110 protein-coding genes, 1 tRNA gene and 3 pseudogenes (2 of these 114 cut by a window edge) are annotated in these 114,361 nt (G+C 56.0%); 70 read left to right on the top strand and 44 right to left on the bottom strand.

The window, feature by feature from the left end:
- The 3 genes in view from RAL88_RS08910 to RAL88_RS08900 are tightly spaced (each overlapping or abutting the next) and all read left to right on the top strand, a layout consistent with a single transcriptional unit that may run on beyond the window.
- Nucleotides 1–665, top strand: the 3' portion of a protein-coding gene (locus tag RAL88_RS08910; protein ID WP_306268847.1) for an SDR family oxidoreductase. It extends 154 nt beyond the left edge of the window; 665 of the gene's 819 nt are visible here — the last part of the coding sequence; its start codon lies beyond the left edge, outside the window; the stop codon is at nt 663–665.
- Nucleotides 659–1,411, top strand: coding sequence for a FadR/GntR family transcriptional regulator (locus RAL88_RS08905; RefSeq protein ID WP_306268845.1), 753 nt, complete (start codon nt 659–661; stop codon nt 1,409–1,411). The genes RAL88_RS08910 and RAL88_RS08905 overlap by 7 nt, the downstream gene beginning before the upstream one ends.
- Nucleotides 1,408–2,070: an RraA family protein gene (locus RAL88_RS08900; RefSeq protein WP_306268844.1), complete on the top strand. Its 663-nt coding sequence runs from the start codon at nt 1,408–1,410 to the stop codon at nt 2,068–2,070. The genes RAL88_RS08905 and RAL88_RS08900 overlap by 4 nt, the downstream gene beginning before the upstream one ends.
- A 446-nt stretch (nt 2,071–2,516) precedes the next feature.
- On the opposite strand, the gene RAL88_RS08895 is transcribed toward RAL88_RS08900, so the two are convergent.
- Genes RAL88_RS08895 through RAL88_RS08885 form a run of 3 tightly spaced genes read right to left on the bottom strand, consistent with a single transcriptional unit; the run spans nt 2,517 to nt 5,769 of the window.
- Nucleotides 2,517–4,031 (bottom strand): tripartite tricarboxylate transporter permease, encoded by a 1,515-nt coding sequence (locus RAL88_RS08895; RefSeq protein ID WP_306268842.1) that lies wholly within the window; start codon nt 4,029–4,031, stop codon nt 2,517–2,519.
- The gene (locus RAL88_RS08890; protein ID WP_306268841.1) at nt 4,028–4,576 is read right to left on the bottom strand and encodes a tripartite tricarboxylate transporter TctB family protein; all 549 of its coding nucleotides are present in this window, start codon (nt 4,574–4,576) and stop codon (nt 4,028–4,030) included. The genes RAL88_RS08895 and RAL88_RS08890 overlap by 4 nt, the downstream gene beginning before the upstream one ends.
- A 23-nt stretch (nt 4,577–4,599) precedes the next feature.
- A complete protein-coding gene (locus RAL88_RS08885; protein ID WP_306268839.1) occupies nt 4,600–5,769 on the bottom strand; it encodes a tripartite tricarboxylate transporter substrate binding protein in 1,170 nt (389 codons plus the stop codon).
- Nucleotides 5,770–5,869: 100 nt separating this feature from the next.
- On the opposite strand from RAL88_RS08885, the gene RAL88_RS08880 reads away from it, so the two are divergent.
- The 4 genes from RAL88_RS08880 (at nt 5,870) to RAL88_RS08865 (ending at nt 10,542) form a co-directional block, all read left to right on the top strand.
- Nucleotides 5,870–6,958: a TAXI family TRAP transporter solute-binding subunit gene (locus RAL88_RS08880; RefSeq protein WP_306268837.1), complete on the top strand. Its 1,089-nt coding sequence runs from the start codon at nt 5,870–5,872 to the stop codon at nt 6,956–6,958.
- A gap of 83 nt (nt 6,959–7,041) precedes the next feature.
- Complete coding sequence (locus tag RAL88_RS08875; RefSeq protein ID WP_306268836.1) at nt 7,042–9,054, top strand: TRAP transporter fused permease subunit; 2,013 nt, start codon at nt 7,042–7,044, stop codon at nt 9,052–9,054.
- Nucleotides 9,055–9,206: 152 nt separating this feature from the next.
- Nucleotides 9,207–9,332, top strand: coding sequence for a hypothetical protein (locus RAL88_RS08870; protein WP_306268834.1), 126 nt, complete (start codon nt 9,207–9,209; stop codon nt 9,330–9,332).
- A 146-nt stretch (nt 9,333–9,478) separates the two neighbouring features.
- A protein-coding gene (locus tag RAL88_RS08865; RefSeq protein WP_371932098.1) for an IS630 family transposase occupies nt 9,479–10,542 on the top strand; the annotation gives its coding sequence in 2 pieces (ribosomal slippage) (nt 9,479–9,965 and nt 9,965–10,542; 1,065 coding nt in all).
- A 1,063-nt stretch (nt 10,543–11,605) separates the two neighbouring features.
- Here the strand turns inward: RAL88_RS08865 and RAL88_RS08860 are convergent.
- From RAL88_RS08860 to RAL88_RS08850, 3 genes are all read right to left on the bottom strand, one after another.
- Nucleotides 11,606–12,715 carry a TIGR03032 family protein gene (locus tag RAL88_RS08860; protein ID WP_306268832.1) on the bottom strand — a complete coding sequence of 370 codons (1,110 nt, stop codon included), beginning with the start codon at nt 12,713–12,715 and terminating at the stop codon, nt 11,606–11,608.
- Between the two features lie 4 nt (nt 12,716–12,719).
- On the bottom strand, nt 12,720–15,674 hold the full coding sequence (locus RAL88_RS08855; protein ID WP_306268830.1) for an autotransporter outer membrane beta-barrel domain-containing protein: 2,955 nt from the start codon (nt 15,672–15,674) through the stop codon (nt 12,720–12,722).
- A gap of 1,165 nt (nt 15,675–16,839) precedes the next feature.
- Nucleotides 16,840–16,929, bottom strand: a tRNA-Ser gene (locus RAL88_RS08850).
- Between the two features lie 375 nt (nt 16,930–17,304).
- Between RAL88_RS08850 and RAL88_RS08845 the strand changes: the two genes are divergently transcribed.
- From RAL88_RS08845 to dhaK, 22 genes and pseudogenes are all read left to right on the top strand, one after another.
- Complete coding sequence (locus tag RAL88_RS08845) at nt 17,305–18,027, top strand: 50S ribosomal protein L21 (RefSeq protein ID WP_306268828.1); 723 nt, start codon at nt 17,305–17,307, stop codon at nt 18,025–18,027.
- Nucleotides 18,028–18,072: 45 nt separating this feature from the next.
- Nucleotides 18,073–18,342, top strand: coding sequence for a 50S ribosomal protein L27 (gene rpmA / locus RAL88_RS08840; RefSeq protein WP_306268826.1), 270 nt, complete (start codon nt 18,073–18,075; stop codon nt 18,340–18,342).
- A 117-nt stretch (nt 18,343–18,459) separates the two neighbouring features.
- A complete protein-coding gene (locus RAL88_RS08835) occupies nt 18,460–18,747 on the top strand; it encodes a hypothetical protein (RefSeq protein ID WP_306268825.1) in 288 nt (95 codons plus the stop codon).
- Entirely contained in the window at nt 18,729–19,376 is a 648-nt protein-coding gene (locus RAL88_RS08830; protein WP_306268823.1) for a GNAT family N-acetyltransferase, read from the top strand. The genes RAL88_RS08835 and RAL88_RS08830 overlap by 19 nt, the downstream gene beginning before the upstream one ends.
- Nucleotides 19,377–19,406: 30 nt before the next feature.
- The gene (gene obgE, locus RAL88_RS08825; RefSeq protein ID WP_306268822.1) at nt 19,407–20,450 is read left to right on the top strand and encodes a GTPase ObgE; all 1,044 of its coding nucleotides are present in this window, start codon (nt 19,407–19,409) and stop codon (nt 20,448–20,450) included.
- Between the two features lie 22 nt (nt 20,451–20,472).
- Nucleotides 20,473–21,597, top strand: a pseudogene (gene proB / locus RAL88_RS08820) (glutamate 5-kinase); the annotation flags it as partial.
- Nucleotides 21,598–21,677: 80 nt separating this feature from the next.
- Complete coding sequence (locus tag RAL88_RS08815; protein ID WP_371932153.1) at nt 21,678–22,982, top strand: glutamate-5-semialdehyde dehydrogenase; 1,305 nt, start codon at nt 21,678–21,680, stop codon at nt 22,980–22,982.
- Nucleotides 22,983–22,995: 13 nt separating this feature from the next.
- Nucleotides 22,996–23,616: a nicotinate-nucleotide adenylyltransferase gene (locus tag RAL88_RS08810; protein ID WP_306268820.1), complete on the top strand. Its 621-nt coding sequence runs from the start codon at nt 22,996–22,998 to the stop codon at nt 23,614–23,616.
- An 86-nt stretch (nt 23,617–23,702) separates the two neighbouring features.
- Nucleotides 23,703–24,860 carry a Gfo/Idh/MocA family protein gene (locus RAL88_RS08805; protein WP_306268818.1) on the top strand — a complete coding sequence of 386 codons (1,158 nt, stop codon included), beginning with the start codon at nt 23,703–23,705 and terminating at the stop codon, nt 24,858–24,860.
- A gap of 139 nt (nt 24,861–24,999) precedes the next feature.
- Nucleotides 25,000–25,833, top strand: coding sequence for a DUF2189 domain-containing protein (locus tag RAL88_RS08800; RefSeq protein ID WP_306268817.1), 834 nt, complete (start codon nt 25,000–25,002; stop codon nt 25,831–25,833).
- A 198-nt stretch (nt 25,834–26,031) separates the two neighbouring features.
- Nucleotides 26,032–27,387, top strand: coding sequence for an ABC transporter substrate-binding protein (locus RAL88_RS08795; protein ID WP_306268815.1), 1,356 nt, complete (start codon nt 26,032–26,034; stop codon nt 27,385–27,387).
- Between the two features lie 147 nt (nt 27,388–27,534).
- The gene (locus tag RAL88_RS08790; RefSeq protein ID WP_371932172.1) at nt 27,535–28,434 is read left to right on the top strand and encodes a carbohydrate ABC transporter permease; all 900 of its coding nucleotides are present in this window, start codon (nt 27,535–27,537) and stop codon (nt 28,432–28,434) included.
- On the top strand, nt 28,431–29,381 hold the full coding sequence (locus RAL88_RS08785) for a carbohydrate ABC transporter permease (protein ID WP_306268811.1): 951 nt from the start codon (nt 28,431–28,433) through the stop codon (nt 29,379–29,381). The genes RAL88_RS08790 and RAL88_RS08785 overlap by 4 nt, the downstream gene beginning before the upstream one ends.
- The gene (locus RAL88_RS08780) at nt 29,378–29,587 is read left to right on the top strand and encodes a hypothetical protein (RefSeq protein WP_306268809.1); all 210 of its coding nucleotides are present in this window, start codon (nt 29,378–29,380) and stop codon (nt 29,585–29,587) included. Before RAL88_RS08785 ends, RAL88_RS08780 begins: the two co-directional genes overlap by 4 nt.
- A complete protein-coding gene (locus RAL88_RS08775) occupies nt 29,580–30,677 on the top strand; it encodes an ABC transporter ATP-binding protein (protein WP_306268807.1) in 1,098 nt (365 codons plus the stop codon). Before RAL88_RS08780 ends, RAL88_RS08775 begins: the two co-directional genes overlap by 8 nt.
- Nucleotides 30,670–31,686, top strand: coding sequence for an ABC transporter ATP-binding protein (locus tag RAL88_RS08770; RefSeq protein WP_306268805.1), 1,017 nt, complete (start codon nt 30,670–30,672; stop codon nt 31,684–31,686). Before RAL88_RS08775 ends, RAL88_RS08770 begins: the two co-directional genes overlap by 8 nt.
- A complete protein-coding gene (gene dhaL, locus RAL88_RS08765; protein WP_306268804.1) occupies nt 31,686–32,291 on the top strand; it encodes a dihydroxyacetone kinase subunit DhaL in 606 nt (201 codons plus the stop codon). The genes RAL88_RS08770 and dhaL overlap by 1 nt, the downstream gene beginning before the upstream one ends.
- Complete coding sequence (gene dhaM, locus RAL88_RS08760; RefSeq protein ID WP_306268802.1) at nt 32,288–32,689, top strand: dihydroxyacetone kinase phosphoryl donor subunit DhaM; 402 nt, start codon at nt 32,288–32,290, stop codon at nt 32,687–32,689. Before dhaL ends, dhaM begins: the two co-directional genes overlap by 4 nt.
- A gap of 17 nt (nt 32,690–32,706) precedes the next feature.
- Nucleotides 32,707–33,042 carry an HPr family phosphocarrier protein gene (locus RAL88_RS08755; RefSeq protein WP_306268801.1) on the top strand — a complete coding sequence of 112 codons (336 nt, stop codon included), beginning with the start codon at nt 32,707–32,709 and terminating at the stop codon, nt 33,040–33,042.
- The gene (ptsP, locus tag RAL88_RS08750) at nt 33,026–34,630 is read left to right on the top strand and encodes a phosphoenolpyruvate--protein phosphotransferase (protein ID WP_306268800.1); all 1,605 of its coding nucleotides are present in this window, start codon (nt 33,026–33,028) and stop codon (nt 34,628–34,630) included. The genes RAL88_RS08755 and ptsP overlap by 17 nt, the downstream gene beginning before the upstream one ends.
- A gap of 9 nt (nt 34,631–34,639) precedes the next feature.
- Entirely contained in the window at nt 34,640–35,053 is a 414-nt protein-coding gene (locus RAL88_RS08745) for a hypothetical protein (RefSeq protein WP_306268799.1), read from the top strand.
- 33 nt (nt 35,054–35,086) lie between these two features.
- Nucleotides 35,087–36,076 (top strand): dihydroxyacetone kinase subunit DhaK, encoded by a 990-nt coding sequence (dhaK, locus tag RAL88_RS08740; RefSeq protein ID WP_306268797.1) that lies wholly within the window; start codon nt 35,087–35,089, stop codon nt 36,074–36,076.
- 27 nt (nt 36,077–36,103) lie between these two features.
- Here the strand turns inward: dhaK and RAL88_RS08735 are convergent, their stop codons facing one another.
- Together RAL88_RS08735 and RAL88_RS08730 are read right to left on the bottom strand one after the other, a co-directional pair.
- Nucleotides 36,104–37,237: an iron-containing alcohol dehydrogenase gene (locus RAL88_RS08735; protein WP_306268795.1), complete on the bottom strand. Its 1,134-nt coding sequence runs from the start codon at nt 37,235–37,237 to the stop codon at nt 36,104–36,106.
- 151 nt (nt 37,238–37,388) lie between these two features.
- Nucleotides 37,389–37,802 carry a hypothetical protein gene (locus RAL88_RS08730; RefSeq protein WP_306268793.1) on the bottom strand — a complete coding sequence of 138 codons (414 nt, stop codon included), beginning with the start codon at nt 37,800–37,802 and terminating at the stop codon, nt 37,389–37,391.
- Between the two features lie 242 nt (nt 37,803–38,044).
- On the opposite strand from RAL88_RS08730, the gene RAL88_RS08725 reads away from it, so the two are divergent.
- The 7 genes from RAL88_RS08725 to RAL88_RS08695 all read left to right on the top strand — a co-directional run bounded on the left by RAL88_RS08725 (nt 38,045) and on the right by RAL88_RS08695 (nt 44,610).
- Nucleotides 38,045–38,590: a sigma-70 family RNA polymerase sigma factor gene (locus RAL88_RS08725; RefSeq protein WP_306268791.1), complete on the top strand. Its 546-nt coding sequence runs from the start codon at nt 38,045–38,047 to the stop codon at nt 38,588–38,590.
- The gene (locus RAL88_RS08720) at nt 38,587–39,273 is read left to right on the top strand and encodes an anti-sigma factor domain-containing protein (RefSeq protein WP_306268790.1); all 687 of its coding nucleotides are present in this window, start codon (nt 38,587–38,589) and stop codon (nt 39,271–39,273) included. Before RAL88_RS08725 ends, RAL88_RS08720 begins: the two co-directional genes overlap by 4 nt.
- A 218-nt stretch (nt 39,274–39,491) precedes the next feature.
- Nucleotides 39,492–39,998: a fasciclin domain-containing protein gene (locus RAL88_RS08715; RefSeq protein WP_371932171.1), complete on the top strand. Its 507-nt coding sequence runs from the start codon at nt 39,492–39,494 to the stop codon at nt 39,996–39,998.
- Nucleotides 39,999–40,088: 90 nt separating this feature from the next.
- Nucleotides 40,089–40,565, top strand: coding sequence for a peptide-methionine (R)-S-oxide reductase MsrB (gene msrB / locus RAL88_RS08710; protein WP_306268785.1), 477 nt, complete (start codon nt 40,089–40,091; stop codon nt 40,563–40,565).
- Nucleotide 40,566: 1 nt separating this feature from the next.
- Entirely contained in the window at nt 40,567–40,959 is a 393-nt protein-coding gene (locus tag RAL88_RS08705; RefSeq protein WP_306268783.1) for a DoxX family protein, read from the top strand.
- A gap of 274 nt (nt 40,960–41,233) precedes the next feature.
- Nucleotides 41,234–44,188, top strand: coding sequence for a CHASE domain-containing protein (locus RAL88_RS08700; RefSeq protein WP_306268781.1), 2,955 nt, complete (start codon nt 41,234–41,236; stop codon nt 44,186–44,188).
- Nucleotides 44,185–44,610 carry a response regulator gene (locus RAL88_RS08695; protein WP_306268779.1) on the top strand — a complete coding sequence of 142 codons (426 nt, stop codon included), beginning with the start codon at nt 44,185–44,187 and terminating at the stop codon, nt 44,608–44,610. Before RAL88_RS08700 ends, RAL88_RS08695 begins: the two co-directional genes overlap by 4 nt.
- A gap of 15 nt (nt 44,611–44,625) precedes the next feature.
- Here the strand turns inward: RAL88_RS08695 and RAL88_RS08690 are convergent, their stop codons facing one another.
- The 5 genes from RAL88_RS08690 to RAL88_RS08670 all read right to left on the bottom strand — a co-directional run bounded on the left by RAL88_RS08690 (nt 44,626) and on the right by RAL88_RS08670 (nt 50,927).
- A complete protein-coding gene (locus RAL88_RS08690; protein ID WP_306268777.1) occupies nt 44,626–44,802 on the bottom strand; it encodes a hypothetical protein in 177 nt (58 codons plus the stop codon).
- Nucleotides 44,799–46,070 (bottom strand): hypothetical protein, encoded by a 1,272-nt coding sequence (locus RAL88_RS08685; protein ID WP_306268775.1) that lies wholly within the window; start codon nt 46,068–46,070, stop codon nt 44,799–44,801. Before RAL88_RS08685 ends, RAL88_RS08690 begins: the two co-directional genes overlap by 4 nt.
- Before the next feature lie 659 nt (nt 46,071–46,729).
- The gene (locus RAL88_RS08680) at nt 46,730–47,803 is read right to left on the bottom strand and encodes an HlyD family secretion protein (RefSeq protein WP_306268773.1); all 1,074 of its coding nucleotides are present in this window, start codon (nt 47,801–47,803) and stop codon (nt 46,730–46,732) included.
- 5 nt (nt 47,804–47,808) lie between these two features.
- Entirely contained in the window at nt 47,809–49,071 is a 1,263-nt protein-coding gene (locus RAL88_RS08675) for a glycosyltransferase family 2 protein (protein ID WP_306268771.1), read from the bottom strand.
- Nucleotides 49,068–50,927 carry a response regulator gene (locus RAL88_RS08670; RefSeq protein ID WP_306268769.1) on the bottom strand — a complete coding sequence of 620 codons (1,860 nt, stop codon included), beginning with the start codon at nt 50,925–50,927 and terminating at the stop codon, nt 49,068–49,070. The genes RAL88_RS08675 and RAL88_RS08670 overlap by 4 nt, the downstream gene beginning before the upstream one ends.
- A gap of 201 nt (nt 50,928–51,128) precedes the next feature.
- Here RAL88_RS08670 and RAL88_RS08665 point away from each other — a divergent pair, with 201 nt between their 5' ends.
- Both RAL88_RS08665 and RAL88_RS08660 read left to right on the top strand, forming a co-directional pair.
- Nucleotides 51,129–51,479: an Hpt domain-containing protein gene (locus tag RAL88_RS08665; RefSeq protein ID WP_306268768.1), complete on the top strand. Its 351-nt coding sequence runs from the start codon at nt 51,129–51,131 to the stop codon at nt 51,477–51,479.
- A gap of 116 nt (nt 51,480–51,595) precedes the next feature.
- Entirely contained in the window at nt 51,596–52,354 is a 759-nt protein-coding gene (locus tag RAL88_RS08660) for a flavodoxin family protein (RefSeq protein WP_306268766.1), read from the top strand.
- Nucleotides 52,355–52,396: 42 nt separating this feature from the next.
- Here the strand turns inward: RAL88_RS08660 and RAL88_RS08655 are convergent, their stop codons facing one another.
- Entirely contained in the window at nt 52,397–53,296 is a 900-nt protein-coding gene (locus RAL88_RS08655; protein WP_306268764.1) for a LysR family transcriptional regulator, read from the bottom strand.
- 108 nt (nt 53,297–53,404) lie between these two features.
- Here RAL88_RS08655 and RAL88_RS08650 point away from each other — a divergent pair, with 108 nt between their 5' ends.
- From RAL88_RS08650 to RAL88_RS08630, 5 genes are all read left to right on the top strand, one after another.
- Complete coding sequence (locus tag RAL88_RS08650; protein ID WP_306268762.1) at nt 53,405–54,520, top strand: D-cysteine desulfhydrase; 1,116 nt, start codon at nt 53,405–53,407, stop codon at nt 54,518–54,520.
- Nucleotides 54,521–54,541: 21 nt separating this feature from the next.
- A complete protein-coding gene (locus RAL88_RS08645; RefSeq protein WP_306268760.1) occupies nt 54,542–55,417 on the top strand; it encodes an amino acid ABC transporter substrate-binding protein in 876 nt (291 codons plus the stop codon).
- Between the two features lie 114 nt (nt 55,418–55,531).
- Nucleotides 55,532–56,251, top strand: a complete 720-nt coding sequence (locus tag RAL88_RS08640) for an amino acid ABC transporter permease (protein WP_306268759.1) — start codon at nt 55,532–55,534, stop codon at nt 56,249–56,251.
- Between the two features lies 1 nt (nt 56,252).
- Nucleotides 56,253–56,909, top strand: coding sequence for an amino acid ABC transporter permease (locus tag RAL88_RS08635; protein WP_306268758.1), 657 nt, complete (start codon nt 56,253–56,255; stop codon nt 56,907–56,909).
- Complete coding sequence (locus RAL88_RS08630; RefSeq protein WP_306268756.1) at nt 56,906–57,634, top strand: amino acid ABC transporter ATP-binding protein; 729 nt, start codon at nt 56,906–56,908, stop codon at nt 57,632–57,634. Before RAL88_RS08635 ends, RAL88_RS08630 begins: the two co-directional genes overlap by 4 nt.
- 127 nt (nt 57,635–57,761) lie before the next feature.
- Here the strand turns inward: RAL88_RS08630 and RAL88_RS08625 are convergent, their stop codons facing one another.
- Together RAL88_RS08625 and RAL88_RS08620 are read right to left on the bottom strand one after the other, a co-directional pair.
- The gene (locus tag RAL88_RS08625) at nt 57,762–58,757 is read right to left on the bottom strand and encodes an SMP-30/gluconolactonase/LRE family protein (protein WP_306268754.1); all 996 of its coding nucleotides are present in this window, start codon (nt 58,755–58,757) and stop codon (nt 57,762–57,764) included.
- Nucleotides 58,744–59,589: an alpha/beta fold hydrolase gene (locus RAL88_RS08620; RefSeq protein ID WP_306268752.1), complete on the bottom strand. Its 846-nt coding sequence runs from the start codon at nt 59,587–59,589 to the stop codon at nt 58,744–58,746. Before RAL88_RS08620 ends, RAL88_RS08625 begins: the two co-directional genes overlap by 14 nt.
- A gap of 142 nt (nt 59,590–59,731) precedes the next feature.
- On the opposite strand from RAL88_RS08620, the gene RAL88_RS08615 reads away from it, so the two are divergent.
- The 7 genes from RAL88_RS08615 to RAL88_RS08585 all read left to right on the top strand — a co-directional run bounded on the left by RAL88_RS08615 (nt 59,732) and on the right by RAL88_RS08585 (nt 66,401).
- Nucleotides 59,732–60,835, top strand: a complete 1,104-nt coding sequence (locus RAL88_RS08615) for an isocitrate/isopropylmalate dehydrogenase family protein (protein ID WP_306268750.1) — start codon at nt 59,732–59,734, stop codon at nt 60,833–60,835.
- 1 nt (nt 60,836) lies between these two features.
- Nucleotides 60,837–61,904, top strand: a complete 1,068-nt coding sequence (locus RAL88_RS08610; RefSeq protein WP_306268749.1) for a Gfo/Idh/MocA family protein — start codon at nt 60,837–60,839, stop codon at nt 61,902–61,904.
- A complete protein-coding gene (locus RAL88_RS08605; RefSeq protein ID WP_306268747.1) occupies nt 61,901–62,617 on the top strand; it encodes a GntR family transcriptional regulator in 717 nt (238 codons plus the stop codon). The genes RAL88_RS08610 and RAL88_RS08605 overlap by 4 nt, the downstream gene beginning before the upstream one ends.
- On the top strand, nt 62,610–63,560 hold the full coding sequence (locus RAL88_RS08600; protein WP_306268746.1) for an NAD(P)-dependent oxidoreductase: 951 nt from the start codon (nt 62,610–62,612) through the stop codon (nt 63,558–63,560). The genes RAL88_RS08605 and RAL88_RS08600 overlap by 8 nt, the downstream gene beginning before the upstream one ends.
- Nucleotides 63,554–64,045, top strand: coding sequence for a TRAP transporter small permease (locus tag RAL88_RS08595; RefSeq protein ID WP_306268744.1), 492 nt, complete (start codon nt 63,554–63,556; stop codon nt 64,043–64,045). Before RAL88_RS08600 ends, RAL88_RS08595 begins: the two co-directional genes overlap by 7 nt.
- Nucleotides 64,035–65,327, top strand: a complete 1,293-nt coding sequence (locus tag RAL88_RS08590) for a TRAP transporter large permease (RefSeq protein WP_306268742.1) — start codon at nt 64,035–64,037, stop codon at nt 65,325–65,327. The genes RAL88_RS08595 and RAL88_RS08590 overlap by 11 nt, the downstream gene beginning before the upstream one ends.
- 63 nt (nt 65,328–65,390) lie before the next feature.
- Nucleotides 65,391–66,401 (top strand): TRAP transporter substrate-binding protein, encoded by a 1,011-nt coding sequence (locus tag RAL88_RS08585; protein WP_306268740.1) that lies wholly within the window; start codon nt 65,391–65,393, stop codon nt 66,399–66,401.
- Between the two features lie 208 nt (nt 66,402–66,609).
- Here RAL88_RS08585 and RAL88_RS08580 read toward each other — a convergent pair whose 3' ends face one another.
- The 12 genes from RAL88_RS08580 to RAL88_RS08525 all read right to left on the bottom strand — a co-directional run bounded on the left by RAL88_RS08580 (nt 66,610) and on the right by RAL88_RS08525 (nt 77,099).
- The gene (locus RAL88_RS08580; protein WP_371932152.1) at nt 66,610–67,275 is read right to left on the bottom strand and encodes an isoprenylcysteine carboxylmethyltransferase family protein; all 666 of its coding nucleotides are present in this window, start codon (nt 67,273–67,275) and stop codon (nt 66,610–66,612) included.
- A gap of 2 nt (nt 67,276–67,277) precedes the next feature.
- Nucleotides 67,278–67,544, bottom strand: a complete 267-nt coding sequence (locus RAL88_RS08575; protein WP_306268738.1) for a DUF2933 domain-containing protein — start codon at nt 67,542–67,544, stop codon at nt 67,278–67,280.
- A gap of 108 nt (nt 67,545–67,652) precedes the next feature.
- Nucleotides 67,653–70,016 carry a heavy metal translocating P-type ATPase gene (locus RAL88_RS08570; protein ID WP_306268737.1) on the bottom strand — a complete coding sequence of 788 codons (2,364 nt, stop codon included), beginning with the start codon at nt 70,014–70,016 and terminating at the stop codon, nt 67,653–67,655.
- 146 nt (nt 70,017–70,162) lie between these two features.
- On the bottom strand, nt 70,163–70,504 hold the full coding sequence (locus RAL88_RS08565) for an SHOCT domain-containing protein (RefSeq protein WP_306268736.1): 342 nt from the start codon (nt 70,502–70,504) through the stop codon (nt 70,163–70,165).
- 130 nt (nt 70,505–70,634) lie between these two features.
- Nucleotides 70,635–70,865 (bottom strand): YHS domain-containing protein, encoded by a 231-nt coding sequence (locus tag RAL88_RS08560; RefSeq protein ID WP_306268734.1) that lies wholly within the window; start codon nt 70,863–70,865, stop codon nt 70,635–70,637.
- The gene (gene fabI, locus RAL88_RS08555) at nt 70,865–71,647 is read right to left on the bottom strand and encodes an enoyl-ACP reductase FabI (RefSeq protein WP_306268732.1); all 783 of its coding nucleotides are present in this window, start codon (nt 71,645–71,647) and stop codon (nt 70,865–70,867) included. Before fabI ends, RAL88_RS08560 begins: the two co-directional genes overlap by 1 nt.
- 60 nt (nt 71,648–71,707) lie before the next feature.
- A complete protein-coding gene (locus RAL88_RS08550) occupies nt 71,708–72,709 on the bottom strand; it encodes a bifunctional enoyl-CoA hydratase/phosphate acetyltransferase (RefSeq protein WP_306268730.1) in 1,002 nt (333 codons plus the stop codon).
- The gene (locus tag RAL88_RS08545; protein WP_306268728.1) at nt 72,702–73,922 is read right to left on the bottom strand and encodes an acetate/propionate family kinase; all 1,221 of its coding nucleotides are present in this window, start codon (nt 73,920–73,922) and stop codon (nt 72,702–72,704) included. Before RAL88_RS08545 ends, RAL88_RS08550 begins: the two co-directional genes overlap by 8 nt.
- Nucleotides 73,923–73,965: 43 nt before the next feature.
- Complete coding sequence (locus RAL88_RS08540; protein WP_306268726.1) at nt 73,966–75,813, bottom strand: DUF3141 domain-containing protein; 1,848 nt, start codon at nt 75,811–75,813, stop codon at nt 73,966–73,968.
- 17 nt (nt 75,814–75,830) lie between these two features.
- Nucleotides 75,831–76,169 carry a DUF5676 family membrane protein gene (locus RAL88_RS08535; protein ID WP_306268724.1) on the bottom strand — a complete coding sequence of 113 codons (339 nt, stop codon included), beginning with the start codon at nt 76,167–76,169 and terminating at the stop codon, nt 75,831–75,833.
- The gene (locus RAL88_RS08530; protein ID WP_306268722.1) at nt 76,162–76,512 is read right to left on the bottom strand and encodes a YHS domain-containing protein; all 351 of its coding nucleotides are present in this window, start codon (nt 76,510–76,512) and stop codon (nt 76,162–76,164) included. Before RAL88_RS08530 ends, RAL88_RS08535 begins: the two co-directional genes overlap by 8 nt.
- Complete coding sequence (locus RAL88_RS08525) at nt 76,509–77,099, bottom strand: phasin family protein (RefSeq protein WP_306268719.1); 591 nt, start codon at nt 77,097–77,099, stop codon at nt 76,509–76,511. The genes RAL88_RS08530 and RAL88_RS08525 overlap by 4 nt, the downstream gene beginning before the upstream one ends.
- A gap of 543 nt (nt 77,100–77,642) precedes the next feature.
- Here RAL88_RS08525 and RAL88_RS08520 point away from each other — a divergent pair.
- A complete protein-coding gene (locus RAL88_RS08520) occupies nt 77,643–78,875 on the top strand; it encodes a class I SAM-dependent methyltransferase (RefSeq protein WP_371932151.1) in 1,233 nt (410 codons plus the stop codon).
- 79 nt (nt 78,876–78,954) lie between these two features.
- Here RAL88_RS08520 and RAL88_RS08515 read toward each other — a convergent pair whose 3' ends face one another.
- The 3 genes and pseudogenes from RAL88_RS08515 to RAL88_RS08505 form a co-directional block, all read right to left on the bottom strand.
- Nucleotides 78,955–80,268, bottom strand: coding sequence for an APC family permease (locus RAL88_RS08515; RefSeq protein WP_306268715.1), 1,314 nt, complete (start codon nt 80,266–80,268; stop codon nt 78,955–78,957).
- A gap of 95 nt (nt 80,269–80,363) precedes the next feature.
- Nucleotides 80,364–80,813, bottom strand: a complete 450-nt coding sequence (locus RAL88_RS08510) for an ion channel (protein WP_306268713.1) — start codon at nt 80,811–80,813, stop codon at nt 80,364–80,366.
- Nucleotides 80,814–81,007: 194 nt separating this feature from the next.
- Nucleotides 81,008–81,208, bottom strand: a pseudogene (locus RAL88_RS08505) (acetyl-CoA C-acyltransferase); the annotation flags it as partial.
- Nucleotides 81,209–81,644: 436 nt separating this feature from the next.
- Between RAL88_RS08505 and RAL88_RS08500 the strand changes: the two are divergent.
- The gene (locus RAL88_RS08500) at nt 81,645–81,953 is read left to right on the top strand and encodes a hypothetical protein (protein WP_306268711.1); all 309 of its coding nucleotides are present in this window, start codon (nt 81,645–81,647) and stop codon (nt 81,951–81,953) included.
- Nucleotides 81,954–82,293: 340 nt separating this feature from the next.
- Nucleotides 82,294–82,956 (top strand): RNA polymerase sigma factor, encoded by a 663-nt coding sequence (locus tag RAL88_RS08495; protein WP_306268710.1) that lies wholly within the window; start codon nt 82,294–82,296, stop codon nt 82,954–82,956.
- Between the two features lie 126 nt (nt 82,957–83,082).
- Here RAL88_RS08495 and RAL88_RS08490 read toward each other — a convergent pair whose 3' ends face one another.
- Both RAL88_RS08490 and RAL88_RS08485 read right to left on the bottom strand, forming a co-directional pair.
- On the bottom strand, nt 83,083–83,673 hold the full coding sequence (locus tag RAL88_RS08490; RefSeq protein WP_306268707.1) for an RNA polymerase sigma factor: 591 nt from the start codon (nt 83,671–83,673) through the stop codon (nt 83,083–83,085).
- 144 nt (nt 83,674–83,817) lie between these two features.
- On the bottom strand, nt 83,818–84,735 hold the full coding sequence (locus tag RAL88_RS08485) for a DMT family transporter (protein ID WP_306268706.1): 918 nt from the start codon (nt 84,733–84,735) through the stop codon (nt 83,818–83,820).
- A gap of 355 nt (nt 84,736–85,090) precedes the next feature.
- Between RAL88_RS08485 and RAL88_RS08480 the strand changes: the two genes are divergently transcribed.
- From RAL88_RS08480 to RAL88_RS08445, 8 genes are all read left to right on the top strand, one after another.
- Nucleotides 85,091–85,255 carry a hypothetical protein gene (locus tag RAL88_RS08480; RefSeq protein ID WP_306268705.1) on the top strand — a complete coding sequence of 55 codons (165 nt, stop codon included), beginning with the start codon at nt 85,091–85,093 and terminating at the stop codon, nt 85,253–85,255.
- 2 nt (nt 85,256–85,257) lie between these two features.
- Complete coding sequence (locus tag RAL88_RS08475) at nt 85,258–86,646, top strand: ethylbenzene dehydrogenase-related protein (RefSeq protein ID WP_306268703.1); 1,389 nt, start codon at nt 85,258–85,260, stop codon at nt 86,644–86,646.
- A complete protein-coding gene (locus tag RAL88_RS08470; RefSeq protein ID WP_306268702.1) occupies nt 86,643–87,398 on the top strand; it encodes a DUF2231 domain-containing protein in 756 nt (251 codons plus the stop codon). Before RAL88_RS08475 ends, RAL88_RS08470 begins: the two co-directional genes overlap by 4 nt.
- A 61-nt stretch (nt 87,399–87,459) precedes the next feature.
- A complete protein-coding gene (locus tag RAL88_RS08465; protein ID WP_306268701.1) occupies nt 87,460–87,702 on the top strand; it encodes a hypothetical protein in 243 nt (80 codons plus the stop codon).
- Between the two features lie 319 nt (nt 87,703–88,021).
- Nucleotides 88,022–88,714 (top strand): CBS domain-containing protein, encoded by a 693-nt coding sequence (locus RAL88_RS08460; RefSeq protein ID WP_306268699.1) that lies wholly within the window; start codon nt 88,022–88,024, stop codon nt 88,712–88,714.
- Nucleotides 88,715–88,834: 120 nt separating this feature from the next.
- The gene (locus tag RAL88_RS08455) at nt 88,835–89,521 is read left to right on the top strand and encodes a DUF6629 family protein (RefSeq protein ID WP_306268698.1); all 687 of its coding nucleotides are present in this window, start codon (nt 88,835–88,837) and stop codon (nt 89,519–89,521) included.
- 45 nt (nt 89,522–89,566) lie between these two features.
- Nucleotides 89,567–90,016: a hypothetical protein gene (locus tag RAL88_RS08450; RefSeq protein ID WP_306268696.1), complete on the top strand. Its 450-nt coding sequence runs from the start codon at nt 89,567–89,569 to the stop codon at nt 90,014–90,016.
- Between the two features lie 288 nt (nt 90,017–90,304).
- On the top strand, nt 90,305–93,049 hold the full coding sequence (locus RAL88_RS08445; protein ID WP_306268694.1) for a cation-transporting P-type ATPase: 2,745 nt from the start codon (nt 90,305–90,307) through the stop codon (nt 93,047–93,049).
- Nucleotides 93,050–93,071: 22 nt separating this feature from the next.
- On the opposite strand, the gene RAL88_RS08440 is transcribed toward RAL88_RS08445, so the two are convergent.
- Together RAL88_RS08440 and RAL88_RS08435 are read right to left on the bottom strand one after the other, a co-directional pair.
- Nucleotides 93,072–93,968, bottom strand: coding sequence for a sulfotransferase domain-containing protein (locus RAL88_RS08440; RefSeq protein WP_306268692.1), 897 nt, complete (start codon nt 93,966–93,968; stop codon nt 93,072–93,074).
- Between the two features lie 182 nt (nt 93,969–94,150).
- Complete coding sequence (locus tag RAL88_RS08435; protein WP_306268690.1) at nt 94,151–94,753, bottom strand: hypothetical protein; 603 nt, start codon at nt 94,751–94,753, stop codon at nt 94,151–94,153.
- Nucleotides 94,754–94,944: 191 nt separating this feature from the next.
- On the opposite strand from RAL88_RS08435, the gene RAL88_RS08430 reads away from it, so the two are divergent.
- Nucleotides 94,945–95,817, top strand: coding sequence for a LysR family transcriptional regulator (locus RAL88_RS08430; protein ID WP_306268688.1), 873 nt, complete (start codon nt 94,945–94,947; stop codon nt 95,815–95,817).
- A 213-nt stretch (nt 95,818–96,030) separates the two neighbouring features.
- Here RAL88_RS08430 and RAL88_RS21705 read toward each other — a convergent pair.
- Nucleotides 96,031–96,351 (bottom strand): annotated as a pseudogene (locus RAL88_RS21705) (glutathione S-transferase C-terminal domain-containing protein); the annotation flags it as partial.
- The gene (locus RAL88_RS21700) at nt 96,311–96,658 is read right to left on the bottom strand and encodes a hypothetical protein (RefSeq protein WP_371932170.1); all 348 of its coding nucleotides are present in this window, start codon (nt 96,656–96,658) and stop codon (nt 96,311–96,313) included. The gene RAL88_RS21700 and the pseudogene RAL88_RS21705, both read right to left, overlap by 41 nt.
- A 1,065-nt stretch (nt 96,659–97,723) precedes the next feature.
- On the opposite strand from RAL88_RS21700, the gene RAL88_RS08425 reads away from it, so the two are divergent.
- Together RAL88_RS08425 and RAL88_RS08420 are read left to right on the top strand one after the other, a co-directional pair.
- A complete protein-coding gene (locus RAL88_RS08425) occupies nt 97,724–98,926 on the top strand; it encodes a CaiB/BaiF CoA-transferase family protein (protein ID WP_306268686.1) in 1,203 nt (400 codons plus the stop codon).
- 114 nt (nt 98,927–99,040) lie between these two features.
- The gene (locus RAL88_RS08420) at nt 99,041–99,742 is read left to right on the top strand and encodes a FadR/GntR family transcriptional regulator (RefSeq protein WP_306268684.1); all 702 of its coding nucleotides are present in this window, start codon (nt 99,041–99,043) and stop codon (nt 99,740–99,742) included.
- Nucleotides 99,743–99,750: 8 nt separating this feature from the next.
- Here RAL88_RS08420 and RAL88_RS08415 read toward each other — a convergent pair whose 3' ends face one another.
- Nucleotides 99,751–100,461, bottom strand: a complete 711-nt coding sequence (locus RAL88_RS08415; RefSeq protein WP_306268683.1) for a glutathione binding-like protein — start codon at nt 100,459–100,461, stop codon at nt 99,751–99,753.
- A 14-nt stretch (nt 100,462–100,475) separates the two neighbouring features.
- On the bottom strand, nt 100,476–102,125 hold the full coding sequence (locus tag RAL88_RS08410; RefSeq protein WP_306268681.1) for an FAD-binding oxidoreductase: 1,650 nt from the start codon (nt 102,123–102,125) through the stop codon (nt 100,476–100,478).
- A gap of 389 nt (nt 102,126–102,514) precedes the next feature.
- Between RAL88_RS08410 and RAL88_RS08405 the strand changes: the two genes are divergently transcribed.
- From RAL88_RS08405 to RAL88_RS08395, 3 genes are all read left to right on the top strand, one after another.
- Entirely contained in the window at nt 102,515–103,510 is a 996-nt protein-coding gene (locus RAL88_RS08405) for a tripartite tricarboxylate transporter substrate binding protein (RefSeq protein ID WP_306268679.1), read from the top strand.
- 108 nt (nt 103,511–103,618) lie between these two features.
- A complete protein-coding gene (locus RAL88_RS08400; protein WP_306268677.1) occupies nt 103,619–104,167 on the top strand; it encodes a tripartite tricarboxylate transporter TctB family protein in 549 nt (182 codons plus the stop codon).
- Nucleotides 104,167–105,705, top strand: a complete 1,539-nt coding sequence (locus tag RAL88_RS08395; RefSeq protein ID WP_306269620.1) for a tripartite tricarboxylate transporter permease — start codon at nt 104,167–104,169, stop codon at nt 105,703–105,705. Before RAL88_RS08400 ends, RAL88_RS08395 begins: the two co-directional genes overlap by 1 nt.
- 471 nt (nt 105,706–106,176) lie before the next feature.
- Here RAL88_RS08395 and RAL88_RS08390 read toward each other — a convergent pair whose 3' ends face one another.
- A complete protein-coding gene (locus RAL88_RS08390) occupies nt 106,177–107,562 on the bottom strand; it encodes a transposase (protein ID WP_306265319.1) in 1,386 nt (461 codons plus the stop codon).
- Between the two features lie 82 nt (nt 107,563–107,644).
- Between RAL88_RS08390 and RAL88_RS08385 the strand changes: the two genes are divergently transcribed.
- Nucleotides 107,645–107,944 carry a hypothetical protein gene (locus RAL88_RS08385; RefSeq protein WP_306265320.1) on the top strand — a complete coding sequence of 100 codons (300 nt, stop codon included), beginning with the start codon at nt 107,645–107,647 and terminating at the stop codon, nt 107,942–107,944.
- A gap of 123 nt (nt 107,945–108,067) precedes the next feature.
- Here the strand turns inward: RAL88_RS08385 and RAL88_RS08380 are convergent, their stop codons facing one another.
- From RAL88_RS08380 to RAL88_RS08370, 3 genes are all read right to left on the bottom strand, one after another.
- Nucleotides 108,068–109,570, bottom strand: a complete 1,503-nt coding sequence (locus tag RAL88_RS08380; RefSeq protein WP_306268675.1) for a tripartite tricarboxylate transporter permease — start codon at nt 109,568–109,570, stop codon at nt 108,068–108,070.
- An 18-nt stretch (nt 109,571–109,588) separates the two neighbouring features.
- Nucleotides 109,589–110,107, bottom strand: a complete 519-nt coding sequence (locus RAL88_RS08375; protein ID WP_306268673.1) for a tripartite tricarboxylate transporter TctB family protein — start codon at nt 110,105–110,107, stop codon at nt 109,589–109,591.
- Between the two features lie 77 nt (nt 110,108–110,184).
- Nucleotides 110,185–111,225, bottom strand: a complete 1,041-nt coding sequence (locus RAL88_RS08370) for a tripartite tricarboxylate transporter substrate binding protein (protein WP_306268671.1) — start codon at nt 111,223–111,225, stop codon at nt 110,185–110,187.
- Nucleotides 111,226–111,451: 226 nt separating this feature from the next.
- Here RAL88_RS08370 and RAL88_RS08365 point away from each other — a divergent pair, with 226 nt between their 5' ends.
- Both RAL88_RS08365 and RAL88_RS08360 read left to right on the top strand, forming a co-directional pair.
- A complete protein-coding gene (locus RAL88_RS08365; protein WP_306268669.1) occupies nt 111,452–112,552 on the top strand; it encodes a D-isomer specific 2-hydroxyacid dehydrogenase family protein in 1,101 nt (366 codons plus the stop codon).
- Nucleotides 112,549–113,679, top strand: a complete 1,131-nt coding sequence (locus RAL88_RS08360) for a mandelate racemase/muconate lactonizing enzyme family protein (protein ID WP_306268667.1) — start codon at nt 112,549–112,551, stop codon at nt 113,677–113,679. Before RAL88_RS08365 ends, RAL88_RS08360 begins: the two co-directional genes overlap by 4 nt.
- Here RAL88_RS08360 and RAL88_RS08355 read toward each other — a convergent pair.
- Nucleotides 113,663–114,361, bottom strand: the 3' portion of a protein-coding gene (locus RAL88_RS08355; RefSeq protein WP_306268665.1) for a LysR family transcriptional regulator. 222 nt of this gene lie beyond the right edge of the window; the window shows 699 of its 921 coding nt (coding positions 223–921); the start codon falls outside the window, past its right edge; it ends in the stop codon at nt 113,663–113,665. The two genes, RAL88_RS08360 and RAL88_RS08355, sit on opposite strands and share 17 nt — an antisense overlap.

Raw genomic sequence — 114,361 nt, 5'->3', positions numbered from 1 at the left:
AATTTCCGGGCCTCACTGACCGTATCCGGATCTATGAGGCAAGTGTCGCAAAAAAGGAAGAATTGCAGGCCGCAACGGAAATGTTGAAGAACGACTGGGGCACCCCGCATATTCTGGTCAACAATGCCGGGATTGATTCCAAACCCGACGGTACAGCGGAGCAAAATGCCCCCTTCGAGGACTATCCGCAACATTACTGGGACGAAATCATCGACACAAACCTGACCGGCGTAATGCTGACAAGTCAGGTTGTGGGTTCCGCCATGGCCGAGGCGCGACGCGGTTCGATTATCAATATCGGATCAATCTACGGCCTGGTGTCGCCAAACCAGTCACTCTACGCCTATCGTGAAGAACGCGATGGCGTGCCTTTCATCAAGGCTGTCAGCTATGCAGCTTCAAAGTCCGGCCTGATCAACCTCACCCGATATCTGGCCACCTACTGGGCGGAGAAAAAGGTGCGAACCAACCTTATTTCCTTTGGCGGTGTAAAGACTGGAAGTTTCGACAAGGAATTTGTCGATAATTTCCTGGAACGCGTGCCGATGCGCAGACAGGCGGAAATCGATGAATATAATGGTGTCATACGTTTTCTGGCATCGGACGCCTCGTCCTACATGACGGGTTCTAATGTCGTGGTCGATGGAGGCTTCACAGCGTGGTAACCGATCTAACTCCAAGGGTGGGCGCGCGCAGCCGCCTGCATTCCTCGGTTGCGGATGCTTTCGAAGAAAAAATACTTGCAGGTACGCTGGAAATCGGGGAACGCCTGCCATCCGAAAGCGAGATGGCGCGGGAATTCGGCGTATCCACGCGCTCTGTCCGGGAAGCCCTGCAGATATTGGAAACCAAGGGGCTGGTGCGCCGCAAGCATGGAGAACGCACCATTGTCGTGCGTGATGATGTCGGTGAATTCTTGGGTACTCTGGCAACAAATATCCGGCAACGGTTCTCCACGGACCCCGATTATCTTGTCCAGTTGATGGATGTGCGCAGGATGATCGAAATCGAGGTTCTTGGAACCCTGACTGCCAGAGAGAACCCAATCGAGCCAGAAGTCGAAGCAGCGCTGAAGGGCATGGAAGTTGCGCGTGATCAGGGTGATTTTTTCGGGTTCACAGAAATGGATGCAGCCTTCCACTTGGCGCTTGTTCGATCGGCCGGCAATGAGATCCTTACGGTTTTTTACAACAACCTGTTTGGCTTGATCACCGAGTTGATCCGTGTCACCAGCCGAGTTCCGTCCAAGTCGCTTGATGCGGCCTATGATGAACATGCCAAAATCTTCGCAATGGTCCGCGACCGAAACGAACTCGGCGCCAAGGCGCTGCTGCGCGCGCAGATCGCCAATTCGACATCGTATCTCCGCCTGGCCATTGCCAAGGTCAAGGAACAGGACAATCTGAAATGAATTCACAATTTGACTATACAGACACGGATTGGGTGGCCATAGAGCGGCTGAAAAAGTGGTATTCCGGTGACATTCACGACAGTATGGAATCGCTTGGTCTATGGGGGTACCTTGAGGGTATTTCGCTGTTGGGAGCGCTGGAGCCGGGTGCTGTGGTCTGTGGACCGGCGGTAACAGTTCTCTTCAAACCCTCAGACCGCATGGGCGAGCCGCAGGATGTCTATCACAACGCCATCGACAATTGTCCAACAGGCGGAATTATTGTATGCGATGCATCATGCGCAGAAGGAAGTTGCTCGGGGGAATTGATGTCGTCGGGAGCCAAGACAGCTGGAGCAGGGGCAACTATTGTCCAGGGCACAGTACGCGATCTCGCCCAAGTGCGCATGCTCGGTTATCCACTGTTCGGATCCGCGGCAAGCCCGGTTGGCGTGACGGGCAAAAAGGAGCCCAAGGAGAGCCAAGTGCCGCTTACACTGGGCCGGGTTACAGTGTCGCCCGGTGATATTATTTTCGGCGATATTGACGGCGTCGTCGCCATTCCAAAATGCCGGGCACGCGATGTTGCCGATGCGGCGGATGCGCTTGGCGCCAACGAGACCGCTGCCCGTGATCGCATTCTATCTGGAGAAAAATTGCAATTGATCTGGCCAGTCTGATCTCCGGCAAAAGGGCTAACCATCCGCGCTCTGCTCAATCTCCGCAGCACCAGCACGCGATCATCACAAAGAATTTGGTCGCTCCGCGATAAACTGAGGACCCTCATCACATCCGATCATTTTTGGCATACCGATAAACTGATAAATCCCGCGAGAGCCTTGAGGCAAACAATCAAAATAGTGCTGCCTCGAACCGTGCACATCATAGTCGTGCATGAAAGCAAATGCATTCCCCTTGGTTTCTACCATCCATCTTGCCACGCGCGGGTTGGTGAGATCGTCTTCAGTGAAGCTCGGTGCTGAATCCCACCAACAAGCGACATGGGATCGCCGCTGTCATTCGGCTAGCGTTTCCAGGTCGCTCAACGCAGCAGGTCGAAAGCTGTATGTCATGAGGTCCTTCAAGAGGGCATCATTGCAGATTACGGGATTAATAGGTCCCAACCCTAGACTTCACTGTCCTCGGCACGCCAGGGCAAACGGATGTTCGAGAAAATGCTCTTCAACACAATAAGCGCGATGGCTAGCATTGCCAGACCGATCAATGTCGATGAGATTCCGCTTCTGAAGAAGATACTGTAATCGCCCTTGGACAAGACGAGTGACTGGCGCAACGATTGCTCGAAATATGGACCAAGCACCAGTGTCAGAGCGATAGGGGCCATTGGAAACGACGCTTTTCGCAGCAGATATCCAACAAATCCAAACCCGATCATGACTGCGACATCGAATGCGCTGCCGTTCAGGCTATAGCTGCCGACGATTGTGAAGACGATGATCATCGTCATCAGAAGCGGGTAGGGAATGAGAAGGATTTTGACCCAAAGGCCGACCAATGGGAGATTCAGGATTAGAAGGATCACATTTCCGATGAACATGCTTGCGATAAGTGTCCAGACGAGGTCCGGATGGTCTTGAAACAAAAACGGTCCTGGAGCGATGCCGTTGATGAGGAAAGCCCCTAATAGCAATGCCGTCGTGGCGGAGCCGGGAATTCCCAATGTCAAAAGCGGCAGAAGTGCTGCATTCGCGCTTGCATTGTTGGCGGTTTCCGGACCGGCGACGCCTTCGATGGCGCCTCTGCCGAATTTTTCGGGAGTTGAACTCAAGCGTTTTTCAAGCGCGTAGGAAATAAACGATGATGTTGCGGATCCAAGACCCGGGATCACACCGATAATGAAACCAAGCCCGCTGCCGCGAATGATCGGGCCAAAACATTTCTTCCAATCGTCGCGCGATGGCCACAGCGTTGACATGGGAGCAGACAGCAACTTTGTGCTGCGGCTTTCGATGTTCAGCAGAATCTCGGAAATTCCGAACAATCCCATCAGGACCGGCACAAATGCGAAGCCGTCCAGCATATTGATCGAGCCGAAAGTCATTCTGGGAATGCCCGTCATCGGGTCGAAACCTGGAAGTGTCAGTGCCAGACCAAAGGCTGCTACAGCAAAGCCCTTCAGGGCGGAATCTGCAGTCAGCGCAACAAGAAGTGTGAAAGACAGCACCACAAGACCAAAAAATTCTGGAGGGCCGAACTTCAGACCAAACTCACTCAGGGGACCAGAGATAAAGACAATCCCCAGCGTTGCCAGGCCACCGCCAATAAACGATCCTATGGCCGCGATAGACAGGGCTGCACCGGCACGGCCCTGTCGGGCCAGTTGGTGGCCTTCGATTGCCGTGACAACCGAGGCTGTTTCACCCGGCACATTCATGAGGACGCTGGTGATTGTGCCACCATACATCGTGCCATAATAGATGGCCGACAACATGATGAGGGCACCCACAGGGCTCAGGCTAAACGTGACCGGCAGGAGTATCGCAATTCCGGCGACTGGGCCGACACCCGGCAGGACGCCAACAGCTGTGCCAATAATGCAACCGATAAGCGCAAATGTCAGGTTCTCCAGTGTGACTGCATTTTGCAGCCCAAAGAGAAGTGGCTCTAAAATTTCGATCATAGACCCAGATCTTCAATGAATTGGATTGATGGTTTGGGGAGTTGAACACCCAGCCAGTTTTCGAAGGCGTATGCCACTCCGAAACTGCAAAGCAGTGCCAAAACGATGCGCCAGAAAAGACTTGGCCGGTCCATCATTGAGGGGGCCGAAAGGGCAAACAATAAGATGGCCAGTCGAAATCCAATCACCTCAAGCAGAGCTGTCGTTGCCACAATGGCGATGAGCATACCACCGACGCGTCGGACCGAACCCGTCTCTTCAAAAAATGGCTTGTTGCCATTCTGCTGGTTGGCAAACTGTTGTTTAATGGCGTCTTGCGTCGTCGGAATATCGTTGGGGGACGGGGCGTGGGCAGACCGGTATATGCTGATAAACAAGCCCACTGAGAGTGCGACGATAAGGCTCCCGACCAGAATTGGAAAGAATCCGGGTCCTGGTCCGAGCAACCCGTAATATTCGAACTGAGAGCCCGCGCCGATGCAATAGAGGCCAACACAGAGGAACATAAACGCCGAGGCGATTTCACCATGTATTGTCCTGATCATGGGCGGACTCCCTTATTCTGCTGTTATTCTGTCAGCTTCTTGATCACGCCGCCAAACATGTTGGATGTTTCCAGCGTCTTGTCCCTGGCAACAGGGCCGGCATCATATTGTACAGGGAAGCCCAGTGCGTTGACCTGTGCAATGACTTCCGGATCCGCCAAAGCGGATTCCATGGCCTCTTCAAGCCTCGCGCGGATATCTTCCGGCACGCCAGGAGGTGCAATCACGACGGTGGTGTTTTTCAACTCAAACCCAAGAACATCTTTGGATGACTCTAATTCGAGGCCTTCCAGCAATGGCCCACGCACATCGGAAACGATGCCAATTGCACGCAATTCACCGGATTTAACATGCTCCAGATATGTGGCAGGAGACCCTACGACAATATTTGCATCTCCTGAAAGCAACCGCGCCAGTGATTCAGATGTACTGTTGGTGGGCAGGTTTCGAATATCCAATCCACCACTAGCTTGAGACATCAACTCCATGGCCACGACGTGATAGTTGAACCCGCCAGTGCTGGCAGAAACCAGTTCTCCGGGATTTTCCTTTGCCCAGGAAATGACGTCCGAAATCGACTCCGCAGGAATCTCGGAATTCACGACCATCATGAATGGCCATCCGACATAATTTGCGATGTAGGTAAAATTCTCAATCTCATATCCGACCGGTGTCGTGTGGGGAATGATCGTCATGTTCGATCCGGTTCCCAATGCGATTGTGTAGCCATCAGGCTTCCCGGCAAACAAAGTCCCCAAAGCGACTGCGCCACCGCCGCCTGGCTTGTTGACTACAATCACCGGCTGCCCAAGTTCCTTTTCCAGCGCAGGCGCCAAAATGCGGGCTGACAAGTCAGTACCGCCACCTGCGCCGTAAGGTACGATCAAGTTGATTGCTTTTTCAGGATATTCGGCCCAAGCCAAACCGGAAAACAGAGTGGCGGCGAGCGCAAAACCCAGTGTCACCAAATTTTTGGAAGGCATATGTCTTGTCCTTTTAAAAAAATAATTGGTTTTCGGGACATCAGGATTGTATTTCAGCCCCGTCACGATGTTTTGTCTACCAAACACCGTTCCAAATGTAAAACACTGTATTCTAGAAAAACAGACAACCTCCATAAGTGATCCAAGATTGAATTCACCGTGTACGGCTCTGGCAATTCCAGATCCTCCGCGTTTGCCGTAAGTTTGCAAATTTGCGCCCTCTTATTTTCGCGCGCCAATTAACCCGTAGACACCAGAGATGAGAGGCTTTGGCCGCGAAACACCATGAAAATGTTTTACATATCAAACGTTGTTCCGTATAAAAAACTTTAGTGGGTATCGGATTCAATGCACCACGGTGGATTTGATTGCGGCCGCCCAAAGTTTTTTATCAGTGCCAGAGGAGCAAATTATGAAACTTTCGAAATTCCTATTTACCGCGGCAGCAGGGCTGTTGCTGGTGGGCGGGCAGGGTCTTGCGCAAGATGCAGAGCACAAATCCGCAACCTTCATTTCAGGCGGCCCCACCGGAACATGGTTTCCAACGGCAACCGCCATCTCCGAAATGGTCAATGAAAATTACTCCGGGCAGCCGGTCAGCACAATTCCAGGTAAAGGGGCGATCGGTAACCCATTGTCTGTTGGCAGTGGCAAAGCTGATTTCGGGCTTTCATATGGTCCATTTCTGTTGGCAATCTACAATGGCAACAATCCCATTCTTGAAAGTGAGGGTTTGAAAAACCTTCGGGTGATTGCCAATGTGGTCCCAAATACGGTTCAAATCGTCCTGGCTGGCGACGTTGACGACGATGCATTCTCCAAGGTCAAGGACGGGGGTGAAGTCCGTATCGGCGTCGGTGCCAAAGGATCGTCGAACCTGTTTGGCATTGAGCGTATAATGGAAGAGTACGGGACCAATTTTGAAGGAATTGAGACCGCTGGCGGCAGGGTCATGGAAGGCCAGCAACAAGGCCTGCTCGACGCATTTTTGAACCGTCAGATCGACATTTACACGAACACGGTTGGTATCAAATCAAGCGACCTGCAGCAGGCACTCGCTGCCCGTGACGCGCGTCTGTTTGATATGCCCGAGACCATTCGCGACGAGATGGTCAATAATTGGGGCTATGTCAAATTTGACATTCCCGCCGGCACCTATTCCGGCCAGGATACGCCGATCAAATCACTCAACCTTTCAACTGTGGTGTTTACCACCGAAGAAATGGACGAAGAGATCGTGTACACCATGGTCAAGGAAATGGCCGAAAATCGCGACCGCCTGATTTCGGCCTATGGTGGCTTTGAAAACTGGCAACCGGAGCTGATGCCCATGGGGCACCCGATCCCAACCCATCCTGGTGCGTTGCGTTACTTCAAGGAAGCCGGCTGGATAGAATAGCCCGTCACAATAAACGTATTGTCAGGCGGCTTTGAGTCGCCTGACAACAGGTTTCGACACCAAAGCGGATAATGATTTCCCAGATGACAAATCCAAATCCTGATTCCGTGCTTGGTTCGACTGTTGACGTTGCGGAAATATCTGATGCCGACTTCGCAGAGCGGCTGTTTCCTGCAGAGCAACGCAAGTTTTCAGGGCCACTTGGGTGGTCTGTCACAATCGCTGCTGCGTCGCTGTCGCTGATCACGCTCTACTTCGCCTTCACGGCCACGATTGGTGAAATCGCAACACGCAGCCTGCATCTGTTTTTTACCATACCTCTGACATTCCTGCTGTATCCGGCTTTCAAATCGGCTCGAGGGAACCGACTGTCACTGCTCGATTGCACATTTGCGTTGATCGGGGCCGTGGTCTTTGCATGGGCATTCTTTTCGCAGGATCGCTATCTCAACCGCTATGTCGGATTTGACGAGGTGCCACTGACAGACATTGTTCTTGGTCTTTTGGCGCTCTTCGTCATTTTCGAGGCAACCCGGCGAACGGTCGGCGGGGTCATTGTTTCTCTCAACCTGATCTTCATTCTCTACGCGGTGACCGGGCCCTACTGGCCTGGCTTGTTCGAGCACCGCGGCGTGCCGCTGCCGGAATTGATTGAAACGCTGTATATGGATACGACCGGTATCTTTAATTTCGTCACCGGCATCATGGCGACGTTTTTGTTCGTGTTCCTGCTCTTCGGGACATTGTTGCGCGCCACAGGCGGGGACGCGGTTTTCACAAACCTGGCGCTTTCCATTGCGGGTCACAAACGTGGTGGCCCCGCGAAGGTGGCCGTTATTTCATCCGCGTTGATGGGGATGCTGTCCGGATCGTCGATCTCGAATGTGGCAACCACCGGGACCATGACAATCCCCTTGATGAAGCGGACAGGCTACAAGCCCCACGAAGCTGCAGCGATCGAAGTTGTCGCTTCAGTTGGGGGAGGGCTCACTCCACCACTGATGGGGGCCGGTGCCTTCGTCATGGCAAGTTTGACAAGCGAACCGCTTGCAAAAATTCTGTTGTACTCCATCGCGCCGGCCATTCTGTATTACTTTTCCATCTATGTATTTACCGACATCAAGGCCGCTCAACGAAACCTGAAAGGTCTGGACAAGTCATTGCTTCCAAGCCTGTCCGTTACGCTGCTTCAGGGCTGGCACATCATTGCCGCGATCAGCACTTTGATCGCATTGCTGTTGATGGATTACACACCTTTCTTCTCGGCGGGCGCCTGTGTGGTGGCGACGTTTGTTATGGCGCTTACCCGCAAGTCCACACGTATCAGTTTGCGCAAGATGATCACCACCCTGGAGGCTGGAGCGCGTGTTGCCCTGAGCATTTCGGCGCTGTTGGCGAGTGCCGCTATTATCTACGGCGTTGTTGTGCAGACCGGGCTGCTGATCAAGATCACTTCAATCCTGTTGAAGTTTTCCGACGGTTCGGTCCTGATTGCAGTCGTCCTGATCGGGCTCATCAGCTACGTCGTGGGAATGGGAATGCCGGTGACTGCATCCTACGTGATCATTGCTGCACTCGGCGCGCCCTTTCTTCAGGATCTTGGGCTGTCCGTACTGGCAGCGCACCTTATCATTTTCTGGTTTGCGCAGGATTCCACCATAACGCCACCCATATGTATGACAGCATTTGTAGGGGCCAGAATTGCCGGGTCCGACCCAATGCAAACCGGTTGGGAGTGCGTGAAACTGGGTAAGGCTCTCTACCTGATCCCGCTCGTATTTGCGTTTGGAAGCCTGCTGGATTCGAACATTTACGAGATCATTTTTGATGTATTGTGCCTGTTTATCAGCTTCTGGGCAATGCAGGTTGCGCTGACCGGATACTGGAACCGGCCTCTGGGTCCGGGGTTTAGGCTGGCATACGCTGCCATCGCCGGTTGTGCGTTCTACGCGACCGTCGGCGGATACGAAGAGGGAGCGATATTTGCTTTGATTGCCGCTTTCAGCGCACTGATGATGGTGTTCGCCATCCCGCGAATGATACGCTTTCAGGAGCCCAAACCCGTGCAGAATCACGATACTGAAACGCCGGAATGAGATGCTGCCGTTTTGTGGTCGGCAATATGCTTTCATGGCTTTGCTGCGTAAGGCATGGGAGGGTCAGATTCCGATGTCCGTGAAAACGGCATGCAATACAACTGGTTAAAAATGAGCGATCCGAGACATGGGTAACGGAACGTACCGGACACATGGGCAACACTTTTGACGAGGGAATATGGCTGATCAGCTTCGTGAAATATAATCTGGGATATATCGATCTGGAGGAAACAGTCGCTGCAAGCGAAACCGTGACAGCGGCAAGTATTTTAATTTGAGAACTATCAGCCAAAGCGAGAATAAGGTGCCCAACCGGCAATCCGAAAAAGGCACCAATGATTAATACCAACATCAGCAAATTCTGACTCAGGTGGGATTCCCAAGGCTCTGATTTTGTGATTCATCATGGCAAAGGAGATTTGCCATGCCTACTGCCATACCGCTTCGCTGTGATTTTGATGCTCCTACTCTGCGCCGGCTTGCGCGTCGATGTCGTGACAACCGTCAGATACGCCGGTTGCTTGCGTTGGCCGCTGTGTACGAAGGTATGAACCGGACAGATGCGGCGCGGATTGGCGGGATGGATCGTCAAACGCTGCGCGATTGGGTGCATCGCTTCAACGAAGATGGCCCTGATGGATTGACCAACCGCTCAGGAGCCGGACGCCCTCGTTTGCTGAGCGATGAGCAAATGCTGGAACTGGCGCAGATTGTCGAAACGGGACCAGAGCGAAAGATAAATGGTGTTGTGCGGTGGCGGCGCATTGATCTGGTTCGGATGATCAGCGAACGGTTCGGGGTAATGTGCTCTCAAAGCGTCGTCTCCGATTATCTGGCTGAGCTCGGCTTTTCCCATATCTCAGGCCGTCCGCAGCATCCTGCTCAAAATCCGCAGGTGATCGAGGCTTTCAAAAAAACTTCGCCAATACGCTCGCAGCCCACATAGCCGACCTGCCGGAGGGCACTCCAGTTGAGGTGTGGTTCCAGGACGAAGCTCGTATTGGACAAAAGAACGGACGCGTCCGTATCTGGGCGAAGAAAGGAACTCGACCACGCCTGCCTGCCGACCAGCGTTACCAGAACACCTACCTGTTCGGTGCCATTTGTCCCAAGCGCGGAACAGGTGCGGCTTTGGTCCTGCCCTCCGCCAATACCGAAGCGATGCAATTGCACCTCGATGAGATCAGCAAATATGTCGCCCGCAAGGCCCATGCAGTGGTGCTGATGGATCGCGCAGGCTGGCACACGACAAGCAAACTCAACGTACCCAAAAACATCACCATCATCTTGCTGCCGTCAAAGTCGCCAGAGCTGAACCCGGTCGAAAACATCTGGCAATACCTTCGGGCAAACTGGCTCTCAAACTGCGTCTTCAAAGACTACACCGCTATCGTCGATGCAGCATGCGATGCATGGAACAATCTCATCCATCATCCAGAAGTCATCACATCAATCGGAATGAGAAACTGGGCTCATGTGGGTCAGTGATTTCTGACTTTGGTATAAGGTCCGTAGGATGCGAAAATCTGCGGAACGCCAAATCCTGAACACCAGCAGGAATGCGATCAACAAATTATGCATGATGCTAATTTGAAGTGCGTCAGTACCCGAGAGCAATACGAGAAAGACCGGCCCGGCAATTACGCCGTAACCAATGCCTGTCGCAGCCTGAAGTAGGGAAGCACAAAATACTGCCAACACCACAATAAGGACCGAAATTGGATCGAACGCTTCCAACTATCTGCACCGTTTTTTCGTAGCAGCCATGGCCACGCTGCAATACCAATCAACAGCCCCCTCACGGAAAGAACTTCAAGTCCGCTTTCACGTTCCTAGATCGCTTCATGGTTACATTGAATCATTTGACTGGTTTTGCTCGTTTGCCGGCTAGGCACACTTCGCGCCGTGGTCTTCATGACCACAAGCGGAGTGTAACGACTTCCGGCGGGCGTGCAAATCCGGCCTTCGGTGCTCCAGATCAGCCCACCGGACAGCGTTAGCCAACTTGCCCGATGCGCCGCATCGCTCTGCGTTGACTGCCTTGCCGATGAACTGATCTGGAGCATCAAATGGTTCGATGTAACCGTGAAACGATCTAGGATGCTGCGAAGGTGCTTTTCCATTTAACGCTACGTTTAGTCACTCAAACCGAAAATTTGCAGGTGCTCACCATTGACACTGAACACAACAACGAAGAATGCCCAGGTGGAGCCGCGATCCATACAGAGTCGCCGTGATGAATGTGGGCAATCTCGTGAAGCACACCCATCCCAATGCGCCAAAAAAGACTGTTGATCCGGCCTGCGAAGGATTCTGGAGAGGCTTGCGGGGAAACAGTGGCATGTCAAGAAATTCAAATTAGTTTCGAGTATTGCTATAGACGAGACCTTTCAAGCCATTGTTTTTGCACTATATCCCCGCATCCACACGCCGGGGTTATAGTTTGCAAGGGTGAAGGTTGCTCAAATGGCCTTAAAGTTGCTCGCCGATTGCTGCGGATGGATCGCCCGTATGCCTTGACGGCGCGTCGGCTTTATCGGGATTCACGAGATCACTCAGCCACTTCACCCCTTTCTATTGTGATGAGGTTTTCGGCTTCGGGCGAGGCGGGAGAGACGGCCATCGGGCAGGTAAAGCCGGGTATGATCTCAACGTCATAGAGCTCAGAAACTGCCCCATCGATACGAAACCAGTCGACACAGGTGCCGGTCGTCAGATCGATAATCTGGATACCGCACCAGGCTTCACTATCGGCGTCTTTCAGCCTTTGATCAAGCGCCAGCCCTTCAAAGCGTTTGTAGCGTGGTTTGGAAAGACCGACAAAGGCGTGATTGCCATGAAGAGCAAGGCCCCTCAGGAAGCCGGGGCAGAAAGTCCGGGGCTTGAATTTGCCCATTCTGCCCTGTTCTTCTGGCAACTCGATAACGCCAAGTTCACCGGTGCCAGAGTTCAGTATCCATAACTCATCCTGATAGATCCTGGGAGAATGGGGCATCGACAAGCCTTGGCAGACAATCTCATTACGATCGATATCGATAACAACTCCACCATCGGCTCTGCGATCCCGCCAGCCATCGATGGTATTGGATCGGCTAACGGCGGTAACATAACGCGGTTTGTTGCCATCCATGGCCAGTCCGTTGAGATGGCATCGATCCTCATCCACCAAAGCATCAATGAACGGTGGCCTCCATACAGGTTCAAAACTGTGCCGGGAAGAAACTGTCGCCAGGCAGTTATACCGCGTGTTGACGAACAGGATGCGTCCGTTCTCATCGATCCCCACATCATGGGCATCCAGACTGCCAGTTACATGAATGGTTCGGGGAACATAACAGGCATCGAATGTTTCATTGACGCGCTGATTGGCATCGAGAACATTCTCAAATCGCATGATCTGGAAACCGCCGGTCAGCGTCAGTCTGCCCTGTCCATCAAGGCACAGGCCCATCGGCTTTGGCATGGCGGATTGATGCAGATGCGCTCCACCCTTTGGATCACGGCCCAGGAAATACAGGAGCCCGGACTGATAGGAGGAAAAAGCAATAGAGACATTCAGGCTGGCCAAACGCTGCATCAGACCGGGAGACAGGGAATAGTCGACTTTCTGCTCTTCTTTGGATGGCGGTTTGGAATCTGACCCGGTTGCCAGCTGGGTCATTCTCTCACCATTTCATCCTGATGCCGACATTCCCCTTGAAGCGGTTGGAATTGCCGGGGTTCTCAAGGCTGGTGGCTGCAGATGCTTCACTATAAAGCGAGTATTGCCCGTTACCCCACACATATGAGCCGCCAACACCAAGCTCGCCGGAAAGCCGGTCCGCAGCGCTTGAAAGCTGCGTGCTGGAAACCTCTACCCTCGTTTCTTCAATAAATTGATAGTGCAGATTGGCGAGGGTATAAAGGTTGGAACGACGGTTATCGCCATTTGCGGCCTGCCACATTCTTTCGTACTCGGTTGAAATACCGACACGTCCTTTTAAATTGTCGCCGTCCTCAAGTTCAACCGTTTCGCCAAACGGTCCGCTAAAATCGTCGAATTCGACAGAGGCCCAGACAAGCTGGGCCTGGGGTGTGATAACCCTGCCATTGCCAATTTCCATGCGCTGGCCTGCTTCGATGGACAGGGAATAGCCTGTGCCTTGCAGATCGTCGGAGAGTTCGCCAAGAATGCCGGAGGAAAGATCGCCCTCATACCAGGAATACTGGCCCTGCCCGTCCAGATAAAGACCGTTTTCCCGATACCATGTCATGGTTGCGCCAACGCCATAGCCGGTCAAATCAATGGAACCATTGCCAAAAGGCGAGTTCACGCTTGTTTGGGATGCGCCAAAGTGAGCGGTCAACCCGGCGATCAGTGCATTACCGCCGGCATCGCCCAAGACCAATCCTTCAACCCCGCCCTTCATCTGCCATTGATCGATTGTATAGTACGAGGAAGTGGTCGAACTGTCTGGATCGATCCGCTGATGTCCCGCCTCTATGCGGGCCCAGACGGCGCTGGGTTGGGTGAGCGAGGCATCGCCATCAGCGCCAAAGCCGGAGACAATTGCGCCATCGGTGCCAAGCCGCGACCCGCCATAACTCGACCAGTAGCGGTTGCCAACGCGCTGCTGCAGCGTTGGCATCGTTTCCATCGAGAGCAGTGCTGCCTGAAGCGCTTCGTAAACCGGGGCGGCCGGCTGAAAGGCTGCCGCCAGCACAAAATCCCACACGTCATTTTGAGAAGCGTCGGGATTGATCGCATAGATATCATAGGCATAAACGCCACCGGGAACAACATTCTGTCTACCGGTATCGGGGTTGCTGAAAGTATTGCCCGCCGCGCCCAGGACAAAATGCCGGGACAGCGTTCCGGTTGCCGCTGTGCTGTCTTCAAGCGGTGCCGCGTCATTGATATTGCCCTGATTGTTGCCCTCGACCTGAACGATCAAAATGCCCTCATCCGGATCGACCAAACCGTTGCCATTGCGGTCCGTCGCAGCCCCGGCTCCGCCCGTATTGTTGATGAAAACACTGGTGACGTTCGACACACTGCCCTGGACAATCATCTGGTCGGCAAAGGCCTGATCGTTTGGTTGCACGTTGGTCAAGCCGCCATCGTTCAAGACAACATCCAGCAACAGATCGGAGGCAGCAGCGTAGTTTCCGGTGATAGTCAAAACGGTATCGGCAACCAGATTGGCAGTCGACAAATCCAGAGCTCCGAAATTGTTGAAATTGCCATTGATCAGAAATGAGTTCTGGAAAAATGCTGTTGATCCATCCTCTACTTCAAAAAGCAGCACCGCGCTATTGGCATCCTGACCGATACTCGCTCCGGAAAATGTGACATTGGAATTATTGGTCAAATCGACCAATTCGAAATTGATGATTTGACCATCGAGCGCACCCGTCCAGCCATTAAAGACCAAATCGTCATCGTTTCCGGTGGTGGTAGCATCCCCGCCGTCAAGGTCGACGCCAGCGGCAACGCTTGCATCGGTATGGATGGTGATCATATCCGAGCCCGCACCCATAACAGCATCGTCCTTCAGCCCACCGTAAACGCTGAGGGAACTGGCCGCATTGCCATTGGTGCCATCGGCATTATCCTGCAATGCAACACCGCTGCCGCCGCTCAGCGAGCCACCAGACGTGATGGTGAAGGCCCCGCCTTGAGAGGAGCTCTCGTTATGAACGCCATATGTGCCGCCGTAGACAGCGCCATCCATCCTGACGAGGAGATTGCCGGAGCCCTGATGGCCAATTCTGATGCCATCCCGCCCCCCGGTTGTTTCAGCCGCATCGATGGTCAGGGAGGTGCCATCATTGCGGGCATAAATACCGTCATTAATATTGCCGGTGGTCGCGCCGCTGGTGGTGATGGAGAGCAAATCACGGCCATAATTGCGGGCAAGAATGCCAAATCTTCGCCCGGTTGTTTCAGCCGCATCGATGGTTAACCAAGTGCCATTCAAATTGCGGGCATAAATACCGTAATCAGTTTTGCCGGTTGTGACGCCGCTGGTGGTGATCGACAGGAACTCACTGCCAAGATTGCTGGCATTAATGCCCACTCTTTGCCCGGTTGTTTCAGCCGCATCGATGGTCAGGGACGTGCCATTAATATTGTGGGCATTAATGCCATCCAAACCTGTGCTGGTAGTCACGCCACTGGTGGTGATGGAGAGCAAACCAGGGCCAGTATTGCTGGCATAGATGCCAAATCTTCGCCCGGTTGTTTCAGCCGCATCGATGGTCAGGGAAGAGTAATAATTGCGGGCATTAATGCCATCCCTACTTGTGCCGGTGGTCACGCCGCTGGTGGTGATGGAGAGCAAACCACTGCCAGTATTGAAGGCATAAATGCCATCCCGCCCCCCGGTTGTTTCAGCCGCATCGATGGTCAGGGACGTGCCAGTATTGCGGGCATTAATGCCATCCCTACTTGTGCCGGTGGTAACGCCGCTGGTGGTGATGGAGAGTAAATCATTGCCACCATTGAGGGCACGAATGCCATAATCGCCCCCGGTTGTTTCAGCCGCATCGATGGTTAACGAAGTGCCATTAGAATTGCCGGCAATAATACCTTCATCAGTGTTGCCGGTGGTGACGCCGTTGGTGGTGATGGAGAGCAACTCACTGCCATAATTTATGGCACGAATGCCTATTTCTTGACCCGTAATTGTAGAATTGTTGATGTCTGTAAAAGTAATACTGGTCTCGGCTGCAGTGTTGACGAGGGTAAATGCATTCCCTGCAGCTGTCGTGATCCCAAATAAAGGATCGGTGCTTACGGCTAAAGCACCTAACGCAACAGGCGTCGGTGCTTGCGTCACATCTCCACCGGTTGCCGGGCCAGAACAACTCCAGATACCGGACCCCGCGGGAGTCTCAGCACAGGTTCCGGCATATGCCCTGCTTCCACCTGTCAAACCACCAGGCAATAATAATACCGGCCCCATCAAAAGCGCAGCGCTCAGGGCAATGGCGGAAACCGAAGATTTAAGAGGGACCAATGCTGCCCAGGAGCCAACTTCGGGCGCATAACTTGCCGCTTGACCGGCATGTTTGGTCATCCTGCCGCCGCATAAATTGCGCACCGCATCTGAATTCCGTTTATCGAATTTCGCCATTGAACCGCCCAAGGCTTTCAAAAATCAGCGATCACGCGTAATTAGCGATCACTATTAAAATGCGCTACTTTACTAAAAACTTATCAAGTGCTTAACGCAAGCTAAGCAGAAACCTGCCATTTTTCATAGCGAGCCGGGGTCCTGAACATCGGGTTTCCCGGAATTGTTGCGCGAATGCAACTGTAAGAGGCAACCAGGCGGCGCTGCCCGCAAAATAGCGCGCCTGTTAAACGATTTGCCGCCGCCACTTTCGCTTCCGCCTCGCAACTGGAACTCATCGACCGGGAACGCCGTATGGTGGAACAGCCGATCAAGGCTGCAAAGTTTCTCTCCACCAAAAGCCTCGATAGAATTTGCACACCGCGTCAGCGCCTGTGCTCGTTTAAGGGTTTTCGTGAATGCATCCCGCGGAAGTACGGTTGCTCACCAGATTCGGAGGACGCAGCTGTTCGGGGCGTTATGGCACAGGCGGAGGCGCTATCTGTGACCCGGCGGCGCGGGAATGAGCCCTGACAGCTATGACTGGTCCCGAGCGGGAGGACCAAGCGGGAGGACCAAGCGGGAGGACATGGAGGATATCTGCGATACCCTGAGTTAGGGACAGAGTTGGGGTTGGCGTGGAGTAGTTCCAATAAGCATAATAAAAACAAATATTTACTGAGGTAAATGGCGGAGAGACAGGGATTCGAACCCTGGGAACCCTTGCAGGCTCAACGGTTTTCGAGACCGCCCCATTCGACCACTCTGGCACCTCTCCGCAGGCTTTCAAACAACTGCACCAGACATACTGATGCGGGTGGTCGTCAAAGCGGGCGGACCATACACAGGGCATGGCATGCAGACAAGGGGTCAAATCGGGTGAAAAGTGCGTTTTCAGACGCTTTGCCGTGCATCGCTTCTTGACAAAAGCGGCGCTTTCCCATCTATAGCAGCGCGACGGGTGGCTTTTGGCCGCCCTTTGTTGTTGTGCGATGAGATGCCGGCTCACAAGAAGCCGCGCTCACCACCCGAAAACAAAACCGAACCCTGCATCTTTCCCGCGAAGGATGCTGACTGAAAAAAGTTGGCCGATCCGCCAGCAACCGCGTTGCGGACATAGCGGATACGGCCGAGCAGGAACATGGAGAAAGATATGTTCGCAGTCATCAAAACAGGGGGCAAGCAATACCGCGTTGCCGCCGATGATGAAATTACAATCGAGCGTCTTGCCGGTGAAGCCGGTGATACGATTGAATTCAAAGAAGTGCTGATGGTTGGTGGTGCGGATGCACCGCTGATTGGCGCGCCCACCGTGGATGGTGCAAGTGTTGTGGCCGAGATCGTGCGCCAGGCACGCGGCGACAAGATCATCATCTTCAAAAAGCGCCGCCGGCAGAATTCGCGCCGCCGCAACGGGCACCGTCAGGATCTGACGATTGTGCGCGTTACCGATATTCTGACAGACGGAAAATCGGCTCCGAAGAAAGCCAAAAAAGCCGCCCCAAAAGCGGATGATGCCAAAGAAGATGCCGCCAAAGAAGACGCTGCCAAAAAAGACGCGCCAAAAGCTGAAGCTGCCAAAGCTGAAAAGCCGAAAGCTGAAAAGCCGAAAGCTGCCAAGGCGGCAAAGGCTGATGATGCGGCTCCAGCGGCTCTGTTCACAGCGCCTGATGGCGAAGCGGATGATTTGAAGAAAATATCCGGTGTCGGTCCGGTTCTGGAGAAGAAGCTGAATGCACTGGGCATCACCAAATACGCTCAGGTTGCAGCCTTCACGGAAGACGATGTAAGCCGGGTTGACGATGCGCTGTCATTCAAGGGCCGCATCGACCGGGAAGACTGGATCGGTCAGGCCAAGGCGCTTGCCGAAGGCTGAGACGCCTGTTAGAAGACACACAAGTTATAAATTAGGACGAATACCATGGCACATAAAAAAGCAGGCGGATCATCACGCAACGGGCGCGATTCAGCAGGCCGTCGTCTTGGCGTGAAGAAATTCGGCGGCGAAGCCGTGATTCCAGGCAACATTATCCTGCGTCAGCGCGGCACCAAGTGGCATCCCGGCTCTGGCGTCGGCATGGGCAAAGATCACACCATTTTTGCCAAGGATATGGGCAACGTGAAGTTCCAGGCCAAAGCAAACGGCCGAACCTACGTGTCCGTACTTCCGATGATGGAAGCAGCAGAGTAACCGGCAACTCTTTAAACCCGCCGGTGTCTCATTGACCCGGCGGAATTAGACATTCCGAAATTTAAAAAGGGGAGATGGGATACCATCTCCCCTTTTGTTTTATTTCGGGATTTAGCCATGACGAATGTAAATGACAGTGAAGATCCGAACGGCAGCGACAGGGCAGGCTGGCTGGATACGCAGCAGATCGCGCAGCTTGCAATTAATCCGAATGTGGCAAATCAGACCGCAAAGATGCCGCATCCTTATGGCACTGCCGATGCCATGGAGTGGATCAATGCTGCAAAGGACAAGCGGGAGGACCGCAGCGCCTGTGTCATCGTTCTGAAACCCGCTGCTGATAGGAGCGGTGGGACAGAGGTCCGTGAAAGCCTGGGGAGGAGACAATGTTCAAGGGACTTGTGAAAGATGCAGTGCCGCTTGGTCTGGAAACAGGCCATGTCGACATTGTCACCGACCGTTTGCGCCTGTCACCGCTGGGTCCGGAGCACCGTAGTACTGTTGTAGCGGCGCTGTCGGACGGGGTCGTGGCGCGCAATCTGACGCGGGTGCCGTATCCCTATACGGGCGAGGATTTTGACCGCTCTGCAGCGGAATTTTCTGAAACCGGCCGCGAAGGCGAGTTGCGTCTGGCGATAAGTGACTGGAAAACCGGGGCATTTCTTGGCGTCATTGGACTGCGCAGCGGGGAACAGCATCCCGAGATCGGCTATTGGCTGGCCAGACTTTACTGGGACAAGGGCATCATGAGAGAAGCTGCCGCCGCGCTGCTTGACCATATTTTTGCGCTGAGCGAGCAGACGGTCATCCGGGCCGGGTATTTTGTCGACAATCAGCGTTCGGAGAAGGTGCTTGGCTTTCTCGGCTTCCGCGAAATCGGCAGCAGCAGGGTCTACAGTCTTGCCAGAGGTGAGGATGTGGACCATAGAGACATGGAACTGACGCGCGAAGCCTATTTCGGCACAGGGTCGAAATCCGACGGCGCGTGGCACCGGGCGCAGAACCGCGCCGATTCCTATACGATGAATTACTAGAGCACCTATGCTCAGTCTGTTTGGCATATCATGAAGTTTCTTGACCAGGCCCGTGTTTTTATTCGCTCCGGCAATGGCGGCGCGGGCGCGGTCTCGTTCCGGCGCGAGAAATTCATCCAGTTCGGCGGCCCCGATGGCGGTGATGGCGGCAAGGGCGGTGATGTCTGGGTGGAATGCGTCAACGGCCTCAATACGCTGATCGACTACCGCTATCAGCAGCATTTCAAAGGCAAGACCGGTGTTCATGGCATGGGCAAGAACCGCAGCGGCGCGCGCGGTGCCGAAGTGGTGCTGAAAGTGCCGCTCGGGACCCAGGTGCTGGAAGAAGACAATGAAACCCTGATCGCGGATCTGACCGAAATTGGTCAGCGCGTGCTCATCGCCAAGGGTGGCAATGGTGGTTTTGGCAATGCAAGGTTCAAATCATCGACCAATCAGTCACCGCGGCGCGCCAACCCCGGCGAAGATGGCATTGAAAAGGCCGTCTGGCTGCGCCTGAAGCTGATTGCGGATGCCGGCCTGTTGGGGCTGCCCAATGCCGGCAAGTCGAGTTTTCTGGCCAGCGTCACGGCAGCAAAACCGAAAATCGCCGATTATCCCTTCACCACGATTCATCCCAATCTGGGCGTTGTCCGGATGGACGGGCGGGAATGCGTGCTGGCGGATATTCCCGGCCTCATTGAAGGAGCCCATGAGGGCGCCGGTATCGGTGTGCGCTTTCTTGGCCATGTGGAACGCTGCCGGGTGCTGCTGCATCTGGTCGATGGCACCAGCGAGAATGTGGTGCAGGACTATAAGACAGTGTGTGACGAACTGATCGCCTATGGCGGCGGGCTGGCGGAAAAGACAACTTATGTGGTGCTCAACAAAATTGACGCCATGAGCGATGAAGAAATCCGGGAACGCTCTGCGGCGTTGCGGGAGGCCAGCGGCAGTGACATCATGCAGATGTCAGGTGCCACCGGGAAAGGTGTTGATGAGGTTCTGCGTGCCGTGTTCTCGATGATCGAGCAGGACCGAGCCCGCGAAGAGGCCCCCGAGGCTGAGGAAACTGACTGGAGTCCGGTCGCGTAAGCGCGAACCGGATTGCTCTGGCATGAACGCAAAGCAGCTCTCATCCTACAAGCGCATCGTGGTCAAAGTCGGTTCGGCTTTGTTGGTCGATGCTGCAATCGGCCAGGTCCGGGCCGGCTGGCTGGCCTCGCTGGCCGATGATCTGGCACAGCTGAAAGCGGCAAAAATTGATGTGCTGGTGGTGTCGTCAGGCGCGATCGCTCTAGGCCGGCAATTGCTGAAGCTGCCCAACGGACCGCTGAAACTTGAAGAAAGCCAGGCGGCAGCTGCCGTTGGACAGATTGAACTTGGCCGGGCCTGGAACGGGGTGCTGGCCGGACATGGCTTTCAGACCGGCCAGATTTTGTTGACCCTTAGCGATACGGAAGAGCGGCGGCGCTATCTCAATGCGCGCTCAACGCTGGAAACCTTGCTGCGGTTTGGCGCCATTCCCATTATCAACGAGAATGATACGGTGGCCACATCGGAAATCCGCTATGGCGACAATGACCGGCTGGCGGCGCGGGTGGCTTCGATGGCAAGCGCCGATTGCCTGGTTCTGCTGTCGGATATTGACGGGCTCTACACTGCGCCCCCTTTGGACGATCCGGGCGCGCAGCATATTCCGCACGTCACGGCGATCACTCCTGCAATTGAAGCCATGGCCGGCAGCGCCGGCTCGGAGTTATCGCGCGGCGGGATGAAAACCAAGATTGAAGCCGGCAAGATCGCCACCCGCGCCGGTGCCGATATGGTGATTGCCTCGGGCAAGACCATGCATCCTCTGGCCGCCATCGACCGGCTGGACAGCCGCAAGACATGGTTTTCAGCGTCAACCAGCCCGACGGCGGCGCGCAAGAGCTGGATTGCCGGCAGTCTGGAACCGAAAGGGTCGATCTGTGTTGACGCCGGAGCGGTCGCAGCGCTGCAGCGCGGCAAGAGCCTGTTGCCGGCTGGTGTGACGGCAGTGTCGGGATTTTTTCAGCGCGGTGATTGCGTCTGGATCACAGGGCCGGACCAGCAGCGTCTGGCGCGCGGGCTGATCGCCTATGATAGCGAGGATGCCGGCAGGCTGATCGGTTGTCATAGCAAAGACATCGAGGCGCGGTTGGGCTATGCTGGCCGCGATACCATGATCCACCGTGACAATATGGCGATGGTGACGGCCGGAGCCGGTGACGCGATACAGACCGCTCCATCGTTGCAAAATGAGGGGCAGGATGAGGGGCAGGATGAGGGACGTCAGGGATGAATACGCAAATCAACAGGGCTGATCTGGCCGGGGCCGAGCGTGAGGATACACTTGCCGTGATGGACGCATTGGGCGCTGCCGCGAAGGCGGCCGCAGCGGTTCTGGCCATCGCGCCGCGCGCGCAAAAGGACCTTGCGTTGCTGGAAGCGGCAAAAGCCCTGCGAGCCGCTACACCAGCCATTCTGACGGCCAACGCCAGGGATGTTGCGGCGATGGTAGACAAAGGCGCTGCGGCCTCTTTCATCGACCGGCTGACGCTCGATACAGAGCGTGTCGAGGCGATTGCATCGGGCCTTGAAGCGATTGCCGCTCTGCCCGACCCGGTTGGAACGGTGATTGCCGAATGGGAGCGGCCGAACGGTTTGAAAATATCCCGGGTGCGCACACCACTGGGCGTTATCGGTGTGATCTTTGAAAGCCGCCCGAATGTCACGGCCGATGCCGGCGCTCTGTGCTTCAAGTCAGGCAATGCTGCCATTCTGCGTGGTGGCTCGGACAGTTATCTTTCCTCACGGGCGATTCATGCCTGTCTGGTTGAGGGGCTGCAGGCGGCGGGGCTTCCTGAAACCGCCATCCAGCTGGTGCCGACCACAGACCGGGAGGCGGTGGGGGCGATGCTCGGCGGCCTCAATGGCGCGATCAACGTGATTGTGCCGCGCGGCGGCAAAAGTCTGGTGGCGCGGGTGGAAGCCGAAGCCAGGGTGCCGGTCTTCGCGCATCTGGAAGGCATATGTCACATGATCATCGATAAATCCGCAGATCTTGGGATGGCCCGCAAACTGGTGGTGAATGCCAAGATGCGTCGCACCGGGATTTGCGGCGCGCTGGAGACGTTGTTGGTGGACCGGGCCATTGTGGCCAGCCATCTGCTGCCGGTGCTTGACGATCTGCGCGCGGCGGACTGCACGATTCGCGGCGATGACACGGTGTGCGCTATGGCGGACTGGGCGGAGCCTGCCAGCGAAGAAGACTGGCGCACGGAATATCTCGACGCCATTCTGGCGGTGCGCGTGGTGGATGATCTGGATGCGGCGCTGGACCATATCCATACCTATTCCTCCAGCCATACCGAAGCCATTATTGCCGAGGACGCAGCGGCTGTCGCACGGTTTTTCAACGAGGTCGACAGCGCCATTTTGCTGCATAATGCCTCAACCCAGTTTGCCGATGGCGGCGAATTCGGCATGGGCGGGGAAATCGGCATTGCCACCGGAAAAATGCATGCGCGCGGCCCTGTCGGCCTGGAACAACTGACGAGTTTCAACTACCGTGTGCGCGGCACCGGCCAGACCCGCCCGTAGGCGCGGCTGCACGTTGCGCGACTGGAGCAAAATCCCGCCAGCCCTGCCAGGACACCGTATCGGTATTCTGGGCGGGACGTTTAATCCTGCTCATGATGGTCATCGTCATATCTCGCTGTTGGCGCTGCAGCGCCTGCAATTGCAAAATGTGTGGTGGATGGTGACGCCTGGCAATCCATTGAAAGACAATAATTCCCTGCCGCCTCTTGCAGAGCGTGCGCGCACTGCCGAACAACTCGCTGACCATCCATTGATCACGGTGAGCGGTCTGGAAGCCGGCATCAGCACACGGTTCACCTATGACACGCTGGCGATTTTGCGACAGCGTTTTGCCGCGACGCGATTTGTCTGGCTGATGGGTGCCGACAATCTGGTGCAATTTCATCGCTGGCAGGGCTGGCAGGAGATTGCGCAACTGATGCCGATGGCTATTATTGACCGGCCCGGATCTTCTGGCGCAGCACGCTCATCGGTGGCCGCGCAGGCGCTGGCGCGCTTCCGGGTGCCGGAACGCAGCGCTGCAGTTCTGGCACTGATGAAACCGCCGGCCTGGACCTTTTTGCACGGGCCTCGGTCCGATGCGTCGTCGAGCGCTCTGCGCGCTGCATCCGTTCGCCGACAGCTTGAGATTTGATGGTGTTCCATCAATTATCGCTGAGCCGGGCTGGCGATTTTATGACAACAGAAACGCAATAAGACAGCGACTATTTGGAGAGAACTATGAACAGGTTGAATTGGGGTCTGATCGGTGGTGGTGCGGGCAGTCAGATCGGTCCGGCTCACCGGCTTGGTGCGGGTCTCGACGGGCTCTTCAGCCTGAGTGCCGGTGCCTTTGACATTGATCCCGGCAAGAGCCGGGAATTTGGCGCAACGCTTGGGGTTGATGCCAGCCGTGCCTATGGCAACTGGCAGGAAATGCTGGCGGCGGAAAGCGCAAGGTCGGCGGAGGATGGGCGGCTCGATCTGGTCACGGTGGCGACACCCAATTCGACGCATTTTGCGATCACCAAAGCGTTCCTCGAGGCCGGGTTTCATGTGCTCTGCGAAAAGCCGATGACGATGACCGTCGAAGAGGCCGAGCAGGTGGTTGCATCGGCCAAAGCCAGCGGCAAAATCTGTGCCGTGAATTACGGTTATTCCGGCTATCCGATGGTGCGTCATATGCGGGCGATGGTGGCCCGCGGTGATATTGGCAAGGTGCGCATGGTAAAGGCAGAATTTGCCCATGGCTTTCACGCCGATGCAGCTGATGCGGACAATCCACGGGTGCGCTGGCGCTACGATCCGGCGCAAATCGGCGTTTCCGCGCAATTTGCCGATTGCGGTATTCATGCTCTGCATATGGCCTGTTTTGTCACCGGCCAGGAGGTTGAAAAACTGTCTGCGGATTTTGTCAGCACCATTGCCAGCCGGCAGCTGGAAGATGATGCGATGATCAATTTCCGCATGAATGGCGGAGCCGCGGGCCGGCTGTGGACCAGCTCTATCGCCGTTGGCCGGATGCACGGGCTGACCCTGCAGGTGTTTGGCGAGACCGGCGGTCTGCGCTGGGCACAGGAGCAGCCAAATCAGGTCTACTACACGCCGATTACCGAGCCGGTAACGCGGGTTCTGGAACGTGGCGGCCCCGGCTTGTCACCAGAAGCGGACCGGGCATCGCGGGTGACCATCGGCCACGCGGAAGGCATGCCTCTGGCGTTTGCCAACATCTATTCCGATCTGGCTGAAGTGATTTTTGCCGGCAAGGAAGGCCGCGAAGCTGACCCGGCGGCAACGCATTATCCGACCGCCGAAGATGGCCTGCAATCGATGAATGCCGTTTTTGCAGCGGTTGCCTCCGCCAAACAGCAAGGTGCCTGGGTCGATCTGCCCAGATAGTTGGGCGCAATTAAGCTGGCCGCAATTAAGTTGGGCACAAGAACTCATCCTGGGTCCGGATCTGTCTATTGATCCGGATCAAGGCTTGTGTCTCTCTGGCATGCAAATTTATCGTTTGATTGCTGCCGGGGGAATTGCCGTGACTGATCCAGAACCATCTCATCGCGTCGGGCCGCAGCCGATTGACGCGCTGCGCGTGCGCAATTTGACCGCAGAAGATATCAAATCCGCCTTGCGGGCCGGATTATCCGACTATCTGGCACGGCCGCTGTTGAGCAGTTCATTCGGACTTGTCTTCGCCGCGGGCGGGTTTTTTGTATTCGCGAGCCTGTTTTATTTTGGCCAGGTTTGGATGGTCATTCCCGTCGCGCTTGGATTTCCCCTGATCGCACCTTTCGCGGCAGCCGGTCTTTATGAGATGAGCCGGCGTCTGGCTCTGGATATACCGTTCAACTGGCGCGACATTTATCTGATCGTCGTCAGACAATCGGGAAAGGAGCTGGGATGGATGGCGTTTGTTGTGCTGTTCGTTTTCTGGCTCTGGATCTATCAGGTGAGGCTGCTGATCGCGTTGTTTCTGGGTCTGCGGCCGTTTTCATCTCTCGAGAGTTTTTTTCAGATTGTCACCAGCACCAGTGAGGGAATGCTGTTCCTCGGGATTGGCACGATTGTCGGGACGGCGCTGGCATGTGTGCTGTTCTGCATCAGCGTTATTTCAATGCCGCTTCTGCTTGACCGGCAGATCGATTTCATTTCCGCCATGTTGCTCAGCATCAGAACAGTGCGTGACAACCCCTCTGTCATGCTGGGCTGGGGAGCTGTGATTGGCGTATTGATCTTCATGGCGATGGTGCCGGCATTGCTTGGACTTATTGTCGTTTTGCCGGTGTTGGGCCACACCACATGGCACATTTACCGATCTGCCATTGAAGAGATTTCCGAGCAAAATTCCAGCGAACCCGAAACAAGCTGACCATTGCGGCACGAGTTTCACTAAACACCGCAATGCTGCAATGCAGCGTAATTTTCCATTGATTTGTTTAGTAATTGCTGCATTACTAAACAAAATACTAAACACGTCAAGGAAATTGGCGGAGCTTTCCTCGCGCTTGCGAGGCAGAATTCTGGGATCTGAAACCGGTTTTGGCCGGGTTCAAATTGGGAGATGAATATGCAGCCAATATTTACCAAAACACTGAAAAAAATCGGATTGGGCAAGGCCGTTCTGGGGCTCGCGTCAGCGGCACTATTGTCGACAGGCTTTTCCACAGCAGCGCAGTCTCAGGAACTGACGCTGTGCTGGGCCGCATGGGACCCGGCCAATGCGCTGGTTGAATTATCCAAGGAATTTGAAGCCGAGTCGGGCATCGATATGGGCTTTGAATTTGTGCCATGGCCAAACTTTGCCGACCGCATTCTCAACGAGTTGAATGCCGGCGGCAAGCTGTGCGATCTGCTGATCGGAGATTCGCAATGGCTCGGCGGTTCCGCCGAAAACGGCTATTACGTCAAACTCAATGACTTCTTCGACCAGGAAGGCATTTCCATGGATGACTTCGCGGCGGCTGCCGTGAATGCCTATTCAACCTGGCCGAAAGGCACGCCGAACTACTGGGCGTTGCCGGCGATGGGCGATGCCAATGGCTGGTTCTACCGCAAGGACTGGTTCAGCCGCCCGGAAATCATGGCTGAATTCAAGGAAAAATACGGCCGCGATATCGGACCGCCCGCGACATGGGACGAATTGCGCGAGGTTGCGGAATTCTTCCAGGAGCGTGAGATTGATGGCAAAACCGTTTACGGGGCTGCAATCTTTACCGAGCGTGCATCGGAAGGCATTACCATGGGTGCAACATCGGCGATGTATCCCTATGGCTTCAAATATGAAAACACGCCGGGCAAATACGACATGGAAGGCGCGGTCAATTCTCCGGAAGCCGTAGCCGGTCTGGAAGCCTACAAGAAACTGTATCAGTGCTGTACGCCTCCCGGCTACACCGACAGCTATATGGGCGAAGGACTGGATGCGTTCAAATCTGGTCAGGTCGCGATGGCAATGAACTGGTTCGCCTTCTTCCCCGGTCTTGCCAAGGATGAAAATGTCGGCGGTGACAAAATCGGTTTCTTTGTCAATCCGGCGCAGAATGTGGCCGCCTCGACACTGGGCGGACAGGGTATTTCGGTTGTCGCCAATACCGATAATATGGAAGGCGCCCTGGCTTACATCAAGTGGTTTGCAAATCCGGAAATCCAGAAAAAATGGTGGGCTCTCGGCGGCTACGCGGTGCACAATGACGTGCTCAACGATCCGTCCTTCAAGGACAGCCAGCCATTCGCCGCCGACTTCCTGGTGGCGATGAATCAGGTGCAGGATTTCTGGCAGGAACCCTCTTATGCAATCCTGTTGCAGGATATGCAGAAGCGCCTCCATGATTATGTTGTGGCCGACAAGGGTACCGCTCAGGAAGCGCTCGATCAGTTGATCGTCGACTGGACCGAAGTCTTTGAAGACGACGGCAAGCTTTAGCACCGCCGCTTCATCTGCCAGCCCCGGCAACATGCCGGGGCTGGCAGTCCACTCTTTCTGAAATCGGGTGAGAAACCAGTGACCGACAAGTCCTCGACCATACTGGACAGGGCCGCGAGCAAGGCTGCCTATGCCACACCGCCAGGAATGGCCACCAAAATGCGCGGCTTCTCCGACCGGACGATTGCCTGGCTGTTTATTTCGCCAACCATCATCCTGTTGCTGGCAATCAATATCTTTCCGCTGATGTGGGCGGTCTATCTGTCATTTACGAATTTCCGCGCGAACCGGCCGAATGCCGAAGTTGAAAGTGTCGGACTGCGCAATTATGAACGCGTGCTGAGCGATGGCGATACCTGGCTGGCAATGCAGGCGACTGCCAATTTCGTACTCTGGACGATTGTGCTGCAAACCGTCATCGGTTTCGCGCTGGCCTATCTGATCGACCGCAAATTTCGTGGCCATGCTTTCTGGACCACCGTCATTTTGATCCCGATGATGCTGTCGCCAGCGGTTGTCGGCAATTTCTGGCGGTTCCTGTACCAGCCGCAAATCGGCCTGTTCAATTATATCGTGTCGTTCTTTACCGGAATTGAACCGTCCTCGTTTGAAATGCTCGGCTCGGTGACGCTGGCCCCCTGGGCGATTGTCATCGTCGATACCTGGATGTGGACGCCTTATGTGATGCTGATCTGTCTTGCCGGTCTGCGTTCAATTCCCGATTACATATATGAGGCGGCAGAGGTTGACCGGGCGTCGGCATGGCGCCAGTTCTGGTCCATTACCGTGCCTATGGCGCTACCATTTATCATGCTGGCAGTTCTGTTCCGCGGCATCGAGAACTTCAAGATGTTCGACATGGTGGTGCTGCTGACCGGAGGTGGACCGGGTTCGACAACGGAAGTGGCATCGATCACGCTGAAACGCGAAGCCTTTGAAAGCTGGCGTACCGGCCGATCATCGGCCTTCGCGATCGTGCTGTTTGTCGCTGTCTTCGGCCTGGCCAATATCTACGTCAAGGCCCTGAACAAGGTGAAACAACGATGAGCTCCAGTTCTGCATATTCCGTTGTCGAGCCGAGCCGGACGTCAAAAACCGTGGCCGGAACGCTGGTCGTGATTTACGCGGTAGTGACGATGATCCCTCTGGTCTGGATTTTCCTGACCAGCATCAAGTCTCCGCCGGATTCAATTTCCTATCCGCCGAAAATCCTGTTCGAGCCGTCTCTGGAAGGCTATTGCAATCTCTTCACCACCCGGTCGCGCCAGACAAGGGAATATATCGCCGAACAGGGGCCACCCAGCGGCATTTGCGACGAAGTTGTCCGCAAACGCCAGATGGTGATCGTCGGTGACAGCAATTACTGGCCACGGTTCCAGAACTCGCTGGTCATCGCCTTCGGATCGACATTTCTCGCCGTGTCGCTCGGCACTCTGGCCGCCTATGGCTTTTCGCGCTTCAAGGTGCCATTGGCGGATGATCTGCTGTTTTTCATACTCTCGACGCGAATGATGCCGCCGATTGCCGTGGCGATTCCGATTTATCTGATGTATCGCGAACTGGGCTTGTCGGACACGGCGCTCGGCATGATCCTGCTATATACGGCGGTAAATGTGTCACTGGCGGTATGGCTGCTGAAGGGGTTCATGGACGAAATACCGCGCGAATATGAAGAAGCCGCGATGATCGACGGCTATTCCAGAATGCAGGCCTTCTTCAAAGTGGTTCTGCCACAGGCCACCACCGGCATCGCGGCCACAGCGATTTTCTGCCTGATCTTTGCCTGGAACGAGTATGCCTTTGCCGTATTGCTGACCTCCGGCACTGCCCAGACGGCGCCGCCCTTCATTCCCACCATCATTGGCGAGGGTGGCCAGGACTGGCCGGCTGTTGCTGCCGGCACCACCATCTTTCTGGTGCCGATCCTGGTGTTCACAATTCTGCTGCGCAAGCAATTGCTGCGCGGCATTACATTCGGAGCGGTTCGCAAATGAGTGCGCAGGACAACAAAACCGCCTGGCCGCGCTGGCTGACGCGCGGGCCGATGGAAACTCTTGCCACTGTGCTGATCGCGCTGGGCTTCATCATGATGTTTCAGCCCTATCTGAAGGTGCTGTACACCTATTCCTTCATAACGCTTCTGGCGGGAACTGTGATGTTCATCATTGTCTCCAAATTTCCGGAGGCAAATGATGGCTGAAATCCGGGTTGAAAATCTGCGCAAGACCTTTGGTGATTTTGTCGCTGTGGAAGATTCCGGCTTTGTGGTTGAGGATGGCGAATTTCTGGCGCTGCTCGGCCCTTCCGGCTGCGGTAAAACGACAACTTTGCGGATGATCGCCGGGCTTGAACTGCCGACACAAGGGCGCATTCTTCTGGATGGTGAAGATGTTACCTTCAACCGGGCGCGGGATCGTGATATCGCCTTTGTGTTTCAGCTGTTCGCGCTATATCCGCATTTCAATGTACGCAAGAATATCGGTTTTCCGTTGCTCGCCCAGGGGGTTGCCAAAGCGGAAATCAAACAGCGCGTCGAGGAAACCGCCCGGCTGCTGCAGATCGATCATATACTCAACAAATCGGTCTCCGGCCTGGCTGGTGGCGACCGCCAGCGGGTTGCGCTGGGCCGGGCCATTGTGCGTCGACCAAAGTGTTTCCTGATGGATGAACCGCTGGGCACGCTGGACGCGGAATTCCGCGATGTGATGGTGCGCGAATTGCGAGAACTGCATAACCGAATTCACGCCACCACGGTCTATGTCACCCATGATCAGCTGGAAGCGATGGCGATGGCCGACAAGATTGCGGTGATGAATCAGGGAAAGATCGAGCAGTTCGGCACGCCATCAGAGGTATATAACCGGCCAGCGACGATGTTTGTCGCCAATTTTCTCGGTTCGCCGCCGATGAATTTCATTCCGTTTGAGGGTGGACTGGAAAAGGGCTCCGGCACGGTGCTGGTGAACGGTTCTGCAATTGATGTGCCGCAATTGCACGAAGACATGGCACCCACTTCATTGTCGCTGGGAATTCGCCCCGAACACATCCGGTTTGATGATGCAGCACCGTTGCGCGGCTCGGTTTATGGCGCTGAATATCTCGGGACAACCCAGATTGTAGCTGTCGAACTGGGTGATGATATCATCAAGGCGCGGGTTTCCTCGGATCACCTAGTGAGGATCGGGGAAACTGTAGGACTGACATTCGAAGGCCCGAAACTGTCGCTGTTTGAACAGGATTCGGGACGCGCGATCCGCACTGCCTTGCATGGGGGGAGCAATCATGGCTGAGGTTACACTTCAAAATGTCAGCAAATCCTTCGGCCATGCGACGGCGATAAAGGATCTCAGCCTGACCGTAGCCAACGGTGAATTTGTCGTGCTGCTGGGACCCACCGGTGCCGGCAAGACCACCACATTGCGGGTGATTGCCGGGTTGGAAAAAGCCGAAGCGGGCGATGTTCTGATCAACGGTATCAGCGTGCGCGACGAAGCGCCTGCGGTGCGTGATACAGCTTTTGTGTTCCAGCAATATTCGCTGTATCCGCATCTGTCGGTGTTTGAAAATCTGGCATTTCCGCTGCGCTCGCCGGCACGGCGGCTGGCCAATGCGGATGTTGAAATGCGGGTGCGTGAGATTGCAAAAATGGTGCGGATCGATCACAAGCTGGAAAACCGCTCGACAAATTTATCAGGCGGCGAGATGCAGCGTGTCGCCATCGGACGGGCACTGGTGCGCGATCCATCGATTTTTCTGATGGATGAACCGCTGTCATCACTGGATGCCAAGCTGCGCGCTGAATTGCGGCTGGAGTTGAAACGTATTCAGACCGATATCGGCGCGACGATGCTGTATGTCACCCATGATCAGATTGAAGCGATGACCATGGCGGACCGCATCGGCATTCTCGCTGATGGTGCTCTGGTGCAGATCGGCACACCGCGCGAGATTTATGAAAATCCGTCCAATCTGCATGTGGCGGCGCGCCTCGGCCAGCCCCATATCAATCTTCTGCCGCCGGATCTGCTGCCGGGCACACCGGCACCGGGCGGTACCACCATTGTCGGCGCGCGGACGGAACATCTGGATATCCAACTGGCGGCCAACGGCAAGGCCAATGCAAAAATTGACTGGGTGGAGCATCTGGGCGATCAGAACCATCTGCATTTGTTATGCGGTGACCGCAAGCTGGTGTCGCTGGCCGACCCTGCGGCCCCGTTCAATCCGGGTGCGGACGTTGAACTGAGTTTGAAGAACCCGCTGTTCTTTGATGCACATGGCGAAAGGATTTTTACTTGATGCTTGAAAAAGACGACATAGCTGCCCTGATCGGCGTCTGCGCAGACGTCATTGAATCCCATGCTGACGAGCTGAGCGAACTGGACAGCGCCATTGGTGACGGCGATCACGGATATAATATGAAACGCGGCTTTGCGGCGATGCGTGCCGATGCGCAGGCGATTTCGCAAAAGCCATTTCCTGAGGCGGTCACCGCAGCGGGGATGAAACTTGTGATGACGGTTGGCGGCGCTTCAGGGCCGCTGTTTGGGACTTTCCTGATGACGCTCGGCAAGCAGATCGACCAGGATATGGATCAGGCCGGTTTTGCTGAAGCCTTCACCAAGGCGACCGAATCAGTGGCCGCCAGAGGCAAATCCAAGGCCGGGCAGAAAACCATGCTGGATGTGCTTTACCCGGTTTCAAAGGCTCTGGCTGAGGAAAAAAGCGGCGCGGAAATTACCGAAGTGGCAGATGCAGCCGTTGAGGCGACCAAACCGCTGGCGGCGCAACGCGGGCGAGCTTCTTTCCTGGGTGAGCGCTCCGTCGGTCATGTCGATCCGGGATCAAAATCGACGGCGTTGCTGGTCGGCGCTGTTGCCCAATGGCTGGAGCAGCGGACATGAGTGAGGCGGCCCGGAATGTCGGGATCGTGATTGTATCGCATTCTCCATTAGTGGCCGAAGGTACTGCCCAGATGGTGCGCCAGATGGTCGGCAGCGAAGTTCCGCTGGCATGGTGCGGGGGCGATCCTGATGGCGGACTTGGCACCAGCGTCGAAGCGATTTCCGAGGCGATCAACAAAGTCTGGTCGCCCGCCGGTGTCGCAGTTCTGGTGGATCTTGGCGGGGCGGAAACAAATTCGGAAATGGCCATCGAGTTTCTCGGCGCACCGAAAAACAACAGCGTCATCATCTGCGATGCGCCAATTGTCGAAGGCGCCATCATGGCGGCGACGGAAGCCTCTGGCGGCGCGTCCCTGGCAGAAGTTGTTGCAACGGCACAGGAGCTCTCACCGCTTTAAGCGAGGGAGATGGATAAATGGTTGCGCAGACAGATATCGTCATCACCCATGCAGTTGGGCTGCATGCACGCCCGTCAGTAAAATTCACCAAGCTGGCAAAGACTTTCAAAAGCATGGTTGAAGTGTCGGCGGATGATACGGCCTCATGGATCGATGCCAAGAGCATTGTGAAAGTGATGGGCATGAAAGCGCCGGAGGGGACCAGGCTGCATATTCGCGCCGAAGGTGATGATGCGCAGCAGGCTGTGGCGGCATTGCACGATCTGGTCGAGCAGAATTTCGGCGAATCCGAGGGTGAATCCGTCGGTAAAACCAGGGCAGACAAGGATGTTGCTGATGCCGACTCCGCTTGAATTCAAGGGCCAGACTGCCAGTGAGGGTTTTGCCGCTGGTCCGTTGTGGATGGCGCGCAATGAAGCAAAGCTGAGCTATCAGCCGAAAGACACTTGTGAGGCTGACCAGCAGGCGCTGATTGACGCGATTACGCAAGCCAGCGCCCGGACAACGGAGTTGATAGCGGCTGCAGAGGGCGATGCCGTCGATATTCTCGAGTTTCAGCTTGCCATGCTGGAAGATGACACGTTTTCCAGCTCGGCCTGTGACCTGATTGAGGCGGGGCTGAATGCCGATGTCGCCTGGCGTGAAGTGCTGGATGCGGAAATCGCCGGATATGAATCCTCAGATGATGATTATTTTCGTGCCCGAGCCGTGGATTTACAGGATCTGCGCGACCGGGTTCTGGCTGCACTGACCGGCACAGATATGCAAACCATTCCGCAAGGTGCGATCTATCTGGCTGACGATATCGCGCCGAGCCTGTTTCTGTCTCATGACTGGACCGGTGGCGGCATTGCCTTGAGGGATGGCAGCGTGACCGGCCATGTGGCCATGCTGGCGCGGCAGCGCGGCATTCCCGCAATTGTCGGTCTTGGTGCATTTGAAAGTCCGGAGGCGGCATCGGCGCTGCTCGACGGTGACCGGCAGTCGTTGATTCTGGCGCCGAGCGAAGACCTCATTTCCCAATTCAAACTGGCCCGGCAGCAATTTTCCGAGACGCGGAAAAACGCCGAGAAATTTGCCGATAAACCGGCCAGAACCGCAGATGGAACCGCAATCCGGATCCTGGTCAATATCGCCGATCCGGCGGAAGTCGAAACCATCCCTGTCACCCATGTCGACGGGGTCGGGCTGATGCGCACCGAATTTCTGTTCGCCCTTGCGACCGGCTTGCCGGGCGAAGAAGTGCAATATCTCGCCTATAAGAAAGTGCTCGACTGGTCAGCGGGGAAACCCGTGACTATCCGCACCGTTGATGCAGGAGGCGACAAGCCGGTTGACGGTTTTACAGAGACCGAAACCAATCCTTTTCTGGGCGTGCGCGGTATTCGCCTTGCGCTGAAGAATCCTGAAATTTTCCGTGTTCAGATTCGTGCCCTGCTGCGGGCTGCAGTCCATGGACAGTTGAAGGTGATGTTGCCGATGGTGTCGGTGCCACAGGAGTTGGACGAGGCTATCCTACTGTTTGAAGCTGAAGCTGCATCTCTGGCCGGTGTCGGTATTGTTCACCGGATGCCCGAAATCGGCATCATGGTTGAAGTGCCTTCGGTGGCGATCCTGCCGGACCGGTTCTGCCGGGCGGCGTTCTTTTCCATCGGCTCCAACGATCTGACGCAATATGTTCTGGCTGCCGCACGCGATAACGGTCAGTTGGCTTATCTGGCGAAGGCGGATGATCCCGCGGTGCTGGCGCTGATCGGCAAAGTGGCAGAATACGGTGCCAGGCAGGGTGTGGATGTGAGCCTGTGCGGCGATGCGGGCAGTGACACATCGGTGATTGAAAAGCTTCTGGCAACGGGTCTCACCAGCCTCTCCGTAGCGGCCTCGCGCATCGGCCTAGTGAAATCCGAGATTGCGCAAATTGACTTGCGCAAAATGCCCTAGGAAAACGCCATGAGCCGCGAGCAGAATGATGATGCCATCCGGGTTTACAAGGAAAAGCTGTCACAGCTCATCGACAAGCGCCCGTCCGGCACACGGCAAAGGCTGGCAGATGCGCTTGGCAAGAATCGCAGTTTTGTCACGCAGATCACCAGCACCGCCTACGGCACGCCCGTCCCGGCGCGGCATTTGCCGACGATTTTCGCGGTGTGTCATTTCAGCTCTGACGAGCGCAATGGCTTTTTGGAAGCCTATCAGGTGGCGCATCCCGAGCGCAGCACCAAACTTGGCGGCGGGGTGCGGATGCGGCATCTGGCACTGATGGTGCACGATCTGGGCAGCGACCGGAAAAACCGTTTGTTTGATGAGGCGCTGGCGGAATTTGCCCACAAGCTGGGCGTTCTGCACAGCGATCACAAGAAATGAAACCATGGCCGGAATGGCTTGCGGGAGGACATCATGAAGAAATTTCTGAACAGTGTTGATACGATTTTGAGCGAAAGCCTGGCCGGGTTTGCTTCGGCTCATAGCGACCTTGTGACGCTTGATCCATCGGGGAAATTCATCCGCAGAAATGAGCTGAAACCGGGCAAGGTTGCCCTGATTTCAGGAGGCGGGTCCGGTCATGAACCGCTGCATGGCGGTTTTGTCGGTTTTGGCATGCTCGATGCTGCCTGCCCGGGACAGGTCTTCACCTCGCCGACGCCCGACCAGATGATGGAGGCGGTAGCGGCCGTTGATAGCGGTGCTGGCGCGCTGTTCATCGTCAAGAATTACGAAGGCGATGTGATGAATTTCGACATGGGCGCGGAGATGGCAGAGGGCGACGTGCTGCAAGTCATTACCAATGATGATATTGCCGTTAAAGACAGCACTTACACCACCGGCCGGCGCGGCGTTGCCGGGACGCTGGTGGTGGAAAAAGTGCTGGGCGCTGCCGCCGAGCAGGGGCTTGACCTTGCCGCATTGAAGGCCCTGGGCGATGAGGTGAACGGCAATGCCAGATCTTTCGGTGTGGCGTTGACGAGTTGCACAGTGCCGGCTGCGGGAAAGCCGACATTTGATATCGGCGAGCAGGACATGGAATTTGGCGTCGGCATTCACGGCGAGCCGGGCCGCCGCCGTGACAAAATGCGTCCGGCTGACGATATTGCAGAGGAAATCTGCGGTGCCATCATTGAAGATATGGGTGCGGCATCCGGCAAGCCGTCGCTGCTGTTTGTCAACGGCTTTGGCGGGACACCGTCGATGGAACTCTATCTGATGTACAATTCGGCACGGCGGATTTTCGAACAGCACGGCATTACAATCGCGCGCTCTCTGGTGGGCTCCTATGTCACATCGCTGGATATGGCAGGGTGCTCGATCACGCTGGTCGGTCTGGACGACAAGACCCTGTCCTATTGGGATGCACCGGTGCACACGCCAGGCCTGCGTTGGGGCATGTAGATGGTTTCTGCAATTGGCAAACGTGCTCTAAAACGCCTCGGAAAGCAGCATTGCATAGTCGGCGGTGCTGGCTTTGCGCGGATTGGTGGCGTTGGTGTGATCCTGCTCGGCGAGCGGCGCTGCGGTATCCAGATCGGTTCGGGTAACATTCATTTGCGACAGCGTTGTCGGCAGACCGAGATCGGCAGTGAGTTGTGAAATGGCGTCTGCAAGATCAGCTGAAGCTGGCAAACTCATGGCCTGTTTCAACTCGGCATAGCGGTGTCCGACTTCCGGCTCATTGAACCTCAGGACATGCGGCAGAAGCACTGCATTGAGCATGCCATGATGCAGCGTGCGGCCCGGCAGTCCGCCCAGTGCATGGCTCATGGCATGGACCGCGCCAAGACCTTTTTGAAATGCCAGCGCACCGTTCATGGCAGCAGCCATCATCTGGGTTCGCGGCTCTATCTGCGAGCCGTCAGTTGCCGCTTGCCTGATATTGGCGGCCGCCCGTTTAAGGCCATCAATTGCGATGCCGTCCGCCGGCGGGTTGAAGACAGCCGCAATATAGGTCTCGACACAATGGGTCAGCGCATCCATGCCGGTGGCAGCGGTCAGATGCGGCGGCAGTGTCAGGGTCAGTTCCGGGTCGCAGATGGCAGCATCCGGAATCAGGTGCGGGCTGATGAAACCCAGCTTGCGATGATCGTTCAGCACGATGATCGCGCCGCGCCCAACCTCCGAGCCGGTGCCAGCGGTGGTGGGTATGGCGATCAGGGGCGGGAGCCGGTTCATGATTTTTGCAATGCCGCCGTGAATGACCGCATATTGTGAAAGCGGCCCGTCATGGCTGGATGTCAGGGCAATGGCTTTCGCCAGATCAATGGCGGAGCCGCCGCCCAGAGCCAGCAGCGCATCACATTTTTCGTCCCTGTAGAGTTGAAGTCCGGCCTGTGTGGCGGCTTCTGTCGGGTTCTGTGGCGTTTCGTCAAATATGACAGAGGCCACGTCAGGCGCCAGCAGATTTGCAACTCGTTCAGGCAGTCCTGTCGCCATCAGGCCCTTGTCGGTGACGATCAGGGCGCGGGTTATTGCAAGACGGCCGCATTCCATGCGCAGGGCCTCGTCCAGCAGACCAGCTCCAAAATGGATGCGTGTCAGATAAGTGATGAGGCTCATGGAAAATGTTCCGGTTTAAGAGGGGTGTGCTGTCTCCTTATAAAGCCTTGCGCCCTGGACTGACAATGATCCGGCCATCATCAAAAAAAAGCCGCCCCAAATTCGGAGCGGCCAGTCTGACAAATCATTTTCTTATTGTTGTCGTGTTTGATTACTCGACTGTGATCACCGACATCACCAGCTTGCCGTCGATTTTGACCGGACCGTCTTCCTTGGCACCGAGGGTATATTCAAAGCCGCCCATTTCCATGCCGCCAGCTTCAGAATGCACCATCAGCATCAGCATATCGCCGGATTTGACATCTTCTGTCAGAATGGCCGCGACATCAATGTTTTCACCCATGCGCAATGGCGCGTGGCCGACTACGGCACCTGGCTTCATGTCGGCAGTAGTGCGGTGCACAACCAGCCAGCCATTCTCACCGGCGATAACTTTGGCCGCGCTGACAACGCCGTTCTCGACAGCCTGCGCTTGCGCTTCAACCATAGGCGCCATTGAATGGCTGGCAGCAAATGCGGTGGTTGCCATCATGCTCAGAACTGCTGCAGTAAGGACTTTTTTCATGACTCTCTCCGTGTTGGATACAGACAGGCGTCTACCTGCCGATACCCCAGTCACGTGAGGGCAGACAAAGAGTTTCAGAAAATGTGATTTTTTTAATGCCGGATGCTGATCCAATTCATTTCTGCCGGCGTCGCTGGATCATGAAAATAGAAAATCTGCATCAATTTCGCGACATTTACACTCTGCGCTTTATATCCTCCGTCATAGATGCGAAATAAGTGCTGCTTTCTGGAGGGAAATGCGTGTCCCGGACAATCAACGACATTGAAAATCTGATTGCTCAGATATCGCTGGGGGACCGCGCGGCGTTTTCTGAGCTATATGATTTCACTTCGGCGAAACTTCTTGGGGTCTGCCTTCGTGTGTTGCATGAAAGGGCTGTCGCAGAGGAAGCCATGCAGGACACATATATCAAGGTTTGGAAGAATGCCGATCGGTATGCCAGCAATGGGCTCAGTCCGATGACATGGCTGATCACGATTGCGCGCAATACTGCGATTGACCGGCTGCGGGCACAAAAGCCGACTTCAGATCTGAATGATTATACCGACAGCCTTGCGTCTTCGCTGCCATCGCCTGAAACCTCTGCAGTGCATACTTCCGAGATGCAGCGCGTTACCAATTGCCTGAAGGAACTGGACGAAGAGCGCAGCGCAGCTATAAAGGGTGCCTATCTTGATGGCGACAGCTATGCTGAACTGTCCGCCCGCTTTGAAGTGCCGCTGAATACGATGCGCACCTGGTTGCGCCGCGGCCTGCTTTCCCTGAGGGAGTGCATGGACAGATGAGTGATCCGACCGAAAAAGATGAAAATGCCATGCAGGCCGCCGAATACGCGCTCCGTCTTCTGGAAGGCGAAGAGCTGCGCGCCGCGCGTGCGCGGGTGCTGAGCGATCCGGTTTTTGCGCAGCAGGTGGCGGACTGGCAGGAAGATATGGCCGGCCTCGCTGAAACAGTGGAGCCGGTGGCACCATCGCGCGCCATCAAGCCGGCTCTGGAAGCGCGTCTGTTCGGCAAGGAACGCAAACAATCGTTATGGCAACGTGCCGGATTATGGCAGGGAGTCAGTTTCGCCTCCGTGGCGGTCGCCGGGTTCCTGGCATTCCTGCTGGTAAGCCTGCCGGAGCCGCAAACCGGAACCCTATACGTGACCGAACTGGCTGGCGAAAACGACAGTCTGCGTATCCTTGCCGTCTATAATGACGTCACCAATGAAATTCAGGTGACGCGCACGGATGGTGGCGCGGCCAGTGGCAGGACGCTTGAATTGTGGGGCATTGCGGCAGGCGAAAACCCGGTTTCGATCGGTGTTCTGCCAGAAACTGCGACCGCACGGCTGGTGTTGCCGGCAGGTCTTGTGACCGCTCTTGATGGTTTGACACTTGCTGTCAGCGACGAGCCTCCCGGCGGATCGCCGACAGGACTGCCGACCGGCGACGTTCTTGCGGTTGGCGAAATTTCGCGGATCTAGATTGTTTTCTCAGGCCGCTGGAACCGGGCTGCTACTCTGGTTCGCTGGCTGCCCGAATTTGTCACATACCGGTTTGATCTGATTTTTTTTGAGAAAGTTGAAACTTCTTCTCCGCCGTTTCGTGGGTTCTTGCAGTACCAAAGCTGATTTTGGTCCAACCCAGGAGACGTCCCATGAAAATTCTGTCCAAGCTTTCAATTGCAGCTGCTGCTGCCCTTATGACAACAGCGGTTTTTGCAGCCAACCCGGAAGTTGGTGGCGCAGCAATGTTCGAAACCAAAAACATTGTTGAAAATGCAGTCAATTCAGCTGACCACACCACATTGGTTGCTGCCGTGAAAGCTGCCGGGCTGGTTGATACGCTGCAAAGTGATGGCCCCTTCACTGTTTTTGCTCCTGTGAACGCTGCCTTTGAGGCGCTTCCCGCAGGCACGGTTGACACACTTCTGAAACCTGAAAACAAGGCAACCCTGACCAAAATCCTGACGGCACATGTCGTTTCCGGTAACTGGTCAGCTGCCGAGATCATGAAGAAGGCAAAAGCGTCCAAGGACGGCTCTTTCAATTTCGAAGCTGTTTCCGGAGATGCGCTGTCGGCTAAAGTGCGCGGAGGCAAGGTCTATATTTTTGACGAAAGCGGCAATGCCGCCGAGATCACGATTGCTGATGTTAACCAGTCAAATGGCGTGATTCACGTGATCGATAAAGTTCTGCTTCCCAAATAAATTCGCCCTTTTAGTTGTGAAGCAGTGAACCATCCCGGTTAGAGTAGCCGGGATGGTTCCAACCCGAAACCAACCGCGCCGAAGGATACTATGATGAAACGCAGAGATTTCCTGAAAATGAGCGCCGCTTTGTCGTTAATCCCGGCAACGGGCTTTGCAGCAGAAGGTTCGTTTGAAATTACCCGGACCAAAGCTGAATGGCAGGCCATGCTGACGCAAACCGAATATCTGGTGATGCGGGAAGACGGCACCGAAAAGCCGAATTCAAGCCCGTTGAATCTGGAAAAACGTGCAGGCATCTATCAATGCAAAGGGTGCGATCTGTCACTCTATGATGCGAAAACCAAATATGACAGCGGAACCGGCTGGCCGAGCTACTATGAATCGCTGCCAAATGCTGTCGGTACCAGACCGGACAATACATTATTCACCACCCGCACCGAAGTGCACTGCCGCAGATGCGGAAGTCATCTGGGCCACATTTTCAACGATGGGCCAAAGCCGACCGGAAAACGTCATTGTCTGAATGGGGTCAGCCTGACCTTCAAACCGAAAACCGAGGCCTGAGATGAGCCGTCCCGATCCCGGCTGCAGCACCAGCGGCCCGGGTCGGATTGAGGTGCTGGTTGGCCGCTGGTTGCTGGCCGGACTGTTTTTCGCAGGTGCCGTGCAGAAAGTCTTTGATCCTTCGACGGTCACTGCACTGCTCGAGGGGTTTGCTTTACCAGGCTTTCTGGTCTGGCCCGCCGCGATCTATAATCTGGCGGCCGCGATTCTGCTGGCATCGGGAACTTATGTCATTCCGGTTGCCCGATCACTGGCGATCTATTGTATCGTCACAAGTTTTTTCCACCTCATACCATCCGACGGATGGCAGATGTCGATATTCGTGAAAAACTGGGCCATTGCTGGAGGCCTTCTTGCTCTGTCCGCCGCCGAACGCGCGAGCTTGGTAAAATGACCCGGTATCCAAACAACATATGAACCGCCTGAACTTCCTTTAACCAGACCGTACTGCACGTGCAGGATGCATTTTTGGTGCAGCTGTTCGCGCCGCCGGCTTGGTGGTCCGAGGCTGTGTGGGCCCGGTTTCCGCGCTAAAGAATCCCGCGATACAGGAGGTATTCTGCTGAGTTTCCTCTGGTAACGATTGCTCCAGACTTCTCGGCTAGAGTGTATTGCAGTGAATATTGCAAGCGGTTTGCCGTATCGGCAGCGTTGGATTTTGGAGTCCTATGTTTAAGAATTTTCTGAATACTATCGAAAAAGCCGGCATCTGGTGGCTGCTTGTGCTTTTGGTGATCCCTGCGGCCTTAACCTACTATGCCTGGCAGATTACAGACGATAACATTCAGACATCAGCCCATGCAAAATTTTCCAGCCTCACTCTGGCCAGTGAGAGTGCGCTGCTGCACCGCATCGATTCCTATCAGCAAGCGCTGCTCGGCGCGAAAGGTTTTCTGAATGGGTCCAGAGAGGTTACGAACAAGAACTGGAGTGCTTATGTCGACGCGATCAACATCACGCAAAGTTATCCGGGGATTAATGGAATTGGTCTGATTGATCAGGTCAGTCAGGAAAAGTTGGATGACTATGTCGTTTCAGCGGAAGATGATCGGGGGTTGCCTTTTCAGGTACATCCTAAAGTTGAAGCAGATGAGTATTTCATAATCCGGTTAATCGAGCCGCACGGTCTCAACGAAGAGGCCGTAGCTCTCAATATTGCGTTTGAAGAAAATCGCCGGAAGGCTGCGGTGGCGGCCCGCGATTCCGGGCGCGCTGTCATTACAAAACGGATCCTGCTGGTACAGGATGCAGAAAAGACACCGGGATTCCTGTTATTGTTGCCGAGCTATAATCGTGACATGTCTCTGGTCACCCTGGAACAGAGGCGTGAGGCATTTCGCGGTTGGGTCTATGCACCTTTTATTGCCAAGAACTTTCTCAATAATCTGACAGACAGCCAGGGTGAAACGCTGCATCTGCAGGTCTATGATGGCGAGGTGGAAAGTCAGGATGCGCTGATATTTGACAGCAATGCCGATGAAGAACCCGGGGGCACGGCAGAGCATCAGATAAGCAAGAAAATTCAGATCATGGAGCAGACCTGGCTTCTGGTGTGGTCCAGCACCTCGAAATTTGAAGTGCAGGAATTGAGCAATGAGCCGTTTCTGATCCTGGCAATTGGCGCGTTGTTTACAGGTGCAACTGCGGTCTTTCTGATCATCATGACGATTCGCGGCAGCCGGGAACTGACGACCCGTCGCGGCCTCATATTGCCAGCGGCGGCCTTTATCCTGACCATTTCTGTCGGTGCGTTTCTCTCTGAGGAATTTGACAAAAAAGACAGGAATGTCCTGATTGATGCGACCGTCAAGGGCGCCAGGAACTTTCGAAATGAAATTGTGCGCAATGTGGAGAACCGCGTCCGCTCGCTGGAGCGGATGACCAGCCAATGGAAAGAACAGGGCGGGATGCCGGATGATGAATGGCGCGCGGATGCCAAACGTTATCTGCGAGAGCAGCCGGGTCTGAAAGCCGTGGAATGGGTGGATGCATCCTATCATGTTCGCAGGGTGGAGCCGCTGGCAGGTAATGAGCGCGCCTTGGGTCTCAATGTCAGGTTTGATGATGAACGTGACCGTGCTCTGATCGGTGCGGCGGAAAGCGACAGCATCACGATAACGCAACCATTGGACCTGGTTCAAGGGTATAAGGGGTTCATCACCTATTCCCCCTTGAGGAGTGGTGATGCATTTGACGGATTTATCGTTGGTATTTTCGACATCGATGAGCTTATGGCAATTGCATTGCAATATGCCGAAAGCCGCGAATTCGTTGTCAGCCTGTCATCACAGGGCGAGGAATTCTACCGTTCGGCGAATTACAAACTGCCGGGCGAAGAAGCTGCGATCTATCAGGAAACCATTCCCCTTTATGACAAGCAATGGAAGCTGACGATTTTTCCGTCAGAGGGACTTATAGCTGCGTCAGCCTCCTATTTTCCACAAATCACCCTGGCGACAAGCATCTTTTTGGCATTTTTGATAGCGCAACTTATTTTTGCGACGCAGCGCTCCAAACAGAAAACCATTCTGGTGCAGGAGAAAGAAAACCTGTTGTCGACTTTTGTGCGACATACACCGGCTGCCGTCGCCATGTTTGATGATAGGGTTCGTTATATTGCGGCCAGCGACAGATGGTATGCGGATTACGGGCTGCAGGGCCGCAATGTTACCGGCCAAAGCCATTACGAGGTCTTCCCCGAGATTGTTGAACAACAGCCACACTGGAAAACGCTTCACAAACGGGCCATTGATGGCGAAATCATCAAATCGAATGAAGAGAAAATCCTCCGTGAGGATGGCAGCGAGGAATGGCTGCGTTATGAGTTGCATCCATGGAGCAAAGGCAATGGAGTGAGAGGTGGGTTAATCATGTTCACCGAGAACATTACCGAGCGAAAACGTATAGACAAAATGAAAGACGAATTCATTGCCACGGTAAACCATGAATTGCGCACCCCCCTGACCTCGATCCAGGGAGCCCTTGGTCTGTTGCGCGCCAAGATCGGGAATGATTTGGACGAAAAGGCCAAACGTCTGCTGTCACTGTCCTATGAGAATTGCGAAAGGCTCACTCACTTGGTGAATGATTTTCTCGATATGGAAAAAATTGCCGCCGGGAAAACCTCGTTTCATCTGGAACGGACTGAAATGAACGCGATTGTTCTGGCGATTGTCGAACAGAATATGAGCTACGCTGACCGTCACAACGTTTTATTTGAGACCGAAGTGTCCGACATTCCCATCTATTGCACGCTTGATCCGAACCGCTTCAATCAGGCTTTGACCAATCTGTTGTCCAACGCCGCCAAATTTTCCCCGGAAGGCGGGCGCGTTACAATATCCGTGGCACAGCAAGGCGATGACAGCGTCCGGATTTCAGTTCAAGATCGCGGCGTCGGCATTCCGAAAGCTTTCCGCGCTAAAATATACGAGAAATTTTCCCAGGCGGATGGCTCTTCCACCCGGACCGCCGGTGGCTCCGGTCTTGGGCTCAGCATTACCAAGGCGATTGTAGAAGCCTGTGGTGGTGAAATTGAGTTCAGAAGCAAAGAGGGCGTGGGGACGGTGTTTTCTTTGATTTTCAAGCGTGTCGAAACCAGTCAGATCAGGAATGTCGCATGAGCGCAGTTTTAAAAGATATCATGCTTGTCGAGGACGACAGCAGCATCGCCGAAATCGCCACGCTTACCCTTGAAGATCTGGGTGGATTTAGTGTGGTGCATTGCGCATCAGGATTTGAGGCGCTGACCGTATTGCAGAAACACCGGCCGCAGCTCATTCTGATGGATGTCATGATGCCGCAGATGGATGGACGGGAAACACTCCGTCAGATCCGCGAGGAGATGAAAATTCTCGATCTTCCGATTATATTCATGAGTGCCAGAACCCAGACTCATGAACGGGCAGAATATGTCAGTCTGGGTGCTGCCGGGATGATCGCCAAGCCGTTTGATCCGATGAAACTGTCAGACACTGTGCGCCAGATGTGGCACAAAGCGGTGTCAGCCGGAGAACCGTCGGCTGATGGCATTACGACCAGCTAAACTACAGCAATCGTTTCACAGTTTGCTCTGCGCGACCGCGTTTACCGGGACCGGCCGTCGGACCAGCAGGATCAGCACGAAGCCAAGAAAATAGCGCGGAATTTCGAAGATAAACACAAACCAGAATAGCGAGAGCAGGGAGGGAAAGGTTTGGGCTGTCAGATAGTCAAACCCTTCAACAAGCAGGCTCATGCTGCCAGATCCTCGGCGCCCAGCAAGCTGAGGCGCGCAGCCAGATCGAAACGGATTGACGCACGCGCACTGTGATGCGCCTTCTCCAGCAGGTCGTGGGCCTGTGTGGCGTCTGTATCGGGCAGCAAAATGTAATCATTGACCGAGCTGCGGCTGCGGATCGCTGTGGGCGGAAGGGCCTGCAGCATGGCTTCCAGAAAGACTTTTCGGGCCTGAGCCACTTGCCGTGAGCCAAATTCGCTGTTGGCCTGTTGCTCCCCCTCATAGGCGATGTAGCACAGCACGAATGGTGTGCCATCGGTGTTGTAGGACCGTGCGGACTTGTTCAGGGCGATGACCAGTTCCAGCGACAGATCGGCAAAGCGCAACGAGCGCGAACTCAAGCTGAGATGCGATGCCCCTGCCTTCAGATAGCGCAGACCCTCGTCAGAAATCACGGCAGCGGCGACATCGCGGGTCTTTATGGCGTCGCCGTCGGTTTTCTGTCCGCAGTCTGTACAGACAAAGCCAACTGCAGGTTCGGAGGTTGCGGTTCGGCAGGAGTTGCAGACCACCATCTGTCCGGGGCGATCGTAATCATTGCCGAAATGACTTAATTCCCTGCGGCATTTCGGGCATATCAGATCATCGTCCTGACGAAAATCGGACTCTGGTCCCTGATAGGCGCAGCGGAAATGGTGAATGTAGGATTCTTCCTGCAGATCTGATGATCGGCAGGTCGGGCATTCCTCATGCACGTTGAAACGGGCTGAACTGCAATTGCCGCACAGGTGAAACCGGTCGAAGAAGGCCGTCTTGAGATATTGCCGGGACGCGAGTACCTGTTCCTGCGCTATGACCACTTCCGGGTCGAGCGTCGTATTGAAGCCAACCAGATGTCTGTCTGCTCCATCGTATCGCGGCTCAAGTCCTTTGCCGCAGACAAAGATGCGACTCAAGACCTGGTCAGCAAGATCGTTTGAGCGGACGAGATCGGTCTGCAATTGCGTGCGCCTGTCATAAAACCCGTGGATCAGATCATGGAGTTGTTCGACATCGCCGATCCGCAGATTTGATGCGTCGAGATCCGCCGATGCCCCAAGCTGGCCTGTCAGGTCAATAACCGGAAGCAGATGTGCACCCGGAACGCCCCACAATTGCGACATGCGATCGATATCGTGGACAAAGACTGCATCGAAGTCATAGACCGGGGGTTGATTGTTGAGCTGTCCCGCTTCCGGGGGCCAATGCAGAACGGTCAGATTGAGAGTTTCAAGGGATAAAGACACTATCAAAGTTTCCATTGCTGTCAACGGACATGATTTTCGACACGTATAATATATTCGATGATTTAAATACAATATTTATGTAAATAAATCTGATTTATGCATCATATATAAACACCTGTAATTTTCTATCAAAAAAACCACTATTATTATAAACCTATTGTTAAGGTTAATTATATAATTAGTTATTATGATAAATTTAATAAAAATTTATAGATATTATCTAAATGCTTAAATATTCTTATTTTTACTTTGATTCATTTAATGCTTCGGATCAGGTCTTCTGGTAAGACAGGCAACGCCGCGTCCAATAGACATGGGCGCCGTGTGGTGACCAATGTGGACTGACACACCGGCGAGTTGTACCCGGCGTCGACTTCATCGTCATCGACCTGTCGCGTCCCACCGAACGGGCGTTGGTGTTTTATAGTTACTGTGGGGCGGCGGAGCAGCACATCAAGGAACGCAGCTGCGCCATCAAGTGGCGGCGACTTGTCATGCGGCAAGTCCCGCATGCCGAGTGCGCCTCCAGCTTCACGCTCTGGCTTGCAATCTGGGCAAATTCATACGGACGGTGAGTGACCGGGATGTGGCACAAAGCCGTATCAGCTGGAGGACCTCCGGCAGATGGCGATACGACCGGCTAAACTACAGCAGTCGTTTCACAGTTTGCTCTGCGCGACCGCGTTTTCCGCCTCGTTGTTGGCGCCGGTCAATCGCTCGATCCAGACCCATAATTTCTCTTTTAATCCCGGCCGCGTCACAAGGACATTTGCCGAGGTGGGAAATGGCGACGGACCGTCAAATTCGACCCGCACCAACTGGAATGTCTGATCGGGTTTGAACGTGTTCTGAAATTCCGGCGGCACCAGTTGGGATACAGGCAATATCTCGGCGATGAAGCCCTGCGCGGTTATGCGGCCGCTCTGCACGGTCACAGCCATGCCCTCATCCAGTTGAAACAGATAGGATGGCGGCAGATAGGCCAGCACATAGGGATCGCCGGAAATGACCGAGAGGATTGGATCGCCCGCCTTGAAGACTTCTCCAACCGATGGAACCTGTTCGCCAATGCTACCGCTTTTGGCTGCGGTTATGATGCCTTCACGATAATGCTGTTCCAGATTATCCAGCGCTTCGCCGGAATGTCCGCGTGCTGTTTTCAAGGCGTTGATCTCATTAATGAGACCGGATTTTTCTGCGCTCAGCCGGACGAATTCGGTTTTTGCCGCATATGCGGCAACGGTGGCCTCTTCAAATCTTTGCGAGGTGACCACGCCCTCTTTCGCTGGCCCTTCCAACTCTTTCATAGCGCGCTGTGTTTCCATCTTACGCTGCTCCGCGAAGGGAAGCAGTTTGGTCACCAGGTTTTCGCGCGTTCTGAGAGCCGCCTCACGTTCCGCCAGTTCTGCATTGCGCGTTGAATAGTCAGCGATCCGGTCGAGAAGTTCCGAAGAGCCAAGTTTCAGCAGCAGGTCCCCCTGTGAAACTGTCTGACCCCGGCGAACTGCGACTTCTTCAATGCGAACGACCGATGTGGCGGCAACATGAGTGCGTTCACGCAGGATCAGACCGTCTGCGCGCAGAAAAATCCGGTCGCCCCAGACATAATTGCTGATGCCGAGCAGGAGGCCTGCCAGAAGCAGCAGATATATCACACGGCCCATTGCCCGGTTCTGGCGGCGCGGCTGGTTCTGCAACGTATCTGATCGTGGTCTTTGCCTCAATTTGCGCACTGGCTTTATCCTCTGACCTGATGGACTTTGTCAGGCACGTAAGTGTCCTGGTAAGACGCTCTGAAAACCCATTCCTGGATGTACGCGGCAAGCCGGACAAAGCGCATATAAACACCGTTGAAAAGACTGTAGCCCGGCAGATAGAGCAGCAATTTATAGCTAAGCGTCTTTGGTGTCGCGTAGGCCGCGAGCAGGAAAGTTAAGAGATCAAGCACAAACAAGCCGATTTGAGCGGAGGCCATCACTGTGAAGCCAAATTCGCCATACAGCATGAACAGCCAGATAATATAGAATGGCAGCACTGCGGCTGACACGACATTGAAGAACAGGAAGTCGAGTTCGTGGAGCAGTTCGCTGGGCCTGAATGTCTTTGAAAACGGGTTCATCAAATCGGCATGTTTGCGGTATCTCAGCCGCACGGCATCGCGCTCCCAGCGAAAGCGCTGCTTGATCAGCGCTTTCGTCGTGGCCGGCACATCGGTATAACAGATTGCATCCTCGGCGAAGGCGATCTTCCCGCCCGCACGGCGCAGGCGCAGGGTCAGGTCCAGATCTTCGCCGCCGCCTGCATCAAGACCGCCCACCGCATCGAAATCGACTTTGCGGAATGCTCCGAAAGCCCCGGAAACGCAGGTAACTTGATCCAGTTTGGCGGACGCCTGCTTACCCAAGGATATGGCGATCAGATATTCAATCGCCTGAAAGGATGCAATGAGCGTGGCCGTTCGATTGCGCACCTGGATATTGCCGCAGACCGCAACCACTTGGGGGTCTTGAAATGGCCGCAACAGGTTGCGCAGCGCATGGCGATCAAATGAGCAGTCGCAATCCAGATTGACAATGATGTCCCCCGTCGCCCAGCGCGACGCCATATTTGTTCCGGCAGATTTTCCGGCCCGTAATTCCGTGCTGTGAGCCTGATTGATGAGACCGCGCCTGAGGAGATCCGCCAGCTTTGCCGGCATCTCGTCGGTCGAGCCGTCACTGACAAGTATGATCTCGTCCGGCGGCAGACTTTGCTCATGCATGCCTGCGACCGCGCGTTCGACAGCATCGGCCTCACTGTGGCCGGCAATGACCACGCTGAGGCGGTGATCTTCAGGGCGGTGCTGCGGGTTCACCGGGGCCGGCCGTCGGACCAGCAGGATCAGCACGAAGCTAAGAAAATAGCGCGGAATTTCGAAGATAAACACAAACCAGAATAGCGAGAGCAGGGAGGGAAAGGTTTGGGCTGTCAGATAGTCAAACCCTTCAACAAGCAGGCTCATGCTGCCAGATCCTCGGCGCCCAGCAAGCTGAGGCGCGCAGCCAGATCGAAACGGATTGACGCACGCGCACTGTGATGCGCCTTCTCCAGCAGGTCGTGGGCCTGTGTGGCGTCTGTATCGGGCAGCAAAATGTAATCATTGACCGAGCTGCGGCTGCGGATCGCTGTGGGCGGAAGGGCCTGCAGCATGGCTTCCAGAAAGACTTTTCGGGCCTGAGCCACTTGCCGTGAGCCAAATTCGCTGTTGGCCTGTTGCTCCCCCTCATAGGCGATGTAGCACAGCACGAATGGTGTGCCATCGGTGTTGTAGGACCGTGCGGACTTGTTCAGGGCGATGACCAGTTCCAGCGACAGATCGGCAAAGCGCAACGAGCGCGAACTCAAGCTGAGATGCGATGCCCCTGCCTTCAGATAGCGCAGACCCTCGTCAGAAATCACGGCAGCGGCGACATCGCGGGTCTTTATGGCGTCGCCATCGGTTTTCTGGCCGCAGTCTGTACAGACAAAGCCAACTGCAGGTTCGGAGGTTGCGGTTCGGCAGGAGTTGCAGACCACCATCTGTCCGGGGCGATCGTAATCATTGCCGAAATGACTTAATTCCCTGCGGCATTTCGGGCATATCAGATCATCGTCCTGACGAAAATCGGACTCTGGTCCCTGATAGGCGCAGCGGAAATGGTGAATGTAGGATTCTTCCTGCAGATCTGATGATCGGCAGGTCGGGCATTCCTCACGCACGTTGAAACGGGCTGAACTGCAATTGCCACACAGGTGAAACCGGTCGAAGAAGGCCGTCTCGAGAAATTGCCTGGACGCCAGCGCCTGTTCCTGCGCGATAACCACCTCCGGGTCGAGCGTCGTATTGAAGGCGACCAGCCGTCTGTCTGCTCCATCGTATCGCGGCTCAAGCCCTTTGCCGCAGACATAGATGCGGCCCAAGACCTGGTCAGCAAGATCATTTGAGCGGACGAGATCGGTCTGCAATTGCGTGCGCCTGTCATAAAACCCGTGGATCAGATCATGGAGTTGTTCGACATCGCTTATCCGCAGATTTGATGCGTCGAGATCCGCCGATGCTCCAAGCTGGCCTGTCAGGTCAATAACCGGAAGCAGATGTGCTCCCGGAACTCTCCACAACTGGGACAAGCGGTCAGTATCGTGGACATAGACTGCATCAAAGTCATAGACCGAGGGGTGATTGCCGAGCTGTCCCGCTGCCGGGGGCCAGTGCAGGACTGTAAGTTCAAGAGCTTCAATGGAGGGCGGAAGCGCCCGTCTGCGTGTCTGCTCCGGTCCGGCAATCGGTTCGGGGGCCTGCCCGGCATCGATTTGGGGGCTTGTTGCGGCGGCGGCAGTTTGAACAGGATAGGGATCGCCCGGCTGCCCGGTTGCTTCCACAAGATCGCAAACAAGATCAATATCCAGCGGTTTCGGCATGATCCGGTCGAACAGCCGGGATTTGGCAGGATCTCTCTGCAGGCCTTTCACGTCGCCGGTAATTGCGACCAGATAGGGGCGGGCAGCAGAAGGGGCGCTTTCCAGATATGCCACAACGAGCTCGGGACCGGTCATGTCCGGAAGATGAAAATCAATCAGTGCCAAATCATAATCATTGGACTGCCATGCCTGCAATGCAGATGCACCGTCTGAAAATATGTCGACGACATGGTTGCGTTGGGTCAGGATCAGTTGCACCAGATCCTGGGTGACTGAACTGTCCTCCACCAGAATGACGCGTTTGGAGACTTCCGGGCCCGGTATCGCGCCTTCTGCCGGGCCTGATGCCAAGCTGGTTTCTGCACTGGGTGCTGGCCTGGGAACCGGCCCTGAAACCGGGTTGTAATTCAAATTTACCATGTGCTGATCAAGTCAATTGTCTGTTGCTGTCATCCGGCACATTTTATTGTCCGATGTGTAATTGTAGGGTTAATGGGACCGCAGAATTCTGCGACGCAAGTGCGCCAATCGGGTCCATTGCAAACAGAAGGACAAGATGGCACGCTGCAATCCTCAACTCGTGCTGCAGAGATCGGCTGCCATCACGGTGAAAGGCCACACATGCAAGACAAGTTACGTGTTCTGATCGAAAAACATTGTGCAACGCTCAAAGCAGATGCGGTCGCGCTCAATACGGCGCTGGTCAGAATGACGGAACGTTCCGATGACAGCGCTGCAGGCCTTTCGGATGCTCTGTTTGTGGCGCATAGATTGAAGGGCAGCAGCGGAACCATCGGCTTTGTTCAGGTGTCGGATCTGGCGCACCGGCTGGAACAGGTCCTGATCGATCTGGAAGATAGCCAGAGGCCACCTGATGAGCGTCAATGCGAGGTGGTTCTGGCACTGAATGAGACACTTCAACGCAGCGTTGAAACGATCAGTGTTGACCAGTCTGCGCTGCTGCAGCGATGAGCGGTGCGGCGTTATGTCGCGCTTTTATTTTTGCCAGTTCAGCCGGTAGCGTGGTTTTCAATTGAGCCTTGCTGGGGATTTCCCGCCTCAGCCCAACCTCAATCCGGAGCTCAAATATGGCTTTAAACCAAAAGCAGCAAACCTTGTGCGATGAAAATACCACTGACTTTTCCGATCTGAAAGCGGTACTGATCAACACATCGCTGAAACAGAAATCAGACGAGTCCCACACCAAATTGCTGATGGGTGTCAGCGGTGATATCATGGCTGCCAATGGCATTGCGGTAGAGCATATTCACATGCTGGATCATCAGGTGGCCCTTGGTGTGCAGCCGGATATGACAGAGCATGGCTGGGACCGCGATGATTTCCCTAAACTGTGGAATTCCATCAAGGCCGCCGATATTCTGGTGATTGGCACGCCGATCTGGCTGGGTGAGGAAAGTTCTGTCTGCCGCCTTCTGATAGAGCGGCTTTACGGCATGTCTGGACTGCTCAACGACAAGGGCCAGAGCATCTATTACGGCAAGACCGGCGGTACTGTGATTACCGGTAATGAAGATGGCATCAAGCATTGTGCCATGACCATTTTGTATGCGCTGCAACATCTTGGGTTTACGATTCCGCCCCAGGCCGATTGCGGCTGGATCGGTGAGGCCGGGCCTGGTCCTTCCTATGGCGATGATCTGGACAGTGGCGCTGTTGGTTTTGATAATGAATTCACCCAGCGCAACACCACCATCATGACCTGGAATCTGATGCATCTGGCGCGCATGCTGAAAGATGCTTCCGGACTGCCGAACCATGGAAATGACCGCAACGCCTGGAAGGCAGGATGCCGGTTTGACCACGAAAATCCGGACTATCGCAGGTAAGGCTGGACGTCAGGACTATTTTTCGATCGGACTGGGCCCCGCCTACCTGGCCGGAAGGTCCTGCTTCCAGGCGGCCCGCACGGCCTTCGTGACGGCGTTTCCGGCGGCGGTATAAAACGCAATTTTCAGCGCAACGCTGCCATAGACAGCGCTCAGATCAACGATCTGCCCACTTTCGATTTCCTTGTAGACCATGCTGACCGGCAGCCAGGCGACACCTAACCCTTTGATGACCATTTCCTTGATTCCGGCCGAAAATGCCGTCTCACATACCGGATTGGCGGCTCTGCTGCGGGTCGAAAAATGCCGCTCTCCTGCGGCCAGAAGCCCGCCGAAATGGCTTTGCTCGGGATACACAATGGCGGGTGTCAGTTCAGGAATACTGCCCTCGCCTGTACGGGTATATCTGAGCTTCCCGCCAATCAGGGGCACCAGCCGGTCGGTGCCCCACTGGTCGCGATGGATGGAACTGTCAAACGGCATCGGCTTTGATGCCTCGCCCTCATAACACAGCAGAATTGATGCATCTCCGCGCAGGAATATCGAGATACATTCGCTGCGGTTCCCCGCGCGCAGCCGGAAACTGAGCGATGGCATGAGTTGCCGTGTCAGGGCTGCGATATCGGGAAAGGCTGAAAAAATCAGAGCGTGCTGGGTGGCAAGAGTGATGCTGGTACGTTCAGGCTTGAAGGTTGTGATCTTGTTGCGCAACTCCTGCAGGCGGGCAATCAGCGATTTGATTTCGTCTTCATTTGCCAGAAGTGACGGGCTGATCTCGACACTGTTGGCCTTGCGCTCCAGCAACGGCGTGCCCATCCAGGCTTCGAATGATCTGATGCGGCGCGAAAAAGCCGGCTGCGTTACATTGCGCCGTTCAGCGGCTCTGGTCAGGTTGCGCTCCTCCAGCAGCACCAGGACATCTTCCAGCCATCGCAGATCCATACCGGGTTCCAGCCATACAATTTATTTGGGTAGACAGACATATTGGCATTATTCACCGGCGTAAAGCTGTTGAATGATGATTGAAACGTGCTCGAGCAGGAGTTTCAAATGGGTTCACAGACGCAGACCGACATTCAAACCGCAGCGGATCAGCGCTCGGCAGCTACACTATCGGGCGAAATCGATACAAGGCTGTGCAAGGAACTTTCCATCACGCTGTCGGTATTTCCGCGTGTGCGGTTTGGCCATCTGCCAACACCGCTGGAACCGATGGATCGCCTGTCAGAACTTCTTGGCGGGCCGCGGCTTTGGGTGAAACGCGATGACTGCACCGGTTTGTCCTCGGGCGGCAACAAGACCCGCAAGCTTGAATATCTGATGGCTGACGCGCAGCAAAAAGGTGCGGATACGATCATCACCCAGGGGGCGACCCAATCCAACCATGCGCGCCAGACAGCGGCAGCGGCGGCCAAGCTTGGCATGAGTTGCCATATCTTGCTGGAAGACCGCACGGGATCGAATGATCCGTCCTACACGCTCAACGGAAATGTGTTGCTAGACCGTCTGCATGGTGCAACGGTGTCAAAACGATCGGGCGGCTCCGACATGGCAGCGGAAATGGATATTCTGGCCGACAGGCTGAATTCAGATGGCTGCAAGTGCTACGTCATTCCAGGAGGCGGCTCAAACCCAATCGGAGCGCTGGGTTACGTTAATTGTGCCCGTGAACTGGTCGAGCAGGCAGCTGAAACCGGACTCAAGATCGATGCTTTGGTACATGCAACCGGAAGCTCGGGAACACAGGCCGGACTGGTTGCCGGGCTGGCCGCGATCAAAAGCGATATCCATCTGCTGGGCATCGGTGTGCGCGCGCCGCAGGACAAGCAGGAACAGATGGTTTTTGACCTGGCGGTCAGGACCGCAAACTATCTGGATAGCGGTGTCACGATTGCCCGTGAGGAGGTGCGGGCCAATTGCGATTACGTCGGTCCGGGTTACGGCCTGCCGACGGAAGGCATGCGCAAGGCGGTCAGATTGCTTGCCGAAACCGAAGGACTTCTGTTCGATCCGGTCTATTCAGGCAAGGGGCTGGATGGTCTGATCGATCTGCTCGGCAAAGGCCGTTTTGAAGGAATGGAAAACGTCGTTTTCCTGCATACGGGGGGTAGCGCAGCTTTGTTTGGATATCCCGACACATTTGATCTTCCCGACTATAACAACTGAAAACACTGAAGGAGCAAAAATATGTCAATGCTGAAAAATACCATTATCACCGCCTGTGTGGCGCTGGGGCTGGCGGCTACCGGAACGTCCGCGGCCTTCGCACAGGAGGGCGGCACGCTTGAGAAAATCAAGCAGAGTGGCGAGATTGTCATAGGCCACCGGGAATCCTCAATTCCGTTTTCCTATCTGGACGATGCCCAGAAGCCGGTCGGCTATTCGATTGATCTTTGCATGAAAATCGTTGACGCCGTTTCGAAAGAACTGGGTCAGGATATCTCGGTCAAATATGTGCCGATCAACCCGAAAACCCGTATCGCCCTGATGGCCAATGGCACGATTGATCTGGAATGCGGATCAACAACAAACAATCTGACCCGGCAGGAGCAGGTCGAATATCTGCCGACCACGTTCGTGACCGGCACAAAATTGCTTGTGCGCAAGGACAGCGGAATTCAATCGGTGGCGGATCTCGACGGCAAGACCGTTGCGCTGGCTCAGGGAACGACCAATGAGCGGGCGATCAAAGCTGCTGTTGAAAAAGCCGGTATGGATGTAAAAGTGCTGCCTGTTCGCGATCTCGCCGAGGGTATGCTGTCTCTGGAAACCGACAGGGTCGATGCCTATTCCTCTGATCATATCTTGCTGTTTGGCCTGATTTCCAAGTCAAAAAATCCGGATGATTTTGTCGTAGTCGGCGATTTCCTGTCATTCGATCCTTATGCAATCATGGTGCCCCGGAATGACAGTGCCTTTGAATTGGTCGGAAAAAAAGCACTCGCCGAAGTGTTCCGTTCCGGTGAAATCATGGAAATCTATGGCAAATGGTTTGACGATCTGGGCGTGCCTGCGGATGATCTGCTGAAAGCTGCGTTCACGCTGGGCGGTTTGCCAGAGTAATTGTCCAGAATAATCGGTAGAATAATTGATCATCAAACAGGTCGCCGGTCGGGATTTGACTGGCGGCCTTTTCCATAGCGCAAACCTTCATAGTGCAGATTCAGGGCGGGGCTGATGAACTACAATTGGAACTGGGGCGTTCTGTTCGAAGAGGAATATCTCGGCTGGCTGATCAGCGGGTTCTGGTGGACCATCAGCGTTTCTCTGTGCGCTTGGATCATTGCCATGTTGATCGGGGTGCTTGTCGGCATCGGTCGGACTGTCCCAAACCGGTTCATCCGCGCAATTTCCGGTGGCTATGTGGAGCTGTTCCGCAACATCCCTTTACTGGTTCAAATGTTTATCTGGTATTTCGCCGTTCCCGAACTTGTGCCGGATGATATGGGGCGCTGGATGAAGCGCGATATGCCAAACCCGGAATTCACCACAGCCGTGGTGGCGCTTGGGCTTTACACCGCCTCGCGAATTGCCGAGCAGGTGCGTGCCGGTATCGAAACTGTTCCCGATGGCCTGAACGCGGCGGCAACCGCCCACGGGCTGAGCATCGCGCAGACATACCGCCATGTTCTGCTACCGATATCGTTCCGCCTCATCGTTCCGCCGCTGACCTCTGAATTTCTGACCGTGTTCAAAAATTCATCACTGGCGCTGACCATTGGACTGCTTGAGCTGACGGCGCAGAGCCAACAGATCGCTGAATACACCTTTCAGGGCTTTGAAGCCTTTACCGCTGCCACGGTGATTTATGTGTGCATTGCGCTGGTGGTTACGCTCATTATGCAGGTGCTGGAACGCTATACGTCGATTCCCGGCTATGTCGGCGGGGATACGTAGAATGGGCGATTTTGATTTTGGCGTTGTCATCAATTCTCTGCCGTTTTTGTGGCAGGGGCTGCAACTCAGCCTGTGGCTGACCTTTCTGGCGATTGTGGGCGGAATTGTACTTGGCACTTTGCTGGCTTTGGCCAGAATGTCGGGCATTCTGCCGCTGTCTCTGGTTGCAGCAACTTATGTCAATCTGATCCGCTCGGTTCCGCTGATCCTGGTGATCTTCTGGTTCTATTTTCTGGTTCCGCTGTTGCTGGGGCGTCCGATCGGCGGGTTTTACTCAGCGCTGATCGCCTTTGTGCTGTTTGAAGCGGCGTATTACTCGGAAATCATGCGCGCCGGTATCCAGAGTGTGCGCCGGGGCCAGGTGTTTGCCGGCCAGTCGACCGGTCTGAATTACTGGCAGATCCAGCGCTATGTTGTTCTGCCGCAGGCCTTCCGCAACATGATTCCCATTCTGGTCACCCAGGGGATTATCCTGTTTCAGGATACCTCGCTGGTGTTCGTTGTCAGCCTGCGTGACTTCATGACGGCATCGTCCATTGTTGCGCGCACCGAGGGCCGACTGGTGGAAATGTATCTGTTTGCCGCGATTGTCTATTTCGCAATCTGCTTTGCAGGTTCCATGTTTGTAAGACGACTCAAAAGCCGGATGGCCACATGATCGAAATTGAAAATATCAGCAAATGGTACGGCGATTTCCGTGTCCTCACCGACTGCACTTCCGCTGTCAGCAAAGGCGAAGTTGTTGTCGTGTGCGGACCTTCCGGCTCGGGCAAATCGACCCTCATCAAATGCGTTAACGGGCTGGAAGCCGTGCAGAAAGGCCGCATCTGTGTTGATGGTCAGGAAGTGACGGCAAAGGCCACCAATCTGACGCGATTGCGCTCACGCATCGGCATGGTGTTTCAGCATTTTGAGCTGTATCCGCATATGTCGGTGCTGGAAAATCTGTGTCTGGCCCAGGAAAAGGTCCTGAAGCGGTCGCGGGAAGAAGCGGTGAGCCGTGCGGATCAATTGCTGGAGCGGGTCGGGCTGTCGGATCAGGCGACGAAATATCCCAGCCAGTTATCCGGCGGCCAGCAGCAAAGGGTGGCGATTGCCCGCTCTCTGGCAATGGACCCGATTGCCATGCTGTTTGACGAGCCGACATCGGCACTTGATCCGGAGATGATCAACGAGGTGCTCGACGTGATGGTTGGTCTGGCCCAGGAAGGCATGACCATGATGGTGGTGACTCACGAAATGGGCTTTGCCAAAAAAGTCGCCGACCGGGTGGTGTTCATGGATGAAGGTGCGATTGTCGAAGACCGCGAGACGGAAGCGTTCTTCTCCGACCCAAAAAGCGACCGGGCCAAAGACTTTCTGTCCAAGATTCTGAATCACTGACAAAATGCATGCCGGTTCAAAACCAGTCTATTCGTAAAAGCCAAGGCGTTCGTTGATGCTGTCGACTGCAAGCCGGCGGGCGCGGCTGTAGTGGTTGGGTTCGTCCTGTTCAGTGCCGATCCCAAGCCTAGATGATATTCAGCCAGTCCCAATATGGTGGCTGCGCCCCGACCGTATCAACGTCCCAGTACGAAATGCTGTCACCCTGGAGGCAGCCCAGAAAAATACGCTGTCGTTTGCTGCCACCGAATGCGGCACTTGAAATATTGCGCAAGACTCTGGAGGGAATCTTCTCGGGCGGTCGGTCTTTCAGGCTGTCGCTGGAAAATTGCTGCTCGATCACGTCCACAAACTCATGAACACTGTCGTCGAGCAGTGTTTCAACGTGCCCACGGCGATCCACTCTGAGTAGCCGGTTCGAAAAGACACTGGTTATCCATATATTGCCGTCGGCATCGAACTCGAGACCATCGGGAAAGACACCCGGCCCAAACTCGGCCACAATTTCTGCACGACCAAGCTCTGCTCTGCTGTCTATCGGAAAGCGTATAAGTCGGCGGCCAAAAGTCTCATTTACATACAGCCACTGCCCGGAGGGATCGACTTTGGCTTCATTCGTAAACCCAATGCCGTCTGCAACTATTTTGGCGTGCCCATCGACCACGACCACGATGTATCCATCGGCGATGTGTTTCGATCTTGCGACAGTACGCGGGATATGGCGCGTGCTGACTGTGATCCAGGTCCTGTCGCGATCATCGCAATACACGAAATTCGTTGGAGGAAGGGGCACGCTGTCAACCTCAAGGAGCCAGGGCCGTGCCAGGCCATCCGGGTTCATCAGCCACACACCGCCAACCTGATCATCGAGATGAGCCAGCAGGATCTCGCCTCGACGGTTTACGGCGATTCCGTTCGGCCGCAGGCCACCTGGCGGAACCTCCCCACGCGCAATAATGGTTTTCTGAGACCCATTGCCCCTGATGAGGGTGACGCCGCCTCTCCAGTCGGACACCAGCAGACGGTTCCCGGAAAAAGCAAGTACACATTCGGGCCTCGCTAGTCCTTGGCCAACGAACCTGGCATCGTCCAATTCCAATCTTGGGATTTCATGCGTCGGCACTTGGCACTCCCTGCAAAAAACGCAAGATCCGAAAGACAAAATCGTCAGGATCCTCAAGAGGGTAAAGCGAGCCGCGGTCAGCAATGATCTCCATCTTTGAAGCAGGGATCAGGCGTTCGACGGCTCGCGCCATGTCGACGTTAGGCCCAGCGTGCCAGAGATCAAGTTCCGGTGCCAGGATGAGGGTTGGTGCTACAATGCTCTGCGATTCATCGCCGGAAAGCCAATGATTGCGCAATGCTTCGATCCACCGGAAAGCCGCGTCCCGGTTTGTCGAGACAAAGCTGTCGCCGGACGCTCGTAACTGTGCCCAGGTCTCGACCTTGTCGAATTGTTCCTGGGAGAATTTGGGGCTTAGCCCTGACAAAAACCAGTATCGCGAATATATCAACGGGCTGGATGCCTGAAGCATGGTCTTCATAAAGGCGATCCCGGCCTCAGTGCGCCGGGAATCCGGCAGTCTGAAAAATGCACCCACGAGGATGCAGGACAGCACACGGTCGGAAAAATCCACGGCGGTCCTCAGTGCGATGTGACTGCCACCATTCCAGCCGATGATGTGAAAGTGCTTGTGGCCAAGTTCCGTTGCCACAAGCGCGCAACTTTGTGCCATAGCACGGAAAACAGCAGCGGGATCATCGAAGGTCTGAGGCGGGGGTAGCGCCGGCTGCACCGCAGCGAGCGTGAAGTGAGCCGATAGGCCCGCCCATATTCCATCCCAAAGACCGATATTCCGGTCGGCCATTCGTACAAGGATCAGCAAAGGGCCATCGGTGGCCCCTGATACAGTGACCTTTGTTGTGTCGCTCAGGACAATGTTGCGTTTTTGCAATTCGCAGCTCCCCTGCTTGGCGTCTTCCTTCCGGCATACAATCTTAGCATGGAAAATTCAATTTATAAATTAATGTATAAAAAATTACATGCATTGAAGTATGTAATAATGAATGCTATGGCATTTGTTGGGAGGACACAAATTGGCGAAGATCGATATTGCAGTTATGGCCGGGGACGGGATCGGCCCCGAAGTCATGGCAGCTACACTTCCAGTGCTTGATGCCGCCTGCCAGATCGTCGGGGCAGAGGCGCTGTGCTATCGGCATTTCGATGCCGGGGCGGGCCATTTTCTGAGGACGGGAGTCGCGCTTGATCCGGCCGATCTGGCGGCCATCGGGCAATCGGACGCCATCCTGTTTGGTGCCATGGGGCTGCCGGATGTGCGCTATGCCGACGGAACCGAGGTGGCACCACAGATCGATCTGCGGGTTCACTTCGAGCTATTCGCCGGGGTCCGCCCAATCCGGCTCTTGCCCGGCGTGCTGTCGACTCTTCGTGATGAACGGGCGCGGAAGCTGGATATTGTGATCGTGCGGGAGTCTACCGAAGGGCTTTTTGATTCGCGTGGCAAAGGCACTATCGAGGGCGACAGTCATGCGCGCGACACCATGCTGATTACCCGCGCCGCGTCCGAACGGGTGTTCCGTGCTGCGTTCGAGATAGCGCGCGAACGAAAGGCCCGCGGGCTGCCGGGGTGTGTCACTTGCGTGGATAAAGCCAATGTATTCAAATCGTTCGCTTTCTTCCGACGGGTGTTTTCCGAAATCGCCCAGGATTATCCCGACATCGGTGCAAATTGTGCCTATGTCGATGCGGTTGCGCTGAACCTTGTCGCAAAGCCGTGGGACTTTGACGTGCTGGTGACTGAAAACATGTTTGGTGACATTCTGTCGGATCTGGCGGCGGCTCTGGTCGGAGGGATGGGCATGGCGCCCTCGGCCGATATCGGACAATCCATGGGCGTGTTCCAGCCCAGCCACGGTTCTGCCCCTGACATTGCCGGCAGGGGCACCGCCAATCCCACCGCGATGATCCTGTCGGGTTCGATGATGCTCGACTGGCTTGGCGCCCGGCGTGGCGACGCCGCGTTGAAGCGGGCCGGCGCGCTGATCATAGATGTGTTTGACAAGATGTTTGTGCAGAACGCGCCATGCCCGTCCGATCTTGGCGGTCAGGCCACGACAGAGGAGATTTCCGAAAGGGCGGTATCTTTCTTGCGGCAGCACGGCGGGAAGGGTGGTTGATATGGCCCGCGATCCGTTGCGCATTGTCGTTTTGGGGGCAGGTTATTTCAGCCAGTTCCATCTGGCAGCCTGGCAGCGTTCGCACCGAACCACAGTGGTGGGGCTTTGCGATGTGGATCTCGGCAAGGCGGAATCGCAAGCTCAGGCCTTTGACATACCCCAGGTCGGCGCAAACCTGGAAGACCTGCTTGAGCGTTGCTCGCCCGATCTCATCGACATCATTACGCCACCATCCAGTCATGCGGTATTGGTGGCTGCTGCTGCCCGCCGGGGGGTTGCGGCCATCTGCCAGAAACCACTGAGCAATGATCTGCCTGAGGCCGAGCGTATTGTGTCGATGGTCGAACAGGCAGGATCGTTGCTGGTGGTGCACGAAAATGCGCGGTGGCGTCCATGGTTCCGGAAAATGGCCGAAATGATCAATGCCGGGACCCTGGGCCATTTGCATTCCATTGCGTTTCGATTGCGCCCGGGCGATGGCCAGGGGGCCGATGCCTATGTCGCGCGGCAACCCTTTTTTCGCGACATGCCGCGTTTCCTGATCCATGAAACGGGAATCCATTCGATCGATACGTTCCGGTTTTTGTTTGGCGAAGTGACGGGGGTTTTTGCCCGCCTTCGAAAGATCAATCCGAATATTGCCGGTGAAGATGCCGGATATGTGATTTTCGAGTTCGAAAATGGTGCAACTGGACTGTTTGATGGCAATCGCTGCAACGATCACACCGCAGACGACCTCCGCCTGACCATGGGCGAAATGTTGATCGAAGGGTCGGGCGGAACGCTGCGGCTGGATGGTTCGGCACAGCTCTGGCATCGCCCGCACCTTCAGGACGAAAGGCAGGTTCCCTTCCATATTCCGCCGGATGCGCAGTTCGGTGGCGGCTGTGTCGGCGCGTTTCAGGACAGCGTGGTCGACCACATCCTTGATGACACTCCTTTGGAACAGACCGCCCGGCAGTACTTGCGAAATATTGAGATTGAGGAAGCGATCTACACCTCAAATCGTCTGGGTCGGTGGGTTTCGCTGCGGGCCGCAACAGCAAATATGACGGAGCAAACAGGATGAATGGCCTCGAAAAATTGTCGACCAAGGGCAGCATTGCGGCGCGAAAGGACGGTCGGACGCTGCACGAAAACGCTTACGACACGCTCAAGGAAATGATCCTGTCCGCCGAGCTTCCTCCAGGCTTCCTCGCCATTGAGCAGGAAATTTCCGACAAGTTGAAGATGAGCCGCACACCGGTGCGCGAGGCGCTGATCCGGCTGGAATCTGAAGGCATGATCACGATCTTTCCACGCCGCGGTTTCCGGGTCAGCTCGGTCTCGGTCGAAGATGCGCGGGAGATCTTTCACGTTCTGGGCGCGCTCGAGGTGGCCGCGGTGGAACAGATGACCAGTCAGGAGGAGAGTGCGCGCCATGCGGCCTGTATCCTGTTGGAGGGTGCCGTGAAATCCATGGGCAGCGCGCTGGACGCAGGCGATCTGGATGCGTGGGCGGATGCAGATCGCGAGTTTCATCGCCTTTTGCTGGAATGCTGCGGTAACGGACGTCTGATGGCCTTTGCAGACACGATGTGGAACCAGGCGCACCGGGTGCGGCTCATTACGTTGCGGCTGCGGCCGCTGCCTACCGGGTCCACCAAGGATCATGGCGATCTGGTCAACCTGATTTACAAGGGCGATGTCGATGCGGCCTGCGAGCTGCACCGCACACACCGCAAAAAATATATGCAAATGCTTATGAAATTGATGGATGACTACAGGCTGAATCATGTCTGAAGTCATCGCATCTCGCACTGAAATGCTGCCAGACGGAGTTCCAGAACGCATTGGACTGGTTGGTTTGGGGTCGATGGGGCGCGGCCTTGCCAAAAGCCTGTTGCGCGGGGGTTTTGCCGTCGTGGCCTATGATACCGCGCCCGAAGCCGGTCCAGATCTGGAAGCCTTGGGACTGGTGCGCGGGTCCAGCCTGCCGGACGTCGCCATCGCCGGCATCATTATAACGTGCCTTCCCGATCCCGAGGCAATACGCGCAGTCTATCTGGCGGCTGACGGTCTGTTGGCTTCGGCGAGGGCGGGGACTGTCATTGTCGATTGTTCCACCAGCGATCCGAACCTGACACGGTCGTTGTGCGAACAGGCAGCGACGCGCGGTATTGTGGTTATCGACGCGCCTATGCTCATGGGCCCCCGGGAAGCGGCGGAAGGGACGCTGACCCTGATTGTTGGTGGCCCTGCCGATCTTGTGGCGGCACTGCACCCGCTGTTCGATGCCATCTCTGCGCGGGTCATTCCAGCCGGTCCGATCGGATCGGCACATCTGTTGAAACTGATCAACAATGCGGTGGTTCTGGGCACTCATGCCGTACTTTGCGAAGCCTTTACCATGGCCACTACCGAACACATTGATCTGCAGATTGTCTGGGATGTGCTGAGCCAAAGCCGCGCCGCCAGCCGTAAACTTGACGAACTGGCACCGCGCCTGATCAACGACGATCACAGCTTGCACTTTTCTCTGGCGGTGGCGACGAAGGACCTTGGCCTTTTCGACGCCATGGCGAAATCGGTCGGAACACCGCATGGCGTGACCGCAGCCGCCCATGACGCGTTCTGCCGGGCGATGGTCCTGGGTTTTGGCACACAGAACGTATCGCGCGTCGCCACCGCCATGGCATTTGACGCAGGATCGAGCGGCCAACAAGAGGATAGATCACCATGCTGACACGTGCAGGGCGAGCCATTATCCGCGATCCCGAGATTTCCCTCGGAATGATAATCCTGCTCGCCTTCATCATTCTGGCCACGCTGCAGGTGGGCACGCGCTATTTGACTGGCCAGCAATTCATCTGGACAGAAGAGCTGAGCTCAATCCTCATTATCTGGCTGACCTTCATTGGCGCTGCGGGGGTCGAACGACGGTATGGCCATATCCGCGTGGAACTTGCTCAGGATATTTTCCCACAGCGTGTGGTTCGATGGCTCTATGCCTTTTTTGATCTGATCATCATTTTTTCCCTCGTGTGCCTGCTTGTCGCCGGGTGGCAGAACACGCTGGAAATGACATTCCAGAAGACGCCGGCGATGCGTCTGCCGTGGCGATACATTCTTCTGGCCGTGCCAATCGCCGCGTCTTTGATGCTGGTTTACACAATCCGCAATCTCATCAACCGTTTGCGCGGTCGCCCGGTGTATCCCGATGTCCGCTGAAAGTTTCATTCTCTTCCTGATTGCCCTCAAACTGGTCGCCATCACATTTGGCCTTCCTGTCGCTTATTCGGCTGTCTTTTTCTCTGTGGTGTTTCTTCTCTATGAAGGGGTCCCGATTTCGCTTGCGGTGAGTCAGATCGGGTCCGCCATGAACAGTTTTACCTGGCTCGCCATTCCAATGTTCATGCTTGCTGGAAAATTGATGACAGCGTCAGGCATCGCGGATCGCATTTTCGATTTTGCCGCCAAACTGGTGGGGCGCATACCCGGCGGACTTGGCCACGTCAATATCGTGTCCAGTTTTGTGTTTGCCGGCATGTCAGGCTCGCTTCTGGCGGATGTCGCCGGGCTGGGCGAGATCGAATACAAGGCGATGCGAAAGAAAGGCTATGATCCGGACTTCGTTGTTGGCATTACACTGGCCTCGTCGGCAACCGGCCCGATCCTTCCCCCAAGCTTACCTATGGTGCTTTTCGGCGTGGCGGCCAATGTATCGATCACCGGCCTGTTTCTCGGCGGTATTTTGCCTGCTTTCCTGATCGCCGCCTGTCTGATGCTTTATGTGATGATTGTCGGCATCAGGCGCGGCTACTATGGCGAAGCCTGGCAGGGGTGGCGCATACTCCTGACCGCGACCATCAGGGCCCTGCCGCCGCTTCTGACGCCGGTTATCATTGTCGGTGGAATGACACTGGGGATATTCAGCCCGACAGAGGCGGCCACTGTCGCGGTGTTCTACGCCCTTGTCATTGCCGGACTGGTCTATCGCGAGCTTTCGCTAGAAGCATTCTTCGCCGTCCTTCGTGACACGGTAGTCTCGACATCACAGCTTCTGTTTATCGTTGCTTCGGCGCTGCTGTTTGCGTGGGTTTTGACGGTCGCCGAGGTGCCGCAGTCAATTGCAACATATATGTCCGCCACATTCGAAACGAGAGCCGGGTTCCTGCTGGCGGTGATTGCAATGATGCTTGTCCTCGGTGCGATCATCGAAAACGCCATCCTGATGCTGGTTCTGGCACCGATGCTCCTGCCTATAGCGCAGAGCCAATTCGGAATTGATCCAATTCACTTCGGTGTCGTGATCGTCTTCAACATCATGATTGGCCAATTTACACCGCCGATTGGATTGGCCCTGTTTGTCATGCGCAACATCACCGGCTTTGGCCTGGGGAGGATATCTCTGGCTGTACTGCCATTTCTCATTCCGCTTATCGGGGCCCTTCTGATTATGGCTTTCTATCCGCCGGTCGTCCTCGCGATTCCGCGCGCATTGGGGTTTTGACGAATGATGCGCCGCATTCGTTGACCGAAGGAAACACGAGGCGCATTACATGGAGGAATAAAAATGACATATTTTGAGAAAATCCGAACCACTTGCTGCATTGGGGTGGTTTTTACCGCCATCATGGCAGTGCCGACGGCAGTCTCGGCAGAGACCGTCCGGCTTGGTCTGACGAACAACCCCGGCGATCCCGCGTTTGAAGGAGCAACGCGGTTGGCCGAGAAAGTACTTGAAGCAACAGACGGTCGCGTCGAGATAAAGATATTCGGCAACGGCGAACTTGGAAACAACCAACAGCTTTTCAACCAAGTGTCGTCGGGCGCAATCGAAATGGCCATAGTGCCCTTCGGCGTTCTGGCAGATGTGGTGCCGGAGTTCACCGCGACATTGGGCGGGTATTTCTACGATGATTGGAGCGAGCTAAAGAGGGTCTTGGACGCAGAGGACCTTGGGATTTCGTGGAATCAGCGTCTCGCTGACACTGCCGGTCTGGAAGTTCTGGGTGTCTGGTTTCAGGGCGCTCGCCAAGTCACAACCACGGATAAGGAGCTCCGTTCGCCCGCTGATTTCAAAGGTATCAAATTGAGGGCTGTTCCAAACCCGATTTCTCTGGCCACAATCCGGGGACTTGGTGCCAATCCGACGCCGGTTCCGTTTCCGGAGTTGTTCGGGGCGTTGCGGCAGGGCATCGTGGATGGACAGGAAAACCCGGTCGGAACGATCGCTTCTGCACGCTTCTATGAAGTGCAGAAGAATCTGATCCTTACCGGGCATCAGTTGCAGGCTCTGCCTTGGCTCCTCAATACACGGGCATGGTCAAAGATTTCGGACGAAGACCAGGCGACGATCAAGGCTGTTGCTCAGGAAGTCGCTGATTGGACCAGTAACTACACAATCGAGCTTGAGGAATCGCTGGTCAGTGAGCTTGAAGCCAAAGGCATGAACATCGTGCGGCTGTCCGACGACGAACTCGCCGCTTTCCGAGCCTCGGTGCAGGCAGAAACCCGGAAGGAATTCGATGGCAAAATCTGGCCGGCAGGGATGATTGACGCGATCCTCGCCCTTACAAAATAGCAGCATAGCCGCAGCGCGAATGATCCGGCAGGTCCAGCAAGGCGATCTCAGGGATGTTGATCGCTTATCCGACTGTCGCGTTTTTCTGTATTGGTTGGATGAGGGCACCAATGGCTGCGCACATATTGCGCAGCCGGTGCTTTCGTTGCCTGACAACTTGGTGCATTCGGGAAAACTTACTCCAGCACAGAATTGCAACGCATTTGCTTCAAGGCCGCGGCTGCTGCGGGGTGCGGTTGCCAAACAAATCCTGCAGGCGTGGCACGAAACGCGGCACGCTGGCGGCGTAACGCCGATAGATGTCGCCGAGTTCCGCTTCGACCTCGCGTTCTTCCCGCAACGCCAGACGCCAATACATGACGAGCAAAACCGGGAACATGGCAAGCGTCAGGATCGTTGGCCACTGCAACAGGAATCCGATCAGGATCAAAATAAAGCCGACATATTGAGGATGGCGGATGCGGGCATAGGGCCCGGTCTGTGCCAGCGTTCCCCTCTGCTGCGCCTGATAGAGAACACGCCATGCGGCCGAAAGCAGGACAAAGCCGCCGCCGATGAAGACAAAGCTGAGCAGGTGAAACGGTCCGAAATGCGGATTTGCTTTCCAGCCGAACAGCATTTCCGGCAGATGACCGGCATCATGCGCGAGCCAGTCAATATCGGGATAGTTGGTTTGCAGCCAGCCGGACAGGAAATAGATCGTCAGTGGGAAGCCGTACATTTCGGTGAATAGAGCGACAAGAAACGCACTGAAAGCGCCGAAGGAGCGCCAGTCGCGCTTTGTACGCGGTTTGAAAAAGCTGAACGCGAACAGAATGAAGACTGCCGAATTGATGAAGACCAGAAACCACAGACCATAGGAAGGCGTTTCCATGGTCAGTCTTTTCCATCGGGCTTCGGATCATCCTGCGGTTTATCTTTACTCTGACTGCCGTGACTGCCGTGCCCGCCATGGCTGCCATGCATGAAAAAATGCATGCCGAGACAGGCACCCAGAATAAGGATCAGCGGCAAATAGCCGAGGATATGGGCTTCATGCTCGTCCCACAGCAGGTAACCGGCGGCGCCAAGAAAGACCGCTAGACCGAGGCCGTATTTGAATCGCAAGGAGTTGAAAAATCCGGGGTCGCTGATTTGAGGCATGGGAAACTTCCTGTCTTGGGTCAACTGTTCAATCGTTGATACAGCCGCGGCGGCTCTGAATCGGCCGCCGCGGCAGTGTGGTGATTGCAATGAAATGGCATATCCCGCCTAGATCCGCACCGAACGCAGCCGCAGCGCGTTGCCGACCACCGACAGGGAGGACAGGCTCATAGCCGCCGCCGCAAAGATCGGTGAGATAAGAATGCCGAAGAACGGGAACAGAATGCCGGCCGCCACCGGTACACCGGCCGCATTATAGATCAGTGCAAAGAACAGGTTCTGCTTGATGTTGCGCATGGTTGCGCGGGACAGGCGGCGGGCACGGACGATGCCATTCAAATCGCCCTTAACCAGCGTGAAACCGGCGCTTTCGATCGCCACGTCAGCGCCGGTGCCCATGGCGATGCCGACATCGGCCTGGGCCAGTGCGGGCGCGTCATTGACGCCATCCCCCGCCATCGCAACCTTGTGGCCGGCTTCCTGCAACTCCATGATGATGCGGGCCTTGTCTTCCGGCAGCACATCGGCGCGGATTTCATCGATCCCCAACTTTGCTGCAACCGCCCTGGCAGTGCGTTCATTGTCGCCGGTGGCCATGACGATGCGGAAGCCCTGTTTATGCAGCGCTTTCAATGCGTCGGGCGTGGTTTCCTTGACCGGATCGGCGACCGCAACCAGACCGGCGATCTGATCATTGACGACGACAAACATTACGGTTTCGCCTTCGTCGCGCCGGGCATTTGCGGTCTCTGACAATTCACCGCCATCAAGGCCGAGATCAGCAATCAGTTTTGCGTTACCAAGCGCGATCTGTTTGCCATCGACTGTTCCCGTGACACCCTTGCCGGTGACTGCGTCGAAATCGATCGCTTTGGCCAGCGTGACGCCACGCTCTTCAGCGCCTGCAACAATGGCTTCGGCCAGCGGATGTTCGGAGCCCAGTTCCAAGCTTGCGGCGAGGCGGAGAATTTCGGCCTCGTCATGGCCGGCGACGGGCAGCACCGCAACAAGCTTCGGTTTGCCCAGGGTCAGGGTTCCGGTCTTGTCGACAATCAGTGTATCGACTTTGGCAAAGCGCTCCAGCGCCTCGGCGTTCTTGATCAATACGCCTGCCTGTGCGCCGCGACCGGTGGCCGTCATGATCGACATCGGCGTTGCCAGCCCCAGGGCGCAGGGACAGGCGATGATCAGCACGGCGACCGCTGATACCAGGCCATAGGAAAGCGCAGGTGCCGGGCCCCAGATGGACCAGGATATGAAGGACAGAATTGCAATGATGATGACGGCCGGCACAAAGCTGCCCGCCACGGAATCCGCCAGCTTTTGAATCGGGGCACGGCTGCGCTGCGCGTTCGCGACCATCTCGACGATTCGGCTGAGCATGGTGTCGGCACCGACGCGTTTTGCCTCCATGATCAGGCTGCCGGTCCCGTTGATTGTCGCACCGGTGATTTTTTCACCCACGAATTTTTCTACCGGAATCGGTTCCCCGGAAATCATCGATTCGTCTATCGACGAGCGGCCTTCCACTACGACGCCGTCAACCGGAACCTTGTCGCCGGGACGCACGCGCAGCCGGTCGCCAACCTTGACGTGCTCAAGGGGGATTTCCTCTTCCTGTCCGTTTTCGCGAATGACGCGAGCTGTTTTTGCTGCAAGATCAAGCAATGCCCGGATCGCAGAGCCGGTGCGTTCACGGGCGCGCAACTCCATCATCTGGCCGAGCAGGACCAAAACCACGATGACCGCCCCGGCTTCGAAATAAACTCCGACATTGCCTTGCGCATCGCGGAACCCGTCGGGAAAAATCTCAGGTATCAGTACAGCGATCACGCTGAAAATATAGGCCGAGCCGACGCCCATGGCGATCAGTGTGAACATGTTGAGATTGCGGCTGATCACCGATTTGACGCCGCGCACAAAAAACGGCCAGCCGGCCCAAAGAATAACTGGCGTGCCCAGAACAAGCTCGATCCACAGGGTGGTGCGTTCTCCGAAAAGCTCGCGCGCATTACCGAGGCCAATATAGGGGCTCATCGTCAGCACCAGCAGCGGGATCGTCAAAACCGTACCGACCCAGAAGCGGCGCGTGAAATCGACCAGTTCCGGGTTTGGTCCCTCATCGGCGGCGGGAATGCCCATCGGCTCCAGCGCCATGCCGCAAATCGGGCAGTCACCTGGCTCGTCACGTACGATTTCGGGGTGCATCGGGCAGGTGTACTGAGTGCCTTCGGGCAGATTTTCGGTTTTGGCCTGCGCCGCACCGGAGAGGTATGACTCAGGATCAGCCGCAAATTTATCGTGACATTTCTGCGAGCAGAAATGATAGATCTCACCGTCGTGTTTCAGGCTGGGCTTGCCCTTGCCGAGTTCCACCGTCATGCCGCAGACCGGGTCTTTCACTGTGCCCGCAGTGCTATCGGCAGTGTGGTGATGATGATCGCTTTGATCGTGATGGTCGTGTTTGTTCATGGCCTTACCCGGCTTCTCTGGTTGGTCTGTTGAGGCTTGCGTCTATGACAGGCGGCGGCGCATTGCTTGTTTGATTGAAGCTTCAGACGGGCCCGGCTCAAGCGCGTTACAGCGAGGGCCTGGCCCGCGACGAAGCCTTCCCGGCCTTAGTCCGTGAGATGCCGTTTGCGATCGGCAAACTCTTCCTGATCGATCTCGCCGCGGGCAAAACGCTGCTGCAGGATATCAAGCGCTTTGTTGCGCTCGCTCGCCAGCGATGCTCCCTGGGAGGATCCGGTGCCAAGCCAGCGTACGGCAAAGACGATTGCAACAATGAGTGCACCCCAGAACAAAACCATCATGAGGGAACCAAACACCATATGGCCCCATCCCCAATCCGACCCGTAATGCCAATATCTTGACCCGTCTGCCGGTGTCTGAGCCAGAGCCGGCAGCGAGATCAGAGTTGCAGCCAATGCCGGGAGGGCCGTGTTTATGCGTATTTTCATGTCAGTCTCCATCGCCCGGCGGTAACAGCGGGCATCCGTAAGCCGATATTCATCTGGACCAACCAGGAAACGGCTTATTCTTAAGACGGATTGCAGAGCACAGCGTTACAGAGTGGTGCAGTTGGGAGCGTCATTTTTGCGCATTCGCTGGCGCTGAGAAAGACGGCGCATGTCCGGAAGCATATTGTTGGGGCGATGACAGAAACGTATCGTGACAGGCTTTGGAGCAGAAAAAATAGGCCCAGTCCTCATATTCAATGTGAGCTGCAGCGTGTTCGAGCGCCAGATCCTTGCCGCAGACCGGATCCGTCACGATGATTGCCTTGTCGGGCACAAAGAAAGCCTTTTGGGGACCGGTCATCAGTGAAACACCATGCCTTGAATGTGAAATCCGGCATCGACATAAAGCGTTTCACCGGTGACAGCGCTCATATAATCGCTTGCCAGGATCAGTGCTGTACGCCCCACCTCGCTGGCCTCCACGGTGCGCCGCAGCGGTGCTCTGCGTCTGGTCTCGTTGAGTAATTCGTCAAAATGCTGGAGGCCGGACGCTGCCCTTGTGGCCACTGCGCCGGCGGAGATTGCATTGACCCGGATCGATTTCTTGCCGTGCTCATGAGCCAGATAGCGCACCGAGGCTTCGAGCGCAGCTTTCACCGGCCCCATCACATTATAGTGATCCACCACTTTTTCAGCACCGTAAAAACTCAGGGTGATGAGGCTGCCGCCCTTGTCCATAAGCGGTTCGGCGAGTTTTGCCATCTGAATGAAAGAGTGGCAGGAGATCAGCATGGACTGGGCGAAGCCGTCAGCCGAACAGTCGGTCAGCCGGCCGTGCAGGTCTTCCTTACGGGCCCAGGCGATGGAATGGAGCAGGAAATCCAGTCGGCCCCATTCCCGCTCGATTGTTTCGAACACTGTTTTCAGCTGGCCCGGACGGGAAACGTCGCAAGGCAGCAGCAGTGAGTTGCCGGCCTCGCGGGCCAGCGGTTCGACAAACGGCTTTGCCTTGTCATTGAGATAGGTGATTGCCAGTTCGGCCCCGGCGTTTGAGAAATGCCTGGCGGCCGACCAGGCGAGGCTGTGTTCGTTGGCAATTCCAACGATGAGGCCTTTACGGCCCTTCAGATCGATGATTTCCATGTTCGCATGAACTTCTTTCGCGCTTGGAGAGGTTGAATGGGACTGGTTTTACAGCTGATGTCAGACTGCAAGCGGACAACAGGCAGATTCGGCCTGAGCCGCGCAATAGATGACGGCTTCCAGCTCTTCAATTCGCTGTTGCGGTGGTGCCGGGCGGTGCATCAGCACGGCAAGCGCCAGAGCTGCCAGCCTCGCGGAAGGCGGATCGGCCCGAGAATTCAGCACGACGGGCACAGACAGGCCCAGAACAATGCCTGCAGCGGTGGCCCCGGCCAGATATTCAAGATTTTTCGCCAGAATGTTGCCGGATACGAGATCCGGCACAAGCAGGATATCGACATCGCCTGCGACTTCGGAGACGATGCGCTTTTCGCGAGCTGCAATTGCCGAGATCGCATTGTCGAAACCCATCGGCCCGTCAATAATTGCGCCGCTGATCTGGCCGCGCCGCGCCATGACGGCGAGACTGGCAGCATCAACGGTCGAGACAATGGCCGGGTTGACCGTCTCAACTGCAGACAGCACGGCCACCTTGGGCGTGGGGATGCCAAGATGATGCAGCAGGGTGATGGCGTTCTGCAGAATCTGCTGTTTAGCGGTGAGATCCGGCGTGATGTTGATGGCCGCATCGGTAACTGCGAGCAGCTTGGGATAAGACGGGATATCAATCATGAAAACATGGCTGACCCGCTGGCCTTGTATCCGCAAACCGCGTGTTGAATCCAGCAGCGCCCGCATCAGAATATCGGTATGGATATAACCTTTCATGACCGCGTCGGCACCGCCGCTACGGACCAGATCGACGCCGACCCGTGCCGCCTCAGCTTCACTGTTCGCAGCGATGATAGCCTCTGGATCGAGGACCAGACCGACCTCTTTGGCACCGGCAAGGATGGCGTCAGGATCTCCGATCAACCGGGGTACAATCAGGCCGAGTGATGTGGCCTCTCTGATTGTCTGCAGGACCAGTGCCTGATCGGCGGCGACCACGGCGACGCGGATCGGCGGACGGGTTTTGGCTCGGTTCAGCAGATCATCGAGCGTTGCGGCTTGACTAGCCATAATTCTGTACCTTTCCGGCGATTGACGCCGCCCCGAGCAGGTTCTGTGCATGGCGTGCAATGACCAGTTCCTCGTCGGTCTTGAAAGCTTCGATCAGAACGGGACTGTCATCGGCTGATACGACCCGCTGTTGCGCGTTGTTGCGGTCGGCATCGAGCGCAAGCCCGAGATAGTCCATTCCATCGCAGATCCGCCCGCGAATCTCCGGCGAATTGGCACCGATCCCACCGGTAAGAACCAGCCGGTCAAGGCCGCCGAGTGCTGCGGTCAGGCCGGCCAGATGGCGGCGTGCATGATGGCAGTAGAAATCAATCGCCTCGGCGGCTTCCGGCAAGTCGGGACGGGCCAGAAGATCCGCCATATTGCGACTGAGGCCTGACAGACCGAGCAAGCCGGACTGATGATACAGAATGTCCTGCAATTCCTCTGCTGAGACCTGTCGTTCGAGCATGAGATGCAACAGGATGCCGGGATCAAGATCGCCGGGGCGCGTGCCCATCGGCAGGCCGGCAAGGGTGCTGAAGCCCATCGAGGTTTCGACACTGCGGCCATCCCTGATCGCCGCCATTGACGCGCCATTGCCGAGATGAGCGACGATAATCCGCTCGGCGGCGGCGATATGACCGCTGCGCCGGCGCATGTCTTCAACGACGTATTCATAGGACAGGCCGTGAAAGCCGTAGCGCCGGATGCCGTTGTCCAACAAACTGCGCGGCAGGCCCGTCATCCGGGCGATGCGGGGAAGGCTGTGGCGAAACGCTGTATCGAAAGCGGCCACCTGAACGAGATCGGGCCGGCGCATGCGCACTGCTGTAATACCGGCAAGATTGTGCGGCATATGCAGCGGCGCCAGCGGGATCAGATGCTCCAGCCGGGCTTCCAGTTCCGGCGTGACCAGCAGCGAGCAGTCGCAATCCTCTCCGCCATGGACGATGCGATGGCCGACGGCAACGAGTTCGTCCTGCATGGCCTGCCGCCCGATCCAGTCGAGCAACCTGTCGAGTGCCGCAACATGATCTGGAACTGGCAAGGTCTCTTCGACGAGAATTGTGCCCCCGACATCGCTGGCCGTAAAGCGCCCGTTATCGAAGCCGATGCGCTGGAATGCGCCTGACCAGACCCTGCGGGGCTCGTGCGATGCCAGATCGAACAATGCGAATTTGACACTGGAAGAGCCGCTGTTGAGGACCAGCAATGTTCCGTTTGAGACCATGAGTAGTCACGCCTTCCGTGAACTGGCGCTAATGAAGAGGCGGCTATTTTCGGGGCGCGTTTCCGTAAAGCAGAAGAAAGAGCTGCTCATAGGCACTGTCACGGGCAATTCGAGCGCTTTCCACCGCCTCGGAAATGTGGGTTATGACCTGACGTTCCTTGCGGTTGAGCGGATGGTCCTGCGGCAGCGGCGTCCTGTTCACAGCAACGCCTTTGGCAAGCAGCGCTACAACATTCATCCAGGGGTTGAATGATTCGGCAAACAGGTAGCGGCTGGTTCGCATCGGATGCAGCCATTTCAGCGCTTCGGCGCTCCACGGATTGGATGCCGCCTGGATCCACGGACTGACCATCGCGCGATAGAACGCTTCACCTGCCTCGGATACTTCCTCGACCCGCTCAAACGCCTCGGTCTGCTGTGGAAAACTGAGGTCACCAACCTGACGTTCCTCAAAGTGGACAGCAAATTGCGGCATGTGACAATCAGGATCGCCGCTGGGATTGTCGATCTTCATTTCATACAATCCGGGCTCAAGTGTTTCGATCTCCTCAAGGCTTTCAAGAATTGCCCGGTGCTCGAGGCGCGCAACTTTGGCCGAAACGAAGATACCGAGATGGCCGACATGGGGATTTGTCAGATAGACAATGCGCTGCCCGGCCTTTTTAAGATCGGCGGTGTCCTCGTAGACCGCCGGGATCCATCCCAGGGCCTGATGCGGCGGCGTAATATTGTCGCCATAAGAGGCGAAAATCACCAGCGGATTGCGGATGCTGCGCAGATCAGCCCTGCAATCCTCATGAATCGGCATAACTCCCTTTTCCAGCTTGTTGCCGATGAACAGATTTTCCACGATCGAGACAATTTCCTCGCGGCTGAGAAAATAGAAACCGTTCCACCAGCGCTCGAATTCCAGAAAGCGCTCGCGTTCCGTATCGACCCGGCTGAACAGATTGGCATATTTCTCCCAGATGGCCTTTTCCGGTTTCAGATTCTCGAAATTCTGCGCCAGCCAGGCACCATCAAAGCGGCCATCGCCAAGATCAGAAATTAGATGGACGAGCCAGGCACCGCCGAGCAGACCACCGGAAACACGCATCGGATTGACCCCGGCCTCGCCAGCCCAATAAGACAGCGGCGAGCCGTTGAGGACGGCAGGTCCGACAAGCCCTTTGCAGTCAGCGGACAACAATGTCACCGCCCAGCCAGCCTGGCAGTTACCGTACAGCACAGGCGCCATACCGGAATGGCGGGCGGAAACTTCTTCGGCAAAGCGCCGCAACGCGTGCAGCACGTCAGCCAAAGTCTGCCCCGGTGCCGGCTCGGGGAAAAAGATCACGAAATAGGTCGGATGGCCCTCATGCAGCGCCATGCCGACTTCTGAATCGTGCTTGAATCCGCCAATTCCCGGCCCATGTCCGGCGCGCGGATCAATTACGATGACTGGTGGCTTGGCGGGATCGACACAATCTTCCCAGCAATCTTCACCCACCTCGCTGACACGCAGCAGCGCATAATTTGCCGGATGTTCGAAATTGCGGGCATCCAGGATGGTTTCATATTTGAAGTCGAGCAGCGGCGGCATGCCAGCCCTATCATGTTCCAGCATGTTGTCAGCGCGCTGGCGCATTGTATCCCAGAACAGAATGGACCGCTGCCAATAGTCCAACTGGTAGTCGAGAATATCGGTGGCCGTGAGGCCGAATTTCGCACCAGATTCTGAGCCGGAGGTCGGGTCTTGTACGGCAGCAGGTTCTGCCGCAGGAATGCGCCGGGCAACAGCGGCCAGGGTAACAGAGGACTGGGCACCAGAGGGCTGGGCACCAAAGGAATGCGCAATTTTCACTGTCGGGTGCTGGTTGCGGCGGGCAGTGGTCTTTTTTCTCGCACTCATTTTTCTCGCACTCATTGTCATGACCGGCCTTTCCTGGCGCTGCGCGCGGCAAAGAAATTGTAAAGCGGGCCGAATATCAGAGCGATATACCACCCATAGGCGAAGCTCTCGACCAGACCAAGCAGGAAGCTCTGCCAGCTGAGCCAGGTGAAACCGGGAAGCAATTGCAACCAGCCCTGATACATCGCCTGGCCGGGAAACAGCAGATCAAACAGGACACACAGGGTAAAAGTAATGGCAAGAAACAGGCCAAGGCTTGTACCAAGGGCAATCACCGGAATCCGTGGTGTGACCTGAACCGGCAATATTGTGCCGAATGGCGGAGCGTTCACTGAAGAAAGACTGGCGTCAGACATGACGATTCTCCAATTGAGGTTGTGGGGTGCTGGTTACGCCACCAACATAAAGCCGGGGCGCAGCTTCGAAAATTTCGCGGCAGTCGCGTGAACAGAAATAATAGACACTGCCATCATGGACGCTTGGCTTGGCGATGCTGGTGTGGACGGTCTTGCCGCAGACGGGATCAAGGTCCGTTTCCGGCGGGATCCAGCGCAGACCTTCCGCTCCTGGCAGCTCTGTCTGGTTGCCGCCATGCCCGGCTTTGCCGTGGCTGTTTCCCATGATGTGCGAGCCGCAGCCAAACCGCATCATCACAAAAATGACGGCAGCCCAAACCAGAAAGTAAAACAATGCGCTCATAGGACTGGGTGTGGCTTGTATCCGTCGGCGGCTTTTCCTGCTGCGACCGTGGTACCTGGTTTGTCTGGTTGTTTCGCGGCGGTTTTTGCGGCAGCGCTGCCAGTTTTGTTCTTTTCCGGCTTTGCGGCCACTTTCTTGCCCTTACCGCCACAGCATCCGGCATGGTTTACCGTCCCGTCGGGAGTTTCACCCTTGGCGATGTCGTCCGTTATTGGGGAGGCATCGTGCATCACTGCGGTACAGCATTTGGACGTCACTTCTGCAAGTTCTCCGGCCTGGTCTGCAAGCGCGCCGAACAGCTCACGATAGGCTTCGTTCTGGCGCTCAAAGATGGCTGTCGGGTCGAGCAGTACGTCGCTGCGCCCCGACGCGGCTGCGGTTTTTTTGGCCGCTGTGTTGAAGAATGCCACCTGGCGTTCGGTGATGGTCCGGGCACTGTCGAATATCAGTTCCACCATCTGCCTGATCGCGTCGATATTGCGCAACTGCAGCTCTGTCATGGCTTGAAGATCAAGTCCGCGAAACCGCAGCACGGCAGGGCTTGGCGGAGTTGAAACGGGCATTTTTGAAGATTGTGTATCAGGCATGGTCGGCTCCTTTGGACAATTCATCTGATCGATTCTGTGTGGTCGGGAGCGGCACGCCATAGCGGGTTGAGCCCTCCGAACGGATTACCAGTCAGACGGACAAGCGGTAACTTTGTTACAGTCGGATGTGCGATTTTTACTTTGCAAGCATCTGTGCGTATCGCTGGGGGCACCGGAGCTACTGGATGTTCCCTGCAGTTTGACAGGCCGGAATTAAGCCAAGCGACATCTGTTGATGAAGCTGCTGTATCGCCGCCTGCATTGATTCAGGGCAGCATTGTGTGCAGATCGCAGATAGTGGCGGATGTATCTGCCCGCAGGAAAGCTGTCCGCTTCGCCAGCGGTGCCAATGTTGCTGCCGTGCAATAAGTGTTGCTGCTGTGCTATGGGTGTAACGCAGGGCTGAATTTGTCGTCTTATGGTTAATGGCACTGAAATTGGTGCAGCAACGCCAAGAAAATTGGTTTGATACTGTAGTCAAAATCGATAATTTGAGTAGAATGCGATTGTAAGACCGAAAAATCCCAAGACTGAGACAAGACTATGTGGGCGCAATTTCTGTCATATTTTCTGTCCCGCCTTGTTAAACGAGGCAGTCTCGTGGTCGTTCTTCCTGAAGGGGCTTCAATGCGCTTCGGAGAACCCGCCGCCTCGCCGGTGACCGTGCGGCTTCATGCGCAATCATTACCCCGCAAACTGTTGATCAATCCCGATCTTGCACTCGGTGAGGCCTATATGGATGGCACGCTCACCGTCGATGAGGACGATCTGTATGGATTGATCCGGGTGCTGGTGGTGAATCTGGCGCGTCATCCCGACGTCTGGCACTATCGCTGGCTGGGGCGGCTGCGGTGGCTGTATCGCGGGTTCGCGCAGTTCAATCCGGCTGAGCGGGCGCAACGTAACGTGGCGCATCATTACGATTTGTCGGGTGCGCTTTACGATCTGTTTCTGGACGCGGACCGGCAATATTCCTGTGCCTATTTCCGCAACCCCAAGGACAGTCTGGAGACCGCTCAGGAGAACAAAAAAGCGCTGATCGCCACCAAGCTGCTGCTGCAATCCGGTCAAAGGGTGCTCGATATCGGAAGCGGCTGGGGCGGTCTGGGGCTTTATCTGGCGGGTGAACATGGTGCTGAGGTCACCGGCGTTACCCTGTCACGGGAACAGCACCGTATTGCCGAACAGCGCGCCGAGGCTGCCGGACTTGCCAATCTTGCGCGGTTCCACCTTAAGGATTACCGTGATGTGTCCGGCCGTTTCGACCGGATTGTCTCGGTTGGCATGTTCGAACATGTCGGTGTCCCGCATTACAAGGAATTTTTCGATGTGTTGCGGGAGCGGTTGTCCGATGACGGGGTCGCGCTGCTGCATACTATCGGCCGTGCCGATGGCCCCGGTGCAACCAATCCCTGGATCGCGAAGTATATTTTCCCCGGTGGCTACAGCCCTGCGCTGTCGGAAGTCCTTGCCGTGATCGAGAAGTCCGGCCTGTATGTCACCGATATTGAAGTCTGGCGTCTGCATTATGCAGACACGTTGAGGATCTGGCGCGAACGGTTCGAGGCCAATCTGGACGAAGTGCGGGAGATTTATGACGAACGGTTCTGCCGGATGTGGCGCTTTTACCTGATTGCCAGCGAAATGGCCTTTCGCCACAACGGCCATGTGGTTTTCCAGATCCAGATTGCCAAAAAGCAGGATGCCGTACCGCTGACCCGCGATTACCTGGCCAGTGGCAAGTCCCGAAGGCGGGTGGTCGACAATGCTGCCTGATCAGCGCCGGGCCATACGACGCTGACCGGCCCGTCAGGCCGCTGCCATGACAGTGAAGGTTGCGGCCCTTTCCGCAGTTTCAGTGACTGCCATGGTCGCCTTTGCCGGTCCATTGCGACAGAAAAACACGCTCATAGGCAAACACTGCGGCTATGAAGCCGGCAGCGATGACGACAATCATCGGATCGGATTGCAGCTTCATGCCGGCAAACACTACCAGTACCAGCAGATCCAGGGCTATCGCCGCAATCAGCACCCAGCCTTTGGCACCGATCTCGCTGCGCAGACGACGGAACACGCCCCAGTGGATCAGACTATCCATTATCAGGTAGAAAAACGCCCCGAGTGACGCAATCCGGCTGAGATCAAAAAACACGGTCAGAATTGAGGCAATCACGACGGTATAGACGAGCGTGTGGTCGCGGATCGGGCCGGACATGCCGAAATGGCGGTGTGGAATCATCTTCATTTCGGTGAGCATTGCCAGCATGCGCGAGACCGCAAACACGCTTGCAATCAGGCCGGAAGCGGTGGCCACCACAGCCAGCGCAATGGTGAAGTAGAAGCCATAGGCACCGAATGCCGGCGCCGCTGCTTCCGCCAGCGCATAATCCTTGGCGGCGATGATCCGGTCCAGCGACAGGCTGGAGCCAACCCCGAAGGCGACCAGCAGATAGACCACGACGCAGATCGCGATCGAAATGATGATGGTGCGTCCGACATTCTTGTGCGGATCTACGATCTCGGCACCGCTGTTGGTAATTGTGGTGAAGCCCTTGAACGCAAGAATTGAAAGCGCGATGGATGCAGTGAACCCTGCAATCGGGATGGATTGCGAAGCTCCGGAAGCCGGCTGGAAGGTAAAGCCGCTGGCGGCCAGCGCTGCAATGCCGAAGATGGCGATGCCGCCGATTTTCAGAAACGCCATGATCAGCGAGAAAAGGCCAATGGAACGGTTGCCGGATATATTGATAATATAGGCAAATATGATCAGCGCGACACCAAGCACGGGCACGAGTATATCGTTGGCTGCCAAATCGAATGGTCTGAGAAGATAGGTGCCGAAGGTTCTGGCGACCAGGCTCTCATTGATCACCATCGACAGTGCCATCAGCAGCGAAGCTGCCGCTGCGATGGCGCCCGGACCATACGCTTTCTGCAGGATCATCGCGATCCCGCCCGCTGAGGGAAAGGCATTCGACATTTTCACATAAGTGTAGGCGCTGAAGGCAGTTACAATCCCGCCTGCAATGAAGGAGAGCGGAAACCACGGCCCAGCCAGTTCCGCAATCTGCCCGGTCAGCGCAAAAATTCCTGCGCCGATCATGACACCCGTGCCCATTGAAATACCGCCCAGCAGGCTGATGCTGTTTTTCTGATATTCAGATTTCATTAGTCCATCTCGCTGGTTTTGTGATCTTGTTGTTGTCAGTTCAAATGCGGGAAGGGACGTTGTGCCTCATCCAACCCCGGGCACTCTGATTGGAGTTATCTGGGATCCGGTTCGACACAGGTCTGCCAGGTCCAGAGCCTGCCCATGGCCATATAGGTGAACGAGCCTGACCATGCGATCAGAAGCAGCCCGTTCAATGCCTCAACGCCGGTGATGAAACGCAGATGCTCAGTGGGAGATATGTCGCCAAGTCCGAGCGAGGTGTAACTCACAATCGAAAAATACAGATAATCGAGCGATCCGGTCACCGCCCTACCGCTGAAACTGCCGAGCGCGAACACATTTTCTCCCAGTCCATAAGCAAGTGCGTAAACACCAATTTCAACGAGATGAGTGGCAAGTGCCATCAGGACAATGACAAAAATACGCATATCGGGTCGCATTGGAATATGTGCCATCCCGCTCGACATCCAACGCAAGGCCACGTAATGGATCAAAAACGTCACAACCACAAGTGATACGGCCATTAGAACGGCAACAAGCATTTTCGCCTTCCTTTCCGGTCAGTGTTACTTTCTCGATAGAAAAGTCCGAGTATGCGGAGTCTTCAGAATTCGCATACTCGCGGCTTACAGGCAATTTGAAGTTTCAAGGTTGTTTTGCACTGGTGGAAATTCAAGCCAACCCAATAAGGCGATCGTCAGGACGGTTGTTTTGGTGCGTCAAATGGACCGCACATTCATAAAACGGACTCCAGGGCGAGGGCGATTCCCTGACCGCCGCCAATGCAAAGGGTGACAAGGCCCCGATTGACGGAATCGCGCTGCATTGCGTGCAGCAGCCGCGTTGTCAGGACAGCGCCGGTCGCGCCGATCGGATGGCCATGGGCGATGGCACCGCCTTCGACATTGACGATGTCTTCCGGCAGGCCGGTCTGTCGTCCTTGGTTGCGCGTCTGGCGCTCTTTTCAACTTGATGTTCTGGAAGACGTTTTAGCGTTCAAACCGTTACAGCCGAATGGTCCGCAACGTGTCTGGCAGTCTGGCAGTCTGGCCGTTCCGGTGATTCCGCTGGCGTCTTGTTGCAGCGCTTTTTGAAAGTTTGTAACGATCAGCTTTTGTTTGGCGTCTCTATAAGGACCCTGGACTCCATGTTTTGGCCTGGAGCGGATAGGGGCGGAGGAAAATCGGAATTTGTTAGGTGATAAAGTGGAATGTAAAACCTGTGCCGCCCGGGACGCAGACATGATCAGGCGCAGTCTTGACAGGCCTGATGGTTCAGCAGATCGGCAAATTTTGCAAAACAGACCGTGTCAATGTGATCCAACTACAGAAAACGGACAGGCGGACTGCTGTTGCACCGGATCAGCTTCAACGATGGATGAGCAAGGCGGTGATAATAATGGTGATCGGGGAAATGGTCATCTTGATGCCGCAGAGGCGGAAGACTTTGAAGATGGCGAACTGGAAGCAATTCTGCGGGAATCCGTCGGCACGCTCATCGCACTGCTTGACCCGGTTCATGGCGAACCGGTCTGGCGGGCTGAAATACTTGATCAGTCGCCATCCGAGATAGCTGCCGAAATGAGGCTCAGCGAGAGAGAAGTCACAAAGCGCCTGCGGGCAGGCCGCCGCAAGCTGCTTCATCTCACCATGTTAACGCTGCACCCAACCCTGCAGGAATAGAACATTCCCGGTTTGAATTTAACTGAATTGCTTTGGCCCCGACCGCTGCAAAACCCGGATAGAGGCTGCGTTTTCGCCTTTGCCGGATGGCTGGTGCGATACAAATTGACGGTGGGACCGCGTGGTGCAAATGAATTGACCCAGATCAAAGACCAACCGGTGAACACCTGGCTATTGCATTAGCTATGTGACGCGCCTGACGCCCTGCAATTCGATCAAGGGAATATGGCAGAGATGGTTGTTTTGAATAGCCGGACCACCAAATGCAAGGGACATGTCGCTGAGTTGAAACAATTCCCGGTTCTTCCCGTATCCCGAATCGAGATCAAGGAGATGATCAATGATCGCAGCGCAAATCCACCAAGCCAAACCGGTTAGGACACGTGATGAAGTGGTCCAGGGCAAAGCGCCGGTGCGCCCGGTCATCGAGACCGCTCTGACTGAAAATCATCACGCCTTTTTGCGGTTTCTCACCCGCCGTCTTGGCAACCGCAGCACGGCAGAGGATGTGCTTCAGAATTTCTTCCTGCGCGCCGTCAGAAAAGCCGACGAAGTCAGAGACAACGACAGTGTGATTGCCTGGCTTTACAGTGTGCTGCGTTCCGTGCTGATGGATCATTATCGCAGCGAAACGGCGCGCAAACGCCGCGAAGAAGCGTATGTGCAAGAGCAATTGCTGTTTGGCGATCAAAGTGAAGACATGCCGATGGAAGACAGTCTGTGCAAGTGCTTCCAGAAGCTCATTTCGGCGCTTCGCCCGGACTATTCGGAAATTCTGCAGCGGATCGATCTGGCTGGGGAAGCCCGTGAGGCAGTGGCCGTGGATCTCGGCATTACTCCGGCAAATGCCAGAGTTCGGCTGCACCGCGCCCGGCAGGCTTTGCGCAAGGAACTCGACAATTCCTGTGGCAGTTGCTGTGAACAGAGCTTCCGCGATTGCAGTTGCGGACGCGGCAATCATAAGTCTGATCCGGCACAGGAAAGTAATTCCTGCCTGCACTGACATTCTTGAAATCTGCTCAAGTTGCAACTCGAAGATTTCCAGAGTCGGTTGCATTCTGAACATTTTGCAATCTCGTCGCCACCCTGGCTGGCAGGGTGTACAGATAATGCCAGCAGGTGGGCGGGTTCAGACAGAACGAAGTTGTTGATCTGCCGGTGACCCGGTTCTGGTGCAATCGCGGTCGCAGGAACAGTCGTCATACCCTGCTTTACAACATGTCCCACAATGCTTTTGCAGGGCGGAGCCGATCGCCAAACGCGCCCGGTGAAGCCGCACCCGAAGATTCTGCTGCGTAATGTCTAGCTCGGCACCGACTTGATCGCGAGGCTCCTCCAGGAAGTCGATCCGCATTACCAGTTCGGCATATTCGGGCCGTAAGTCTGACACCAGCCCGCGTATGCACTTGCATATGGCTTCATCGCTGTCCGCAGCCGCGTGATTGTCCTTCAGCACCTGTTTCTCCTGAGTGTAGCTGGCATGGCCGCGCTGCCGCACCGCGTCCTTGCGGTAGTGATCTATCAACACGGAGCGCAGCACCTTGTAGAGCCAGCCGATCGCGCTGCGGTCATCCCTCAGTTCAGTTCCGCTTTGCATGACCCTCAGGCAGAAATTCTGCAGTATGTCCTCTGCCGCAGCCGGATCGCCGACCCGGCGCAGCAGATATTTCAGGAAGTCGCGATAATGTGCCTTCAGGGCCGCTTCGATTGCAGGCGTCATGGAGCTGGAGCCGTTATCGGCCATTGGCCTATGATGCTGATTTTGTATGGAATCGGAATTGTGAGCGCACATTTGCTGTCACCTTCTGTGAAACATGTTGCATATATTTATGGTTGAGGTCTGCTGGCGGTGCTTTGATTTCAGTCAAGTCGGCACCGGAGCTTTTGCAGGTGGTAAAACGGCCGGCTTTGCGGCGCCTTTCCGGGTCACCAGAACGACACCGATGATTGCCAGAACGATTCCTGCAAGTTTCAGAAGGCCCAGATTTTCGCCGTAAAACAGCACACCTATTGTCAGACCGAAAACCGGGATGAGAAAGCTGAAAGCATTGGCCTGATTGAGCGGTACCTCACTCAATACCGACATCCAGACAACGTAAACCAGTGCTGATCCGAACACGGCAAGTGTCAGCAGGACCGTAACAAATGTGAATGTCCACTGAATTGCGGTGGGATCTTCGGTCAGGCCTGCAGCTATGGCCAGCGGGATGCTGCCGATCAACAGTTGCAAGCCCATCGCCATGAACGGATCGACCCGGCCGGCAATCTTCTTGATCATGACATTGCTGACAGTAATGCCGAGTGCCGCAAGAATGATATAGGCAACGCCAATGAGGTAACTCTCCCCGCCGCTGGAAAATATTACCGGCGCCGCGATGACGACGATCCCGAGGAAACCGATAAAGAGTCCCGTTTTACCAACCAGGCTCAGGCGCTCGCCCAGCACAATGCCGCCAAGCGCGGCTGCGAGCAGTGGCTGGGTGTTGGCAATCACTGTGGCAATGCCCGGCGAGACGAATTCTGCGGCGTGAAACATGCCGAGAAAACCGAGGCTGGTAGCTCCGACACCCATTATCGCAAGCGTTTTCCACATTGCAGCGCTGCGCGGAAACGGGCGGCCAAGCGCGCGCGCCAGTCCGATCAGCACAAGCCCGGCAAGAACCGCGCGCAGCGTTGCAAAACTCAGATGCGGCGCAAGAGTGATACCGATGGTGAGTAATGGAAAACAAAGCGCCCAGAGCAGCATTGCCAGAATGATCCTGGCGAAGGCAGATACAGTCATGTCAAACAGGTTCCCGTGGCGGTGGGTGGCTCACCCGAACTGGGCGCGTAAAGCTGCAGGGACAAGACTTCACAGCTCGGTAGCTTGCACCGGCAAAAGTCATTCGTTCGCTGATAGCTGGAGACAAGTCGGAGGCCTGGTTTCGATTATCCAATGTTAGTAACAGACGTCCGGCGGACGTTCCCGTTACAGAGTTTCCGATTACCCCCAACCAAAACCCGACCCTGACCCTATTTGAAATTTTGTAGCCGGCTCGTAACGCTCCTTCTCTTTGCACGTCTATTTAGATAGGCGGCCTGTTCGGGGTCACTGGCGTCGAAAGCGCCGCGAAAAACGCAAATGAAAGGATATCGCTATGCCATGGCTCGTTGAGACTGCGCTTTTTCTATTGCTGGGAAGCAGCCTGATGGTTGCCTATTTTTCCGGCATTGCCAGGGCTCAAGCCCCCGCCCATATCCGGGTCGGTTCTGCATCACAGACCGCAAACAGGAACAACACGACCGGCAAGGGCGGGGCCTGAGGATGCGCACGCTTTATCTGGCGGGATCGACCGCGCTTTTTGCCGGGCTTCTAGTGCTTGGCTGGGCTACGCACGGAACCGGGATTGTCAAAGATGATCCTGAACGCAACATCGTCATTCCCGAGGAATTGACATCCGAGCTTCAGGTCAAAGCGGCCTTTGACGGCGAACGGATCTATTTCCGCTACCGCTGGCCGGTGGATCGGCCGAGCCTGTTCAACGATGTGCTGGTCTATCAGGACGGCAACTGGGAAAAGCGCGGCGGCGCGGCGCTGGGGTCGAACCCGGAATTTCTGACCGAGGACCGGGTTGCGATGATGATCGATGATGGCTCGGTACCTTTATTCAGCCGCTATGGCGGTTACATCACCATTGGTGAAGGGCTAACCACCTTCACCGGCGTGCCGGAAACCGATGAAGAACGCACCAAATATCTGCCCTCGACCCGGACCGACTCCGATGATTTCGACTCGATCAAACCGGAGAGCGAACTGGAGAGATTGCGCGCGGCGGGTCAGTTCATCGACCTGTGGCAATGGCGCTCGAGCCGGTCGAACCCGATCGGCCTGGGCGATGATGGGTTCGTTGCCGAAGAGCGCGGCGGCGATGCCGGCTCCGGCCCCTATACGACCAACTGGGATACGGCGGCCAACCAACCGAGATACATGTTCGATCCCCAGATCGCCGGCAAAACCGCGCTGTCGATCGACGCGGTGATCGCAGGGGAGGTTGGGTTCAACGACACTTATTACCTGAGTGCCGAAACTGCAGTGCCGTTCGATCCGGATTACGCCTGGAAAAACGGCGATGCCATTCCGCGCCGCTATCTGCGCGAGGCGACCGGGTCGCGCGGTGACGTCGTAATGCCGCAGACGGCGCGCTGGCGCAACGGCTTCTGGGACGTGACGCTGGTGCGCGACATGGATACCGGTAATCCGCTGGACGACAAGATGTTCCGCGATGGTGGCAGCTACGATCTGGCCTTTGCGGTATTCCGCAATGCTTCGACGATGCGCTGGCACTATGTTTCGCTGCCGGTCTCGCTGGGCCTCGAACAACCGGCGCAAATGGTGGCTGAACGGTTCGAGGCCGGCACCGCGCCCGACTGGAGCGGCCCCTGGACGGAAATACCGATGTTCTATCCCGGTCAGGTCACGTGGGACCGTCTGACCGACGCACGCCAGCATCCGGGTGCAGACCGTATCGCAGCGCGCGTCCCGGTGGCCTACCGCCACAGCGAAGAACAGCTTGCCCTCTACGGTGTTCAGCTCGAATTCGCCCAGGAAATCAAGCGTCAATGGATCTGGACGCTCATCGCCAGCCTCGGCTTGATCGTCGGACTTGGCATCAACATCAACCTTCTGATGCGTCGCCGGGAGGAATCGACATGAACCGTCCGGCCGATACGCAAAACCCATCCACGAATGCCAGAAAGGAAGCCGACATGAAACGCCCCGGATTGATGCGACGAGGCCGCTGGATCGGCCTCGCGACTGCGGCCCTGATGCTTGCGGCGACCGGTGCTGCATTGGCGCACAGCGAAGGCGGAGGGGTCACCGTTGCCGTCGAAGGCACGCCCGCGTTTTCGCTCAGCCCGGTTTATCACATTCTTGTCGCACACTTTCCGGTCGGGCTATGGATGACCGCCTATCTGTTCATCCTGATTCGCAGCTTCTCGGACTCTGAATTCGCCGTTCGGCTGCAAAAGGCGATCTGGCCTGTGGCTGCGCTTGGCACGCTCGCCGGATTTGTGACCTATTCACTGGGCCTTACGATCTATCCGTGGTCGGCGATCACAGAATCGCCGCTGGGGCGCAACCACATCATGCTGGCGACATGGACCCTGTCCTACTGGACCGTGATGAGCGTTCTTGGCTATCGTTTCCGCCGCAATCTGTTTGATGGCGGGCAACGCTGGGTGACCTTCACGCTGGCCACAATCGGCGCGTTGGTGATCACGATCACCGGCACTTTGGGCGGATCGCTGACCGGCACGCCTTCGCTGGTGACCAAGAGCCTCAGCTATATTGGCTGGAACGTCTATATGACTTTCTATCTGCCCACCTGGATGCTGCTGGTTTACGGGCTGGGCGCGGTGTTGCTGATCGCAATCGGCATTGTCGGATGGCGGCGGCATGCATGATGCATAATTGCCGGACCAATCGGAACGGCGTGACCTGTGGAACTTAAGAAAGGAAACTACCGTGAACAGACTGATTTATGCCATTGGCGCAACCCTTGGTGCTGCCGCAATCGCCACATCGGCAATGGCCCATGAGATGGATACCGATGAAGATGGCCTGTATTCACTGGCTGAAATGCAGACCGAATATGCCACTCTGACCGAAGAACAATACGCCGAAATTGATACCAATGCAGATGGTGCGGTCGATCCGGCAGAACTCGCTGCCGCCATCGAAAACGGCGTGCTGCCCGCGATGGATTAGACAGCCACCGAAAACGGGGCAGTCTTTCTGTCGAAGAGTACCGGACAGGAAGGCTGCCCCTGCTGCCACCGTTTTCCTTTCACAGGCCTCTTGCCAAACGCTTGCCGCGCAGGTGCCCGCTTTCTGTCCTCACCGCCGTGATGCCGGATAGGCATCCAATAGTTCAGTCCGGCAATTGTAAAATCTCCGGTCGCGGAGCATGGCCGCTTTTTTGTGCACCCGCTGTAACAGATCACTGTCCGGAACGTCTCAATATGAAGGCTTGAGGCACGCAGGCGGCACGATGCCGCTGTGCCGTTACCCCGGAAGGATACCGAAAATGCAGGCACAGGACATCATGACCAAAAAAGTCGTGTCAGCCGCGCCGGACTCGACTGTAGAACAGATCACCGCTGCGATGATGAAACATCACATCAGTGCGGTTCCGATTATTGATGATAGCGGTGCGCTGGTCGGACTGATCAGTGAGGGTGATCTGATGCGGCGGGTCGAGGGCACAGTCAAACGGCATAAATCGTGGTGGCTGTCGCTGTTCTCCGATCCTGAGGAGTCGGCGGCTGATTTCGTCGCGATGCGGGGCCGTCGCGCCAGGGACATTATGACGGAAGATGTGGAAGTCGTGACGCCGGATACCTCTGCCGCGGCGATTGCGCGGCTGCTGGAAGAAAAGCGGATCAAGCGCGTGCCGGTTGTCGAGAACGGCAATCTGGTGGGCATCGTCAGCCGGGCCAATTTGCTACAAGCCCTTGCAGCTGCGCCCGTGACCACAATTGATGCACAGAGCGGCGACCGCGAGAAGCGAGACATTGTGCTGGGGGCCCTGGCAGAAGTGCCCGGTCTCAACCCGGCTCAACTGAATGTGGTCGTCAGTGGTGACCACGTAGATGTCTGGGGCATTGCCGGGTCTGATGCCGAAGAAGAAGCTGCGCGGATTGCCCTCGACAACATCGAAGGACTCGGGCATGTCTCGGTCAATCTAAGCCGGATTCCCGATTATGCCTGGGGTCTTTGACAAACTTGCACTTAACTGACCCGCCGTGCCAGGCACGGGTAATTGCCGTCTGCGGTCGGTGCTGAACCGCACCGGTCACGGCGCGGTCGATGCAACCCGCCAGGGACATGAGGTTGGTATATGTGTCTGTCTGCAGAAGTCAGTTTTAGCGCCAGTGTCTTTTTGGTGGGGGGCGGCGCATTTGCCAGCTGGAAAGCCTGGCAGATCAACAGGCGTTATCTGCCGGTTGCGCTGATGCCTTTATTCGCCGGCCTTCAGCAATTCATGGAGGGAAATGTCTGGCTGGGCGTGAACGGCGGCGATCCCTTCACGATTTTATGGGGGGCGATGGGTTTTATCTTCTTCACATGGTTCATGTGGCCGATCTGGATTCCGATCTCGATCTACGTTCTTGAGCCGCCGGACAGCCCGCGCAAAAAGCTGTTTCTGGTATTCTCCGCGATCGGTATCCTGTTCGGTCTTCTGCTGTATGTGCCGCATGTGTTGAACCCGGAATGGGTCGAGGTCCAGGTCAATCAGGATTCCCTGGCCTATGAGGGTACGATGCTGCTAGACTATCTGATGCCGCGCTGGGTCACCTATTTTATTTATCTGTTTCTGATTATCGTTCCACCGCTGATGTCACGCTATCTACATGTGCGTTATTTCGGTCTGACGATCATCGCCGTGGTGATCATCGACGTGACGCTGCTGCGCTATGCCTATATCTCGTTCTTCTGCCTGCTGGCAGGGCTCGGGACGCTGCATCTGATCTACATCATATTACGCAATAAATGCGCCCGTGAATGTCCCGTTCTCTTCGCCTGACGAAGATGATGGAGCGATCCGGCGCTACGGAACGAGGTTGATCTTGTGAAAATTCTGTTGTCCAGATACCCGGAAATCGACCTGGTGATCCTGACCTTCCTGTTACATTTTGCATGGGAAATTCTACAGTCGCCACTGTTTTCCAGCCTGGATGACGTGTCCCATCTGGCGGCAATTCGTGTCTGCCTTCAGGCGACGCTGGGCGATGTGGTGATCGGGCTTGTTGCGTTCTGGGCAGTGGCTCTGCTGTCCGGGCGGCAATGGATTGCTGCACTTGACCGGCGCAATGTCATTGTGTTTCTGGCTGCAGGACTGGTGATCACTGTCTTCCTGGAGTATCTCAACACTGAGATTCTGCGGCGCTGGACCTACGATGCCGACATGCCGACACTGCCATTGTTCGGAACCGGTCTGTCGCCGATCCTGCAATGGATCGTCGTGCCACTGGTGGCGTTGTGGTATTTGAAAAGACTTGCAAATTCTGAACACCGGTAAGTTTCAATTTGCCCCTGACGGACCTGCCAGACCTATCTGATTTAAGACCGTAATAATTGCGATGAAAACTGATGAGGAGCCGGTGCGGCTTGATTTTTCCTTGCAAATTTTACCTGGGACGCAATCGCGATACACTGCAGTTTTACAGCTTTGATCTGCGTCAAGGATGATGCGGCATTGATCGGCGAAGGTGCGGCGCAGGCTGCGGAATAACAGTTGAAATGACACGACAGTTCAGGCCGCCGGAGACCTTGCATGCCTGCGGGCCGGATCAGGACGGATAATTTCATGACGGTGATACAGCGTAATCTTGCAACGGACGAAATCTCCGCAGCACCGCAAGGCGAGCGGGCCTGGCACGCTGTTTCCGTTGATGAAGCCCTGGCGTTTCAGCAATCCGGTGCGACCGGTCTTAGCGAAGAGCAGGCGCGCGATCGTCTGGCCCGGTTCGGTCCCAACCTGTTGCCGCCGACAAAACGGCGCGGAGCGCTTCTAAGGTTTTTTGCGCAATTTCATGATGTCATGATCTATGTGCTGATCGGTGCCGGCGCGGTGACCGCATTGCTGGGCCACTGGCTCGACGCGCTGGTCATTCTGGCCGTTGTCATGGTCAATGCGGTGATCGGCTTTGTGCAGGAAGGCAAGGCGGAAAATGCGTTGAATGCGATCCGCAATATGCTGGCACCGAAGGCCAGCATTATCCGCCAGGGCCAGCGCCGCACCGTGCCGGGCAGTGAGCTGGTGCCGGGCGATATTGTGCTGTTTGAAGCGGGCGCGCGGGTGCCCGCTGATCTGCGGCTGACAGAGGCCAGCAGCCTGAGAATCGAAGAAGCGGTGCTGACCGGTGAATCTGTTGCAGTAGAGAAATCGACGCTGGCGGTTGGCAAAACCGTGGCGCTTGGGGACCGTAGTTCAATGGCGTTCAGCGGCACGCTGGTGAGCTATGGCCAGGGAAAAGGCGTCGTCGTTGCCACCGGGGCCGACACAGAGATTGGCCGGATCAGTTCGATGCTGGCGGAGGTGACGACACTGCAGACGCCGTTGACACGGCAGATGGGCGTGTTTGCCAGGTGGTTGACAGGGTCTGTCCTGGGCATCGCCGTCCTCGTGCTGATGTTCGGCCTGCTGGTTCGCGACTACAGTTTCAGCGAGATTTTCATCGCTGTGGTCGGGCTGACAGTTGCTGCTATTCCGGAAGGGCTTCCGGCGATCCTGACCATTACCCTTGCCATTGGTGTGCAGGGCATGGCACGGCGCAACGCCATTGTCCGGCGCCTGCCGGCCATCGAGACACTTGGATCGGTCTCGGTGATCTGTTCTGACAAGACCGGCACCCTGACACGCAACGAAATGGCGGTCGTTTCAATTGCAACCGCCAGACACCGGTTCACAGTGAGCGGTGCTGGCTATGCGCCGCATGGCGAATTTGCGTCGGAGGGGCAGGCAGTTGAGGCCGGCAACCACCCGGTGCTGCGTGAAATCGCCCGTGCGGGGCTGCTGTGCAATGATGCCAGCCTCAATCAGCTAAATGACCGATGGACCATTGAGGGCGATCCGATGGAAGGTGCTCTGGTTGCTCTTGCCGGTAAGGCCGGGCTGGACGAGAACACCGAAACCAGTGCTCTGCCGCGCAGTGACGTTATTCCGTTTGATGCCCGGCACCGCTTTATGGCGGTTCTGCTGCACAGCCCGGGCGGTGAGGGGGTCATCTACGTCAAGGGAGCGCCGGAACGTATGCTGCAGATGTGCGGGCAACAGCGTGGCAGCAATGGCGATGAGCTGCTCGACACAGATTACTGGCAGTCTCAGGTCGAAGAAATTGCAGCTCGTGGCCAGCGGGTCCTCGCCATTGCGGTGAAGGCCACCGGCAGGCCGCATCCGGCGTTGTCCGTCGACGATGTTGAATCCGGACTGACCATGCTTGGCTTGTTCGGCCTGATCGACCCGCCGCGTGCAGAGGCCATTGCTGCCGTTGCTGAATGCCGGAGCGCAGGGATCGATGTGAAGATGATCACCGGCGATCATGCCGGGACAGCAAGGGCGATCGCCCGGCAGCTTGGCCTGGAAAATCCGGATGCAGTCCTGACCGGCCACGCAATTGACACGCTGGATGATGAAACCCTGCGGCGCCGGGTTCAGGACACAGCGGTGTTTGCACGCACCAGCCCGGAGCACAAATTGCGCCTGGTGATGGCCCTGCAGGCCAGCGGTGAAGTGGTCGCGATGACCGGTGACGGCGTCAATGATGCACCGGCACTGAAACGCGCCGATGTGGGAATTGCGATGGGACGCAATGGCAGCGAAGCGGCGAAGGAGGCGGCGGAGATGGTGCTTGCCGACGATAATTTCGCGACGATTGCAGAGGCTGTCCGCACTGGCCGGACCGTCTATGACAATCTGAAAAAGGCAATTCTGTTTATCCTGCCGACCAATGGCGGCGAGGCGCTTGTCATGATGGCGGCCATTCTGCTCGGCTCCACCTTGCCGATCACACCGGTGCAGATTTTGTGGGTGAATATGGTTACGGCGGTCACCCTGGCGCTGGCGTTTGCCTTTGAACCGGCCGAGCCTGATATCATGCGCCGTCCGCCACGGGCTGCCGGAGAAGCCATACTCTCGGGGTTTCTGATCTGGCGTGTGGGGTTCGTCTCGACCCTGTTTCTCGGTGTTCTCTCCGGCATGTTCGCGCTGGTGCAGGCGCAGGGCGCGAATGTTGAGGAAGCCCGCACCATTGTCGTCAACACGCTTGTGGTGCTTGAGATATTTTATCTTTTCAGCGTGCGCTATTTGAAAGCGCCGTCAATCACCTGGCATGGCATTGTGGGAACGCCCGCCGTGCTGATCGCCGTGGGGGCGGTGAGCGCGCTGCAGATCGCGTTCACCTATGCGCCTTTCATGAGAACATTTTTTGACACCCGCCCATTGAGCTTTGCCCAGGGCGCTCAGATCATCGCCGCAGGGGTTGTGGTTCTGCTGATCCTGGAGATAGAGAAGCGAATTTATGCGGCGATGACCCGCAGACATCAGCAATGAATTGCCTGGCCTGCGACCAGGCTCAGCGCAAGGTGCCTTCAGCCAGCCATCGGGCGCAGTCCTGACCCAGTTCCTGCTCGGCGCGGGCGCTATACCGGTCGCTCACCTGCGGGCTTAGCTCGTCGACCCAGCGGCCATTGCGGCCCTTGTGAATAAAAGTTCTGGCGCCACCTTCCCAGAACGCACCCCCCAGCGGCACGGATGCTGTGGCATTTGCTTTCATGTATTCAAACGAGCAATGCTGCAGGATGTCATCCATGGTTTCCGGAGCGATCTCGATATCCAGGAACTCGGCAATTGCTTTGATCCCTTCCGGCAGATCGCGCTTCAGATCGGCAAAATGGACCAGCTTCACATTGGCCAGGTCGCGGATCTCCCACCAGCTGCGGATATTCTCCCAATAGGGCCAGAACGGCGCACCATCATTGTCGAGCCAGTGTTCGAAATATTCCGCAGCAGTGGCTGGTGGTTTGCCGATTTCCGGGCCGACGCGACCAGGCGTATTATTCAGCGCGTCGTACCACATTTCATTGGCTGTGGCATGATGGTTGTACAATGACCACATCACATCGCGGCCATCCCTTCCGATATAGATGTATTTGGCAGTGTCGGAAAAAACCAGCGCATCGACCGGCAGATGGGTTTTCAGAAAGCGGCGATGCTGCTGCTTTTCAATTTCTGGAAGTTTGATTTCCTTTGGCGGAATGCGCAAATCAACCCAGGGCGACATTTCGGCGACGGGCAGATCAGTGCGCCCCTCAAACAGCAACTGGCTGATAATCTGCTGCATCCAGGTTGTGCCGGATTTGGCATAGGTTGCTATGACAATATCGTCGTCACGGAATTTGATGTCGTTCCACACCGTGCTGTCGATATGATGATTGTGCATCTCGCGGAGCTTTGTGGGCAGGGCGGTCATCTTCGTTCTCCTTGTTGAGCTGGATTACATCGCCATATTGCTCCGGACCAGCACTTGCGGGAATGGCCCTGGATGCAGAACGGTTCAGCAGGTTTGCAGGAGCGGGTCGCTGCACACGGTCGGAAGCCGGGCAGAACCCGGCTCCCGTTGGTGCCATTACTGATCTGGCGCCATTTGGATGGTTAGTTGCCCATTTTATGATTGGCGCATGTCACATCCGGATTGAACGGCGCCAGAACTCCAGCGGAATTGCTGCGGACGGTCCAGACATGGCGGTCGTAATGTGGGGCAAAGCCGTGGGCTTCATCGCCTTTTGTGGCCGGGTCGTCAGCCATTGCATCCCATGCCGAGCCGCCAAATGAAGGCGGCTGCGTGTTGCCGGCGTCTGCCCAGGCCTTCTGAAACACCAGGTTTTCGACACCGACCAGTTCCATTGATCCGTCTGCCTGCGGTTCATACAGCAGGACAGCGGGTTTCATGAAATCGGTATGGGTACTCATGCCGTCGATACGCGGATCGCCGCCGGTAATCTTCAGTTTGGCCATATTCAGATAGTGGATGCCCATGGCACCCAATTCCGCCGGAAGGCCTTCCTCGGCGGCGGATACGCACATGCCCGACGGGTCGGGGATAAATCCATCCGCCAGCGCCATGTTGACATCCTTGTACTTCTCTGTTGCCGCAGCGACAGCGGCGATTTCGGCCGAGTCACTTTGTGCCCAAACTGGTGAAACAAACGCGGTACAAACAGATGCCATGATGAGCAATTTTAACGAACGACTCATAGTTCTCTCCCTGGTGAAAGTTCGTTGCCCAAGCCTCCCGGGAACCGGCATATGATGGCCACGCAGCCAAATGCTGCGCTTAGGGTCCCCGGGTCTTGCCTCATAATGATGCGCCTGCGCCACGGTTGTGGCAATATGGCCGCTTGCAGAACAGTTCGGCAATGGTGCAGAGTTGGGCAAGGTTGAGCCCCATGTATGACTGGAACGATATTCGGATTTTTCTAGCCGTTGCCGGCGAGGGATCGACGCTGGCTGCGTCAAAGACACTGAACATGAACCAGACAACTGTCAGCAGACGGATCACGGCGCTGGAGGAAGCGCTGGGTGTGACACTGTTTGAACGCGATACCCGCGGCTATGCCCTGACCGCGCAGGGGTCCGCCATGATTGATGTGGCCGGCCACATGGCCGCCGCCGCCGGGAATGTGTCACTGCGGGCGGAGCATCTGGTCAGGGCGTCGGACGGGAAAATCCGGGTGTCGGCAGCCCATTCGGTGATGAACATCTGGGTGCTGCCGCTTGTGTCGGGCTTCCGGCAACTCAACCCCGACATCTTTTTTGAAACCAATGCCGCCGAGCATTACGTGTCGCTGGAAAATGGCGAGGCCGACATTGCCGTGCGTGCTGCTGACACCATCAAGGGCGATACACTGATTGCGAAAAAGCTGCTGACCGTGCATTGGGCGGTGTATTGCAGCAAGGCCTATCTTGCCTCACACGGCATGCCGGGATGCGTCGAAGATATGAATAGTCATTGTATTCTCAGCTATCCCGAGCCGATGATGCAGAGCGTGGGGTTGCTGAAGTGGCTGGAGCCGCAACTGGATCCCGAAAAAATTGTCAGCACAGCGGATTCGATTGTCACCATGTCGGCATCCCTGCGCACGGAAAGCGCAGTTGGCGTGCTGCCCTGTGTCGAGGCCGATCCGATAGCCGATCTGGTGAAGTGCTTTTCGCACGACAAACTGGTCAGCGGGCTCTGGCTGGTGGCCTCGCGCGAATCCTATCAGGATTTGCGGGTGCGCAAATTCATGAAATATGTCACCGAATTCATTGCCAGATAGAGCGTGGTGGGTGGCGAGCCTGTGGTCAGGAAGATCCGGCCGCTGACATGCGTCAGGATAGATCCACGGGCGCAACGGCCCCAACGGCACCACATTGTTCCCGGACCGGCCAAAATAACCCTGATGGCAGTTCAGCAGGGAACGGCTCGAGCCGACGCCGGGCAGGGCGTAGACCCGGCAAAACCAACGCCAAAGCTGCGGATAATGCAACACCCTGGCACCGTTCAACTTCATGCGCAGATAGTACGCCGGGTCGTGCCGGTAGAGTGTCGGAAACAGGTGCAGGTCGGCCTCGGTGAAAGTATTACCGGTCAGGAACGGACGGTTGTTGGCGTCCAGACGCTGTTGCAGACCCTCAAGCGTAGCGAAATAGCTGGTAAAGTTTGCGGCATAGATTTCTTGGCTGGAGGAAAGCCCGGCCTTGTATGCACCGTTGTTGATGGTGACGTAAATCTGTTCGTTGAGCGTGTCGTTTTCGTCTCGGAAGGTCGCATTAACTGCACCTTGCGGGTAACAGATCGGGTCGATCCGCATCGGACAGGGAACAGCCGAGCGGGCCCGCTTGGCTGTTTAACATACGAATGATTTCGGCGCTTTCATTCGACACAATCCGCTTGTTTTTCCTGTCATACAGGATAGGCAGACTGGTTTCCTGCGACGCCTCGGCCTGGTATATCTGCCTGACAAGTCTGTACTGCTTGCTGGTAGCGGTTTCTGCCGTGCATTCCGGCAATGTGGTTGCTGTGAGCGTTGCGCTGCGCTGTGGGTTGAACTCCCACAGCCCCGTCCCGGCAGGATCATCATCGTCGGTCCTGTTGGGGAAGGCGACGTCGAGAGTGATGCTATCCTGAAGGCCAAGGATATTCCTTGCCAGCGTGACCCGGAAGCACCACGGGCAGTTGAGTGCGACGAAGAGATGGTAGCGGCCTGGCTCTGCGGGCAGCGGCGTCGCTCTGGGGTTCCTCGGCGGTGGTCTGGACAGAAGTGGTTTTGGAGGCTGACATGATGACCACTCACATTACAAGGACGGGCGCAGACAGGGGTGCGATGAACTCTGTCAATCCGCCCCGGTGCGGAATTGCCATGCCCGATGCGGCGGCCGGGCAGGTCACGTTCATGTTGCCCGGTAGAAGATGTGCTCCGGACCAATATCGCGCACGCTTCAGGCACGATGGTGTCACCTCCTGTCTGGTGTACAATCTGCTGCCAGTGTCTGCGAGCCGGACATCACATCTTGGGAAAAAAATAAAGGTCCAACCGCGCGAAATGTTTGCTGGATGACGCTGCGAATGTGTGACGATTGGCAAAAAGCCAAATCGACAGATCATTGTTTATTACAAGCTTCGAGAGACAATTGGTCAATGCAACAGTCATTGCATCTAGGTCTGGGGCGTTGGTTCAACGGATAAAACACAATCGATTTGGCGAATAGCACTACGCGCTGGATAGAGGCGTCCAGTCGGGATGAGATGGCAAACCGTTCCCCAGCTACAAACGCCACCGCTTACCGATTGAGATTATCACCCTTGCGGCATGGCTGTAGATCCGCTTCAACCTCAGCCTTTGCTTGGTTGAAGAACTTCTGCGCGAGCGTGGAATTGACGTTTCTTACGAGACGCCCTGCGGGTGTGTGACCAAGTTTGGCCAGCGATTGCGCTCATCGCGCCGTCGATCAGAATGAATTGGTCCTGGCGCAATCCTGCAACGCAGACGCGACAACAGGGCAGCCAGACGATTGCTGAAAGTGCTCGCGAAGAAAGCCGGCAGGCCGCTTCATCGCATCATCACCGACAACCTAACGCAACAGATCCGAACATTCTCCTTGCAACTGCCCCGTTTAATTTGATATTACCAATCTGGTAATACCAATATGGCTCTCACTGAGCGACTGGATAGGAGTGACACAATGGCCGGGCCTTTGGTGGGTTTGAAAGTTCTTGATATGTCGCGTATTCTTGCGGGGCCCTGGCTCGGACAGATCCTTGTCGATTATGGCGCGGATGTCTGGAAGATCGAACGTCCGGAGGTTGGCGACGATACTCGGCAATGGGGACCGCCGTTTATCGAGTTCGATAACGATGCCGGTCACGATGCCGCCTATTTCTTTGCGGCGAACCGCGGTAAAAAATCCATCTGCCTTGATCTTAAGAACGACGCGGATTTGGGGGTCTTGCACCGTCTTGCCAACAAGGCGGATGTGCTGATTGAGAATTACAAGTTCGGCGATCTGTGCCGTTACGGCCTAGATTTCGAGACGGTCCGCAAGACGAATCCGGGAATCATCTATTGTTCGATCACGGGTTTCGGTCACACAGGCCCCTATCGGGACCGTGCCGGATACGACATGGCGATCCAGGCCATGGGCGGCCTCATGAGCCTGACCGGCGAACGCAAGGACCGTCCGGGCGGCGGTGCGCAGCGCGTTGGTGTGCCGATCGCGGATCTGTTGACCGGAACCTATGCCGCCAGCGCGGTGATCGCAGCCTATCATCATAAGCACCTGACCGGTGAAGGCCAGCATATCGACATGTCCTTACTCGATACGATGGTGGCCTGTCTGGCCAATCAGAACATGAACTATCTGGCCAGTGGCAAAACACCTGAACCTATGGGCAACGAACACCCCAACATTGCCCCATACGGGGTGTTCGACACCTCGGACGGCGCATTCGTTCTGGCCGTGGGAAACGATCGTCAGTTCCTCGGGTTTTGCCGTGTCGCGGGCCTGGAAGATGTCGCGGCAGACCAGCGATTTACCAGCAACTCCAATCGGTTGTGTCACCGTGACGCGCTGTCAGCGCTAGTCGGTCAGCGCACGCGCCAGAATGACACCAGCTATTGGATCGATACGTTGAGCGCCTCGGGCGTACCATGCGCGCCAATTAACGGGCTAGATGCCGTGATGTCCGACCCGCAGGTCCTGGCGCGCGGCATGCTGGTGGAGCTGCCACATACCGGAGCCGGGACGGTCCGCCTGGTGGCAAACCCGGTCCGGTTCTCCCGGACCGCAATCGAATACGAAGCCGGCCCGCCAATGCTGGACGAACACCGCGACTACATCCTGGCAATCGCACAGGATGTAGTCGAAGAACAGGGCGCCGACTCGTGAGTGTGGTTTGACCTGATAGCTTGGAAATCCGCCGATACCGGAGTAAGGTATTGTAAACTCGGGCAATTGGAGCCAGCATTCGCGTCGTGCGGTGCGTTCCTTGAAAGGCTGCATTTGAAAACCCAGAAAACTATCGGCCAAGTCCTGAATTTCATTCGCGAGCGGAAATACGAAAGCGGCGAGCGGCTGCTTTCGGAACGCGATTTCGCCCAGAAGCTGGGTACCACCCGGCAATATGTCCGTGAGGCAATCACCGCTCTCGAAGCGATGCGCGTGGTCGAACGGCGGCCCAGTTCGGGGATCTATCTTCGTGACCTGAACAGTGAAAGCAGCTTCGAGGCCTTAGTTCTGCATGCCGATACCGGCGTGCCGCTGCAACCAAAGGAAGTCGCCGATGCGCTGGAGACGCGCCGGGTTCTGGAGGTCCAGGCAGTGACGCTCGCCTGTGCGCGCCATACCGACGCTGATCTTGCCAAGCTAGAGCGGAATTTGTCCGCTACGCGGGCCCGGCTGGATAAGTCCGAGTCCATCGAGCTAGAGGACCGTGAATTCCATCAGCTCATCGTGGCATCCACCGGCAATCACGTTCTCGTCCGGCTGGTCAACGCGTTTTATGAAATGTCGCAGTTGCGCCGCAAACTCTTCTTTGCGGATCAGTCGCGGTGTCTTCGGTCGTTTGAAGAGCATTCGCGGATTTTCAGCGCCATCCGGGAGCGTGACGCTGATCGCGCGAGCGAGGCCATCGACGCCCATCTTTCGCAAACCGTGGCGACTTGGGAAAAGTTGTTGACGAGCGGAAGCGACGCTGTGGAGTAGTACTGTCGCTATTCGTTTCTGTCGCCGTGGCCCTGACTTGCGGAGTTGCCGAACATCGAGGTCCAGGCGTCGCTGCCGGGTTTTGCTTCCCACTTTTTGCGGTCGGCCATTACCGATAGCCCGGCCTGCACCGCAGGGCGGGCTTTAATCGCGTCGTACCAGCGCTGGATATTCGGGTAATCCGCCAGATCCTGACCCTGCATCTTGCGCGGCCGTACCCAAGTAAACGTCGCGATGTCAGCAATGGAATAGTCGCCGGCCAAGTATGCGGAGCCTTCAAGCCGGGCTTCAAGGACGCGATAGAGCCGGCTGGCTTCGTCCGTATAACGCTTGACAGCGTAATCAATGTTTTCCGGAGCGTAAACCCTGAAATGATGCGCCTGGCCAAGCATCGGACCAAACCCACCCATCTGGAACATGAGCCATTCCATAGTCTGGATTCGCGCGCGGGGGGCGGTGGAAATCAGGCATCCGGTCTTTTCCGCCAGATACAGCAGGACCGCGCCCGATTCGAACACGCTGACTGGTTTGCCATCCGGCCCGTCGGGATCGACGATGGCTGGAATCTTGTTGTTTGGACTGATCGTGAGGAACTCGCGGGCGAACTGGTCGCCCGCGGTGATGTCAATCGGCTTGACCCGGTAGGCGAGGCCGGTTTCTTCAAGCATGATCGATGCCTTGTATCCGTTCGGAGTAGGCCAGAAATAAAGGTCGATCATAGCTGTTTCCTCCATCAGGCGGTCAGTTTCAGGCCCTTGGGCCGGTCGATCAGGAGGCCGGGATTCATGATCCACGATGGATCGAGTTCCTTTTTTGTGGCGGCCAGCATCCGCGCATAGACCGGGTCGATCTCCTTCTTATACCAAGGCTTGAAGGTCCGCCCGACGGCATGATGATGTGTGATCGTGGCGCCCAGTTCCATCAACGCGTCAGAGGCCACATCCGAAAGCGCCTGATAATCCTCAAGACAACGGTCATGTGTAGAGGGAGCCATGATCGAGTAATATGGCGCCGGACCATCCGGATAGAGGAACGAGAACCGGCGGCACACGATACCGCCACCGGTGATGCGTTTCTGCGCGTCGGCGATCCGGCGCATCAATTCGCCGTCGATCTGCTTGAACTTGTCCCAGGTGTAGGCGGTTTCGAAGGTAAAGCTGACGATGCCCATCGCTGCGCGTATGTGCATCAGATATGGCAGATAGCGGAACTGCTTGCGCCAGCTGCCTTGCTGTCCCGAACGGCTGGTTTCAAGAGCGTCGGTTCCTGTGCCCGCCTTTTGCCTGACAGTTCCACCATGATCGCGGCAGATATCGATACCACGTTCCAGCCAGGCATCCATCGGATGGTCGGAGGATTCGAAACCGAGCAGAAGCATCGATTCGCTGCCGTCGCCCGCGCCGTAAAAGAAGGCGTCCTTTTCGTCCAGATAACGACAGTTCGCGGGAAACAGGGCGGATTGGGTGATTTGGCGAACGGCGTCCGCACCGCGATAAAAATCCTTGAAAGCGATCGAGGCATTAGCACGGAACTTGACCCGGCCCTGCAATCGCATCCAGGCCTCGGAAATGATGCCGTATGTGCCTTCCGAGCCGATAAAGGCCCGGTCAGGATCAGGGCCCGCGCCCGAGCCAGGAAGGCGCCGGTTTTCCAGCGTCCCTGTCGGCGTGACGACCCGAAGGCTTTGCACCGATTCGTCGATATGGGTGAGCATTGTCGCGTAGTGTCCCGAAGAGCGCGTGGCGATCCAACCACCAAGAGACGAGAATTCCCAGGACTGCGGAATGTGCCGGAGCGTGAAATCCTTTGGCTTGAGCGTGCTTTCCAGCGCTGGCCCCAGGATTCCCGCCTGAATGCGCGCGCAGCGCGAGACGTCATCGACTTCGAGCACCTGGTTGAGGTTGCCCAGGTCGATGATGACAGCCCCTTCGCATTCCTCGGCGGGTGCAAAGAAGCCGCCGGTAACGCTCGATCCGCCACCAAAGGGAATCGCGGCATAGCCATGCTCGCCGCACCAATCGAGCACGGCGCGGATTTCGTCCTCGTCGCGCGGATAGGCGATCACATCGGGCGGGTTGTCGAACCGCCGACGATAGATCTGCACCATGTCCTTGAAACCCTTGCCGTAGGTATGGACGACACGGTCCCATTTGTCGGTCGTACAGAAATGTGCGAGCGTGGCAGGGGGCGTAATCCGCGGTTCTCGCAGCTCGATTTCATCCAAAGTTGGGTCGGAAAGTAGGTCGAACCCGTCAACGCCCAGACGTTTGGCTACTCGTTCACACATCGAATCGATTTCCGCCTGCGGAACCTCATCGCCTTCGTAACCCCAAGTCCAGAACTTGCGCTTGCGGCCAAAATACCGCCCTTCGGTCTTTGCCAATTCCCTGTCTCCTCAATGTTGAACCGGTGCCCCTGCGCAGCGCGATCACATCGCTCGAATGCGCAGGGACATGATTATTTTCGGTATGACCAATTTGGACGACCAATAAATTCATGTCAAGCCACAAGTAAATTCTGCCCTGAGCGCAGGTTTCACGAAAAACTTGACTGAAAGACAAAATTACTTAATCTGATGATACCGGATCGGTAGGACCGATTTTGGTACAACAATGATCAATGGAGGGCAAAAACGGTTCCGTCCGTCCGATTTTCTCAGTGCATGGTTGGCGAAAAACGAATTCACAACCGTCGTGAGGCACTTCAAGGATGAAATCGCGCGCGCTCTGTCCTGGCAGCCAGACTGTCACTGGACCAATGGGAGGAAAATCGATGAAGTTACAAAGAAGCTTGCTGTTACCGACCGTGAGCACAGCGCTCGTAGCGAGTGTGCTTGCCCTGACGAGCGCAACCACTGCGTTGGCCGAATATCCGGACCGTCCGATCCAAGCGATCGTGCCATGGGGTGCGGGCGGCGGCGCTGATGGAATCGTTCGCAAGATCATGAGCATTGCGGAAGGCGAACTGCCGCAGTCGATTTTTGTCGAAAATCTGGATGGTGGCGTCACGGCTATCGGCATCAATCGCCTGATGAATTCGCCTGCCGATGGCTACACTGTAGGAGCGCTGACCTATGACAGCGTCGTAACTGTGCCGTGGGAAGGGATCCTGCCGGGCTATAGCCTCGACAAGCTGGACATGATCGCCCTCGTCACGACCGAGCCCAACGCGCTGATTGTGGGCGGCGATACCGAATACGCGTCCTTCGATGACCTGATTTCCGCTGCGAAAGAGGCTGAGGGCGAGATCAATGTCGGCATCATGGGGTTGGGATCGATGACCCACCTGACGCTTCTCCAGCTTCAGGAAATAACCGACACGCGGTTCCGGATCGTGGCCTATCCAGATGGCAGCCCGGGACAGAAAGAAGGCGTTCTGTCGGGAGAGGTCGATGCGGCCGTCACCAGTCTTGGCGATTTCGCGCCGCTGCTGACCTCCGGTGACGCACGCGGCCTGGTTGAATTCAGCGCCTCCGAAAACCCCGGTTTTCCGGATGTGCCCATCAGCGAGGAAGTCGGGTTAAGCCTTCAGACCGGCAGTTTCCTGTTGTTCGCTGTGCCTGCCGGTACGCCCGATGATGCCAAGCAGGTTTTAGAAGCGGCGATCAAAACGGCCTGGAACAGCGAAGAGTTTCAGGACTGGGCCCGGAAAGTTGGGGTGACGGCAACGTGGATGGGCAGTGACGAAGTCACCGGTTTTGCCATGGATTTCCAGGCCGAGATTTTCAAAACCCTCAAGGAGCTTACCGATCAAGGCATTCTCGAATAGCGCCTGGCCGGAAAGCCTGCAAACCATCCTGACCTTCGGGAAGGGAGAACCGGGCGGCCAGGACGCGGCCGCCCGACCCGCTGGAACCCGGCTCAAAGGAGAGTAGCAATGCCTGCAAATCCTCGGCGTTTCCGATTCGGAGAATTGATCCTGCCACTGGTCCTTTTCGTCGCCACGACGATCTACCTTTCCGATGCGCTGCGGAACGGGGCGATCTTTCGCTACGGGTTGCCAAGCGCAGGCTTCATGCCAATTCTCCTGAGTATTGCAATGTATCTTGCCCTTCTGGCGGTGGTCATCGGACAATTGTGCCGCCGCCGGGTCACCGATGACAGACCATCGCAGCCCCAGGTCCCGGACGGACTGTCGGACCCCGACACCCTCGCCGCGCCACCGGACCAGGGCACATATGTCGTCACGATCGTCGTGATCGCGATTTCCTTCCTCTACGTCCTGATGTTCCGGCACCTCGGCTTTCTGGTATCGACATTCCTGTTTTCGCTGGGGCTTCTGGCGGCATTCCGGTTCGGCTGGTCCAAGGGCGTTGTCGGCATTGTACTGAACCTCGGTGTCGCATCGGCTATCTGCCTGATCGTCTATCTGTTCTTTGCCGTGCTTTTCGGCATCCAACTTCCAAGAATGGGATTGTTAATTTGATGGAGCAGTTTCTGCAAGTTGTCGGAGGGTTCCAGACGATCGCGGAACCTGCGGTGTTCGGCTACCTCGTGGCCGGGTTCTTGATCGGGACGATTTTCGCCGCGATTCCCGGCCTGACCGGTACGCTCGCGGTCGCGCTGGTCCTGCCGATCACCTATTCGATGGATGTGACCTCGTCTCTGGTGATGGTCGCCGCGATCTTCATGGGCGGACAATATGGCGGCAGCATCACCGCCATAACAGTGAACATCCCGGGTGCGCCCTGCGCCGTCATGACCGCCTATGAGGGCAATATCCTGATGCGACGTGGCGATGGCGCGCGCGCGCTGCGCAGCGCCGCGCTGGCCTCGATGCTGGGCGGCGTGATCGGCGCAGTATTGCTGATGGCTTTGGCGCCCGTGATGGCACAGGCCGCGCTTTACGTGCAAACACCGGGAAAGTTCTCTCTGATCCTGTTCGCCTTTTTCGTGATCATCATCTCGAACGATCAGTCAATCGCCAAAGGAATCGTGGCTACGTTGCTTGGGCTCATGGTGGCGACCATCGGGATTGACGTGGCAAGTTCCAAAGCGCGTCAGATCTTCGGGTTTCCTGCCTTGGTCGAAGGGATCGATCTGATGGCTGTGATTATCGGCGCATTTGCGATCAGCGAGTTGTTCGCGCAGGTCACGGCCAGCGCGGCGGAAAGGCGAAGCGGCACGAACAGCCTGCCTGAAAAGGTCAGATGGAGCTGGCGCAACTTCGTTCCACGCTGGATGGACTATCGCTTGATCGGCACCTACCGCTACCTCAAGTTCGCGACGATCGGCTACTTTGTCGGTGTGCTCCCGGGTGCGGGCGGCAGCAGCGCTGCGTTCATCTCCTACGCCGAGGCGAAGCGCAGTTCTTCGCGGCCTGAGGAATACAACAACGGCTCGATCGAAGGCATCGCCGCCGCAGAAAGCGCGAACAACGCGATGTGCGGCGGTTCGCTGGTCCCGATGCTCACCTTCGGCATCCCGGGCGATACGACCTCAGCGGTGATACTTGGGGTGCTGATCATCAACGGTCTGCAGCCAGGGCCTCAACTGATGACTGAGCAATTCGCCATCGTGACACCCATGATGGCGGCGCTGCTGGTCTCTGCGCTGTTGATCCCGATCACGCTGCTGTTTCTGGGGCCGTGGTACATGCGACTGGTTTCGATCAATAAGGCGGTGCTGTTCTCGGGCATCGCTGTTGTGGCGATGGTCGGTGCATATGTCTCGACCTTTTCGGTGTTTCAGATGGGGGCGGCGCTTGTTGTCGGGATCGGTGCCTTTTTCATGCAGCGCGGCGGATATCCCATGGTCTCCTTCCTGCTGGGCTTCATTCTCGGGCCGGACCTCGAGGTCTATATGAGGCGCAGTCTGGCCATTACTGACGGAAGTCCGTCCATTTTCTTCACCAGTCCGGATAGCCTGTTCTTTCTCGGTCTCATTGCTGTCTTTTTCTACTTCATGGTCGTGCGGAACTGGGTTTCTTCGAAGCAAGAGCGCAGTCTGGAGAACTCGGATTGAGGTGGGCTGTGGCCGGGGGGGGGGGAGCGTCACTTTTCGGCAGTAACATAGTTGTTTTTCCTGAACAGTAACAGCGTGTTTTGTGCCGGTCTCTGATCGCCTGCAGGGAAGGCGTGCTCCCTAGAACTGATTGCGGAGTTGCTGATTTCACGGCTCTGTCTGATTAAAATCGGCTTGAAAGGGGGCAGAGCGGTTTCGTGGTCTCTTCGTATGACCAAATGCGGCCCCTTGCGCTACTTTAAGACGTCGCCGGAGTGTCCATCATGGGCAAGGGCTTTTTGCGCCCCATAAACGGTCAGCCTTGACCGGTGCGTTTGCGGTTTCGAGAAGCTTTCGCATGATGGCTACGAAGCCGGCCTAACCCGATTGCAGCGGTTCCACCTGACTGCAATCCAAAACCTGGAGAACCGTCCCTAGTTCGGGACTCCCCACCGGGATACATTTTACAATGTCTTAGCTCGACTTTGTACATTATGCGGCGAAGCAGAGAGCCTCTGCCATACGCACGAGACGGTCGGGAGGGATTTTGTGTCTTTCCCGGTGCGGCGGGGAGTGTTGATAAATGTCTCCGACCCATAAGGCGAGCCTTACGGCGCCGATGGCATCGGTGAAGGTGAGATGGGTCTTACGATACCAGGCTGCGGCATAAGGAATGCTCGACTTGGACAACAGATCGCACGCCCACAAAGAGATAAGGCTGTAGAGACCAAGCAGCGCCGGCGTGGTGCGGGCGATAGCTTTGTCGGACCATTGCCGTTGGGTTTCGACGCCAAGATGGGCGCGGGTTTCGGCGAAGGTGACCTCGACCTGCCAGCGGCGGACGAACAGGGCGATGATGTCGGCAGGATCGAGCGTTGTATCGGTGCTGAAGAAAGCTTGCGGAGCGCGCCGGCCGTCAGGATCCCTGACGAGGACCCAGCGAATTGGCTTGGGCGGCGTACCAGGTCGGTACCACAATGCGGTGCTCGAGGTAATTTCGAGTGCCTTATGGTGCTTGCGCCCATACCAGGAGGACGCGGTGATCCTTTTCCAGGGCGTGGTCGGGTTTGAAAGCAGCGTTTTCAGCTTGGGCAAGGGTGGCCCCTTCTGCGCCGGGCGTCCGAGGGTGTGGCCGTCACGTTTTGGAGGGGCCGCGTAGAGATTGGCGTCGAGCCGCAGTCGGCTGATGAGGGTTGCTCGGCCGCCGATGGCGTACGCCAGTTCATGGACAGCGAAGCCGCTATCGCCCACGAAGACGATGTCGCGCTCTGGCATCCAGCGACAGAGCTGGAGCGCCCCTTGGCGGGCCCAGTCGGTCAGCAGCTTGTGCCTGCGTCCGCGCTGGTGGTCGGAGCGCTCCGAGGGGGCCAACAGGGTGAGCACCGGGAGGGCCTTCACAACACCTGCCCAAGGGACCGGCGTCAGCACCATGAAGCTCAACCAGCGCAGCCCGCTGGCTTTGACGAAGTGGCCATGGCTGGAGCGGACAGGATCGCGATAGATGCCGCGCGCAGTGATTTTGCGCCCCCATCGGCGCTCGATTGTATCGTCCATCCCGATGACCACGGGACCCTCCGGCACGAGGCGGTCGATGATCATGGCCAGCAGGCGCCGAGACATATCGCGAGACTCCCAGCGGGCGCGGTTAAGGAGCTGATGGTAGCTCGAAAAGTTTTTCGCCTCGGCGCGCCCGGTCATCCGCAGGCAGGCGCTGACGGTGCGCTTGCCCGGGGCCAGCACGGCCCCCATGACCAGGACGAGCATGTGCTCCCAACTGGGCGCCGTGAAGCACGGGCGCAGCGCCTGCAGCCAATCGCGCAGGATCTGGGGAACGGGATCGCCCGGAGACGGCGGCAAGAAGGGGGCATGATGTTTCATCCCATGTTTCGAATCCCTTGTCGCTGACCATGCAAGCAGGCAAACCTGCGGCAAAGTGAATCACGTGCCCTGAGGTGTTCCTATGTATGATCGGCACATGCAGCATGACGAAATCGCCGTTCGCATCGAAGCCTTCGACGACGCCAATGGTGGTGGCGTCGGTTTTTACAAAGACAAGGGTGCCTACCATCTCTACCTGCTGGAGACGGAGGCGCCGATTGCCCGGCTGAAGCCGACCGGCAACGGCAACGAAGTCCGGCTCGGATACTGGTCACACCGGCGCAAATGGGAGGATGTCGATGACATCGGCGGCGTCGTCATACCCCTCGACGAGGCGCTCGAGTTCATAGCGAACGAGGGCATCTTCTGGCTCTGGACCTGACCACAAAAACGTACAAAGTCGAGCTTAGGTGCAATCTGTTATCTATGTCTCCGGGTCGGACAGGCCACATCCAACTGATGCCGGAAGTGGAGGATGTCGATATTCTTCAGAATCGCGGTGATGCTAAGCGTTCTTGCGAAAGGTGCGGCGCAGCGGAGTCATCAGCAATTTTCGTAATCTGGCATTTCCCAAAACAATGAAGGCAACAAGAAAAATCAGCAATATCGTTGCAATCGGGCGGTCAAAGATTGCCGTTAAATCTCCGCCGCTGATGACCAGAGCATTTCGCAAATATTCATCCAGTGCCCGTCCCAGGACCACGCCCAGAACCAGGGGTGCAAGTGAGAAATTGAGTGCCCGCATTACAAGGCCAAGCACACCGAATCCGACCATCATCCAGAGATCGTTGAATTGTAACTTTGAAGCATAGGCGCCGATGGCCGCCAGGGCGATGACCACAGCCATGATGTTTTCTCGTGGTACGCGCAGGATATTGATCATGGCGCGCGCCAGTGCCAGCCCGACCACGCATAACAGGACCGAACCGATCAGGAGACCGGATACAATGTATTCAAACAGCTCACGATTATCGAGAAGGAATGTCGGCCCCGGTTTTAATCCGTGCAGGAACAGGGCTGCCATGAAGATCGCAGCACCCGCGCTGCCGGGAAGGCCAAGTGCAATCACCGGGATAATTGATCCGGGAACGACGGCATTGTTTCCGGTTTCGGCTGCGAGCACGCCTTCCATCGACCCTTTGCCGAACATTTCAGGTGTTTTCGAAGTGCGGCGGGCAGCGGAATAGGATGCCCATGCCCCCATGTCCGCACCGACCCCGGGCAGGATGCCGATGATCGTGCCAATAATACTCGATTGCAGGGACAAACGCAGCTTGCCGCGCAAGTCACTGAGTGAAGGTAAAACACTGCGCAATTCTTTGGTTACAAGAACCTGGTTGGATTTGCGCGGTCCCATGGAAATGACAACCTGGCTAATCCCGAATAATCCGACGATTGCGGCAATCAGCCCGATGCCTCCTGCCAGATAGGATGAGCCAAAAGTAAATCGTGGAATGGTGTGCAGGTCGTCGAATCCGACCATGGCGATCAGAAGGCCAAGCAAGCCCGAGATCCATCCTTTTACCGGATCATCAGAAGACAGCGTGCCGGCTACAACAATGCCGAACAGGACGAGGAACAGCAGTTCCCAGGATGCAAATTGCAGCGAGAATTTTACCAGCCAGGGCGTCAGCAGGGCCATGAATACCGCGCCCATGAATGAGCCAAAGGCCGAGGACACAGTGACAAGGCCAATAGCGCGTCCTGCCTTGCCTTGCTGGGCGAGCGGATATCCATCAAGAGCGGTGGCCGCGGAGGCAGGTGCGCCGGGGATGTTCAACAGGATCGCGGACATCGAGCCACCATAGACCCCGCCAAGGAAGATCATGATCATGGCAATAACCGACATGTCGGTGGGCAAAGTATAGACAAACCCCAAAAGCAGCGCCATTGCCATCGGTGCAGTCAGTCCGGGAAGGGCGCCCATGAGAATTCCGAACGCCATCGCAAAAACAGCAACAACCATGATGACGGGATCAGTGAGAATGTTGAGGGCTTGCGATAACATGACTGGACCTGGTTCTGGCTACGGAAGGGGTATGTAAAACACTTCGCCAAAGACGTAGTAGAGCGCGCCTGATATTGCAGCGCTATAGACGCCGCACCAGAGAATTACGTACATTACAGATCGCTCTCTGCTGGCGAAAACAAACTGGAAGGCGAACATCATGAAGAAGGTGGAAACCAGATATGGCAGCACATAAAGCGAGGCGATATAAAAGACGATAATCGCAAAGGCGATCATCATTCGCTTTTGGGTTTCGCCAATAGCGCCAACGCCCAGGGTCAATGGTGCGCTCCAGTTTCTGGCGATCAGGACCAGTGACAGGAGGATCAGGAAAATTGACAAAAGTGCGGGCGTGAGACCTGGTGCCGCCAGAAACTTATCAAGTCCTTCGCCGACCAATGGCATCAGATACGATGCGATCAGCGTAGCCGTCGACGCGACCAAAACAACAACCCCTGCGACCTTGTCGCGGCTTCGCGCATGGTCTGAAACGGCTGATTTGGTCTCTGAGACAGGCTGTTTGCTACGAGAAGGCATAAGCTTCCTTCGCGGTGAGGAAAACAATCTTCCGGCACCCGCGCACTATGGCGCGGAGTGCCGGAGTAGTAACCGGCCTAAATTTTATCGATGCCGAGCTCTTCACGTGAGACTTTGGCAAGTCCCGTTACGTCTTCGAGAAGATATCCGGCGAATGCCGCGCGTTTGCGCATCATTTCGTTGGAATCTGTGTGTCCCTTCATACCAAAATAGAAATAAGCATTGTCTTTGTAGACCTGCTGCATTTCGGGGCCATCAACCAATTCGCCAAATGCTTCGTCAATTTTTGCCTTGATTTCGTTCGGTGTGTCCTTGCGCAACGCAATGCCGTTTGCGTTTGTCCAGGGCAGTGTATCGCGCATTACTTCATCTTTGGGAAAGGCGTTGCGCAGAGAGGGTACGATCACGCCGAGCGTTTCCCAGTCTTGCGGGACCGTCGCGGCGAGTATGCGGATGTCACCAGAGGGCACAAAGTTGGCTGATGGCGTCATCCCGACGACAGCAAAATCTGTCTCGCCTGCCAGAAGGGCGCGCACTGTCGGACCGCCACCTTTGAAGTTTGCGGCACGGAAATCCAGCTTGTGGATTGTCTTCATGTAATCGGCAAGGGAAGACCAGCCAGTGCCTGAAGGTGTTGTTGCACAGGTTATCTGACCAGGATTTTCCATAATGGCCTGAACGAGATCCGCCATTGTCTGGTAGGGCGAATCTGCCCTAACCATGAAACCAGCAGGTGTGCCTGCTGCCATCCAGAAATCGAAATCCTTATAGGTATAGGTATAACGTCCCATAAGACCGAAGGAGTCGATCTGGTCGCCGGTGCCAAGCCAGGCATTACCATCAGCCGGCTGGTTGTGAACCCAGTCTGTCGCCTGAACCCCGCCAGCGCCGGACATGTCCTGAAGACTGATGCGCGGGGCGCCCAGGGCTTTTTCCAGCAGAGCACATAACGGTCGAACGCCGCGGTCTGTTCCGCCACCCGCAGGTGCTGTCATCGCTACTGTGATTGGACGGCTCGGCCACTTGGCCTGGGCTTGCAATATCGTGGGCGCGGCGATGCCGGCTGACAGCGCAAGGCCCCCTCCAATAAATTGACGGCGGTTGACTTTGAGTTTCATGATTGGTCTCCCTTATGGTTTCCCTCAAAACGTCAATTTTCGGGCATGACGCTTTATGCCTCCAGTTTCCCAAAAGGCACCTAGCCTCATTGCTAAGCCAGTATCTTCAGCAGAAAAACATGATAGTTCCTGTTTGGCATAGGAAATTTCTATATATGCGCCTGGCAAGGAATTAATTGGATATAGGCAATCTCTATGTGAACAGGCAATTTTCAATTACATTTCTATGTCCCCTGCAAATAGGCTGTCGTTTATACCGCGCCATTTTTGGTCTCCTTGGTCAAAAAGGCATCATACATTTGCAGGAGGATTTAAGGTGAGCCAAACAACCAGCATCGGTGTAACGAGCGAATTCAATGATGGTGGTGGTCAGGTCTGGGACAAAGCTGTTTTCGATCAGATTGCTGCCATTCCAAATGTTGAAATCACAGCACTTCCCTCGGGCCCCTCTGGTGCGACATCAGATGACCTTGCGGCCCACGATATTCTCGTGGTGCGCAAAACGGGCGTTCCAAAGTCGGCGTTTTCAAATCCTCAGAGCATTCGCACCCGGCTCATCGCTCGTTTTGGTGTGGGCTATGACCATATCGATGTAGACTCTTGTACGAGACTTGGCATCTCACTCACGACCACACCTGAAGGCGTCAGGCGTCCGGTGGCCTCCAGCGTCGTGACCCTGGTGCTGGCGTTAAGCCACAGACTCCGCGAGAAGGACCTGTTAACCCGGTCTGGAGAGTGGCAGGCAGGCCGGAACCTGCTGGGTGTCGGCCTGGAAAACCGCGTCTTCGCGTCTATTGGATTTGGCAACATTGCCCGAGAGGCATTTCGCCTGTTGCGCCCCTTTGGCATGCGCTATATGGCCAATGATCCTTTCGCCAGCAAACAACATGCCCTTGAGCTGGGCGTCGAGTTGGCAGACTTCGAAACCACCGTCCAAAAGGCCGATTTTTTAGCTGTAAATTGCCCGCTCACACTGAAAACGCGACATATCATAAACTCTGATACTTTTGCGCTTATGAAACCCACAGCATTTCTCATCAACACAGCACGGGGGCCGTTGGTAAATCAGGATGCCCTGGTCGATGCCCTTGCTCTGGGTCGTATTGCCGGGGCGGGACTGGATGTTTTTGAAACAGAGCCTGCCAGCGCAGACAATCCTTTGTTTCAATTTGATAATCTGATTTCAGCACCGCATTCCCTGTGCTGGACCGACGAATGTGCGCGGCTGACATCCGAAGGCGTTTTTCAGTCGATTTCTGAATTTTTGTCTGACAGACCTTTGAGCTATCTGGTCAATCGTGATGTGATGCGCCACGTAAAAGCATGAGCAGAACTATTGATATTGACGCGATCGAGTTGATCTCGCTCCGCGTGTCACCCAGGTCTGAATGGCTGTTTCTCAAAGTCACTTCGAGTGATGGGCTCCATGGCGTGGGCGAAGCCACTATGGAAGGTCACGAGCTGGCTGTGAAGGCGGCTATCAAATCACTGGCCGAGCGCATTTGCGGGCACCCTGAACCAGACGATGACGACGTTGCGCAACTCCTCGTCAAAGCGGCGGGTGACAGTCATGCGTTTACTGCCGTGTCAGCTTTCGAACAGGCCCTTTGGGATATCAGAGGCAAGCGCCGTGATCTGTCTGTCGCGGCTCTGTTTGGCGGAGCCCTTCAGGATTGCCGTCTCTATGCAAACATCAATCGCGGGATTTATGAACGCACGCCCGAGGGTTTTGCCCGGACGGCACAAGACGCAATCGCGGCAGGTTTTACTGCCGTAAAAATTGCCCCTTTTGACGATCTGGACTGGACCTGTGGCCCGGCACAAGATGGGCGATCCTATTACGACGCGGGTCTTGCACGTATCGCGGCCTGCAGGGCGGCACTTGGTGAAAAAATCGCTCTGTCAATTGACTGCCATTGGCGCTTTGATCCTGAAACAGCATGTCAGCTAGTTGCCGATGTGCGTGACTATGGATTGTTCTGGATTGAATGTCCCATTGCAGAAACCCGTGACGCGATTTCGGACATCCGGAAAATTCGTCAGAAATGTAATGCGCAAGGCGTGTTGCTTGCAGGGCTGGAATCGTTGAATGGGCGAAACGCCTTCGCTGATTTTCTGGTTGCCGAGGCCGTTGATGTCATCATGCCGGACGTCAAATATGCCGGTGGACTTTCCGAGTGTCAGAAAATTGCTCGACTGGCGGATGAGTATGGCGTGTTCTGTTGCCTCCATAATCCGACTGGGCCGGTTTGCCATGCCGCAAGTCTTCAGCTCGCATCAACGCTGCCAAACTGTCCCTTACTGGAATATCAATTCAACGAGACGCCACTTTTCCACGATATTGTCGGCGCGCCATTTCCACCGCTGGTTGATGGATGCGCCGCACTTCCGCCAGGGCCTGGACTTGGAATCGAACTTAATCGCGATCTGGAAGCAATCAGCTCGGCAGATTGATGCTGCGTGCCGCTTTTCTCAAGTCCCGCATTAACTGCCGAAACGGATCTGTCAGGACCAATGTCTGACGAAAATAAATACCTGTCCGCATCTCATGGTTCAGAAAATCCGTCGGCAAAATTTTCAGGGACGGGAATTTGTATTTTTGCACGAACGGATTCGACAGTACTGTCAGGAAATTTCCGGATGAGACCATTTCCAGCGCAGCATGAGGCGAGCGCGTGCGCATCGCAATATCTATGTTGGCTTTGGAATTTCCTGCCATCTGCGCAAGAGGGCTGTTTGGCATGTCGACATCGGGTTCATAGGCGATAAATAATTGGCCGGCGATGTCTTCAATGGAGACTTTTTGCTTCGACGCCAACGGGTGTGCGTTACCACACACCAGAACAGATTTAATGGTGCCGAGTTCGGTACATTCGATACCTGCCAAACTTTCTTCATGATCGAGGATCTGGCCGATAATCGCATCGATTTCACCGGCTTCCATCTGCGGAAATGCCTCAGACGTGTTTCCGATATTGAAATGGATATCAAGCTCAGGAAAGCTGTGTTTCAAATTGGCCATAATTTCAGGCATAAAACAGTAGCCCCAGGATACGCCGGCCCGGATATGAAATCTTCCAATCTGGCCTTCTTTCAAATCACTAATTTCGCGAACGGCCATCCCTCCTTCTGAAAG

Origin of the sequence: Pararhizobium sp. IMCC3301 (assembly GCF_030758315.1) — a bacterium.
Taxonomy (GTDB): Bacteria; Pseudomonadota; Alphaproteobacteria; order Rhizobiales.
This window is presented reverse-complemented; position numbering and strand designations above follow the sequence as displayed.

What these genes read in the sequence shown, in the direction of transcription:
- RAL88_RS08900 (WP_306268844.1), top strand. Translation starts at nt 1,408, where the DNA reads ATGAATTCACAATTTGACTATACAGACACGGATTGGGTGGCCATAGAG.
- RAL88_RS08895 (WP_306268842.1), bottom strand. Translation starts at nt 4,031, where the DNA reads ATGATCGAAATTTTAGAGCCACTTCTCTTTGGGCTGCAAAATGCAGTC.
- RAL88_RS08890 (WP_306268841.1), bottom strand. Translation starts at nt 4,576, where the DNA reads ATGATCAGGACAATACATGGTGAAATCGCCTCGGCGTTTATGTTCCTC.
- RAL88_RS08875 (WP_306268836.1), top strand. Translation starts at nt 7,042, where the DNA reads ATGACAAATCCAAATCCTGATTCCGTGCTTGGTTCGACTGTTGACGTT.
- RAL88_RS08870 (WP_306268834.1), top strand. Translation starts at nt 9,207, where the DNA reads ATGGGCAACACTTTTGACGAGGGAATATGGCTGATCAGCTTCGTGAAA.
- RAL88_RS08860 (WP_306268832.1), bottom strand. Translation starts at nt 12,715, where the DNA reads ATGACCCAGCTGGCAACCGGGTCAGATTCCAAACCGCCATCCAAAGAA.
- RAL88_RS08845 (WP_306268828.1), top strand. Translation starts at nt 17,305, where the DNA reads ATGTTCGCAGTCATCAAAACAGGGGGCAAGCAATACCGCGTTGCCGCC.
- rpmA (WP_306268826.1), top strand. Translation starts at nt 18,073, where the DNA reads ATGGCACATAAAAAAGCAGGCGGATCATCACGCAACGGGCGCGATTCA.
- RAL88_RS08835 (WP_306268825.1), top strand. Translation starts at nt 18,460, where the DNA reads ATGACGAATGTAAATGACAGTGAAGATCCGAACGGCAGCGACAGGGCA.
- RAL88_RS08830 (WP_306268823.1), top strand. Translation starts at nt 18,729, where the DNA reads ATGTTCAAGGGACTTGTGAAAGATGCAGTGCCGCTTGGTCTGGAAACA.
- obgE (WP_306268822.1), top strand. Translation starts at nt 19,407, where the DNA reads ATGAAGTTTCTTGACCAGGCCCGTGTTTTTATTCGCTCCGGCAATGGC.
- RAL88_RS08815 (WP_371932153.1), top strand. Translation starts at nt 21,678, where the DNA reads ATGAATACGCAAATCAACAGGGCTGATCTGGCCGGGGCCGAGCGTGAG.
- RAL88_RS08805 (WP_306268818.1), top strand. Translation starts at nt 23,703, where the DNA reads ATGAACAGGTTGAATTGGGGTCTGATCGGTGGTGGTGCGGGCAGTCAG.
- RAL88_RS08795 (WP_306268815.1), top strand. Translation starts at nt 26,032, where the DNA reads ATGCAGCCAATATTTACCAAAACACTGAAAAAAATCGGATTGGGCAAG.
- RAL88_RS08790 (WP_371932172.1), top strand. Translation starts at nt 27,535, where the DNA reads ATGGCCACCAAAATGCGCGGCTTCTCCGACCGGACGATTGCCTGGCTG.
- RAL88_RS08785 (WP_306268811.1), top strand. Translation starts at nt 28,431, where the DNA reads ATGAGCTCCAGTTCTGCATATTCCGTTGTCGAGCCGAGCCGGACGTCA.
- RAL88_RS08780 (WP_306268809.1), top strand. Translation starts at nt 29,378, where the DNA reads ATGAGTGCGCAGGACAACAAAACCGCCTGGCCGCGCTGGCTGACGCGC.
- RAL88_RS08775 (WP_306268807.1), top strand. Translation starts at nt 29,580, where the DNA reads ATGGCTGAAATCCGGGTTGAAAATCTGCGCAAGACCTTTGGTGATTTT.
- RAL88_RS08770 (WP_306268805.1), top strand. Translation starts at nt 30,670, where the DNA reads ATGGCTGAGGTTACACTTCAAAATGTCAGCAAATCCTTCGGCCATGCG.
- dhaL (WP_306268804.1), top strand. Translation starts at nt 31,686, where the DNA reads ATGCTTGAAAAAGACGACATAGCTGCCCTGATCGGCGTCTGCGCAGAC.
- dhaM (WP_306268802.1), top strand. Translation starts at nt 32,288, where the DNA reads ATGAGTGAGGCGGCCCGGAATGTCGGGATCGTGATTGTATCGCATTCT.
- RAL88_RS08755 (WP_306268801.1), top strand. Translation starts at nt 32,707, where the DNA reads ATGGTTGCGCAGACAGATATCGTCATCACCCATGCAGTTGGGCTGCAT.
- ptsP (WP_306268800.1), top strand. Translation starts at nt 33,026, where the DNA reads ATGCCGACTCCGCTTGAATTCAAGGGCCAGACTGCCAGTGAGGGTTTT.
- RAL88_RS08745 (WP_306268799.1), top strand. Translation starts at nt 34,640, where the DNA reads ATGAGCCGCGAGCAGAATGATGATGCCATCCGGGTTTACAAGGAAAAG.
- dhaK (WP_306268797.1), top strand. Translation starts at nt 35,087, where the DNA reads ATGAAGAAATTTCTGAACAGTGTTGATACGATTTTGAGCGAAAGCCTG.
- RAL88_RS08735 (WP_306268795.1), bottom strand. Translation starts at nt 37,237, where the DNA reads ATGAGCCTCATCACTTATCTGACACGCATCCATTTTGGAGCTGGTCTG.
- RAL88_RS08730 (WP_306268793.1), bottom strand. Translation starts at nt 37,802, where the DNA reads ATGAAAAAAGTCCTTACTGCAGCAGTTCTGAGCATGATGGCAACCACC.
- RAL88_RS08720 (WP_306268790.1), top strand. Translation starts at nt 38,587, where the DNA reads ATGAGTGATCCGACCGAAAAAGATGAAAATGCCATGCAGGCCGCCGAA.
- RAL88_RS08715 (WP_371932171.1), top strand. Translation starts at nt 39,492, where the DNA reads ATGACAACAGCGGTTTTTGCAGCCAACCCGGAAGTTGGTGGCGCAGCA.
- msrB (WP_306268785.1), top strand. Translation starts at nt 40,089, where the DNA reads ATGATGAAACGCAGAGATTTCCTGAAAATGAGCGCCGCTTTGTCGTTA.
- RAL88_RS08705 (WP_306268783.1), top strand. Translation starts at nt 40,567, where the DNA reads ATGAGCCGTCCCGATCCCGGCTGCAGCACCAGCGGCCCGGGTCGGATT.
- RAL88_RS08700 (WP_306268781.1), top strand. Translation starts at nt 41,234, where the DNA reads ATGTTTAAGAATTTTCTGAATACTATCGAAAAAGCCGGCATCTGGTGG.
- RAL88_RS08695 (WP_306268779.1), top strand. Translation starts at nt 44,185, where the DNA reads ATGAGCGCAGTTTTAAAAGATATCATGCTTGTCGAGGACGACAGCAGC.
- RAL88_RS08690 (WP_306268777.1), bottom strand. Translation starts at nt 44,802, where the DNA reads ATGAGCCTGCTTGTTGAAGGGTTTGACTATCTGACAGCCCAAACCTTT.
- RAL88_RS08675 (WP_306268771.1), bottom strand. Translation starts at nt 49,071, where the DNA reads ATGAGCCTGCTTGTTGAAGGGTTTGACTATCTGACAGCCCAAACCTTT.
- RAL88_RS08670 (WP_306268769.1), bottom strand. Translation starts at nt 50,927, where the DNA reads ATGGTAAATTTGAATTACAACCCGGTTTCAGGGCCGGTTCCCAGGCCA.
- RAL88_RS08665 (WP_306268768.1), top strand. Translation starts at nt 51,129, where the DNA reads ATGCAAGACAAGTTACGTGTTCTGATCGAAAAACATTGTGCAACGCTC.
- RAL88_RS08660 (WP_306268766.1), top strand. Translation starts at nt 51,596, where the DNA reads ATGGCTTTAAACCAAAAGCAGCAAACCTTGTGCGATGAAAATACCACT.
- RAL88_RS08655 (WP_306268764.1), bottom strand. Translation starts at nt 53,296, where the DNA reads ATGGATCTGCGATGGCTGGAAGATGTCCTGGTGCTGCTGGAGGAGCGC.
- RAL88_RS08650 (WP_306268762.1), top strand. Translation starts at nt 53,405, where the DNA reads ATGGGTTCACAGACGCAGACCGACATTCAAACCGCAGCGGATCAGCGC.
- RAL88_RS08645 (WP_306268760.1), top strand. Translation starts at nt 54,542, where the DNA reads ATGTCAATGCTGAAAAATACCATTATCACCGCCTGTGTGGCGCTGGGG.
- RAL88_RS08640 (WP_306268759.1), top strand. Translation starts at nt 55,532, where the DNA reads ATGAACTACAATTGGAACTGGGGCGTTCTGTTCGAAGAGGAATATCTC.
- RAL88_RS08635 (WP_306268758.1), top strand. Translation starts at nt 56,253, where the DNA reads ATGGGCGATTTTGATTTTGGCGTTGTCATCAATTCTCTGCCGTTTTTG.
- RAL88_RS08630 (WP_306268756.1), top strand. Translation starts at nt 56,906, where the DNA reads ATGATCGAAATTGAAAATATCAGCAAATGGTACGGCGATTTCCGTGTC.
- RAL88_RS08610 (WP_306268749.1), top strand. Translation starts at nt 60,837, where the DNA reads ATGGCCCGCGATCCGTTGCGCATTGTCGTTTTGGGGGCAGGTTATTTC.
- RAL88_RS08605 (WP_306268747.1), top strand. Translation starts at nt 61,901, where the DNA reads ATGAATGGCCTCGAAAAATTGTCGACCAAGGGCAGCATTGCGGCGCGA.
- RAL88_RS08600 (WP_306268746.1), top strand. Translation starts at nt 62,610, where the DNA reads ATGTCTGAAGTCATCGCATCTCGCACTGAAATGCTGCCAGACGGAGTT.
- RAL88_RS08595 (WP_306268744.1), top strand. Translation starts at nt 63,554, where the DNA reads ATGCTGACACGTGCAGGGCGAGCCATTATCCGCGATCCCGAGATTTCC.
- RAL88_RS08590 (WP_306268742.1), top strand. Translation starts at nt 64,035, where the DNA reads ATGTCCGCTGAAAGTTTCATTCTCTTCCTGATTGCCCTCAAACTGGTC.
- RAL88_RS08585 (WP_306268740.1), top strand. Translation starts at nt 65,391, where the DNA reads ATGACATATTTTGAGAAAATCCGAACCACTTGCTGCATTGGGGTGGTT.
- RAL88_RS08580 (WP_371932152.1), bottom strand. Translation starts at nt 67,275, where the DNA reads ATGGAAACGCCTTCCTATGGTCTGTGGTTTCTGGTCTTCATCAATTCG.
- RAL88_RS08575 (WP_306268738.1), bottom strand. Translation starts at nt 67,544, where the DNA reads ATGCCTCAAATCAGCGACCCCGGATTTTTCAACTCCTTGCGATTCAAA.
- RAL88_RS08570 (WP_306268737.1), bottom strand. Translation starts at nt 70,016, where the DNA reads ATGAACAAACACGACCATCACGATCAAAGCGATCATCATCACCACACT.
- RAL88_RS08565 (WP_306268736.1), bottom strand. Translation starts at nt 70,504, where the DNA reads ATGAAAATACGCATAAACACGGCCCTCCCGGCATTGGCTGCAACTCTG.
- RAL88_RS08560 (WP_306268734.1), bottom strand. Translation starts at nt 70,865, where the DNA reads ATGACCGGTCCCCAAAAGGCTTTCTTTGTGCCCGACAAGGCAATCATC.
- fabI (WP_306268732.1), bottom strand. Translation starts at nt 71,647, where the DNA reads ATGGAAATCATCGATCTGAAGGGCCGTAAAGGCCTCATCGTTGGAATT.
- RAL88_RS08550 (WP_306268730.1), bottom strand. Translation starts at nt 72,709, where the DNA reads ATGGCTAGTCAAGCCGCAACGCTCGATGATCTGCTGAACCGAGCCAAA.
- RAL88_RS08545 (WP_306268728.1), bottom strand. Translation starts at nt 73,922, where the DNA reads ATGGTCTCAAACGGAACATTGCTGGTCCTCAACAGCGGCTCTTCCAGT.
- RAL88_RS08540 (WP_306268726.1), bottom strand. Translation starts at nt 75,813, where the DNA reads ATGAGTGCGAGAAAAAAGACCACTGCCCGCCGCAACCAGCACCCGACA.
- RAL88_RS08535 (WP_306268724.1), bottom strand. Translation starts at nt 76,169, where the DNA reads ATGTCTGACGCCAGTCTTTCTTCAGTGAACGCTCCGCCATTCGGCACA.
- RAL88_RS08530 (WP_306268722.1), bottom strand. Translation starts at nt 76,512, where the DNA reads ATGAGCGCATTGTTTTACTTTCTGGTTTGGGCTGCCGTCATTTTTGTG.
- RAL88_RS08525 (WP_306268719.1), bottom strand. Translation starts at nt 77,099, where the DNA reads ATGCCTGATACACAATCTTCAAAAATGCCCGTTTCAACTCCGCCAAGC.
- RAL88_RS08520 (WP_371932151.1), top strand. Translation starts at nt 77,643, where the DNA reads ATGTGGGCGCAATTTCTGTCATATTTTCTGTCCCGCCTTGTTAAACGA.
- RAL88_RS08515 (WP_306268715.1), bottom strand. Translation starts at nt 80,268, where the DNA reads ATGAAATCTGAATATCAGAAAAACAGCATCAGCCTGCTGGGCGGTATT.
- RAL88_RS08510 (WP_306268713.1), bottom strand. Translation starts at nt 80,813, where the DNA reads ATGCTTGTTGCCGTTCTAATGGCCGTATCACTTGTGGTTGTGACGTTT.
- RAL88_RS08500 (WP_306268711.1), top strand. Translation starts at nt 81,645, where the DNA reads ATGGATGAGCAAGGCGGTGATAATAATGGTGATCGGGGAAATGGTCAT.
- RAL88_RS08495 (WP_306268710.1), top strand. Translation starts at nt 82,294, where the DNA reads ATGATCGCAGCGCAAATCCACCAAGCCAAACCGGTTAGGACACGTGAT.
- RAL88_RS08490 (WP_306268707.1), bottom strand. Translation starts at nt 83,673, where the DNA reads ATGACGCCTGCAATCGAAGCGGCCCTGAAGGCACATTATCGCGACTTC.
- RAL88_RS08485 (WP_306268706.1), bottom strand. Translation starts at nt 84,735, where the DNA reads ATGACTGTATCTGCCTTCGCCAGGATCATTCTGGCAATGCTGCTCTGG.
- RAL88_RS08480 (WP_306268705.1), top strand. Translation starts at nt 85,091, where the DNA reads ATGCCATGGCTCGTTGAGACTGCGCTTTTTCTATTGCTGGGAAGCAGC.
- RAL88_RS08475 (WP_306268703.1), top strand. Translation starts at nt 85,258, where the DNA reads ATGCGCACGCTTTATCTGGCGGGATCGACCGCGCTTTTTGCCGGGCTT.
- RAL88_RS08470 (WP_306268702.1), top strand. Translation starts at nt 86,643, where the DNA reads ATGAACCGTCCGGCCGATACGCAAAACCCATCCACGAATGCCAGAAAG.
- RAL88_RS08460 (WP_306268699.1), top strand. Translation starts at nt 88,022, where the DNA reads ATGCAGGCACAGGACATCATGACCAAAAAAGTCGTGTCAGCCGCGCCG.
- RAL88_RS08455 (WP_306268698.1), top strand. Translation starts at nt 88,835, where the DNA reads ATGTGTCTGTCTGCAGAAGTCAGTTTTAGCGCCAGTGTCTTTTTGGTG.
- RAL88_RS08445 (WP_306268694.1), top strand. Translation starts at nt 90,305, where the DNA reads ATGACGGTGATACAGCGTAATCTTGCAACGGACGAAATCTCCGCAGCA.
- RAL88_RS08440 (WP_306268692.1), bottom strand. Translation starts at nt 93,968, where the DNA reads ATGACCGCCCTGCCCACAAAGCTCCGCGAGATGCACAATCATCATATC.
- RAL88_RS08435 (WP_306268690.1), bottom strand. Translation starts at nt 94,753, where the DNA reads ATGAGTCGTTCGTTAAAATTGCTCATCATGGCATCTGTTTGTACCGCG.
- RAL88_RS08430 (WP_306268688.1), top strand. Translation starts at nt 94,945, where the DNA reads ATGTATGACTGGAACGATATTCGGATTTTTCTAGCCGTTGCCGGCGAG.
- RAL88_RS08425 (WP_306268686.1), top strand. Translation starts at nt 97,724, where the DNA reads ATGGCCGGGCCTTTGGTGGGTTTGAAAGTTCTTGATATGTCGCGTATT.
- RAL88_RS08415 (WP_306268683.1), bottom strand. Translation starts at nt 100,461, where the DNA reads ATGATCGACCTTTATTTCTGGCCTACTCCGAACGGATACAAGGCATCG.
- RAL88_RS08405 (WP_306268679.1), top strand. Translation starts at nt 102,515, where the DNA reads ATGAAGTTACAAAGAAGCTTGCTGTTACCGACCGTGAGCACAGCGCTC.
- RAL88_RS08400 (WP_306268677.1), top strand. Translation starts at nt 103,619, where the DNA reads ATGCCTGCAAATCCTCGGCGTTTCCGATTCGGAGAATTGATCCTGCCA.
- RAL88_RS08395 (WP_306269620.1), top strand. Translation starts at nt 104,167, where the DNA reads ATGGAGCAGTTTCTGCAAGTTGTCGGAGGGTTCCAGACGATCGCGGAA.
- RAL88_RS08390 (WP_306265319.1), bottom strand. Translation starts at nt 107,562, where the DNA reads ATGAAACATCATGCCCCCTTCTTGCCGCCGTCTCCGGGCGATCCCGTT.
- RAL88_RS08385 (WP_306265320.1), top strand. Translation starts at nt 107,645, where the DNA reads ATGTATGATCGGCACATGCAGCATGACGAAATCGCCGTTCGCATCGAA.
- RAL88_RS08380 (WP_306268675.1), bottom strand. Translation starts at nt 109,570, where the DNA reads ATGTTATCGCAAGCCCTCAACATTCTCACTGATCCCGTCATCATGGTT.
- RAL88_RS08375 (WP_306268673.1), bottom strand. Translation starts at nt 110,107, where the DNA reads ATGCCTTCTCGTAGCAAACAGCCTGTCTCAGAGACCAAATCAGCCGTT.
- RAL88_RS08370 (WP_306268671.1), bottom strand. Translation starts at nt 111,225, where the DNA reads ATGAAACTCAAAGTCAACCGCCGTCAATTTATTGGAGGGGGCCTTGCG.
- RAL88_RS08365 (WP_306268669.1), top strand. Translation starts at nt 111,452, where the DNA reads ATGTCCCCTGCAAATAGGCTGTCGTTTATACCGCGCCATTTTTGGTCT.
- RAL88_RS08360 (WP_306268667.1), top strand. Translation starts at nt 112,549, where the DNA reads ATGAGCAGAACTATTGATATTGACGCGATCGAGTTGATCTCGCTCCGC.